This is a genomic window from Brevibacillus sp. NPDC003359 (genome assembly GCF_042878995.1).
Taxonomy (GTDB): Bacteria; Bacillota; Bacilli; order Brevibacillales; family Brevibacillaceae; genus Brevibacillus.
In genome coordinates this window covers 55,449-169,291 of sequence record NZ_JBIAOR010000008.1, presented here as the reverse complement: position 1 = coordinate 169,291, position 113,843 = coordinate 55,449, and the positions used below count along the sequence as shown (strand labels likewise).

116 protein-coding genes, 2 pseudogenes and 2 riboswitches (2 of these 120 cut by a window edge) are annotated in these 113,843 nt (G+C 47.1%); of the genes and pseudogenes, 79 read left to right on the top strand and 39 right to left on the bottom strand.

Annotated features, from left to right (window positions below):
• From ACFYU8_RS19670 to ACFYU8_RS19625, 10 genes are all read left to right on the top strand, one after another.
• Positions 1-374, top strand: the final stretch of a protein-coding gene (locus tag ACFYU8_RS19670; protein WP_390302449.1) for an energy-coupling factor ABC transporter ATP-binding protein. Its footprint begins 475 nt before the window's first position; 374 of the gene's 849 nt are visible here — the last part of the coding sequence; its start codon lies off the left edge, out of view; it ends in the stop codon at positions 372-374.
• 55 nt (positions 375-429) lie between these two features.
• Complete coding sequence (locus ACFYU8_RS19665) at positions 430-594, top strand: hypothetical protein (RefSeq protein WP_390302446.1); 165 nt, start codon at positions 430-432, stop codon at positions 592-594.
• 198 nt (positions 595-792) lie between these two features.
• A complete protein-coding gene (locus ACFYU8_RS19660) occupies positions 793-1,287 on the top strand; it encodes a hypothetical protein (protein WP_390302443.1) in 495 nt (164 codons plus the stop codon).
• A 36-nt stretch (positions 1,288-1,323) separates the two neighbouring features.
• The gene (locus ACFYU8_RS19655; RefSeq protein WP_390302441.1) at positions 1,324-1,602 is read left to right on the top strand and encodes a hypothetical protein; all 279 of its coding nucleotides are present in this window, start codon (positions 1,324-1,326) and stop codon (positions 1,600-1,602) included.
• A 167-nt stretch (positions 1,603-1,769) separates the two neighbouring features.
• Entirely contained in the window at positions 1,770-2,324 is a 555-nt protein-coding gene (locus tag ACFYU8_RS19650; protein ID WP_390302438.1) for a delta-aminolevulinic acid dehydratase, read from the top strand.
• A gap of 112 nt (positions 2,325-2,436) precedes the next feature.
• Entirely contained in the window at positions 2,437-4,122 is a 1,686-nt protein-coding gene (locus tag ACFYU8_RS19645; protein ID WP_390302435.1) for an AraC family transcriptional regulator, read from the top strand.
• A 139-nt stretch (positions 4,123-4,261) separates the two neighbouring features.
• Positions 4,262-5,197, top strand: a complete 936-nt coding sequence (locus ACFYU8_RS19640) for a FecCD family ABC transporter permease (protein WP_390302432.1) — start codon at positions 4,262-4,264, stop codon at positions 5,195-5,197.
• On the top strand, positions 5,198-6,217 hold the full coding sequence (locus ACFYU8_RS19635; protein ID WP_390302429.1) for a FecCD family ABC transporter permease: 1,020 nt from the start codon (positions 5,198-5,200) through the stop codon (positions 6,215-6,217). It abuts the gene before it with no gap.
• A 31-nt stretch (positions 6,218-6,248) separates the two neighbouring features.
• Positions 6,249-7,169 (top strand): iron-hydroxamate ABC transporter substrate-binding protein, encoded by a 921-nt coding sequence (locus tag ACFYU8_RS19630; protein WP_390302426.1) that lies wholly within the window; start codon positions 6,249-6,251, stop codon positions 7,167-7,169.
• Positions 7,170-7,301: 132 nt separating this feature from the next.
• Positions 7,302-7,481, top strand: a complete 180-nt coding sequence (locus ACFYU8_RS19625; protein WP_390302423.1) for a YjcZ family sporulation protein — start codon at positions 7,302-7,304, stop codon at positions 7,479-7,481.
• Positions 7,482-7,894: 413 nt separating this feature from the next.
• On the opposite strand, the pseudogene ACFYU8_RS19620 reads toward ACFYU8_RS19625, so the two are convergent.
• Both ACFYU8_RS19620 and glnA read right to left on the bottom strand, forming a co-directional pair.
• Positions 7,895-8,451 (bottom strand): annotated as a pseudogene (locus ACFYU8_RS19620) (L,D-transpeptidase family protein); the annotation flags it as partial.
• Positions 8,452-8,507: 56 nt separating this feature from the next.
• Complete coding sequence (glnA, locus tag ACFYU8_RS19615) at positions 8,508-9,926, bottom strand: type I glutamate--ammonia ligase (RefSeq protein WP_390302584.1); 1,419 nt, start codon at positions 9,924-9,926, stop codon at positions 8,508-8,510.
• A 225-nt stretch (positions 9,927-10,151) separates the two neighbouring features.
• Here glnA and ACFYU8_RS19610 point away from each other — a divergent pair, with 225 nt between their 5' ends.
• The 3 genes from ACFYU8_RS19610 to ACFYU8_RS19600 all read left to right on the top strand — a co-directional run bounded on the left by ACFYU8_RS19610 (position 10,152) and on the right by ACFYU8_RS19600 (position 13,365).
• Positions 10,152-11,081, top strand: coding sequence for a ketopantoate reductase family protein (locus ACFYU8_RS19610; RefSeq protein WP_390302420.1), 930 nt, complete (start codon positions 10,152-10,154; stop codon positions 11,079-11,081).
• A 60-nt stretch (positions 11,082-11,141) separates the two neighbouring features.
• Positions 11,142-12,077 (top strand): 4-hydroxy-3-methylbut-2-enyl diphosphate reductase, encoded by a 936-nt coding sequence (locus tag ACFYU8_RS19605; protein WP_390302417.1) that lies wholly within the window; start codon positions 11,142-11,144, stop codon positions 12,075-12,077.
• A 67-nt stretch (positions 12,078-12,144) separates the two neighbouring features.
• Positions 12,145-13,365 (top strand): MFS transporter, encoded by a 1,221-nt coding sequence (locus ACFYU8_RS19600; RefSeq protein WP_390302414.1) that lies wholly within the window; start codon positions 12,145-12,147, stop codon positions 13,363-13,365.
• Here ACFYU8_RS19600 and ACFYU8_RS19595 read toward each other — a convergent pair.
• Positions 13,355-13,744 (bottom strand): cupredoxin domain-containing protein, encoded by a 390-nt coding sequence (locus tag ACFYU8_RS19595; RefSeq protein ID WP_390302411.1) that lies wholly within the window; start codon positions 13,742-13,744, stop codon positions 13,355-13,357. The genes ACFYU8_RS19600 and ACFYU8_RS19595 overlap by 11 nt on opposite strands.
• A gap of 365 nt (positions 13,745-14,109) precedes the next feature.
• Between ACFYU8_RS19595 and ACFYU8_RS19590 the strand changes: the two genes are divergently transcribed.
• The 3 genes from ACFYU8_RS19590 to ACFYU8_RS19580 are packed head-to-tail and all read left to right on the top strand — an operon-like array spanning position 14,110 to position 15,684.
• A complete protein-coding gene (locus ACFYU8_RS19590; protein ID WP_327949539.1) occupies positions 14,110-14,457 on the top strand; it encodes a PadR family transcriptional regulator in 348 nt (115 codons plus the stop codon).
• Complete coding sequence (locus ACFYU8_RS19585) at positions 14,457-15,146, top strand: permease prefix domain 1-containing protein (RefSeq protein WP_390302408.1); 690 nt, start codon at positions 14,457-14,459, stop codon at positions 15,144-15,146. Before ACFYU8_RS19590 ends, ACFYU8_RS19585 begins: the two co-directional genes overlap by 1 nt.
• A complete protein-coding gene (locus ACFYU8_RS19580; RefSeq protein WP_390302404.1) occupies positions 15,127-15,684 on the top strand; it encodes a DUF4825 domain-containing protein in 558 nt (185 codons plus the stop codon). Before ACFYU8_RS19585 ends, ACFYU8_RS19580 begins: the two co-directional genes overlap by 20 nt.
• Positions 15,685-15,753: 69 nt before the next feature.
• On the opposite strand, the gene ACFYU8_RS19575 is transcribed toward ACFYU8_RS19580, so the two are convergent.
• The 3 genes from ACFYU8_RS19575 to ACFYU8_RS19565 all read right to left on the bottom strand — a co-directional run bounded on the left by ACFYU8_RS19575 (position 15,754) and on the right by ACFYU8_RS19565 (position 18,094).
• Entirely contained in the window at positions 15,754-16,761 is a 1,008-nt protein-coding gene (locus tag ACFYU8_RS19575; protein ID WP_390302401.1) for an inorganic phosphate transporter, read from the bottom strand.
• 19 nt (positions 16,762-16,780) lie between these two features.
• Complete coding sequence (locus tag ACFYU8_RS19570; RefSeq protein WP_390302398.1) at positions 16,781-17,398, bottom strand: DUF47 domain-containing protein; 618 nt, start codon at positions 17,396-17,398, stop codon at positions 16,781-16,783.
• An 81-nt stretch (positions 17,399-17,479) separates the two neighbouring features.
• A complete protein-coding gene (locus ACFYU8_RS19565; protein ID WP_390302395.1) occupies positions 17,480-18,094 on the bottom strand; it encodes a LysE/ArgO family amino acid transporter in 615 nt (204 codons plus the stop codon).
• 148 nt (positions 18,095-18,242) lie between these two features.
• On the opposite strand from ACFYU8_RS19565, the gene ACFYU8_RS19560 reads away from it, so the two are divergent.
• Complete coding sequence (locus ACFYU8_RS19560) at positions 18,243-19,691, top strand: aminotransferase-like domain-containing protein (protein ID WP_390302392.1); 1,449 nt, start codon at positions 18,243-18,245, stop codon at positions 19,689-19,691.
• A gap of 45 nt (positions 19,692-19,736) precedes the next feature.
• Here ACFYU8_RS19560 and ACFYU8_RS19555 read toward each other — a convergent pair whose 3' ends face one another.
• The 7 genes from ACFYU8_RS19555 to ACFYU8_RS19525 form a co-directional block, all read right to left on the bottom strand.
• The gene (locus tag ACFYU8_RS19555) at positions 19,737-20,069 is read right to left on the bottom strand and encodes a spore coat protein (RefSeq protein WP_017251484.1); all 333 of its coding nucleotides are present in this window, start codon (positions 20,067-20,069) and stop codon (positions 19,737-19,739) included.
• A gap of 13 nt (positions 20,070-20,082) precedes the next feature.
• On the bottom strand, positions 20,083-20,403 hold the full coding sequence (locus ACFYU8_RS19550; RefSeq protein WP_390302389.1) for a ferritin-like domain-containing protein: 321 nt from the start codon (positions 20,401-20,403) through the stop codon (positions 20,083-20,085).
• Between the two features lie 103 nt (positions 20,404-20,506).
• Positions 20,507-21,313, bottom strand: a complete 807-nt coding sequence (locus ACFYU8_RS19545) for a hypothetical protein (protein ID WP_390302386.1) — start codon at positions 21,311-21,313, stop codon at positions 20,507-20,509.
• Between the two features lie 78 nt (positions 21,314-21,391).
• Positions 21,392-22,234, bottom strand: coding sequence for a pyrroline-5-carboxylate reductase (proC, locus tag ACFYU8_RS19540; RefSeq protein ID WP_390302383.1), 843 nt, complete (start codon positions 22,232-22,234; stop codon positions 21,392-21,394).
• 20 nt (positions 22,235-22,254) lie between these two features.
• Positions 22,255-23,523, bottom strand: a complete 1,269-nt coding sequence (locus tag ACFYU8_RS19535; RefSeq protein ID WP_390302381.1) for a glutamate-5-semialdehyde dehydrogenase — start codon at positions 23,521-23,523, stop codon at positions 22,255-22,257.
• A gap of 38 nt (positions 23,524-23,561) precedes the next feature.
• Entirely contained in the window at positions 23,562-24,662 is a 1,101-nt protein-coding gene (gene proB, locus ACFYU8_RS19530) for a glutamate 5-kinase (RefSeq protein ID WP_390302378.1), read from the bottom strand.
• 351 nt (positions 24,663-25,013) lie between these two features.
• Positions 25,014-25,631: a hypothetical protein gene (locus ACFYU8_RS19525; RefSeq protein WP_390302375.1), complete on the bottom strand. Its 618-nt coding sequence runs from the start codon at positions 25,629-25,631 to the stop codon at positions 25,014-25,016.
• A 152-nt stretch (positions 25,632-25,783) separates the two neighbouring features.
• Between ACFYU8_RS19525 and ACFYU8_RS19520 the strand changes: the two genes are divergently transcribed.
• The 7 genes from ACFYU8_RS19520 (at position 25,784) to ACFYU8_RS19490 (ending at position 35,847) form a co-directional block, all read left to right on the top strand.
• A complete protein-coding gene (locus tag ACFYU8_RS19520; protein WP_390302372.1) occupies positions 25,784-26,200 on the top strand; it encodes a hypothetical protein in 417 nt (138 codons plus the stop codon).
• Positions 26,201-26,333: 133 nt separating this feature from the next.
• On the top strand, positions 26,334-27,059 hold the full coding sequence (locus tag ACFYU8_RS19515) for an ABC transporter ATP-binding protein (protein WP_390302369.1): 726 nt from the start codon (positions 26,334-26,336) through the stop codon (positions 27,057-27,059).
• Positions 27,052-28,719 carry a putative ABC transporter permease subunit gene (locus ACFYU8_RS19510; RefSeq protein ID WP_390302366.1) on the top strand — a complete coding sequence of 556 codons (1,668 nt, stop codon included), beginning with the start codon at positions 27,052-27,054 and terminating at the stop codon, positions 28,717-28,719. The genes ACFYU8_RS19515 and ACFYU8_RS19510 overlap by 8 nt, the downstream gene beginning before the upstream one ends.
• 228 nt (positions 28,720-28,947) lie before the next feature.
• On the top strand, positions 28,948-30,069 hold the full coding sequence (locus ACFYU8_RS19505; protein WP_390302363.1) for an S-layer homology domain-containing protein: 1,122 nt from the start codon (positions 28,948-28,950) through the stop codon (positions 30,067-30,069).
• A 368-nt stretch (positions 30,070-30,437) separates the two neighbouring features.
• Positions 30,438-32,846, top strand: coding sequence for a 3-hydroxyacyl-CoA dehydrogenase/enoyl-CoA hydratase family protein (locus ACFYU8_RS19500; RefSeq protein ID WP_390302360.1), 2,409 nt, complete (start codon positions 30,438-30,440; stop codon positions 32,844-32,846).
• 18 nt (positions 32,847-32,864) lie between these two features.
• The gene (locus tag ACFYU8_RS19495) at positions 32,865-34,043 is read left to right on the top strand and encodes an acetyl-CoA C-acetyltransferase (RefSeq protein WP_390302357.1); all 1,179 of its coding nucleotides are present in this window, start codon (positions 32,865-32,867) and stop codon (positions 34,041-34,043) included.
• A gap of 25 nt (positions 34,044-34,068) precedes the next feature.
• The gene (locus tag ACFYU8_RS19490) at positions 34,069-35,847 is read left to right on the top strand and encodes an acyl-CoA dehydrogenase family protein (protein WP_390302355.1); all 1,779 of its coding nucleotides are present in this window, start codon (positions 34,069-34,071) and stop codon (positions 35,845-35,847) included.
• 54 nt (positions 35,848-35,901) lie between these two features.
• On the opposite strand, the gene ACFYU8_RS19485 is transcribed toward ACFYU8_RS19490, so the two are convergent.
• The 3 genes from ACFYU8_RS19485 to ACFYU8_RS19475 are packed head-to-tail and all read right to left on the bottom strand — an operon-like array spanning position 35,902 to position 39,638.
• A complete protein-coding gene (locus ACFYU8_RS19485; RefSeq protein ID WP_390302353.1) occupies positions 35,902-37,053 on the bottom strand; it encodes a Ger(x)C family spore germination protein in 1,152 nt (383 codons plus the stop codon).
• A 1-nt stretch (position 37,054) separates the two neighbouring features.
• Positions 37,055-38,563, bottom strand: coding sequence for a spore germination protein (locus tag ACFYU8_RS19480; protein WP_390302350.1), 1,509 nt, complete (start codon positions 38,561-38,563; stop codon positions 37,055-37,057).
• Positions 38,550-39,638, bottom strand: a complete 1,089-nt coding sequence (locus tag ACFYU8_RS19475) for an endospore germination permease (RefSeq protein WP_390302347.1) — start codon at positions 39,636-39,638, stop codon at positions 38,550-38,552. Before ACFYU8_RS19475 ends, ACFYU8_RS19480 begins: the two co-directional genes overlap by 14 nt.
• 160 nt (positions 39,639-39,798) lie before the next feature.
• Here ACFYU8_RS19475 and ACFYU8_RS19470 point away from each other — a divergent pair, with 160 nt between their 5' ends.
• The 3 genes from ACFYU8_RS19470 to ACFYU8_RS19460 are packed head-to-tail and all read left to right on the top strand — an operon-like array spanning position 39,799 to position 43,558.
• Positions 39,799-41,346 (top strand): spore germination protein, encoded by a 1,548-nt coding sequence (locus tag ACFYU8_RS19470; RefSeq protein WP_390302344.1) that lies wholly within the window; start codon positions 39,799-39,801, stop codon positions 41,344-41,346.
• Complete coding sequence (locus ACFYU8_RS19465; protein ID WP_390302341.1) at positions 41,343-42,443, top strand: GerAB/ArcD/ProY family transporter; 1,101 nt, start codon at positions 41,343-41,345, stop codon at positions 42,441-42,443. Before ACFYU8_RS19470 ends, ACFYU8_RS19465 begins: the two co-directional genes overlap by 4 nt.
• Positions 42,440-43,558 (top strand): Ger(x)C family spore germination protein, encoded by a 1,119-nt coding sequence (locus ACFYU8_RS19460; protein WP_390302338.1) that lies wholly within the window; start codon positions 42,440-42,442, stop codon positions 43,556-43,558. The genes ACFYU8_RS19465 and ACFYU8_RS19460 overlap by 4 nt, the downstream gene beginning before the upstream one ends.
• A gap of 69 nt (positions 43,559-43,627) precedes the next feature.
• On the opposite strand, the gene ACFYU8_RS19455 is transcribed toward ACFYU8_RS19460, so the two are convergent.
• From ACFYU8_RS19455 to ACFYU8_RS19440, 4 genes are read right to left on the bottom strand one after another with little or no spacing between them, the layout of a single operon-like run.
• On the bottom strand, positions 43,628-44,140 hold the full coding sequence (locus ACFYU8_RS19455; protein WP_017251464.1) for a 1,2-dihydroxy-3-keto-5-methylthiopentene dioxygenase: 513 nt from the start codon (positions 44,138-44,140) through the stop codon (positions 43,628-43,630).
• A 13-nt stretch (positions 44,141-44,153) separates the two neighbouring features.
• Positions 44,154-44,810 (bottom strand): methylthioribulose 1-phosphate dehydratase, encoded by a 657-nt coding sequence (locus ACFYU8_RS19450; RefSeq protein WP_390302335.1) that lies wholly within the window; start codon positions 44,808-44,810, stop codon positions 44,154-44,156.
• Between the two features lie 3 nt (positions 44,811-44,813).
• Complete coding sequence (locus ACFYU8_RS19445; RefSeq protein WP_390302332.1) at positions 44,814-45,482, bottom strand: 2-hydroxy-3-keto-5-methylthiopentenyl-1-phosphate phosphatase; 669 nt, start codon at positions 45,480-45,482, stop codon at positions 44,814-44,816.
• Positions 45,479-46,693, bottom strand: a complete 1,215-nt coding sequence (locus ACFYU8_RS19440) for a 2,3-diketo-5-methylthiopentyl-1-phosphate enolase (RefSeq protein ID WP_390302329.1) — start codon at positions 46,691-46,693, stop codon at positions 45,479-45,481. Before ACFYU8_RS19440 ends, ACFYU8_RS19445 begins: the two co-directional genes overlap by 4 nt.
• 86 nt (positions 46,694-46,779) lie before the next feature.
• Positions 46,780-46,956, bottom strand: a riboswitch (SAM riboswitch).
• A gap of 130 nt (positions 46,957-47,086) precedes the next feature.
• Here ACFYU8_RS19440 and ACFYU8_RS19435 point away from each other — a divergent pair.
• The 9 genes from ACFYU8_RS19435 (at position 47,087) to ACFYU8_RS19395 (ending at position 57,577) form a co-directional block, all read left to right on the top strand.
• Entirely contained in the window at positions 47,087-47,605 is a 519-nt protein-coding gene (locus ACFYU8_RS19435; RefSeq protein ID WP_390302326.1) for a sigma-70 family RNA polymerase sigma factor, read from the top strand.
• Positions 47,605-48,783: an anti-sigma factor gene (locus ACFYU8_RS19430; RefSeq protein WP_390302323.1), complete on the top strand. Its 1,179-nt coding sequence runs from the start codon at positions 47,605-47,607 to the stop codon at positions 48,781-48,783. The genes ACFYU8_RS19435 and ACFYU8_RS19430 overlap by 1 nt, the downstream gene beginning before the upstream one ends.
• 96 nt (positions 48,784-48,879) lie before the next feature.
• Positions 48,880-49,024, top strand: a riboswitch (SAM riboswitch).
• 134 nt (positions 49,025-49,158) lie between these two features.
• Positions 49,159-50,388, top strand: coding sequence for an S-methyl-5-thioribose kinase (mtnK, locus tag ACFYU8_RS19425; protein WP_390302320.1), 1,230 nt, complete (start codon positions 49,159-49,161; stop codon positions 50,386-50,388).
• The gene (gene mtnA / locus ACFYU8_RS19420) at positions 50,385-51,425 is read left to right on the top strand and encodes an S-methyl-5-thioribose-1-phosphate isomerase (RefSeq protein ID WP_390302317.1); all 1,041 of its coding nucleotides are present in this window, start codon (positions 50,385-50,387) and stop codon (positions 51,423-51,425) included. Before mtnK ends, mtnA begins: the two co-directional genes overlap by 4 nt.
• A 97-nt stretch (positions 51,426-51,522) precedes the next feature.
• A complete protein-coding gene (locus tag ACFYU8_RS19415) occupies positions 51,523-52,095 on the top strand; it encodes a GNAT family N-acetyltransferase (protein ID WP_390302314.1) in 573 nt (190 codons plus the stop codon).
• A gap of 135 nt (positions 52,096-52,230) precedes the next feature.
• The gene (locus ACFYU8_RS19410; protein ID WP_390302311.1) at positions 52,231-53,973 is read left to right on the top strand and encodes an ABC transporter ATP-binding protein; all 1,743 of its coding nucleotides are present in this window, start codon (positions 52,231-52,233) and stop codon (positions 53,971-53,973) included.
• A 19-nt stretch (positions 53,974-53,992) separates the two neighbouring features.
• Complete coding sequence (locus ACFYU8_RS19405; RefSeq protein WP_390302308.1) at positions 53,993-56,077, top strand: ABC transporter ATP-binding protein; 2,085 nt, start codon at positions 53,993-53,995, stop codon at positions 56,075-56,077.
• Between the two features lie 28 nt (positions 56,078-56,105).
• Complete coding sequence (locus tag ACFYU8_RS19400) at positions 56,106-57,290, top strand: MFS transporter (RefSeq protein WP_390302305.1); 1,185 nt, start codon at positions 56,106-56,108, stop codon at positions 57,288-57,290.
• 134 nt (positions 57,291-57,424) lie between these two features.
• Positions 57,425-57,577: a hypothetical protein gene (locus ACFYU8_RS19395; protein WP_017251452.1), complete on the top strand. Its 153-nt coding sequence runs from the start codon at positions 57,425-57,427 to the stop codon at positions 57,575-57,577.
• A gap of 70 nt (positions 57,578-57,647) precedes the next feature.
• Here the strand turns inward: ACFYU8_RS19395 and ACFYU8_RS19390 are convergent, their stop codons facing one another.
• The 3 genes from ACFYU8_RS19390 to sppA all read right to left on the bottom strand — a co-directional run bounded on the left by ACFYU8_RS19390 (position 57,648) and on the right by sppA (position 60,262).
• Complete coding sequence (locus ACFYU8_RS19390; protein ID WP_390302300.1) at positions 57,648-58,658, bottom strand: CAP domain-containing protein; 1,011 nt, start codon at positions 58,656-58,658, stop codon at positions 57,648-57,650.
• A gap of 116 nt (positions 58,659-58,774) precedes the next feature.
• The gene (locus tag ACFYU8_RS19385) at positions 58,775-59,266 is read right to left on the bottom strand and encodes an RDD family protein (RefSeq protein WP_390302297.1); all 492 of its coding nucleotides are present in this window, start codon (positions 59,264-59,266) and stop codon (positions 58,775-58,777) included.
• 30 nt (positions 59,267-59,296) lie between these two features.
• On the bottom strand, positions 59,297-60,262 hold the full coding sequence (gene sppA / locus ACFYU8_RS19380) for a signal peptide peptidase SppA (RefSeq protein WP_390302294.1): 966 nt from the start codon (positions 60,260-60,262) through the stop codon (positions 59,297-59,299).
• Positions 60,263-60,452: 190 nt separating this feature from the next.
• Here sppA and ACFYU8_RS19375 point away from each other — a divergent pair, with 190 nt between their 5' ends.
• Entirely contained in the window at positions 60,453-61,181 is a 729-nt protein-coding gene (locus ACFYU8_RS19375) for an amino acid ABC transporter ATP-binding protein (RefSeq protein ID WP_390302291.1), read from the top strand.
• A gap of 55 nt (positions 61,182-61,236) precedes the next feature.
• On the opposite strand, the gene ACFYU8_RS19370 is transcribed toward ACFYU8_RS19375, so the two are convergent.
• Entirely contained in the window at positions 61,237-61,938 is a 702-nt protein-coding gene (locus tag ACFYU8_RS19370; RefSeq protein ID WP_390302288.1) for a polysaccharide deacetylase family protein, read from the bottom strand.
• 140 nt (positions 61,939-62,078) lie between these two features.
• On the opposite strand from ACFYU8_RS19370, the gene ACFYU8_RS19365 reads away from it, so the two are divergent.
• From ACFYU8_RS19365 to gcvH, 6 genes are all read left to right on the top strand, one after another.
• Positions 62,079-62,891, top strand: coding sequence for a DUF2797 domain-containing protein (locus ACFYU8_RS19365; RefSeq protein ID WP_106839144.1), 813 nt, complete (start codon positions 62,079-62,081; stop codon positions 62,889-62,891).
• Positions 62,892-62,939: 48 nt separating this feature from the next.
• On the top strand, positions 62,940-63,116 hold the full coding sequence (locus tag ACFYU8_RS19360) for a hypothetical protein (protein ID WP_390302285.1): 177 nt from the start codon (positions 62,940-62,942) through the stop codon (positions 63,114-63,116).
• 86 nt (positions 63,117-63,202) lie between these two features.
• Complete coding sequence (locus tag ACFYU8_RS19355; RefSeq protein ID WP_390302282.1) at positions 63,203-63,574, top strand: arsenate reductase family protein; 372 nt, start codon at positions 63,203-63,205, stop codon at positions 63,572-63,574.
• On the top strand, positions 63,571-64,761 hold the full coding sequence (locus tag ACFYU8_RS19350) for an aminotransferase class I/II-fold pyridoxal phosphate-dependent enzyme (protein WP_390302279.1): 1,191 nt from the start codon (positions 63,571-63,573) through the stop codon (positions 64,759-64,761). Before ACFYU8_RS19355 ends, ACFYU8_RS19350 begins: the two co-directional genes overlap by 4 nt.
• 34 nt (positions 64,762-64,795) lie before the next feature.
• On the top strand, positions 64,796-65,248 hold the full coding sequence (locus tag ACFYU8_RS19345; protein WP_390302276.1) for a redoxin domain-containing protein: 453 nt from the start codon (positions 64,796-64,798) through the stop codon (positions 65,246-65,248).
• Positions 65,249-65,307: 59 nt separating this feature from the next.
• Positions 65,308-65,688, top strand: a complete 381-nt coding sequence (gcvH, locus tag ACFYU8_RS19340) for a glycine cleavage system protein GcvH (protein WP_106839141.1) — start codon at positions 65,308-65,310, stop codon at positions 65,686-65,688.
• Between the two features lie 55 nt (positions 65,689-65,743).
• Here the strand turns inward: gcvH and ACFYU8_RS19335 are convergent, their stop codons facing one another.
• Positions 65,744-67,798 carry a methyl-accepting chemotaxis protein gene (locus tag ACFYU8_RS19335; RefSeq protein ID WP_390302273.1) on the bottom strand — a complete coding sequence of 685 codons (2,055 nt, stop codon included), beginning with the start codon at positions 67,796-67,798 and terminating at the stop codon, positions 65,744-65,746.
• A 305-nt stretch (positions 67,799-68,103) separates the two neighbouring features.
• Between ACFYU8_RS19335 and ACFYU8_RS19330 the strand changes: the two genes are divergently transcribed.
• The 18 genes and pseudogenes from ACFYU8_RS19330 to ACFYU8_RS19245 all read left to right on the top strand — a co-directional run bounded on the left by ACFYU8_RS19330 (position 68,104) and on the right by ACFYU8_RS19245 (position 86,025).
• A complete protein-coding gene (locus ACFYU8_RS19330) occupies positions 68,104-68,544 on the top strand; it encodes a hypothetical protein (RefSeq protein WP_007726368.1) in 441 nt (146 codons plus the stop codon).
• Positions 68,545-68,566: 22 nt separating this feature from the next.
• Complete coding sequence (locus ACFYU8_RS19325) at positions 68,567-68,959, top strand: VOC family protein (protein WP_106839139.1); 393 nt, start codon at positions 68,567-68,569, stop codon at positions 68,957-68,959.
• Between the two features lie 480 nt (positions 68,960-69,439).
• Entirely contained in the window at positions 69,440-69,781 is a 342-nt protein-coding gene (locus ACFYU8_RS19320) for an SCP-2 sterol transfer family protein (protein WP_390302581.1), read from the top strand.
• Positions 69,782-69,839: 58 nt separating this feature from the next.
• Entirely contained in the window at positions 69,840-70,982 is a 1,143-nt protein-coding gene (locus tag ACFYU8_RS19315) for a M20 peptidase aminoacylase family protein (RefSeq protein WP_390302270.1), read from the top strand.
• A gap of 294 nt (positions 70,983-71,276) precedes the next feature.
• Positions 71,277-72,860, top strand: a complete 1,584-nt coding sequence (gene pckA / locus ACFYU8_RS19310; protein ID WP_390302267.1) for a phosphoenolpyruvate carboxykinase (ATP) — start codon at positions 71,277-71,279, stop codon at positions 72,858-72,860.
• A gap of 503 nt (positions 72,861-73,363) precedes the next feature.
• Positions 73,364-74,152, top strand: a complete 789-nt coding sequence (gene sufC, locus ACFYU8_RS19305) for a Fe-S cluster assembly ATPase SufC (RefSeq protein ID WP_017251436.1) — start codon at positions 73,364-73,366, stop codon at positions 74,150-74,152.
• 21 nt (positions 74,153-74,173) lie between these two features.
• A complete protein-coding gene (gene sufD, locus ACFYU8_RS19300; RefSeq protein ID WP_390302264.1) occupies positions 74,174-75,472 on the top strand; it encodes a Fe-S cluster assembly protein SufD in 1,299 nt (432 codons plus the stop codon).
• A complete protein-coding gene (locus tag ACFYU8_RS19295) occupies positions 75,472-76,698 on the top strand; it encodes a cysteine desulfurase (protein WP_390302261.1) in 1,227 nt (408 codons plus the stop codon). The genes sufD and ACFYU8_RS19295 overlap by 1 nt, the downstream gene beginning before the upstream one ends.
• Positions 76,685-77,122, top strand: coding sequence for a Fe-S cluster assembly sulfur transfer protein SufU (sufU, locus tag ACFYU8_RS19290; protein ID WP_007726380.1), 438 nt, complete (start codon positions 76,685-76,687; stop codon positions 77,120-77,122). The genes ACFYU8_RS19295 and sufU overlap by 14 nt, the downstream gene beginning before the upstream one ends.
• 39 nt (positions 77,123-77,161) lie before the next feature.
• A complete protein-coding gene (gene sufB, locus ACFYU8_RS19285; RefSeq protein ID WP_007726382.1) occupies positions 77,162-78,559 on the top strand; it encodes a Fe-S cluster assembly protein SufB in 1,398 nt (465 codons plus the stop codon).
• Positions 78,560-78,880: 321 nt separating this feature from the next.
• A pseudogene (locus tag ACFYU8_RS19280) lies at positions 78,881-79,156 on the top strand (helix-turn-helix domain-containing protein); the annotation flags it as partial.
• Positions 79,096-80,010 carry an IS3 family transposase gene (locus ACFYU8_RS19275; RefSeq protein ID WP_390302578.1) on the top strand — a complete coding sequence of 305 codons (915 nt, stop codon included), beginning with the start codon at positions 79,096-79,098 and terminating at the stop codon, positions 80,008-80,010. The pseudogene ACFYU8_RS19280 and the gene ACFYU8_RS19275, both read left to right, overlap by 61 nt.
• A gap of 155 nt (positions 80,011-80,165) precedes the next feature.
• Positions 80,166-80,681 (top strand): GrpB family protein, encoded by a 516-nt coding sequence (locus ACFYU8_RS19270; RefSeq protein WP_173618374.1) that lies wholly within the window; start codon positions 80,166-80,168, stop codon positions 80,679-80,681.
• A 253-nt stretch (positions 80,682-80,934) separates the two neighbouring features.
• Positions 80,935-81,273, top strand: a complete 339-nt coding sequence (locus ACFYU8_RS19265) for a YolD-like family protein (RefSeq protein ID WP_390302258.1) — start codon at positions 80,935-80,937, stop codon at positions 81,271-81,273.
• A gap of 545 nt (positions 81,274-81,818) precedes the next feature.
• Positions 81,819-82,859: a nucleoid-associated protein gene (locus tag ACFYU8_RS19260; protein WP_390302255.1), complete on the top strand. Its 1,041-nt coding sequence runs from the start codon at positions 81,819-81,821 to the stop codon at positions 82,857-82,859.
• A gap of 11 nt (positions 82,860-82,870) precedes the next feature.
• Positions 82,871-84,355 carry a hypothetical protein gene (locus ACFYU8_RS19255; RefSeq protein ID WP_390302252.1) on the top strand — a complete coding sequence of 495 codons (1,485 nt, stop codon included), beginning with the start codon at positions 82,871-82,873 and terminating at the stop codon, positions 84,353-84,355.
• A gap of 138 nt (positions 84,356-84,493) precedes the next feature.
• On the top strand, positions 84,494-85,321 hold the full coding sequence (locus tag ACFYU8_RS19250) for an ATP-dependent DNA ligase (protein WP_390302249.1): 828 nt from the start codon (positions 84,494-84,496) through the stop codon (positions 85,319-85,321).
• Positions 85,322-85,482: 161 nt separating this feature from the next.
• A complete protein-coding gene (locus ACFYU8_RS19245) occupies positions 85,483-86,025 on the top strand; it encodes a DUF4309 domain-containing protein (RefSeq protein ID WP_390302246.1) in 543 nt (180 codons plus the stop codon).
• A 225-nt stretch (positions 86,026-86,250) separates the two neighbouring features.
• Here the strand turns inward: ACFYU8_RS19245 and ACFYU8_RS19240 are convergent, their stop codons facing one another.
• The 5 genes from ACFYU8_RS19240 to ACFYU8_RS19220 form a co-directional block, all read right to left on the bottom strand.
• Positions 86,251-87,054, bottom strand: a complete 804-nt coding sequence (locus ACFYU8_RS19240) for a M23 family metallopeptidase (RefSeq protein WP_390302243.1) — start codon at positions 87,052-87,054, stop codon at positions 86,251-86,253.
• Positions 87,055-87,795: 741 nt separating this feature from the next.
• Positions 87,796-87,942: an IS3 family transposase gene (locus ACFYU8_RS19235; RefSeq protein ID WP_390302575.1), complete on the bottom strand. Its 147-nt coding sequence runs from the start codon at positions 87,940-87,942 to the stop codon at positions 87,796-87,798.
• 274 nt (positions 87,943-88,216) lie between these two features.
• Positions 88,217-88,813: a hypothetical protein gene (locus ACFYU8_RS19230; protein WP_390302240.1), complete on the bottom strand. Its 597-nt coding sequence runs from the start codon at positions 88,811-88,813 to the stop codon at positions 88,217-88,219.
• 35 nt (positions 88,814-88,848) lie between these two features.
• Positions 88,849-89,445, bottom strand: a complete 597-nt coding sequence (locus ACFYU8_RS19225) for a matrixin family metalloprotease (protein ID WP_390302237.1) — start codon at positions 89,443-89,445, stop codon at positions 88,849-88,851.
• Positions 89,446-89,950: 505 nt separating this feature from the next.
• Positions 89,951-90,268 (bottom strand): hypothetical protein, encoded by a 318-nt coding sequence (locus ACFYU8_RS19220; protein WP_390302234.1) that lies wholly within the window; start codon positions 90,266-90,268, stop codon positions 89,951-89,953.
• Positions 90,269-90,570: 302 nt separating this feature from the next.
• Between ACFYU8_RS19220 and ACFYU8_RS19215 the strand changes: the two genes are divergently transcribed.
• Positions 90,571-91,107: a suppressor of fused domain protein gene (locus ACFYU8_RS19215; RefSeq protein ID WP_390302231.1), complete on the top strand. Its 537-nt coding sequence runs from the start codon at positions 90,571-90,573 to the stop codon at positions 91,105-91,107.
• A gap of 16 nt (positions 91,108-91,123) precedes the next feature.
• Positions 91,124-91,588, top strand: coding sequence for an NUDIX domain-containing protein (locus tag ACFYU8_RS19210; RefSeq protein WP_244191415.1), 465 nt, complete (start codon positions 91,124-91,126; stop codon positions 91,586-91,588).
• Between the two features lie 47 nt (positions 91,589-91,635).
• Here ACFYU8_RS19210 and ACFYU8_RS19205 read toward each other — a convergent pair whose 3' ends face one another.
• Complete coding sequence (locus tag ACFYU8_RS19205) at positions 91,636-92,580, bottom strand: DMT family transporter (RefSeq protein ID WP_390302228.1); 945 nt, start codon at positions 92,578-92,580, stop codon at positions 91,636-91,638.
• A gap of 147 nt (positions 92,581-92,727) precedes the next feature.
• Between ACFYU8_RS19205 and ACFYU8_RS19200 the strand changes: the two genes are divergently transcribed.
• The 3 genes from ACFYU8_RS19200 (at position 92,728) to ACFYU8_RS19190 (ending at position 95,176) form a co-directional block, all read left to right on the top strand.
• Positions 92,728-92,928 carry a GntR family transcriptional regulator gene (locus ACFYU8_RS19200; RefSeq protein WP_390302225.1) on the top strand — a complete coding sequence of 67 codons (201 nt, stop codon included), beginning with the start codon at positions 92,728-92,730 and terminating at the stop codon, positions 92,926-92,928.
• Positions 92,929-93,095: 167 nt separating this feature from the next.
• A complete protein-coding gene (locus tag ACFYU8_RS19195) occupies positions 93,096-93,635 on the top strand; it encodes an NfeD family membrane protein (RefSeq protein WP_390302222.1) in 540 nt (179 codons plus the stop codon).
• Positions 93,635-95,176, top strand: coding sequence for a flotillin lipid rafts scaffold protein FloT (locus tag ACFYU8_RS19190; protein ID WP_390302219.1), 1,542 nt, complete (start codon positions 93,635-93,637; stop codon positions 95,174-95,176). The genes ACFYU8_RS19195 and ACFYU8_RS19190 overlap by 1 nt, the downstream gene beginning before the upstream one ends.
• 62 nt (positions 95,177-95,238) lie before the next feature.
• On the opposite strand, the gene ACFYU8_RS19185 is transcribed toward ACFYU8_RS19190, so the two are convergent.
• Entirely contained in the window at positions 95,239-95,991 is a 753-nt protein-coding gene (locus tag ACFYU8_RS19185) for a polysaccharide deacetylase family protein (RefSeq protein ID WP_390302216.1), read from the bottom strand.
• Between the two features lie 188 nt (positions 95,992-96,179).
• Here ACFYU8_RS19185 and ACFYU8_RS19180 point away from each other — a divergent pair, with 188 nt between their 5' ends.
• Positions 96,180-97,583, top strand: coding sequence for an aspartate kinase (locus ACFYU8_RS19180; protein ID WP_390302213.1), 1,404 nt, complete (start codon positions 96,180-96,182; stop codon positions 97,581-97,583).
• Here the strand turns inward: ACFYU8_RS19180 and ACFYU8_RS19175 are convergent.
• Positions 97,514-98,020, bottom strand: a complete 507-nt coding sequence (locus tag ACFYU8_RS19175) for a M67 family metallopeptidase (protein ID WP_390302210.1) — start codon at positions 98,018-98,020, stop codon at positions 97,514-97,516. The two genes, ACFYU8_RS19180 and ACFYU8_RS19175, sit on opposite strands and share 70 nt — an antisense overlap.
• 52 nt (positions 98,021-98,072) lie before the next feature.
• Between ACFYU8_RS19175 and ACFYU8_RS19170 the strand changes: the two genes are divergently transcribed.
• The 5 genes from ACFYU8_RS19170 (at position 98,073) to ACFYU8_RS19150 (ending at position 101,952) form a co-directional block, all read left to right on the top strand.
• The gene (locus tag ACFYU8_RS19170; RefSeq protein WP_390302207.1) at positions 98,073-98,930 is read left to right on the top strand and encodes a DUF72 domain-containing protein; all 858 of its coding nucleotides are present in this window, start codon (positions 98,073-98,075) and stop codon (positions 98,928-98,930) included.
• Positions 98,931-98,950: 20 nt separating this feature from the next.
• Positions 98,951-99,775 (top strand): sulfite exporter TauE/SafE family protein, encoded by an 825-nt coding sequence (locus ACFYU8_RS19165; protein ID WP_390302204.1) that lies wholly within the window; start codon positions 98,951-98,953, stop codon positions 99,773-99,775.
• A gap of 24 nt (positions 99,776-99,799) precedes the next feature.
• Positions 99,800-101,254 (top strand): bifunctional metallophosphatase/5'-nucleotidase, encoded by a 1,455-nt coding sequence (locus tag ACFYU8_RS19160; RefSeq protein ID WP_390302200.1) that lies wholly within the window; start codon positions 99,800-99,802, stop codon positions 101,252-101,254.
• Positions 101,255-101,301: 47 nt separating this feature from the next.
• Positions 101,302-101,541: a DUF6154 family protein gene (locus tag ACFYU8_RS19155; protein ID WP_390302196.1), complete on the top strand. Its 240-nt coding sequence runs from the start codon at positions 101,302-101,304 to the stop codon at positions 101,539-101,541.
• Between the two features lie 108 nt (positions 101,542-101,649).
• Positions 101,650-101,952, top strand: coding sequence for a YunC family protein (locus ACFYU8_RS19150; RefSeq protein ID WP_390302194.1), 303 nt, complete (start codon positions 101,650-101,652; stop codon positions 101,950-101,952).
• Between the two features lie 72 nt (positions 101,953-102,024).
• Here the strand turns inward: ACFYU8_RS19150 and ACFYU8_RS19145 are convergent, their stop codons facing one another.
• Positions 102,025-103,038 (bottom strand): DUF2804 domain-containing protein, encoded by a 1,014-nt coding sequence (locus ACFYU8_RS19145; RefSeq protein WP_390302191.1) that lies wholly within the window; start codon positions 103,036-103,038, stop codon positions 102,025-102,027.
• 158 nt (positions 103,039-103,196) lie between these two features.
• Between ACFYU8_RS19145 and ACFYU8_RS19140 the strand changes: the two genes are divergently transcribed.
• Entirely contained in the window at positions 103,197-104,291 is a 1,095-nt protein-coding gene (locus tag ACFYU8_RS19140; protein ID WP_390302188.1) for an HD-GYP domain-containing protein, read from the top strand.
• Here ACFYU8_RS19140 and corA read toward each other — a convergent pair whose 3' ends face one another.
• Both corA and ACFYU8_RS19130 read right to left on the bottom strand, forming a co-directional pair.
• On the bottom strand, positions 104,292-105,227 hold the full coding sequence (corA, locus tag ACFYU8_RS19135; RefSeq protein WP_390302185.1) for a magnesium/cobalt transporter CorA: 936 nt from the start codon (positions 105,225-105,227) through the stop codon (positions 104,292-104,294).
• A gap of 186 nt (positions 105,228-105,413) precedes the next feature.
• A complete protein-coding gene (locus ACFYU8_RS19130; protein WP_390302182.1) occupies positions 105,414-106,094 on the bottom strand; it encodes an NAD(P)H-binding protein in 681 nt (226 codons plus the stop codon).
• A 118-nt stretch (positions 106,095-106,212) separates the two neighbouring features.
• Here ACFYU8_RS19130 and ACFYU8_RS19125 point away from each other — a divergent pair, with 118 nt between their 5' ends.
• Both ACFYU8_RS19125 and ACFYU8_RS19120 read left to right on the top strand, forming a co-directional pair.
• Positions 106,213-107,004, top strand: a complete 792-nt coding sequence (locus ACFYU8_RS19125) for a hypothetical protein (protein ID WP_390302179.1) — start codon at positions 106,213-106,215, stop codon at positions 107,002-107,004.
• Between the two features lie 124 nt (positions 107,005-107,128).
• Entirely contained in the window at positions 107,129-108,445 is a 1,317-nt protein-coding gene (locus ACFYU8_RS19120; protein WP_390302176.1) for a globin-coupled sensor protein, read from the top strand.
• A gap of 9 nt (positions 108,446-108,454) precedes the next feature.
• Here the strand turns inward: ACFYU8_RS19120 and ACFYU8_RS19115 are convergent, their stop codons facing one another.
• Complete coding sequence (locus ACFYU8_RS19115) at positions 108,455-108,940, bottom strand: cysteine dioxygenase (protein WP_390302173.1); 486 nt, start codon at positions 108,938-108,940, stop codon at positions 108,455-108,457.
• A 419-nt stretch (positions 108,941-109,359) separates the two neighbouring features.
• Here ACFYU8_RS19115 and ACFYU8_RS19110 point away from each other — a divergent pair, with 419 nt between their 5' ends.
• The 4 genes from ACFYU8_RS19110 (at position 109,360) to ACFYU8_RS19095 (ending at position 112,698) form a co-directional block, all read left to right on the top strand.
• Complete coding sequence (locus ACFYU8_RS19110; protein WP_390302170.1) at positions 109,360-110,535, top strand: MFS transporter; 1,176 nt, start codon at positions 109,360-109,362, stop codon at positions 110,533-110,535.
• A 66-nt stretch (positions 110,536-110,601) separates the two neighbouring features.
• The gene (gene yunB / locus ACFYU8_RS19105; RefSeq protein WP_390302167.1) at positions 110,602-111,327 is read left to right on the top strand and encodes a sporulation protein YunB; all 726 of its coding nucleotides are present in this window, start codon (positions 110,602-110,604) and stop codon (positions 111,325-111,327) included.
• A 142-nt stretch (positions 111,328-111,469) separates the two neighbouring features.
• On the top strand, positions 111,470-112,114 hold the full coding sequence (locus ACFYU8_RS19100; protein ID WP_390302163.1) for a hypothetical protein: 645 nt from the start codon (positions 111,470-111,472) through the stop codon (positions 112,112-112,114).
• Between the two features lie 404 nt (positions 112,115-112,518).
• Positions 112,519-112,698, top strand: coding sequence for a hypothetical protein (locus ACFYU8_RS19095; RefSeq protein WP_087347720.1), 180 nt, complete (start codon positions 112,519-112,521; stop codon positions 112,696-112,698).
• Between the two features lie 18 nt (positions 112,699-112,716).
• Here ACFYU8_RS19095 and ACFYU8_RS19090 read toward each other — a convergent pair whose 3' ends face one another.
• Complete coding sequence (locus tag ACFYU8_RS19090) at positions 112,717-113,322, bottom strand: SurA N-terminal domain-containing protein (protein ID WP_088908984.1); 606 nt, start codon at positions 113,320-113,322, stop codon at positions 112,717-112,719.
• 19 nt (positions 113,323-113,341) lie between these two features.
• Positions 113,342-113,843: the 3' portion of a hypothetical protein gene (locus ACFYU8_RS19085; RefSeq protein ID WP_390302160.1), read on the bottom strand. The gene runs 14 nt beyond the window's last position; the window shows 502 of its 516 coding nt (coding positions 15-516); the start codon falls outside the window, past its right edge; it ends in the stop codon at positions 113,342-113,344.

Sequence of the window (113,843 nt, the reverse complement as noted above, 5' to 3'; positions counted from 1 at the left end):
TGGAGCCTGAGCTTTTGCTGTTGGACGAGCCTACTGCGTATCTGGATCGCTATCAGACGAAAAATTTGCTGCGGGAGCTCGATGCCATTCACCGGCAAGGAACGACTGTTTTAATGGCGACACACGATATGGATATTGCGTTTGAATGGGCAGAGTGGATTTGCGTGATGGATGAAGGCAAGCTTGTTTTCGCGGGAGATCCTCAAGAGGCATTGGAAAACAGAACCATGCTGGAGAGCCTTCATCTGGGCATGCCGATGCTTGCAGATGTGTGGGAGGCACTGCCTGAGCATTGGAAGCGGGAACTGGGTGGAAATACGCCACGTTCCGTCGACGATCTGCGAAAGAGGCTCAGTGTTTCACGGGTGTGGTGAATGGGGTGGCGGATTTCGGGCAAGCTAACCCCAAAAAGCCATGGAGGTACGCTGTATGGAACAAGACTCTGTCATGAGTTCATCTGTCCCGAATCATCAGGAAAAAGGAATCTCTCGTCATGTAAAAGAAGAACTGATGTATAGTGTTTTGGAAAAAGACATGACCACCGATGAACAGGAAAAGAAGTTAAAAGATGATTATTTAAAAGGAAAGGCGTAAATTTGCGCTAAGAAGCCCTTCTCGCCACCTAAAGGCGTGAAGGGCTTTTTTACATGGAATGATCCCCGTACCCACCCTCGTCTGTCTGATTTTCGCTGAAAAATTAAGAAGATTTGCGCGGATTTTGTAGGGATATGTCCTTTCATCACGAATTACGTAAAGAAGGCACTTACTTACAATGGAAGAAGTGATGAGGTTGTGATTTCAACTTTGAATAAGACGCTATGCGTTCAGCAACTCGTAGAAAAATTAAGAGATAAGCAGCTTCTTCATATACCGATGGTTGATCTTCGAGAATCCAATAAGGCTTTATATGAATACGTCAATCAGCTCAATGATTCGATTGCGATCATTCCGACCACAATCAATTCTGTGATTACAGGCGTCATCCGTTTTCAGGAAGGGTACTTTATTACCTTGGGCATGCTCATCTGGAAAGACGCCAACAAAAAAGGGGCGTTCAAAGAAGGGACATTTCTGTTTTACAAGCATGACGCTCATGATTCGTTTGAGGATTGCGTCCATATTACCAATTCCATCGAAAATCACAATCTGATGGAAAGCTTGTTCTTTGCGTGCTGCGAGAGCAAGGATGGCGATTCCGTGCTTTCCTATTCGCATATCGAACATGCGATTACATACGGAGAGCTGTATCGTGACATGAAGACTAAAATCAAAAAAGGGTTTGCGTAATTGCTGCAAAACTAGAGGCTTGAAAAGAAATACAACTTGAAGCCACCAGAGCCCGAAATTATCTCATACGATCAGCATATTCTCGTAAAGCGTTTGGAAAAAGACAACGAGATTCGCAATGTAATGATCATCACGGTCATTAGCACACACAAGCGGGGAAGAATAGATTTATTGGATGTCAGAACAGGTAAGTTCGAGTCTCAGAAGAGCAATGGACCGATGCTCTATGATTTTGGTGGTCCAGGTGGCCGGAAGAGCCAATTAAAAAATAGTTTTTTTGTTGGTGAGAAACTTTACTTGCCAAGTTTTGGATGATATACTGCTGAAAATTTATAAAAAATTCCAATTATAGAGGAGTTGTCCTACTTGATGATCAAGAAGTAACGTCTTGCCATTCACCAGTTGGCCCGACCCCCTCCATGTAAATGGTTTTGTCTACTCACAAATAAAAACCACTTACAACAAAATGGAGGAATATCACGATGAGTAAACCTGAAATGAATGTTGCTTTAGTAATCGGTCCGGATACGGATCTGGATAGCCAAGCAATCCGCAATACACTTGAGTATTTTGGAGCACGAGTCTTTACGTATTGGATTGGTCGACCAAGCGATTTGATCGATGTATTGAATGGCAGCGATCTTTACCCAAATACCGACATGATTGTTCTGAATTTCCATGGCGATGAGGGAAGCCTCATCATGCCAGAGTTGGGCGAGGACGTTTACGAGGAAGGAGAACCAACGGGTGATTTTGGTCCTGACGAGGTTAGACGTTTTGCCAAGCTGGATGGAAAAATCGTGTTAGGTAACGGATGCTCGCTTGGTGATCCCGAATTAGCGAAGGCCTTTCTGGACAGTGGTTGCCTTATGTATATCGGGCCAGATGATTACCCGGACGGAAATTCTGCGCTGATGTTCGCACTGCGCTATTTCTACGAGGTAATTCAAAAAAAGAAAAGCGTGGAAGAGGCTTTTCGAATCGCAAAAGCTACTGATGAAGAAACCGAGATGTATCAGCTTTATGTAAAAGAGTAAATGCAACGCAAAGGGAGCCTTGTACTAGGCTCTTTTTGCGTTTTTTTGAGCGATCGATATATAATTGAAAAGGATTATCATTATCAACTATTTGGCAGGTGAGTGTTACCAGATGAATAAAAGGCTAGAACAACAGAACTTTCTTGAACATACCTTGCTAGAATTGTACGAAGCGAAAACAATGGAGCGTGCCGATTGGGAACGGAAGGAGCCTCTTGTGCTAAGGCATCATGTCTTGCTTACTTTTGCAAAAGGGAAAGGAATCCTGAGCATCAATGGTACGCCGATAAAAATTACACGCAAGTCGATTTTTTTGCTGCTGCCGGGTACCAATGTAGAAAGCAACTTGGCAGACAAAGAAGACGTGGAAGCGCATTGGGTCAGCTTTGATCTGTTTCGGCAAGTCGAAGCAACTGAACAGCGACGGGTGTATGAGCGTGAACAATCTTTTCCTGTTCAAGGCTTGATTGCAAACAGCCATACCAGATTGCAGAGATTGATTGCAGTGCTTGTCACTGGTCATAAGGCTGCTGCCAAAAACAACCGAATGAGGCAGTTGGAGAATTTGCATGTCTTACTTGATAAGGTAATGACCGATCATCTGCCGCGTAGGACCGAAGGAGAAGAACAATGGCTGCAGCAGACTGTAGGCTATATTCAGGAAAACTATCAGCAGGAGATCAAGGTGGAGAGGTTGGCGGAAATGGCAGGGATGCATCCCGCTTATTATTCGCAGCTTTTCAAGCGAGAGATGAAAAAGACACCTATCGAATACTTGACACAATTGCGCATGAACAAAGCAAAAGAGCTGTTGCTCTCTGCATCTCCTGACAAAAATATTCGCGAAATTGCCAGTAGCGTCGGATATCGAGATGAGTTTTACTTTAGCCGTCGATTTAAAGAAAGCAGTGGATATTCGCCAACTTCGTATAAAAAAAGTCGCAAAGAACCATCCGTCATCTCTCTTTCCTACCCGTATACCGAGCATTTGCTGGCGCTGGGTATTACACCGTGTGCTGCACATACGCACCCCCATCTTCTCATCGATACGATTTCATTGCCGCTGCCAAATCACGCCTTGGAAATGTGGGAAATTAGCCGTCAATCGTTCGTTGAGACGAAGCCAGACCTAATTGTCTGTAAGGATCATGTGTTGACAAAAGCCAGAGAGCATCTTGGGGATATTGCTCCTATATTCAGTGTTTCGTGGAACCAGACAGATACGTTCGGTCATCTCATGGAGATTGCTCATCTCGTCGATCGCAAGCGCGAAGCACGTACATGGCTGGATCGCCATACGAAGAAGGCGGAGAGCATACGAAAAAAGGTCAAAGCTTTATTGGGAAAAGCGACGGTGGCAATCTGTGTAGTCTGCGATCAGGCATATCGGATGTATAGCACGCGCAATATTGGACATGTTTTTTATCGCTCACTTGAGCTCGGCGTACCTGAAAAAATTCAGCGAGAGCTGATCCCGCATCCGCCTGGCACACACTTCAACTGGGTGGGGATGCCGAAAGATGAGTTGCCTCAGTATGATGCTGATTTTTTATTTTTTGTTGTACGTTCAGAAGAAGAAGTGAAAATGGTCGAGTATGATATCCGAACGATGGAGAGCTGGAAGAATCATTCTGCAATTGCGGCTGGGCGCTATGCTTTTTTGGATTGGTACAAGTGGATGGTCTATGCGCCGCTTTCGATTGAGAAGCAGTTGGAAGAATCGTATGACCTGTTTGTAAGTATCATGGACCAATCGTTTTCTATAAAAACTCCAAGCAAAAATGCTTTATTTCTGTAATGGACGCTGAAAAAGGGAGTCGCTATAATCAATTTTGTGATAATGATTATCACTATTAGGAGGGTTTCGAATTAAACAAATCAATCTGGTAAGAGTAGGGTTATTTCTTTTACTAGCAGGGATAGGCTTACTTGCAGCCATGTTTTGGGCAATCTCTTCAGGTGCGAAGGAGCTGACCTTACAAACAGTTTGGACAGCCATTTTTACATACAATCCAACACTGACCGCCCATCAGATTATTCATGAACTGCGGTTACCACGGGTAATCGGTGCAGCGATTGTCGGTGCTGCATTTGCTGTGTCGGGGGCACTCATGCAAGGCGTGACGCGTAACCCGTTAGCGGATGCAGGGATTTTGGGGATTAATGCAGGCGCTATGCTGGTTGTAGCCATGTGCTTTGCCTTCATGCCTGATGTGTCATATTCCGCATTGATGATCCTTTCATTCGGTGGTGCGGTGGCGAGTACCCTGTTTATTTTTTTGCTTTGCTCAAGTGCGCCGGGTGGCTTGACCCCTATTCGGTTGACATTGGCTGGTTCGGTCGTTGCAGCGCTGCTTCACTCACTGAGCACCGGAATTGCAATTTACTATGGGCTGAGTCAGGATATTGCCTTTTGGTATGCCGGGGGTGTAGCGGGAGTCAAATGGACACATCTGCAATTACTAGTGCCTGTCATTTTACTAGCAATTGTGTGGGCGGTCTGCCTTGGACGCTCTGTCACGCTGGTTTCGCTAGGGGAGGAGGTGGCTACAAGTCTCGGAGTAAAAACAAAGCGGGTTCGTTTCTTTGGAATGGCGGCAGCGGTAGTACTGGCTGGGGTGTCTGTTTCAGCGGTAGGCGGGATTGGGTTTGTTGGTCTTGTCATCCCGAGCATGGCCCGGAAGCTGGTCGGTGTCGATTATCGGGCGATCATTCCAATGTCGGCTGTACTGGGGGCGATCTTGCTTGTCATGGCCGATTTGGCCGCTAGAACCGTGAATCCACCAGAGGAACTAGCGATAGGAGTGATGGTGGCAATGGTTGGGGTTCCCTTCTTTCTTTATTTGGCTCGCAAGGAAGGGAGGAATCTGTAGATGCAGGATTTGGCGTCTCGAAGACGTGCGCGAGCAATATGGATTGGTAGTTGTCTCCTGACAATCGCATTCGTGGTCATTGCAATTAGTCTCAATACAGGCTCCATCAAAATAGGCCCTGTGAACGTTGTGCAAACGCTTTTAGGTTATGGCACACCTGATGACGAACTCGTTTTGTTTGAATATCGATTGCCGCGCATTATCATTACGATGCTTGCTGGAATTGGTTTGGGTATTTCCGGGGCTATCCTGCAAGCCATCTCTCGCAATGCATTGGCTGACCCCGGGATCATTGGTTTGCACGCAGGTTCTTCTTTTGGACTTATTGTATTTGTTACACTTTTTTCTTCGATGAAGGGGGCATCGGCTCTCATGCTCCCGCTGTTTACATTTGGTGGCGGGATTTTGGCCACTTGCCTGATCGTCTTATTGGCGAATGATCGTCATCGAGGCTTGCTGCCGATACGAATGCTCTTGGTCGGAATCGCGATTGCCGCTGGGTTCAGTGCCATTACGCTGTATCTTTCTCTGCGACTGGATGAAAACACGTACGCGTTTGCTGCGAGATGGTTGGCAGGGAGTGTCTGGGGGAGGGACTGGGTCCACGTCACCGCGCTGTTGCCTTGGATTGTGCTCTTGGTGCCATATGCGTGGATGCGTGCACAAGCACTGAACTTGTTTTCGCTTGGTGATGAGATAGCGATTGGTGTAGGAGAAGCTGTGCAGCGCAAGCGTCTGCTTCTCTTGGGGTGTGCTGTTGGATTGTCTGGGGCGAGTGTCGCGATGGTCGGAGGAATTGGCTTCATCGGACTCGTTGCCCCTCATCTGGCTCGCAGACTGGTCGGGCCGCGTCAGCAGTATGTTTTGCCTATTTCCGGACTGGTTGGACTCGTGATACTAGTGAGTTCGGATACGATTGGCCGCTCGATGTTCGAACCGAATGCGATTCCAGCAGGTGTCGTCGTCGCAATGGTGGGTGCGCCTTATTTTCTTTATTTGCTGGTCAAAACAAAATCATAAATCTTAGGCATGAATGAAAAAGGAGTTCTCTATGAAAAAACTTGGGATTTTACTCAGCCTGGCAGCAACACTTGTGCTGGCAGCTTGCGGACAACAGGGAGCAACGGATGCCGCAAAGCAGGAAGCATCTGCAAAAGGTGCCTCTGGCGATTCAGCTAAGACACCAAACATCGCTTCCATGTCCATTCACTTGACAAATAACCTGCTTGCACTGGGCATTACTCCTACAGGTTCGGTTATCGGGGGAGACGTCAAAGACTTTTTGCCGCATGTCAAAGATCGGCTGATAGACACCAAGAAGCTGGGAGTCGTCGCAGATCCTGATATGGAGGCACTCTTGGCTCTCAAGCCAGATGTTATTTATCTTGATGAAAAATACGCTGGAGCTGAGCTGGCAAAGTACGAAAAAATCGCGCCGACCCACGTCTTTAACCTTGATGAGGGAACATGGCGCGATCATTTGAGAAAAACTGGAGAATTGGTAAACCGCCAGAAGCAAGCAGAAGACTTTATTAAGAATTATGAGGCGCAGGCAGAACGTGTAAAAGCGATGATTGAGAAGAAGATCGGAAAAGACGCAACGGTGATGGCTGTTCGTGTCACAGCGAAAGAGGTTCGAGTGATGGGCATGAAACGCCCGATGGGACCGCTACTGTTTAACGATCTGGGGCTGAAGCCGGCAAATGGCGTAGAAAAAATCAACAAAGCGTACGAAGCAATATCGCAGGAGGTTTTGCCTGATTTCGATGCAGATGCCATCTTTTTGATTGTCAACAAAGATGGTGATGCACAAAAAATTGGGAAGCAGCTTCAGGAAAATCCGATCTGGCAAGGCTTGAAAGCAGTGAAAAACAATCATGTGTATGTACTGAATGGGCAACCATGGTTGGACTATTCGTCGTTGGGACACAAAATTGCATTGGATGATGCAGAAAAACTGTTTGCTGAATAATCTTGTTGATCGCCCCTCTCTTGCTAATGCAAGGTGAGGGGTGATTCGTCTTTTCCTAGAATTGTCAGGAGGCGGGATTCTTCAAGTAAAATCGCAAATCGGACTGTAATAAGGGGAAAAGGGCGCAGGCAAATGCTTGCGTCCTTCTTGCGGAATAGGTCATCGTACAGGCAAAACATCCGCGAAGAGCATACAGTAGTGTGTCTAAGGAAAGGGGGAGGCAGAATGGGTATCTTTAATGGCTTTGATGACTTTGCTCTGATCCTGGTTCTGTTCGTTTTGCTTGTCATTGTCGGTTGTGATTGTGATTAGGAAATGTGATTAGCAAAAAGAGCGATGCAAAGGGATATATAATCCCTTTGCATTATTCATTTACGAAACGAGGTGAGAGTGAAAAGTGGCTAGACAAATCAATGGTTTTAGCCCTGAATTTGCAGATTGGCTCAAGTCGAATAAGGTCTCGATCAAAAAGCTGCAAAAAAATCCCGAATCCCTTGGGCAGTATTATCAAGAGTGGACAAAAACGAGTCGTCGGACGAGAAGAGAGTCTCGACCGCCAAGGGTTTCCAATCTAAACCTTGATATGGATACCATATTAAATGGTGTACGCATAGCAAACGAGGTATTCAGAACTTTCCAAGGAACAAATGGGATTGGAAATATATTTAGAAGGTTCATGTCTTGAAATCACGAATCTTGTCGGGAGTTATTCCAGCAATCCTAGCTGTTGAGGAACGAAACTTTCCATCGCATACCCCGTGAAAATAACCAGCGCTCTTCAATCGAGATTGGATGAGCTGTACATCTCCACCAACGTCGCCTTCCGCTAAATTTCTAGGATCATGGCTTGGGTCCCCCAATATATGCCCATAAATTGTTACTTTTGTTCCGAGTGGAGTTATCTTGAATCATTCGATTACGTCATTGTTTCTCATACGAATACAACCGTGGCTCAAATGCTGGCCGATAGAATGAGGCTTGTTTGTGCCATGGATGCCATAAATTCCCATGGGACGATGACTTTATATTCTCCAATAGGTGTAGGTGTAGAAGGATTACCAACTGCAACCGGATAGGTTTTCAATACTTTCCCATGCTTCCGGATGATCAGTTGATGTTTTCTCGGATAGACCTCAATGGTATAAATGCCTTGATCGCTTATGATTGGTAACGAAGGATCGGCGAAAGCGGTTTTTTGACCGATAGCGGCTGAAATGCCTACAGTCAGTAGAATAATGGCAGCACCTTGTATGATAGAGCGAGTTATCTTTTGAATCAACATGATCATGCGCATCTCATGAAAGCCCTCCTCATCAGAGAAGGGCTTTTTCCTGCAACTTACAGGTCGTAATACAGTTCATATTCTTTCGGATTCACAGTCCGCTCAACTTGCTCAATCTCACCGCGTTTTTGTGCGATCCAGCCTTCAATTACTTCTTTTGTAAAGACATTACCCTCGAGTAAGAAGTCATGGTCTTGTTCAAGTGCTACAAGTGCTTCTGCAAGAGAGCCGGGAGCGCTTTTGATTTCGTGTTTTTCTGCATCGGACAAGTCGTAGATGTTTTTATCCAATGGTCCAAAGCCCAGTTCACGCGGGTCGAGCTTGCGCTTGATACCATCGAGGCCAGCCATCAGCATGGCAGCAAAAGCCAAGTACGGGTTAGCAGTAGAGTCTGGGGTGCGGAACTCAATACGGGACGCTTTTGGCGTAACGGCAGCAATCGGAATCCGAACCGCAGCAGAGCGATTTCCTTTGGAGAAGACCAAATTCACAGGTGCTTCGTAGCCGGGAACAAGACGCTTGAACGAGTTGGTGCTCGGATTAGTCAGGGCGATCAAGGCAGGGGCGTGGTGCAAAATACCGCCAATGTAGTGCAGTGCAGTCTCACTCAGGTTTGCATAACCGCCTTGCTCATAGAACAACGGGGTATCGCCGTTAAACAAGCTTTGGTGAACGTGCATCCCAGATCCGTTGTCACCAACGATTGGTTTTGGCATGAAGGTAGCTGTTTTACCGTGTTTCGCAGCTACGTTGCGCACGATGTATTTGAACAGCAAGAGATTGTCTGCTGTACGAGTCAGTGTATCGAAGCGGAAATTAATCTCACCTTGACCGGCTGTTGCCACCTCATGGTGATGGCGCTCCACATACATGCCGCATTTCGTCATCAAGGTGCACATTTCATTGCGGATATCCATTTGGGAGTCGGTTGGTTGAACAGGGAAGTATCCGCCCTTGTTGCGTACTTTGTAGCCCAGGTTTTGTCCTTCTTTACCTGTGTTCCAGAAAGCTTCTTCTGAATCGATATGGAAGAAGGAGCCGGACGGACCAGAGGCATAGCGCACGTTGTCGAAGAGGAAGAACTCGGATTCTGGACCAAAGTAAGCAGCGGTAGCGAGGCCGGTTTGTTGCAGATAGGCTTCGGCCTTAAGGGCAATGCCGCGGGGGTCGCGTGTGTAGACGGTGTTGTCTGGATTGACGATGTTGCAGATGATATTCATGGTTTTGGCTTCGACGAATGGGTCAATGAAGGCGGTTGTCGGATCGGGCATCGCTACCATGTCGCTTTCCTCAATGGACTTGTAGCCGGTTAGACTGGAACCGTCGAATGCGACGCCATTGCGGAATGTTCCTTCATCTACCGCGTAGGCAGGAACTGTGACATGGTGTTGGCGGCCGAGCAGGTCAACGATGCGAAAATCTACATATTCCACTTTTTCTGCGTCAATTGTGGACAAGACTGTTTTCATATCCAACATGATTCACTCCATTCACGAATTAAATTTATGGAATCATTCTCAATGTTCGGTTTTTCCTTGATTTCTATATTCCGAATTATATCGACAATTCTCATTGTTCGTCAAGAGGTTTTCTTACGTTGAATGTAAGGTTTTCTAACATTATATTATGGGGTTTAGAAAATGGTTACTTTTTAATAAAATATAGACAAACCATGACTTATAAACGCGGAGGCGATATAGATGAAGGTTCTCGTACTGGGAGCGGGGGGCATTGGCGGTTATTTTGGTGGCAGGTTGGTTGAATCAGGGGTAGATGTAACATTTCTTGTGCGCGAACGTAGATACAAACAGCTGCAGGAGAGAGGCTTGCGCATTCAGAGCATTCATGGGAATTTGCTTTTGGAGCAGCCGCAACTGATTCAAGCAGGTGAGGAAGCAGGACCATTTGATGTTGTGCTTTTGTCCAACAAAGCTTACACGCTGGAAGAAAGCGTCGATGCCATCGCTCCGTACGTAGGCGAGGATACAGTCGTCATTCCGCTGCTGAACGGAATTGCGCATATGGAGCTGCTATGGGATCGGTTTGGCCGGGAGCGCGTTCTCGGAGGTCTTTGTTTCATTGAGACGACCTTGAATGCAGACGGAGATGTGGTGCAGACAAGTCCTATTCATGATGCGGTGTTCGGTGAGTGGGAAGGTGGCAAAAGTGAGCGTGTAGAGCGAATGGAGCAAGCTTTTTCCAAGATCAACGGAACGATGCGTGCAAGCGCAAATATTCAACGGGAAGCCTGGCACAAATACTTGTTTATTGCGACGTTTTCCGGTATTACCACGCTGATGAATTCCGCAGTCGGACCTATCCGGGAATCGGCTTGGGGCGTAGAGTTGACACGTCAGCTCGCTGAGGAAATCGCATCGGTCATGAGCGCTTTGGAGGCACCTATCAAGCCAGATATCGTCGACAAACAGATGGAAACTTTCCAGAATCAGCGTCCTCAAACGAAATCGTCCATGCTGCGTGATATGGAAAAAGATCTTCCAGTCGAAGCGGATCATCTTCAAGGATATCTCTTGGAGAGAGCGGAACAAAAAGGCTTGTCCACGACGCTTTTGAAAGTTGTCTATAATAATCTGAAGGTTTACGAACAGAAGCGTGATGGAGACAAATAAGGTATAATACTGGGTGAAATGTCTTTCGCTCACGCATTATAAAAAGTAGGAGGGGTACAGATGGAAGTCATCAAGATTTCCCCCCGTGGATATTGTTACGGTGTAGTGGATGCCATGGTCTTGGCACTGCGAACAGCGCAAAACTTTGACTTGCCCCGCCCGATTCACATCTTGGGCATGATCGTACACAATGCTCACGTCGTCGAGGCGTTTGAAAAACAAGGGATAAAAACATTAGATGGAGAGGATCGACTGGCTCTCTTGGATCAGATCAATGAGGGAACGGTAATCTTCACTGCCCATGGCGTGTCTCCTGAGGTGCGCAAGAAAGCGCGCGATAAAGGCTTGACCGTCGTCGATGCGACTTGCCCGGATGTAACGAAAACACATGATTTGATCCGTGAAAAAGTAGCAGAAGGCTATCATGTGCTCTACATCGGGAAAAAGGGACATCCAGAGCCAGAGGGTGCTATGGGGATCGCGCCAGATCACGTACATCTGGTTCAAAAGCTGGAAGAGCTGGAGGCGCTCGATTTGCCAACAGACAAGCTGATCGTTACGAACCAGACGACGATGAGCCAATGGGATGTCAAACATCTGATGGACGCCATTCTTCAACGTTTTCCGGGCGTAGAAGTGCATAATGAAATTTGTCTCGCTACGCAGGTTCGTCAGGAAGCTGTAGCCGGGCAAGTAGGAGAGGCGGATTTGTGCATCGTTGTGGGCGATCCGCGCAGCAACAACTCCAACCGTTTGGCACAGGTCTCGGAAGAAATCGCGAGTGTTCCGTCTTATCGAATCGCTGATTTATCTGAGCTGGACATTGAATGGTTGCGTGGAAAGAGAAATGTGGCGGTTACTTCTGGAGCTTCGACGCCGACTCCATTAACGAAGGAAGTTATTTCCTTCTTGGAGCAGTTCGATGAATTCAATCCAGCTACATGGGAGAAAAAACGGACCGTGAACATGGCAAAAATCTTGCCAACGGTGAAATAAATAATTGAGGCATGCTCTGCGTTACATTTTCTTACACGGTTAACTAACCTCAAAATAGGAGAGTTATATGCCAGAATCACTTTCCGGTATAGGGCTGGGGGGCGCAAAAGGCAGATACGTAAGTCTTTGCGCCCTTTATCTTTTTATTTACTACGGGTTTGGTGCTTTTGCTCCGCTTATTACGCAATACTACGAATCCATCCATTTAACGGGAACCCAAATCGGTCTCATCAGTGCAGTCGCGCCGATTGTGTCCATTGTGGCGCAGCCGATGTGGGGCATGATCTGTGATCGCTATCAAATTCGCAAAACTGTGCTGATTCTGACATTGATTATCACTGGCTTGGTGGGACTTTTCTTTACGGGCGTCTCTACCTTTGCTTATGTATTTTTGCTCTACATATTGTTCTCGTTTTTTCAAAGTGCCGTCGTTCCCATCTCAGATAGCTTGGCTCTTGGCTATGCCAAGGGACGTGGCATACAGTTTGGCGACATTCGCTTGTGGGGTGCGATTGGTTTTGCGATAGCTGCCTTCATCACGGGTCTTCTCGTTGAACAGTGGGGGCCAAACGTTCTTTTTTATTCATTTTGCCTGGCGTTTCTGCTTTCGATTCTGTTTCTTCTGAAGGTTCCGGAAGAAGTGACGGAGGCTTCGCGGTTTCGTGTCAGTATGCTTGCGGGGATCAGGGATTTGGCGCGGATTCCGCGATTTGCGCTGTTCTTGATTTCGTCATTTTGCATGATGGGCTCTGTAAACGCGAATAATATTTGGTTTTCCCTGTTTTATCAGGATATCGGAGGAACCGTTGCGGGAATCGGTCTTGCCTTCTTGTTATTTGCAGGGAGTGAAGCTCCTTTTATGAAGCTGGCGGGTTATATTGTCCGGCGATGGGGATTGGAGCTGACGCTTCTGCTGTCTGCGATTTTTTGCGCGATGCGCTGGTTCTGGTATAGTTCTGCTCCGAGTACGACTGCCGTGATTGCCATGTTTTTTGTGCAAGGCATTTCGGTTGGCTTTTATTTGGCAACAGCAGCTCAGTTTGTACGCGAAAATACACCCGCATCCCTTCAGGTGACGGCGTTGGCCATCTTCTTTTCAGTGGGAGGCGGGTTGGGTGCGATGTTTTGCAATTTGGTAGCAGGATGGATCAAAGATTCGTTTTCGATCCTGGCCATTTATTTGTTTTTTGGAATCATCACCGCGATCGGGATCATTCCTCTGCTCATGATAAAATTCGGACGGTGGAAGCAAATCTCACCAGACGAAGAAGTACAAGCTAGTCAATGACGAGCATGCCTTGAAAGCCTGTTTCCGGATAGCCAGGTGCGTCAGATACGAAATGATACCGACCGCGTTTGGCAGCTGAAAACTGTAGGAGAGTCGATTGGGTCGGCTTTAGTTCTGTGGATGTAAGGTTCAGATCACGAATGGATAGATTGTGAGGGCGTGTATCGGTGTTGACGATCATCAACGAGATTCGCTCTCCTTCGTGTGCAGTCAATTGATTGGGCAAAAAGCCAGCGCTAGAAATCGTAACGGTATGTGTCCGCGTCGCGACAGCGTACGAAGCGGGCAGGCGATGGTAATGATGCGTCCAAAGTAGCGTTAATGTCACAGCCAGAGCGATGATTGGATAACGAAGCAGCCGATACCAGTGACGAGACATTTTGCTTTCAACTCCTTCGAGGACCATTGCTTAGGGAAATTACTATTATCCTGTCCCCGGAGTGAAGGGGATAAACAACATTTCCCTATTTGGGTGAAGTCAATTCCTGTATCTCTTACATGGGGAATGTCTTGTGTAGGGCTAGCTTACTAGCAAACCCATGTCTTCGGATGGAATCTATGTGCCATCCACGATGAACGGAAGCACCCCGGTTACTGATGAAGTTCATGCAAAATACGTCGATCAGCTCAAGACTCCCTCAAATTTATTTGAGGGGTCTTTTTTTCAGTGAAAAAGAAATTTAACACATAGTACTTTGTCATACATAGTAATATGTGTTATGCTGTAGATGCGAGGTGAACGAGATGAGTGACAGCAGTATCAGCAGTGATATTATCCGCGGTCATATCGATACGATTATTCTTCGTGTCCTGTGTGATGGCGATAACTATGGATACGAAATTATCAAAGCCATTTTCAAAAACAGCGACGGTCGTTACGAACTGAAAGAGCCTTCCTTGTATACCAGCCTGAAAAGATTAGAGTCACACAAACTGATCGCTTCGTACTGGGGAGATGAGAGCCAAGGGGGCAGACGCAAATATTATCAGGTGACGGAAGCGGGGAGAGAGGCGTACGAAAAAGCGCTGGCATCCTGGAAAGTCGCCAAAGAATTGATTGACCAGCTCATCGAAAGGCGGGAGGAAGTGTGATGGAGAATTTACAGCACTATGTCGATCAATTGTTTCAAAAATATAGAGGAAGTAAACAAATCGAGGAGCTCAAATGGGAAGTATTGAGCAATTTGGAGGCAAAGGTCGCCGACTTGGTTGCAGATGGGCTAATACTGGATGAAGCGGTGAAAAAAGCAAAGGCCAATCTCCCTTCGATTGATTCGATTGTCGGAGAACGCCGCAAAGTCTACATACTTCCAATCCTGCAAGAACTGTTGCAGCTCGGATTGCTGTACGCACTCATTGCCTGGATTGTGACTATGCCTTTGCGAATTTGGGGCATGGGTATCTTTTTGAACTATGGTCTGTTTGCGATTTGCATACTCATTGGAATCATCTATTTGATTTTGCTGGGGATCAACCGACCGACTTCCTCGCAAAATTTGACCAGTATGAATGTACGGTCTGCCTTTTTGCTGCGGAAAACGGGCTGGATACTTTGGGCGCTTTATATTGTCGGGACACTCGTTTTTACGACTGCGCTCTATTTTGGCAGCAATCTATGGTTTTCAACGCCAGTGAATATTACTGGACCGTACCAACTCGCTAACGTTGCCGTAGCGTATGCACTGCCTTTTCTTTCTATCCTTATACCACTCTGGCTCCATGCCATTCCGCGGCTTATTCTGAAATACGATGCAGGGGAAGGTGACGTCATTGCGAAATAAAATCATTCTTGCTTTGGTTCTCATCGGGGTTGTCCTGTTCATGGTCATTCAGATCGGAATTATCCCGGGGAACGAAGCGCAATCAGAGCAATATCAATTAGCTCAGCAGAGCCCGCTGACTCACGATTTGGAATCCATTTTGCCATACAAAAACAAGTACATGGGCGCTACTTCGAATCTGGTCATGTTCAATCATCTGCCATTAAGTCATCTCAAGCGCACCTTCCAGCTCCGTCCGGAGAAGTTTACGATTGAGATTCATTACGAGGACATGACGACCGACGTCGAGGCGAAATTATTCAAGCAAGCGATGCTGTATAATTCTGTGGCAGCCTTTGCGCTGGTAGACAATTTGCAAACAGTCGAATATCGTTTTTCTGATACGACGATTGTTGCCACACGAGTTGCTATTCAAGGCCTCTTCGGTGAGGATTTGGCCTCGCTGTTGACAAAAGAAAAGTGGCGGACAAGCGTGCAAGACAAGCTGCGGGATGACACGTTTGTAGAAAAGGGCATAGAGGTTCTTACGAAAAAGTAAAAGATGAGCAATGCAAGCAGCTATCAGTAAGCGAAAAAAGGGGCGAGTCTGCTACTCGTCCCTTTTGCTTTAGATAAATATATGGAGCAACAAATAGATAGCTGCAGCGAGCAAGGCAGAAATCGGCAGCGTAATAAACCAGGTGATCACGATGCGTTTGGCGACGCCCCAATTGACGCTCTTCAGTCGCTTGGCTGCGCCGACCCCCATAATCCCGGAAGAAATGACATGGGTAGAGCTAACAGGCAATCCTAGCTGCGTGAAGGTAAAAATGATCGAGGACGAAGTGAGGTCGGCAGTTGCTCCATTGATTGGTTCAATCTTGGTGATTTTGCCCCCGACCGTCTTGATGATTTTCCAGCCTCCGACAGAGGTTCCCAAGCCCATCGCGAGGGCACAAATGAACTGCACCCAGAAAGGAATCGTGCTCGTATCTGCATGCAGGTCAGCGGCTACGAGAGCGAACACGATGATGCCCATCGCTTTCTGTGCGTCATTCGTTCCATGTGTAAAGGATTGTAGAGCCGCCGTGAAAATCTGAAAGAGGCGAAATCCCCGGTTGACCTTGGTAGGGGGAATCATGATCCGACTGAAAATGAAATAAACCAAATTCATCATGAGGTAAGCGGCAACCAGCGCGATAATCGGTGACACAATGAGCGCTTGGAAGATTTTCAAAAATCCAGCCCAGTTGATTTGCGCACTCCCGGCGGAAGCGAGGACGGCACCTACGAGTGAGCCGATGAGAGCATGAGACGAACTACTGGGGATACCGTACCACCACGTAATCAAATTCCAAAAGATCGCAGCCAAAAGAGCAGCCATGACCACAAGCACACCGAATTCCAGCTTGGCTGGATCGGCGATATCTCCACCGATTGTTTTGGCGACCCCGGTAAATGTCAGAGCACCGATAAAATTCATGATAGCCGCCAGGCCAATGGCAATTTTAGGCGGGAGAGCTTTGGTGGATACGGTGGTTGCGATGGCATTGGCTGTATCGTGAAATCCGTTGATAAAATCAAAGGATACAGCCAGAATGATAACAGTAATAACAAGAGGCAGGCTCGTATGCATGAAAGTAGGTCTCCTTGGTTTAAGAGTTGCCCATGATCACGGATTCCATCGCATCAGCGACATCCTCGCAATGATCCATGACATCTTCCAGCACTTCGTAAATCTCTTTGAGCTGTATGATGTGAATCGGATCGCTCGAGGTCTTGAACAATTGCCGGATGCTCCCCCTCACCAATTCATCCCCTTCGCTTTCCAAATCGTTAATGCGGATGATGTACTCCTTCATATCGGACAGCTTTTGCTTTTGGAGCAGTTCGATGGCGAGAAGAATTTGCTTGGTAGCATCTTCGATGAGTTGCCCGAATCTCACCATCGTCTGATCTGCTTCCATGATGTCGTACATATAGAGCCTCGAAGCACAAAACTCCAATCCGTCCAGCACATCATCCAGCTTGACGGCAAGGTCCAGAACGTCATCGCGCTCGATTGCAGTAATAAATGTCTTGTTGATTTGCACGATGATTTCATGGATGAGCTTGTCGCCTTTTGTTTCGTACTCCTTCATCTCTGTAGAAAAGGTTTTGACAGTCTCTAAAGAGGTAATCTTGTATTCATTAAAATAGATCGCCGTTTCATGCACATTTTTCGCAATCTCATACAAGTCATCCAAGAGTGCGTCTGATTTGGTAAAAAGCATAAACAAACCTCCACTTCGAAAACCCGAATAGGAGTATTTTGAGTGGAGGAGGTGGGGATTATTCACTTTTTCACTAACTCTTTACGTCATGAGTAATTGGGCTGCCATATAGACGGCTACTCCCCACATAATCACAGCGGATACCCTATTCAGGCCTCGCTGCATTTTTCCAGACCGGTCTAATCGTCCTGCTGTACGGCCAGCTACAGAAAGGCCAAAAAACCAGAGGCAGGATACGAGGATGCAGGCAACAGTAAAGCCCCATTTCTCTGTTCCGGTATAACTGAGTGAACTGGTACCGATTACGCCGATCGTGTCGAGAATCGCATGTGGGTTCAACAAAGAGACAGAGGCAGCAAACATGATTTGCTTTTTGGCCGAAAACCGCTCTTTCTCTCCAGCCTCAGTATTTGGACGGCTACGCCACGTTAAATATCCCATGTAAACCAAAAAGAAGAAGCCGACGACATATAGAACCGTTTTCAGCCATGTGACAGTTAATACGACCAAGGAGACTCCCAATACCGCCAATAAAATGAGCAGCGTATCACAGAGTGCCGCAGTCAGTACGACAGGCATGGCGCGAAGTAAGGTTGGTTGGAGGGCGCCCTGATTAAAGACGAAAACATTTTGTGCGCCCAGCGGTAAAATAAGTCCAAAAGCAAGCACAAAACCGTGCAAAATTGCTTCCAGCATGATAGATTCCTCCCCGTTTTTCTCTAGATGCAAAGTACATTTTGCATTACTGTCATTATTCACGGTTGTGAATCTGTTGTCTCCAGCCAATTGGTTTACATCCAAACCAACCAATTTGTAAAATGAGAAGACGAGGAGGAATGTACCTGTGCTTACGATAGACTGGAAGCCTGACAAATCATCTGACATACCGATTTACGCGCAGATCGTGGCTTATATCAAGGGGAAAATCGCAGGCGGAGAGTGGCCAATCAACAGTAAATTGCCAACACAAAGAGCGTTGGCGCAAGCCTTTGATGTAAACCGCAGCACGGTGGTGACAGCGTTGGAAGAGCTAAAAGCGGATGGCTTCATTGAAGCAACAGTAGGCAGTGGCTCCGTCGTTAGTAACAACACATGGTCCTTATTGACGACCGCGCCTCCGCCCAATTGGCTGGGCTACGTTCAGGCAGGAGCACATCTCCCCAACTCGCAGACGATTCAGGATATCAATCGTTATGAGCCTGACCCGAGCTACATTCGTTTGGGGACAGGTGAGCTGTCGCCCGGCTTGATTCCTGTTGCAGAGATGGAAGAGGTCATGGCTAGCTTGCAGGGCAAAATGACACATCTCGGATATTCCGAGCCAAAAGGGCTGTTGCCTTTGCGGCAGGCGATCAGCAACCATTTGCGCAGCAGGGGGATCGAAGCTTCTCCGGCGTCTATTTTGGTCGTTTCAGGGGCTCTACAAGCCTTGCAGTTGATATCGATTGGCATCCTTCACCGTGGATCTGCCATCTTGCTCGAACAGCCTTCGTATTTATTCTCATTGCCTTTGTTTCAATCATCGGGAATGCGTCTGGTTGGTGTACCGATGGATGAGGAAGGAATCTCTCCCCAAGTGCTAACGAGACAAAAACAGACGCATAACGCCGCCCTGCTTTATACCATTTCGGCTTACCACAATCCGACGGGGATTAGCCTATCAGAGAATCGAAGGGAGCAAGTGCTGGCCGCATGCGAACGGGAGAGGCTGCCTGTGTTGGAAGACGATGTTTACGGAGAATTGTGGTTAGACGAGCCGGGACCATTGCCGTTGAAGGCGAGGGATCAAAGCGGGTTGGTTTTGTATTTGGGCAGCTTGTCCAAAACACTCAGTCCTGGGCTGCGGATCGGCTGGATTGTAGGGCCTGAGCCTGTCATTGAACGACTCGCGGATGTGAAAATGCAGACGGACTACGGGGCAAGTGCAATTTCCCAATGGGTGGCGACAGAATGGCTCACAAGCGAGAGATATTCCCGGCATCTGGATCAGCTAAGAGCGGCACTGCGACACAGAAGGGACAGGATGTGCGAATGGCTTACTCGCTGGTTTGGCGATCTGGCAGATTGGCGTATTCCACATGGCGGTTTTTATATTTGGCTGCGTCTGCATCAAGCTGTTTCGATGCGCAAGCTTTTTACGGAAGCATTGGCAAAAGGTGTCCTGTTAAATCCCGGCTTTGTTTATGATCAGACGGATAGTCATCATCTTCGCTTGTCCTACGTATACGCAGAGGAAGCCGACATGGAAAAGGCGTTATTTGTATTATCGCAGCTCCTGCGTGGCAGGGATTAATGGGAAGAAGACACCTGCTTGGGTCAGGTGTCTTCTTCTTTTATTTCAGTGATAAGGGAACTGCGTGGAGTACCCGCTAAACTGTTGGTATGCTTGCTGTAATTGTTGCTGCTCGGCTGCCTCCAGCTTGTACCATCCCTTTTGGAACATGAGATTGAAAGCATCGCGTGCTGACTGATGGGTTTCATTCAAAATTTGTACCATGTCATCATAAAGCTGCTGGTGGCTGGCTTCACGAACGGCGACGTTAAAGTTATCCGTCAAATACTTGCACGTAGCCAGACAGTCGTTGAGGTAGTCACGATCGTTCATTTGCGGACCTTTTACTTGTGGAAGCTGACCGGATTGCGGATTGGCGATCTGGTTTTGGTTGGGCATCCCGATTCCTCCCTTATTGCATTTGATGTTGTGGTTGGGATTGCTGTTGCTGAGATTGTGTCTGCGGAATAGTCGCCATCACTGCGGTGTTGTTGTTTTGCAGGTGACTCAGCAGTTTTTGGTAGTGCCGCTGGTGCATTTGTCCTTGCTGCTCCAGACATTGCTTGACCTCGGGATCAGTAGCCTGCTGTGCAAAAGCATGTAGCTTTTTGAAAGCGATCAGTTCCCATGACAAAGCATCCTTGAGATAGCTCAAGTCCTTTGTCGTAATGACCTTAGGCGGTTCGGGAATCGGTGCTTGTGTAAAGGGCTTGGAAGACAAGATGGATGGCATCGGGTTGCTCCTTTCAGATGGAATCATGTATAGGATGAGCAACAAGGTAGGATGTAACCCCTGAGGATTACAGCCAAAAAAAAACCGGTCGCAAAGGACCGGATCAGGATAGCTCCACCGAAGAAACGACGATGTCGATGCTGGCGGGAGCGATATTGAGACAATATTGAGCTTCCTTGTACAAAGTAGATTGAAGTTCATGAATAAGTGCTGGAATATTTGTCATATATGGCAGCGTAAGAGCAATCGAGACCTGAAACCGGGGTAAATCCTCAAAGGTGGAGACGACCTTGACCACATGATGGACCTCGTCAAACTGATTGCAGGTCGCTTGCACGATTTTTCGCAACACCTGGGGATGAATAACGATGCGTCCGCCTGAAAACGGAGGATGGACCACCGTTGTTTCCCCAATCACTTCTTTTTTCGAGCTGAAAATCTGTTGGGCAGAAGAAATGAGGAGCTGGAGGAAATCCTTTTCTACCTCCACACGCGGAATCGGGATCGTGTGCTTGCCCATTGTTTCCCGCACGTAGCGTGCAGCCTCGATTTCCTGCGGAGGCTTGATGGATTCAATCGGGATAAAATCCACTTGAAAAGGCAAATGCAGGGCTTCGACGATACGACCAATCATTCGCTGCGAAGTTCCTAACACGAGTAGTCGACTTGGTTGAACCTCGCCAAGACTTCTCCGTACTTCTTCGGCGTGCTCCTTATAATGAAAAATAGCTCGTTTTACAGCCTGAATTTTTGTCTTCTCATATTTGGCAGAGGTTCCGGCTACCTTGCGTCCTTGGTAAATCAGGATGCCATCGTCAATAATGGCGTCGATATTCATTCGGTGAGCGAGTTCTAATGCACTGGTGCTTTTTCCTGTTCCACTGGTGCCGTACAAGGCGTAAATTTCCATGGGACCTCCTTCGTCATTTTTCTCGACTATGCTTGATCTTTTTCATTATACATGACAAGGAGGGGGGACAAAACGACTTTACTGGTATTGTGCCCCCATCTCTCGCGATCTTTCCGCAGCACGCAGGATGGCTGCAGTGACGGCCTCCTGGAATTGATAAGCTTCCAATACTTCCAGTCCGGCCTGGGTCGTTCCACCAGGACTCGTTACTTTTTGGCGGAGCAAGGAAGGCTCTTCGCGCGTATCGAGCAGCATATGTGCCGCGCCAATAACGGTTTGCAGTGTTAATTGGCGTGCCATTTCTCGATCTAGTCCCGCCGTGGCACCCGCGCCCATCATGGCTTCTACCAAATAGTAAATATAAGCAGGGCCGCTTCCAGACAAACCAGTAATGATGTCCAGCTCTTCCTCGGCGACTTCATATACGGTGCCAATTGCTTCAAAAAGTTTGGTAGCCAGCTCGCGGTGCTCTTCCTGGACAAAAGGATTCGCGGACAGTCCTGTAGCAGACAGACCGACAGCGGAGGATGTATTGGGCATCGTGCGTATGATCGGGCACTTTGCACCGAGCCATTCTCCAATCAGGCTGGTGGAGACGCCAGCGACAACCGAAATAATCAATTGGTCGTCGCGAATGACCCCACGTAAATCCTGCAAAGCCTCTGCTGCATCCTTTGGCTTGATGGCCAAAATCAAAATATCAGAAGAGCGGACTACCTCAAATTTGTCCGGAGTACCCGTTACCCCGTAGTCATTTGCCAACTGCTCCAAACGCTCCATGTTGTTGCGGTTCGTGACGGAAATACGCTCAGAAGGGAGTAAGCCTTTCTTTACGATACCGGAAAGCATGGCCTCCACGATCGAGCCTGCACCGAGAAAACCGATCCGCCCTTCTGTAATCGCTGTTGTTTGGTTACTCATGATGAATCCCTCCCTTTGGACTATCGGATTTGACCGTTTCCGCGTACGACATACTTGTAAGAAGTGAGTGCAGGCAAGCCCATCGGCCCACGAGCGTGAAGTTTTTGTGTGCTGATGCCGATTTCGGCACCGAAGCCGAATTCTCCACCATCTGTAAAGCGGGTAGAAGCGTTGTGATAAACAGCTGTAGCATCGATCGCAGTCAAAAACTGACGGGCTGCGATTTCATCTTCTGTTACGATGGCCTCGGAATGGCCGGAAGTATGCGTTGTAATATGTTCAATGGCATCACCCAGGCTATCGACAGTGCGAACAGCCAGAATCAGCTCCGAGTATTCCGTATCCCAGTCTTCTGCCGTTGCATGGTGCAGGTGAGGGGCGAGGTCGGAATGCAGCTCTATCGTACGCTCACAAGCACGGAGCTCAATGCCCTGAGCCAGTAGCTTTTGGAGCAATGCCCGTTGATGTTCCTGTGACCAATTGCGGTGCACGAGCAGTGTTTCGGCAGCATTGCATACGGCAGGCCGACTAGTTTTGGCATTGATCACGATGGACTCAGCCATGTCATACTGAGCTGCTTCATCCACATAAATGTGGCAATTGCCGACGCCTGTTTCGAGTACAGGAACGCTTGCGATTTGCAGAACCCGCTGGATCAGTCCTGCGCCACCCCGAGGGATGATGACATCCACGAGACCATTGGCGGTGCACAAGTAATCGACAGAGGCATGTTCGGCAAAAGGCAAGTACTGCACCGCTTCTGCGTCAAGTCCCTTAGCAGTGAGTGCTTGACGAATGCTAGTCACCAAAGCGAGGTTGCTGTGAACAGCGCTGTGGCTGCCGCGCAGGACGATCGCATTGCTTGTTTTGAGGGCGATAGCTGCTGCATCAACGGTGACGTTTGGTCTGGCTTCGTACACCATTCCAATGACACCGAGAGGGACGCGGATTTGTTCGATGAAAAGTCCATTTGGGCGTGTCCACGAGTCGATCCGTTCTCCGACCGGATCATCGAGGGATACCAGCTGCGCCAGGCTATCCACGAGCTGCGCAATTCGCTCTGGCGTCAACAGGAGACGATCCAGATAGGAGGCAGGCTGACCGTCAGCTTCCGCGAGAGCGAGGTCCTTGGCGTTTTCTGAAAGAATGATGGCCTCATCAGCCAGCAGCTGGTTGCCGATAGCGACGAGTACATTGTCTTTTTCTTTGCGAGAGAGTATGGCTATTTTTCGTGAAGCCTGTTTGGCCAGGCTAATTTGTGCATGCACTTTTTCCTTCAAGCTTTCCATGGTTTCTCCAACTCCTTTTTCTATCTACATGGATTCGTTTAGATGACAGGTGTCCATTCATCTCGATGTATAACAGTACCGCTGTGTCGCGTTACGTTGTCAGGGGAAAGAAAATCACTTAACTGTGCTGCAGTGAATCTGCTGATGCCGCGACCGATCAACGTGCCCTCACAGTAAACCTCGATAACCTCACCTTGCTCGAACATGCCGGAAACATCGCGTACACCTGCCAAGAGCAAGCTTTTGCTGTTTTCCAAAATCGCTTCCGCTGCACCGCTGTCAACCGTGATTTTTCCGCGGGTAGGGGAGTGAAGCGCAATCCATTGCTTTCTTGTAGGAACGCCGTTCGTTGCTGGAGCCTCTGGATGATAGTTGACGTAGGTGCCATTCCCGTTGCCAGTAAGGACCTCCAGCAAATCAGCGGAACTCGTCAATTTTCCGATAAAGCTCGGAATTCCTAATGATTGGGCGGTTTTGGCTGCGATCAGCTTGGAGCGCATACCGCCTGTTCCCAGTTGGGAAGCTCCGCCTGCAAGTGCCTCGATTTCGTCCGTCACACATTCAAGCCAGCCCATATGTTTGGCATCAGCATGATAACGAGGGTCTTTGTCGTACAAGCCATTCGTATCAGTCAGGATCGTGTATAAATCGGAATGGATGAGACCAGCGACGAGTGCGCCAAGCATATCATTGTCTCCGAAGGTCAATTCCGCTACGGATACCGTGTCGTTTTCGTTGATGATTGGCAAAATATTTTTATCCAACAGCAGCGACAAGGTAGAGAATGCGTGCTGATACCGTTCCTTGTGTGAAAAGTCACCACGTGTCAGCAAGATTTGCGCCACGCTGAAGTTATGGGCGCCAAACATTTGCGTATAGGTTTGCATCAACAAGCTTTGCCCGATGGCTGCTGCTGCTTGCTTGGCTGCCAAGGATCGCGGTCGCTGCTGATAGCCGAGACTTTGATAGCCGCTGGCGACAGCTCCTGAGGAGACTAAGACAACCTGATGACCCGCTTCGCGCAATTGGCTGATAGCGGAGACGAGCAACGACATTTTTGCCGGATCAACACCGCCTGTAGCTGCTGCAATTGAACTGCTCCCCACCTTTACTACCAAACGCAATTTCCCCTTTTTCATGCGAAACCCCCCTTATTTCCATGCAAAAAAGCCCTTTCGTCTCTTTGATAAGGACGAAAGGGCTTATAAGACCTTACGCGGTACCACCTTATTTGACGTTTTGGACTGAAGGCATACTTCAGGCAAAAAACGCCCGGCTCTCTTTCTTTGATAACAGGTGAAAGAAACCTGTCCAGGTCTTCCCTGGATGCTCTGGGGTGGGTTCAAACCGATTCAAGGACGAAACCTCTCAGCCGGTGGATTTCGCTCTCTGGACCTGAAGGGCGGTTTTACTATTCCCCGTCATTGCCGCTCACTATGTGCTTATTAATTCACTATTATTCGCTTGGTCCATAAGAAATGTCAAGAGGCTTATTGAAATTGTTCATTCCCATAAGCGCCCATCCGTGATTTGATTTCGAACCGTTTGGTCTTTTGATCACGCACGAGTCGGTAGCGCAGCGTGCGGTCAGAAGCAAAGGAGGAGTCGGTTACATCCTCTATGGTCACACTGAGTTCTCCATTGCTTTTTTGAACAGTCGTGTTTCGTACTGAGATCAAAGTCGGATAGTCGACACGGGGGATTGCTACGTATACTTTTTCCTTCACCAGCTTGGTTGTCATGTTGTCATACATGGCTTCTGCCAGCGGAAGGCTCCAAAAACGACCGAAGTAACCCGTTATCTTGTCTTTACTGTCGAAGCGCTCAGGCAATTCACGAAAGACGAGACCATCCTCATACACAGATTTGCCCTTCGCATTGTCCGCAGCAGCATAAAAAACATTTTCCAACAGATGCTCCGCTTGATTCAGAAAGAGGACAACGTCCATTTTGTTATCGCCAAGCTTTTGGATGGCAGACTGCTTGGCAGGCTTGCTTTGTGTTTTGGCCTTGGTTTTTGCCTGCTCTTGCTTTACATGCGTCATGCATCCTGTGACGAGCAAAGAGAGAGTTAGAATAAACATCCAGTATTTCCAATTGATTTTCATGGCGCACCTCACTTGGGGGCAGTCGTTTACCGTTAGCGTGTGTGTCAAAAAAGACAAATAGCCCAGTTAATATATGGATAGGGGTTGTCTGACTCTCGGATTATGTCTATCATGGAGAGAGTTGGACAGATCGAACAATTGAGGTGGAATATATGTTTGGGTTTGGCAAAAAAGCAAAAAAACCAGACGGTATTGATGTTTTGATTATCAAAACCGAGGAAGCGAAAAATCGCAACTTTTATCAGGTTGCTTTTCCTAGCGTGGTAGCGAATGATATTTTGTCCATGCTGCAAAAATTGGAGAAATCAAAAATGAACAAGCAAGAGTTCCTGGGGGAAATCGGCGGTTTCCGTATCGTGACCCACTTGGAAGCCTTGACTGGCTTTGATATTTTGGATGATGCCGATATGGAGGCACAGCCGGTACAGATTCAAGATTTTGCCAACATGCTTCTGCGTCGTTTGGAAGCGTTGGAGGAAAGTGGTAAGTTGGACGACAACGAAGATTTAGCATTCATCATGGGCGAGTTGACTATGCTGCGTGATGGCAGTTTTGTACCACAAAACTAATAAAGAGGGCCGTTGGGATAACTAACGGCTCTTTTTCTTTTCCCGGAACTTTTCTTTGAACCACTCGTAATAAATGGAGTGGAAGGAAATTGGAATAAATATTGGAAACGGCGGGGAGAGGGGAGAAACAGCGATGATAGAACTGGTCAATGTGACGAAAAGCTACAACGGCACCATAAAAGCAGTTGATCAAATGAATCTCACAGTGCCCAAAGGAGAAATTTTTGGCTTCCTCGGCCCAAATGGAGCTGGCAAGACAACGACGATCAAAATGATCACAGGTATCACACGTCCAGATCAAGGCGAGATCACGATCAATGGAAAAAATATTCGAACCGAAGCACTCGAAGCAAAACGCCAATTCGGTTATGTACCAGATAGCCCTGATCTTTTTTTGCGTCTGAAAGGTCTGGAGTATGTCAGCTTCATGGCAGATATTTACGAGGTGCCCCAAGAGGTACGAGGAAAGCGTATTTTACAGTTGGCGGATCGCTTTGACATGAGGAATGCGTTGGGGGACCCGATTCAGAGTTACTCACATGGCATGCGTCAAAAAATCATGATCATGGGTGCGCTCATCCATCAGCCTGAGGTGTGGATTCTCGATGAGCCTTTGACTGGACTCGATCCCAAGTCATCCTTTACGTTAAAAGAAATGATGCGTGAACACGCGGATAGCGGTCGAAGCGTATTCTTTTCCACACACGTACTGGAGGTTGCTGAGAAGCTGTGCGATCGAGTCGGAATCATCAACAAAGGGAAAATCTTGTTTTGTGGAACCTTTATTGAGCTGCGCGAGCATTATCAGTCAGACGTATCGCTGGAAAGCTTGTTCCTGGAGTTGACCAAGCATGAATAAAGTGCTGATTTTGACGAAGATGATGATGAAAAACGCGGAACCAGCCTGGCGAGTGGAGAAAGGGAGTGGCTGGAAGACCGCTCTGTTGCTGATCGTCATTGCACTTGGCGTTCTTCCATTAATTGCTTCGGCTGTCGTGGTGATTTCTGAAATGTACGATGGATTGGCGTTGATTGGACAAGAGGGGGCCATACTCGGTTTTGGCGTAGCCATGTCTTCTCTCTTCATCTTTTTGTTCGGGATTTTGTATGTATTGAGTGTTTTCTACTATTCGAAGGATGTCGAGCATTTGTTGCCCATGCCGCTCGCACCAGGACACATTCTCGGAGCCAAATTTGCCCTCGCACTGGTGTATGAATACTATACAGCGCTGGTTATCCTGGGGCCGCTGTTCATTACGTACGGCGTGAAAAGCAACGCAGGGATCATGTATTATCTCCTAGCGATCCTTGTCTTTCTAGTCGTTCCTGTTTTGCCGCTTGTGTTGGCTGCTCTTGTCGTGATGCTGTTCATGCGTTTTACGAATGTCAAAAAATATAAGGAGCGCTTCCGTATCATCGGAGGGCTAATCGGGATTGGAATTGTCGTTGGTTTTCAAGCGCTGTTCCAACGACAGTCTAGCGGAAGCGAATTTGGCACGGAGCAGTTTCAGCAAATGCTTTTGTCTCAAGAAAATGGGCTTTTGGGCCTTGTCACTCAGCTGTTCCCTGCAAGTAATCTGGCTGCCTTTGCTTTGGTAGACAGTGGTACATGGGGTTCTCTCGGTTATCTGATTGCTTTCATTCTCGTGGCGATGATCGGTTTAGCTGCTTTTCTCTACGCCGGAACGTATCTCTACTTTTCGGGTGTCATGGGCATGAGTGAGTCTGTCGCCACACGAAAAGAAGTCGTCGATACTGCCTTTGCCAAGCTCGTTCAAAAACGTCCAGCTATGCTGGCTTACGCGCTCAAGGAATGGAGAATGTTGTGGAGGACGCCGGCATTTCTGATGAATTGTACGCTGTCCAGCATTTTGATTCCGTTACTTGTTTTGATCCCATTGCTTAGCCGTCAGGACAGCGGGGAAATGATTGCGTTAATCCAATCACTCATGCAAAAGGGATCGGTAGCGGGAATGAGCATGGCGATCGCTTTCGCCGCATTTCTCCTAATGGGAGCCATGAATAACACCTCCGTAACAGCCATATCCAGAGAGGGACAGGGATTCTTTACGAACAAGCTATTGCCCATGCCTTATCGCCACATCCTGCTGGCAAAATTGTTCCCAGGACTGGTGCTGAGTGCAGTGAGTATGCTGCTGCTTCTCGCAGAGGCCATATGGTTTTTACAGCTATCCCCTGCATTTATCATACTTGCCATCGTGAGTGGAATTCCGGGGCTGATTTTTATCAACCTGGTTGGAATCATGGTGGATTTGCAGTTGCCTAAATTGCGCTGGAGCTCCGAACAGGAGGCGATCAAGCAAAATCTCAATCCCCTTTTCCCACTGGTAATAGGGCTAATGGCAGGAGGCCTAGTCGTCCTCGCCAGTTTTTCGCTGGGGACATCCATGCTTGGGACAGCTCTTGGGATATTTGTCCTGTTCACCCTCATTAACATTTTCTTATATCGGTTGCTTGTGGCCAAGGGACCAGGCTGGTTAGAGCAGATTGAAGGATAGTCAGCGCATAGAGAAAAAGGATATAATTGGGCCGCTACTACAAGTGCGGCTCTTTTTCATTTGTTTTGAAAAAGTATAACAAAGTTCTGGTTTCATCCCGATACAAGAAAGGGAGAGATCAGACCCAGGAAAATAGACCAATATGGCAGGAATGGATGCTACTGGGGACGAATTCCCAAAAAAGGGAGTAAGGAAACGATCATGGAAAGAAAGGAGTTATCGTAAGTCATGGTAAAGCGTTTTGCTATCGTTTTTCTCTTGGCACTGCTAGTGGTGCAAAGCGTTTTTTCAGGGAGTGCGAATGCGGCTGCGCCTGGCATGTATACGGACATACAGGGACATTGGGCACGTGAGTACATCGACGAAATGGCGGATCTGGGCATCGTAAAGAGGAAGGGATATCAGCCTTTTTACCCAAACAAGCCGATTACTCGAGGCGAAGCTTTGGTTATGCTGAATCGCGTATTCGAGACGGTATATGGTCCGATAGAAAAGCCAGAACGGAAGCCAAATCTGGATCAACGCTATCTACTCCGGGGGGAAGTAGATCAACTGCTGAGTAATCTGAAGACCATGATGAGAATCGAGACGGATGATCTGGGCAAGTTTGATCCAGGAGACCGGATGCTGTACTATCTATATTTGGCTGAAACCGGGCACCTGATGAAAAAACAAGAGAAGGAAAATCCGGACTGGTGGATGTCCAGTACCGGGATGCAGTGGCCATTGACGAAAGAAGAGGCCAGCTTGATCCTGTTTCATATGCTGGCACCGCAAAAATTCCGTACGGCCAATATTAAACCACAAGATACAGCCTCTTACTTTAAGAGCCATTACGAATGGAAGCGCGACCGATTCTATCGGGATACATATTCACCGTACCCATTGGCCATCCGGGAATTCAATCTGTTTCTCGCGGACAAGACCTTTTCACCGAACAAGATCCTGACGCGTGCAGAATACGTGGTCGTGATGGATCGACTGATTGATTATTACCGGATTGACGTAGCTTCGCAGTTCCGTGGTTCGCCTGCGAATCAGCAGCACATCGCGCAGGTGTTTTTACGAGCAGCGAATTTGGCGTACGAAACGAAAAATCAGAAGCATCTGTCTGCGGTCTTTACAGACGATGCACTCAAAAGCATGGCAAAGCTGGAGCAAGTGCCCACCTACAACGGACCGGTAAAAGTATCGGTCAAGGCCGACGAAAACATTTCGAAAGCCCTCTGGATCATTGCTCATTATCAAGACCTGAAAAATGGAGACTTCCAGATTGAATACCGATTGGAAGAAGACGCGTCCAATGCATACGGACGTAAGATCACCACGCTAATTTACTCGCAAAAGTAGCACAGAAAAAGGGGCACTGGACAACGGAGTGCCTCTTTTCCTTTCTTTATACAAAGAAGCGATAAGTGACGATTGCAACTGACAGAATTTTCGATTACAATAAAAACTGAACGGTGATTCAGTTGGTGGGAGCGTAGCATCTCCGGGCGTGTAAGACAGCCAAAACGTGGGATGTCCTTTTTTAACCCACATACTGAATGAGCATTCATTCAATACGAGACATGAGCGGATGTGCACAGGAATATCTTTGGAGAAGTAGAAGTTTTATAAATACTCTGCTAGTCTGAATATTAGGTATTCACTGATGCGAAGCCATTCTTTTGACCATGAATAAGCCATGACTAGGTTTTTAAAAGGAGGATTTGGAGATGGAACGCAAAATTCGCAAGGCGGCAGTTCTCGGTTCAGGCGTCATGGGCGCTGGGATCGCAGCACATTTAGCCAACGTCGGTATTCCCACTTATTTACTGGACATCGTGCCGCGTGAATTGACAGCAGATGAGAGTAAAAAAGGACTTACTTTGTCTGATAGCGTGGTGAAAAACCGGATAGCACAAGCGGGCCGTGACCGACTTTTGAAGGAGAAACCGGCGCCGCTCTACGATAAAAAGAACATTGACCTGATTACAGTTGGTAACTTCGAAGATCATCTCTCTTGCTTGAGCGAGGTCGATTGGATTATTGAGGTAGTTGTCGAGAATATCGAAGTGAAGAAAACCGTCTTCGCTATGGTAGAAGCGCATCGCAAGCCAGGGACAATCGTGTCTTCCAATACGTCCGGGGTTTCTATCAACGAAATGGCAGAGGGACGCTCTGATGACTTCCGCAAGCATTTCCTCGGCACACACTTTTTTAACCCGCCACGCTACTTGAAACTGTTGGAGCTGATCCCAGGTCTTGATACAGACCCACAAGTCATCTCTTTCATGAAGCATTTTGGTGAGCATGTGCTCGGAAAAGGAATGGTTGTTTGCAAGGACACGCCTAACTTCATCGCGAATCGCATCGGTACATATGGATTGCAGGTTTCGATCCACGAAATGGTGCGACTGGGGCTTGGGGTAGATGAGGTAGATGCGTTGACAGGGCCGGTCATCGGCCGTCCGAAAAGCGCGACGTTCCGCACTCTCGATGTCGTCGGACTGGATACGTACGTGCATGTGGCGGGTAACGTCAGGAACAAAAGCACGGATGAGCAGGAGCGCTCAGTTTTTGAAGTGCCGGAATTCGTTCTGCAAATGGTGGAGAAAAGATGGATCGGGCAAAAGGCTGGTCAAGGCTTTTTCAAGCAAGTTAAGACGGAGAAAGGAAAAGAGATTTTGGCGCTGTCAGTTGACACGCTGGAATACCGTCCAAGTGTGAGGCCGAAGTTCCCTTCCCTCGAAGCAGCCAAAACAGCCAAGACATTGCCTGAGAAGTTGAGAATGCTCGCATACGGCAAGGACAAGGGCAGTGAGTTCGTCTGGAGTGTCTTCAAAAAGGTACTGCTTTACTCTGCTGAAAAGGCTCATGAGATCGCAGACGATATCGTCTCTGTTGACCAGGCCATGAAGTGGGGCTTCGGCTGGGAGATGGGGCCATTCGAAACATGGGATGCCATCGGTCTCGAAAAGTCAGTGGCAAGAATGCGTGAGGAAAACGAGAAGATTCCGGCACTCGTCGAGGAGCTACTCGCGAGTGGGAAAACCTCCTTCTATCAAAAAGAGCCAGGGAAGCGCAGCGTGTTTTCCATCGGAGGCACCTACAAGGACGTCGAAGAGAGCAAGGAAAACATCAATCTGGCAGCACTTAAGGAGCAAGGCAAACTGATCAAGAAAAATGTAGGTGCTGCCTTGATCGATTTGGGAGATGGAGTCGCATGTCTGGAATTCACCTCCCCGCACAATGCACTCGGGATGGATGTTCTGCACATGGCGAGTCAGGCCGCAGAGGAAGTGCAGAAGAACTTCGCTGGTCTGGTCATCGGTAATCAAGGCAAGAACTTCTGCGTCGGGATGAATCTCGCAATGGCGTTGATGGAAGCACAGGATGAAAACTGGCTGGAGCTCGACATGCTCGTCAGCAACTTCCACAAAACAGCACGGGCACTGCGCTACATGCATCGTCCAGTCGTCGCAGCACCGTTCGGCATGACGCTGGGCGGCGGTGTCGAGGTGGTTTACCTCGCAGATCGCGTGCAGGTGTCGGCAGAGACGTACCTTGGCCTGGTAGAGGTGGGAGTAGGGCTTCTGCCTGGTGGTGGCGGTACGAAGGAAATGCTGTTTAGAGCGATGGAAAACGTTCATGAGGGAGGTAGCGTGCCAGTCGATCCATTCCCGTTCGTGGCGAAAGCGTTTGAAGCAATTGCCATGGCAAAGGTATCTACCAGTGGTCAGGAAGCCATCAATCTGGGGTATCTGCGACCGACTGACCGCATCAGCGTGAATGCCGATCATCTGTTATACGATGCGAAGCAACTGGTGCTCACAATGGACAAAGAGGGCTACACGCCGCCAGCGCCACGCAAAATTCGCGTCATCGGAGAAACTGGTTATGCGAACCTGCGCCAAAACATTTATGCAATGAAGAAGAGTGGATATATTTCCGAGCATGATGAGCTGATTGCAAGCAAAGTTGCCTATGTCATGTCAGGTGGTAACGTGCCAGCGGGTACAGAAGTGACAGAGAGCTACATTCTGGAGCTGGAAAAGCAAGCGTTCCTCGAACTGATCAAGACGCCGAAAAGCCAGCAACGGATGCAGCACATGCTGACCAAAAACAAGCCTTTGCGTAACTAGGGAGAGGGAGGGATAACGATGAGAGAAGCAGTTATTGTCGCGGGCGCCCGCACCGCTATTGGTAAATCGAAAAAAGGAAGTCTCAAGGATTTTCACCCGGTCGATATGGGAGCCGCAGTTGTAAGCGACCTGTTGCGCCGCGTGCCACAGCTCGATCCAGCTGATATCGAGGATATCATCATAGGGACGGCTGTACCGGAAGCTGAGCAAGGCATGAATATGGCTCGCTTGATCGGACTGCGTGCCGGATTGCCGACAAATGTATCAGGAATCACGATCAATCGCTTTTGCTCCTCCGGTTTGCAGACGATTGCTTACGCTGCTCAGCAGATCATGGTCGGCAGCTCCGATGTGGTTGTCGCTGGCGGGGTGGAGAGCATGAGTCTGGTGCCGATGCTCGGTCACAAAATCGCACTCAACCCGACTCTGGTAGAAACGAAGCCGGAAGCGTACATGAGCATGGGCCATACGGCTGAAGAAGTAGCGAAGAGGTACAACATTTCTCGTGAGGATCAGGATGCTTTTGCTCTGCAAAGCCATCAGCGTGCGACGGCTGCGATTACCTCAGGGAAATTCCAGGATGAAATCGTACCATTGACAGTCAAACAGCATTTTGTGGATGAAGCAGGAAAGGTTCACGTCCAGGAACGTATTTTCGACAAGGATGAAGGAGCGCGGGCGGACTCGACGATGGAGGCACTAGCCAAGCTCAAGCCTGTCTTTCATGTGCAAGGCAGCGTAACGGCAGGAAACTCCTCGCAAACGAGCGACGGCGCGGCAGCAGTTCTTGTGATGTCTGCCGAAAAAGCAGCCGAGCTGGGTGTCGAGCCGATTGCCAAGTTCCGCTCTTTTACGGTTGGCGGCGTAGACCCTGACGTCATGGGTATCGGTCCGGTTGTCGCGATTCCAAAAGCATTGAAGCTGGCGGGAATCAGCTTGGAGGATGTCGATCTGTTTGAGTTAAACGAAGCGTTCGCCTCTCAATCGATTGCCGTCATTCGCGAGCTGGGACTCGATCCTGAAAAGGTCAATGTAAATGGCGGGGCAATCGCATTAGGGCATCCACTCGGTTGCAGTGGTGCCAAGCTGACCGTTCAGCTTTTGAACGAAATGAAGCGCAGAGGCGGCAAATACGGAGTTGTCACGATGTGTATCGGTGGTGGAATGGGAGCCGCTGGCGTTTTTGAGATGATCTAATTTCAAAATAAGGAGAGGGATAGTTATGGCAGAAATAAAAGATTTGATCCGTGGTGGAAGCTTTTTGATTGATGCAGGTTCAGCTGATGATGTATTCGTGCCAGAAGAGTACAGTGACGAGCAAAAGATGATCGCCAAGACGACGGAGGATTTCGTCAACAATGAAGTTCGTCCTCATCTGGAAGAGCTTGAAAACCATCAGTTTGATATTTCAGTTCGTCTGTTGAAGGAAGCTGGGGAGCTCGGTCTGTTGGCTGGAGACGTTCCGGAGAAATACGAGGGACTGGGGCTGGATAAAGTCAGCACAGCACTTGTGACAGAGAAGTTCTCGCTGGCTCGCGGCTTTGCACTCAGCTACGGCGCGCATGTCGGAATCGGGTCACTGCCGATCGTATACTTTGGAAACGAGGATCAGAAACAGCGCTACCTGCCTGATCTGGCGTCTGGAAAACGAATCGCTGCCTACTGCCTGACAGAGCCAGGATCTGGCTCAGATGCGCTGGGTGCGAAAACGACAGCGACACTCTCCGCAGACGGCACGCACTATATTCTCAACGGCGAGAAGCAATGGATCACAAACGCTGGCTTTGCTGATGTATTTATCGTATACGCGAAAATTGATGGAGAGAAATTTACTGCCTTTATCGTCGAGCGTAACTTCCCAGGTGTTTCGTTTGGACCGGAAGAGAAGAAGATGGGGATCAAATGCTCCTCGACACGCACGGTCATTTTGCAAGATGTAGCTGTACCAGTAGCTAATCTGCTCGGAGAGCCTGGAAAAGGTCACGTGATCGCGTTCAACATCTTGAACGTTGGTCGTTACAAGCTCGCGGTGGGCGCGGTCGGCTCTGCGAAAAAAGCAGTGGAAATCGCGACGAACTACGCAAAAGAGCGCAAGCAGTTCAAAACGCCAATCGCCAACTTTACCTTAATCAAAAACAAACTGGCGAACATGGCAGTGAAAACGTATGCGGCTGAAAGCTCTGTCTATCGGACAGTGGGTCTGTTCGATACAGCGTTAACTCGCTTGGGTGAAAAAGCGGATGATGGCGCGGAGGTTGCGAAGGCGATTGCCGATTATGCAATCGAATGCTCGATCAATAAAGTATTTGCTACTGAGGTTCTGGATTACTGCGTGGACGAAGGCGTACAAATCCACGGTGGATACGGCTTTATGTCCGAGTATGAGATCGAGAACATGTACCGTGACTCGCGGATTAACCGCATTTTCGAAGGAACGAACGAAATCAACCGCATGCTCATCCCAGATACGCTCGTGAAAAAGGCGATGAAAGGCGAGCTGCCACTTATGCAAGCAGCAGGCAGTCTGCAAGCAGAGCTGATGAGCTATTATCCAGAAGAGATTGAAGAGGCTCCTCTGGCTATGGAGAAGCATTTCATCAACATCACGCGTAAAATCATTTTGATGGTGGCGGGTTCTGCGTTGATGAAATACCAACAAGAGATGTCCAAAGAACAGGAGCTCTTGGCATTCGCGGCTGATATGCTGATCGAGCTGTATGCAATGGACAGCATCGTGAAGCGAACAGAGAAAGCGATCGCGGCAAATGGCATTGAAGCAGAGCAGCAAAAGCTGGAAATGACCGCTGTCTATGTGCATGAGGCATTTGACCGTATCGAAGGCTGGGCGAAAGAAGCATTGGCGGTGATGGAAGAGGGCGATGAGCTTCGTCTGCGTCTCTCGATCCTGAAAAAGCTGACCCGTCGCACACCGATCAACACGGTGGCACTGAAACGTTCCATTGCGGATCGTGTCATTGAAGCGGGAGCGTATGTGGTGTAATTCCAAACAGTAATAGGGAAAGGAGCAAAGTTCAACGCTTTGCTCCTTTCGCATTTAACGCACTTGCTTCACCTTCGAAATCCCGCCATCGTAAATCGTCACTTTGACATTCACCGCCCCTAGAGAAGACGGCTGAAGCGGTAGCACATCATTTTGCTGCATCCGTTTCCATTCTTGCGGATATTTGCGATAAAGGGTGTGCCCCAGTTGGAGCGTGTCCATCTGTTGCTTCCGTCCTTTTTCGTATAGCCCCCGAATCTCCTCTTCGATTTTTTTCGCGGCTTCTTTCTCGATTTCCCGAACGGGGCTTATGTGATGGTATAGCGGTATGAAGCCCAGCAGCTCCACATCGATCTGAAACGTGACTAGATTGTCTCGCAGCAGCGGCTGTATCTTTACTTTTGGTTTTTGCAGGACGAGATTTGCCAGAGGTTGTTTGCCCTTTTTTACGGTCAGCAACGATCGATTGGTATGCTCGTCTATCCAGCGCAATCCGAGCAACTCAGAGCGCGGCCAGCAACCTTTGACCTCCTTGTTTTGCAGCATGTAGGTACCGGTTATTTTAAGCTGGGGTAAAGGTTTGTTGTCCTCCGACCAGGTCTTTCTGTTAATAGAAATCATAGGCAAATAGACGAGTTTGTTGGGTTCATCTCTTTTGCTGACAAATTGAAACAGCTTCATCGGGTAAATCACCGAGTTTTGCTTGTAAAGCTCCTGTGGATTGGACAATTGCGAGTAAATGACAGGTCGGTTGAATACTTGCTTGGGCGTAAGAATATCCATCAGTGGATCTTTGGTCACATACGTCCAGATGGTGTAACGAAATTCGTAAAACCGGTCGAGCTCATCGATGACTTGATCAAGAAGCGGGCGTTTCAATACCTGTTCACTGAGAACTAGGGAACGAATATGACTCCAAGTCATTTGCTCCTGATTCGCGGGATACAGACTAAAAAGGGCGCTCACAAAAGAGTCGCCGCTTCCTTTTGCAATGGCCACCCCGCTTGCAGATCTTTCTCCTCCCGCTTCTTGTTTGGCGATGGTAGAGAAGCTTAGCATTTGGGCGTACACCTCGAATTTATTGTCAACATAATCGACCCCAAGTGCATTGACATAAAGCAGATTTTCAATTTCACGTGCGTTCCAGCAGCCACTTAGCAGGAGCGGGAGGAGGAGGAACACAGCCATTACGCGGATGCGAGCCATATCAGGAGCCCTTCCTTTTTTGGGGATCATGCAGGAATTCAGGGCTTTTCTCTACTTTTCGCCATGGTGTGCGGAACAGTGTTTTATACAAGTCAGGCCAAGAGGTCGGGGCAAGCGGCGATAAATAGTACAAGCCAAAGGAGCGCATGTTGGAAAAGAACAGAACCATTGCCAGAAGCGACATCATGAACCCAAACATCCCGAGAAGGGAGCATAAGAGCAATATCCCGAACCGAAACAGAGTAACAGACGAGACGATATGTTGATTCGATAACGTAAAGGTAGCCATTACGGAGAGCGCGACAATGACAAGACTACCTGTGGAGGTCAAACCGGCCGATATCGCTGCTTGTCCAACGATCAGGCCTCCAACAACGGACAGTGTTTGACCAATTGATAGAGGTAAGCGCAAACCAGCCTCTTTAAATAAATCAAACAAGAGCACCATGAGCAAAACTTCCAATGCAGCTGGCAAGGGAACGCCTTGTCGCGACTTCACAATGGTGGCAATCAAGGTGTAGGGAAGCTGTTCCTGATGATAGGTAATAAGCGCGATCCAAAGGCCGGGTAAAAAAAGCGCAATGATCACACAGGCCATACGCAGAATACGGACAAACACTACGGAAAAAACTGATGAGCTCGTATCCTCGGCAGCGTTTAGCAGCATGAAAAAGTTAACTGGGCCAATTAATGAAATGGGAGAGCCATCGATCAATATGGCAAACCGACCTTTTAAAAGAGCGTTCACTACATAATCGGGTCTTCCGGTGTACTGAAATTCTGGCAAAAGAGTAAAGGGGGATCGAGATAACCGTTCTTCTACTTGCATACCGCTCACAATGCCCTTGCTATCAAACGAATCCATTCTGTCGTGAATTTCCTTCAAAAAAATCGGATCGATTTGGTCTTGCAAATACAATAAACCAATGCGCGTATGAGTGTGGCTCCCGACGATATATGGAACGAATTTTAGCTGATACGTCCGAAGCCTTTTGCGGATCAGACCCAGATTCGTATTGATTTCTTCCGTAAATCCATCGCGAGGGCCGCTAATCGATGCATCGGTATTGGTTTCCTCAGGTTCGCGTCGGGGGGGATTCCCCGTCTCTACAAAATAGACAGTATGAAAGTCTTCAAACACCATCAACAGATTACCGGAGAAAACGTGTCTGCATATCCAATCAACATTCGTCGGCTGTGTCAGCTCATTCATGAAAAAGAGCCGTTTTTCAAATAAATCCTCTGCATCTAGGATTTCTTCGTTCACAAAAAACTGCATGAGCTGCGGCATCAAATACTCGCTGATTTGGTTCAAATCGCACATGCAGTCGGCGTAGATAAAATGCACGCGAGTGGGAGAGTGTCCTGGGACGAGGGTGTGCGTATCTATGCATACGTCATTGCAGTCTTCAAACAAATCTTGAAATGCCTGTAGCGAAATCGAAGGCAATTCTTTAACAGTTGTTGCTGGCGTGTACCCTTTGACCTTGGCAAACCTACGATTCGTCATGTTGTTTCCTCCTAGAGGCGAAGGCTGTCAAGAGAGCAAAAACGATGGAAAGAGACAGGGCCAATACGAAAAGACTGGGCAAAAGCTGTTTCGATAACAGGCTGTAAAATTGGATCGCACTTATGGGATAGCGGGAGAGGGCAGATGAGAAGAAAAAGAGCCCGATTAACCACCAAATCCGTTTCTTTCCATACGGAATCATCAGTATTTCGACAATCAGCAAAAGCGAGAGAGAAATGCGCGTAAAGGCACCGCTAAACCATTGGTATATGCTCAGGGTATCGAGATGCTCGATATATAGGCCAATATTGGCGAGTCGCCATTCTTCATAGGCAGGATAGCGCAATTTTCCGGCTTTATCCGGACCGAATTCTACAATAGCACCTAAGGTTGGCCCGAATGTGAGGCCAATCATGACAAACGCCAAAATGAAAAATTGATAGTACGGCACTCTCGATTGAAGGTGATGCTGCATAAATAAAAGGAGGATCAGTTCGACAAAGCCTGTGCCCGCATACATCATTCCTCGTAAAACAGGGGCAATCCCGTTTTCCATCATAGGGAGGAGTAGACTGTAATCTTTGTTTGGAAAGTTAGTAGACATCACGAAAAATCCCAAAAGGACGACGAATGGCAAAAGTACAGAAGAGGTCATTGCGATGGAGCGGATTCCAAACATCGCGTTGACGAGACAAAGGACTGCAAACAAGATCGTATGTACCGCAAGCGGTGTCTCTGGAGCAAACGATAAATTGACCCACGTAATCGTATCGGTCATCGTCATAGTGGCGATTGTAAAGCAGTAGACGCATGTCAGCAGAGCCAATACGAAATAGAGCGGGAAGCCGTAAGTCTTTTTGATCCAATGGAATAGATGTTCATGCTCCGTTTTTTTATAGATCCCATAGAGTAAGGCTGTCCACAATAAGTACAGCAGACCAGCTAACAGAACCGAGATCCAGGAGTCTCTTTTGGCTGAATCTAGCATCATCGGAATGACGATGACATGGTTCATCAATCCGTTGGTTAACAGCAGCATGACGACGATTTGTGTAAAAGATAATCCGTTTTTCATGATTCTCCCGCCAAAGTAATCTCGTACTCTCAACAGTATTTGCAGGGCGTTGGGATTTATTCGAATCAGCGGCAGGATGTGCCAAGTTGCATGCATATTTTGGGAAGCTCTCACGAACGCTAATGGAACATACTTCGTAAAAGGGCGGGAGCTGTAGGAGATGGCGATGAGAGGGTGGCTGAGAAGAAAAAAGACATCTGTCAAAGACAGGATGAGCCACTCGAGTGAGCCTATCCGTGTTCGTGAGGTCAGTGAGCGATTGAGCGATAACATTGCCGAGCTGAATGCGCTTTTCACGCTGACACCCGATTTGGTCATTCGGACGTTTGCGTCCCAGCAGATAGATAGCATGGTTACACTCGTCTACTTGAACGGCTTGGTTGACAAAAACTCGATTAACAATAATGTGCTTCGTCCACTTTTGTCACATCCAGAGGGTGAGAAAACGAGTGTTTTTGACCTGTTATCTGTCGGAAAGGTATCAGTTGCCTACGACTTTCGGAAAGTAGAAACCGAGATTTTGCTTGGGAGCAGTCTTTTGTTTATCGAGGGTCGGAAAGAAGTGCTTGTGATCGAAACGAATGGATGGCCGCAGCGGGCGATAGAAGACCCGCAGTTGGAGGCTGCGCTGAAGGGCGGACACCAGGGGTTTGTCGAAACGGACACGCAGAACATTGCCCTCATTCGCCGCTATATTCCCAACCGTGAATTGAAAATAAAAGAAATGTGGCTGGGAGAACGAGGCCTTACCAAGCTCTCGATCATCTATTTGGCTGATGTGGCGAATCCGGAAGTATTACAGGAGCTAGAAGATCGGCTCAAGACCATCAAAGTTGACTCGATTCTCAATGCGTCTGAACTGGAAGAGTATATCGAGGATAATCCTTACTCTCTGTTTCCACAGTTTTTGACTTCAGAACGGCCAGATACAGTCGCCTCTCATATCTTGCAAGGGAAGATTACTGTCGTTGTGGATCGATCACCAAGCGTATTAATCGGTCCAGCTACTTTCGTTTCCTTTTTTCAAAACGTTGACGATTACGGTACGCGCTGGCCTGTCGCTACGTTCATCCGCTTGCTTCGGTACTTGGCTTTCTTGATTGCTACTTTTTTGCCTGCGATTTACATTGCGTTGATTTCTTTCAATTATGAGGTCATCCCACTCGATTTGATTTTGTCTGTAGGAGAGTCCCGCCAAAAGGTTCCTTTTCCCCCCTTGCTAGAGGCGCTGGTCATGGAGCTCACGCTGGAAATGCTCCGTGAATCAGGGATCCGCTTGCCAGCTCCTATCGGACAAACAGTAGGGATCGTAGGTGGTATCGTGATTGGGCAAGCAGTCGTTCAGGCAGGTATTGTCAGTAATATCATGGTGATCGTCGTTGCTTTTACAGCGATATCCTCCTTTATTATCCCAAACTATGATATGGCCTCGGCCGTTAGGCTTATCCGGTTTTTTATGATGATACTTGCAGCGATGTTCGGGGTCGTTGGGATTGTCGTGGGACTTATGGTTCTGATTGGCCATTTAATTTCGCTAGAATCGTTAGGGGTACCTTATGGGAGCCCTCTCGCTCCTGTACGCTTTGCGGATTGGAAAGACTTGTTTATCCGCCTGCCACTGTGGAAAATGAAAGACCGTCCCTTGTCAACCGAGGCGATTCAAAAACAAAGACAAGGGGATAACCGTCCAAGGGAGGACGGAGGATGAAAAAGTATACGTATAATGAAATTAGCATCCTCCAGTACATCTTGCTTATTCATGGCGCACAAATTGGAATCGGAGTTTTGACAATCCCAAGAGAATTAGCAGAGAAAGCAGACACTGACGGATGGATATCGCTGTTGATCGGGTGGCTAGCGGCAACTCTAGTCAGCCTTGTCATCACAAGCATGATGAAGCGTTACCCGGAGAAGTCTATCATTGATATTTTTCCATTGATCTTGGGCAAGTGGCTCGGTCGTGTCGCTATTGCTTTGATGGCCATTTATTGCGGGATCGCTGCTGTAGTTTTGATCGCGAATGCCACTGGTATCATTAATGTGTGGCTCTTATCTCAGACATCCGGATACGTCATCGTTATCATATTCGCGCTACCGAGTTATCTCGTTGTCAAGGGCGGGCTTCGTGCGATCGGAAGGTACGCTGAGATAGTCTTTTACATTACTTTATGGATACCTTTCTTTCTCACGACCGCTTTTCGAGAGGCTCATTGGCTAAACTTGCTGCCGGTAATAAAAGAGGGCTGGCAGCCAATCTGGGAAGGGAGCAAATCCACGATACTCTCCTTTCTAGGTTTTGAGCTGGCCTACTTCGCCTACCCTTTTCTGCAAAAAAAGCAATATGCTTCTCTCGGTATTGTCGTAGCGAATACATTGACATTGCTCGTGAATCTGTCTGTGATCATCGTTTGCTTTGCTTACTTTAGCCCCGATGAAATAGCGGAGTATACATGGCCTACGCTCAATTTATGGAAAGTCATCGAGTTCCGTTTTTTGGAACGTATCGATATCCTTTTTCTCGCTTTTTATCTGTTTTTATTGTCGACGACTGCCGCGCCGTACATTTATTTCAGCGTATTTTCATCCAGTCAGTTATTTGGCCAAAAGGATCATCGGAAGCATTTGCGTGTTCTCCTTTTACTCACTCCAGTGGCGTTATGGTTTTATACGCCATCTTTTATTGACCTGAAAAAAATGACACAACTCTGGAGCATGGCAGGATTAGGCTTTGCTTATGTCCTTCCTTTACTGCTTTGGGGGCCGATTTGGCTATCAAAGCGAGCAGAAGGAGGGAAAAAAGCATGAGGGCGTTTGTTCAAATTTTGTTGTCGAGCGTGTTGGTTATGATGCTGGCAGGATGCAAGGATCGGGTCAATTTGGAGGATGCCACATTGGCACTGATGGTCGGAATAGATTTGAATGAAAAAAACGAGCTTCTGTACTATATGACAAGTCCGGTATTCAGTCGGGAAGCAAAAGAAAAGTCGGAGCAATACGGTATCCGGGCATCCACATTGAGAGAGGCGAGAATGGGTTTTGATGAGCTAGTGACGGCCTTGACGCAATCGGGCAAAATTCAGGTGCTCGTCATGGGGAAAAAGCTGATAGCTCACCCGGACTGGTTTCGATTGCTGGATGTTGTATTTCGGGATGCCAAGTTTAGTGTCAACGCTCGCATGGTTGTGCTTGATGGGCCTTTGTCTGAGCTGTTTGATTTTAAACCAGTGGATAAACCCCGTCTGGCTCTCCATGTTACTACGCTGATTGACACAGCCAATCAAAGAAATTTGACGGTCAAGACAAGGGCGCAGGAACTCCATCGGCAAATGTTTGAAAAAGGAATGACACCCACTTTAACAGAGCTAAAAAAAGAGAAGCGGGCGGTCAAAGTAGTGGGGACGGCCATGTTAAAAGAAAACGGAACGTACGGTGGCCTGATTGAGCCGCGGGATACCATTCTTTTGCAGACGCTGCTCCATGAAAAACAAGGGGAGATATCCGTAACGATCCCGATTAAGGAGCCTCAAGATGGAAAGCAAATTGTGAAGGATAGGATCAGCTTTTTTATAAAGGGTGTGAAGAAAAAAGTGAAGACGTCCTATCGAGATGGGAAGTTCCATTTCGACATCAACTTCCAATTTCGTGTGTCTATATCGGAAAGGATGTTTCCATTTAACATGGATAAGGACTACAAAAAGATGGAGCGGATGATTAGCGATGAGCTACACAAGGATTACACCCGATTAATCAAAAAATGCCAGGAGGCCCAAGCAGATCCTTTTGGCTTCGGTCTTTATGCACGGGCTTATGAGTATCAAGAATACAAAAAGGTACAGGATGATTGGCCAAAAACTTTTGCACAGGCTACGATCCATCTTGTGCCTGACGTATCGATCAAGGGAAATGGTGTCGTGAGGTGAATGAAGTAAAAAGCCAAAACACCCTGGCAATCATCAAGAGCCAGGGTGTTTCGTATGAATAGATTCTTCTTAATAAATGGCTTCCCAGCCTGCAGGAGTGACGAACAGGCGAATCGCCTTGATTTTGCGGTCGTCCATCAGGGTGAAGTAGTGGCGATAGTTTGGTGGTACGGAGATCAGATCACCAGGTTCCAGTTCGACGTCGAAGTAGCGATCATCTTTGCCTTTGATGGCGAAAATGCCGTGACCATCGACGCAGAAGCGGCACTCATCGTCGGTGTGGTGATGCTCCCCTTTGAATTTCACCAGCAGCTCGTCGAGATTAGGTGTTTTGTCAGAGAGGACGATAATGTCCGCTGTCAAGTAACCGCGACGTTGGCTGATCGCATCGATTTCCGGCTTGAAGGTGTCGAGAATCTCTTGTTTTTCCTCGTCTGTCGGGCTGTAATTATCACGGTGCTTTGGATCAAGGCGATCCACGCCCCATTTTTCGTAAATGATCTCTTGGGTGTCTAGGAAGGAGACAACTTCCTCGGGTGCTGAGATGTACTCATTGTTGTCGTGAAAACGAATTTGTGCCATCGTTTATTCCTCCTTAATTGGTGGTTGTAGTGGACACGACTGCTTGGCGCAATTGCAGCCAGCGGGCGTGATACTCGAATAGGAATTCAAAAGCTTCCAGGTGGCGCTTGGCTTCGAAGTCATTGCCGCCCCACGTGTAGATACCGTGGTTACGAATGAGTACGCCAGGAACTTCTGGTGTGATCACTTTTTCTATTTCGGCAGCTAAGGTCGGAATATCGGCAAAGTTCTCAACAATCGGAACAGTGATGCGCGCGTTTTCCTCCCAGATTCCGAGTCCCTTGATCAGCTCTTGACCTTGAATAGAGAAAGCGCGTTGTCCAAAGTACAGCTCAGAAATGAGGTTGTTCCACACAGTGTGGACGTGGAAGCAAGCCCCCGCCTTCGGGTACGATTTGTAGACGACGGCGTGGATGAGGGTTTCTGCGGAAGGTTTGAGCGCAGTTTCATCCACTGGACGCGAGTCTTGATCCACGACCAGATAATCTTCAGGGGATAGCTTGGTTTTGTCTTTGCCGCTTGCCGTAACGGCAAATTGTAAGGGATTGTTTTGTATTTTTATCGAGAGATTGCCGCTGGTGCCGGGAAACCAGTCCCGACGGGCAAATGTCAGCTTGGCGTCATCCAGACGGCGAAAGGCATCCAGACGTTGTTCGAGTGTTGCGGTCATGAATTAGACAACCTCCTGTTGGACTTGCTGTAAAATGCGAATCACGTCGTGGAATGTGGCAAACTTGCTATGCGGCAATTGCAGCTCTTCCGCCTTTTCAGCGAGGAAGGAACGGGCAATCACATAGTCAGCGATTTTGGCCCCAGCCAAATCAGTGATGGAGTCGCCGATGACGATACGGAAATGGGTTGCAGGATCGTAACGGCGGATGATTGTCGTCTTGCACATGCCGCAGCCGTTCGTACAATGCTCATCGCAAGCGTTTGGCCACGTAATGGTGATCCGTTCTCCGCTGAAATCACTGCCGTTGCAGTAGATCGGAACATCGGTGAGATCAAAAGGTGCCAGAATGGGCTCCAGGAAAAAGTCGATGCCGCCACTTGTGATCAACAGCTCAATGCCTTCTTCGCGGCAATAGCTCACAAATTCAGAAAAACCAGGGCGAATGGTCGCTTCATGGACAATGAAATCGATAATGTCCTGGCGCAAGGAAGAAGGCAAGAGTTGAAACAGCTTGCCGACCCCTTCCTGAACGCTTATTTTTTGCGAAAGGATCTGCTCCGTCAATGCTTCCCACTCAGGGGGAGCAAACTTGCGGACAATCGCTACAATATTGTCTTTTTCGGTAATCGTTCCGTCGAAATCGCAGAACAGGACGAGCTTCTTGCTCATCGTGCGCCACCCCACTTTTCCAGGGCGATCGCCAGTTCCTGTGACGTCGTAGCGGCTTCTTCCAATGTTCGCCCTGCGGTGACCGCTTCAATCGCGGCAACGAATGCTTTTGCTCCTGCGGTTGCTCCACTGGGATGACCGTGGATTCCGCCTCCTGCATTGACGATTTGATCCAGACCGAAGTCTTTAAAAAGCTGTGGAACCAGCCCCGGATGAATGCCTGCAGACGGAACCGGGAAGGAACGGCGTACCCCATTCAGTGGGTCGGTCAAATGCTTGGCGAGCTGCAACGCTTCTGTCTTATCCAGGGCGACATTGCCATATGGTGATGGGAAGAGTACCAAATCTGCCCCAGCTACACGCATCAACGTTCCGAGCAGAAGCGGGGTGGCGATGCCGTAGTCAGGTGACGGATAGTAAGCACCTGCCAATGCTGGATGAGCCATAATCGGTACGTGTACGTCAGGATCGGCTGCCAAACGGTGCAGGGCATCGAAGCCAAAGGCCAGCACGTTGAACAAGAGGCAGTCAGCACCCGCATCTACTGCACGTTTCGCTTTTTCGTTCAGTTCATGTACAGGACCAGTCAGGTTGGCTGCGTAGAGGACGGGCTTGCCTGTTTCGGCTTCTGTCTCTTGGGCGATTTGTTTGAACGCTTTGATCCGTTCGATAAAAGGAGCGCGGTCATCTGCAAAGAAGATTTCGTCATCTTTCACGAGATCGACTCCGCCCAAGGCTTGTGCCCGGAATTGCGTCTTCAGGTCATCAAAAGGAAGGCCCAGGCAAGATTTGAAAATGCTCATCAAGAGCGGACGGTCATGTGCCCCTAAACGTTCGCGCAGACCATCAATGCCGAACTTCGGTCCAGGGAAAGTCTGCAGGAATGAATCAGGGAAAGCGATGTCGATTAGCTTGATTTTTCCATCCATCGACAGTTTGCCGAATATTCCGGTCAACAAGGATGGAATGTCTGCTGTAAAATTGCGGGTCGGATAGCTGACGGTTATCAGACCGCGTATTTCTCCGTTTTCCAGTGTCGCAAGCGGTGTCGCGCTCACGGCTTCTCCGAGATACGGCGCTAACTCAGCTTGTTTGGCAAGCGGCAGGTCCGTCCAGGAACCGACTGTCATACCGACAGCGATGGCTTGCGCTTTCTTGTTCAAGTCTTTTGCTTGTGTTAGATAGGTGACGAGGATACGTTGTTCACTCATGGTACGTCTAATCCTCCTTGAAATAATGAAAAAAGCCTCCCCTTTGAGCGGGGAGGCGGTTGTCGACTATGAAAGCGTCTCGTCTCCTCTCATCTCTCGGGTCAGTAGCCGAGACGAGTCAAAGATGCTCTACCTCGACTCTTATCCGTTGGAATTAGCACCGTTTCGCTATCCATGGTACGCATTATCATCGTACGATTCATGGTATAGCGCCGGTTGCCGGGCATCATAGGGCCAGTCCCTCAGCCAGCTCGCGATAAGAGTTATTCGTTTCCCCCATGATATGACGTTCATTGTCAGGAGTCAATCCTTGTTTTTGCGGGGAATGTGCAGCAGGATATCAGAAAAATGAGACCAAGGTGAAACTTTTTGGCAATTCCTTCGTGGTAAGGGATGAAAGGGTGTGAACGGCTTGGGAAAGTAGGTCTGGAGGATGTGTACCGGCTGCATATAAACGATATTTACCGCTATCTTTTCCGGCTAACACGTGATGAGAGGCTCGCAGAGGATCTGACACAGGAAACTTTTTGTCGCGCCTTCTCTTCCTTGGACGACTACCATGGAGAAAAAGTACGGCCCTGGCTGTTCAAGGTGGCCTATCACGCTTTCGTGGACGGTTATCGCAAGAAGAGGAAACAACGATTTGCGTTTGTGGAAGCTCTGCCAGAGCGACGTGATGATGCTGCGGTTGATCCGGCAGAGCATGTTGTGAACAACGAGCTGTGGGAAGTGGCCTATGACTTATTGGCCAGACTTCCGGAAAAGCAGAGACAGGTCATATTGCTGTCTGCCATGCAATTTTCCTACGCGGAAATGGCAGAAGTGCTCGGGATTGAGTTGGCAGACGTGAAGCGTTCCTTGTTTCGGGGACGACAAAAGATGCGGCAAATGTGGAGGGAGGAAAGCCAGTGATGAACAAGGATGAGAACAAACGCGATCAAAGGCTGCTTGCTTATTTGCGTGGGGAAATGGCGGAAGAAGATTCGAAACAATTTGAGGAGGAAATAGCTGCTGACGAGGAATACGCACAGCGGTTGGAGAGGCTTTTGTTGGGGGAAGAGAAGGGGGAGAACATCGCGGAACCAATACAGCCTGAAATGCTGTCGGCTGAAAAACAGCGCGCTATTGTTCGTCGGGGAAAATGGAAAAGTCGGTTGTCCAACGCGGGATTCACCATAGGGCTTCCCTTTTTTGCCGGAGTCTTGTTGTTGTTTTTGAATGGCTGGGTCGGATCACTGATGCATGAAGATATTTTCCGTGTCGCGAAGGCGATGGTTAATTTTACGCAGCCAGGTGTTAGTGTCGGCGGTAGTGGCTCACAGGTGGGGTTATTCTACGGCAATATCAGCATGGAGTTGCGTGAAAGAGTTGGAGCGGAAGAAAAGAACGCTGGCCGATTTGAAAGTACGAATGTGCTGTGGAACATAAATGCTTGGCCGCAATGGCCGAATGGGGTTAGGGAACAGAAGCTATATTTCCGTTATCCGACAGAGGGGGCAAGGGAGGATACGATGTCTCGCACTTCACCTGCCTGGACGACAATGGAGAAGCTGCCAGAGGGAACCGTTTCGCAGCTTGCGATATCTTTTGACCACTTCCTGACGTACGAGGAGTACTATGAATTGGTTTCACGGCATGTTACCTCTTCGGGACAAGATACGGTTTGGTTTGCCGTAGACACAGGGGTCGAGAGCAAAGAGAATGAAGAGGGACAAGCGATGTTAGGCCCTGGAGAAGTATGGGGGTTTGCAGAACGGGAACTGAATTATGGTGGTTCTATTCTTGTAAACGGGGAAGGGGATAGGCGGATGGCGACTTATCTGAACGAAATGAAGTACTTGTCTGAGCAAGATGGTTTGACTCGCGATATCGGTAGAACCTTGTTGTTTCGTAGCGACCCACAAATAACAGAACGATACAACTACATGCAGCAAAACGGAGTGCGCATCTACGGCGCCGTCCTGACCGGACCAACGAAAGAACTGCTGAAGCTCAAGGCCGAAAAGTCGATAACTGCAGCGCTTTTAGGCAAGGTAGACTGGTGGAATTGGGAGCGGCCAGCGGCATCGGGAACACATTACACTTACTAATCGCAAGGTGCGAATTTTTGCACAAAAGGGTGTTGACATCGTGGAAGCGTTGGTTGTATGATTCAAACTAAATCAAAAACCGAATACGTTTTGGATACCTTATCCAGAGAAGGTGGAGGGACTGGCCCGATGATACCCGGCAACCGACATGACGCCATTCAGACGCGAGCAGCGACTGATTGACAGGCGACATGCACGGTGCTAATTCCTGCAGAAACAAAAGTGGTCTGGAAGATAAGGGGGACATCAACACGGTTTTTTACACGTGACGACACGACCTCTTTTCTTCGGGAAAAGAGGTCTTTTTTTGCTCTCTGGACACAAACAAAACTAGTTGAGATAGAGGAAAAATACGTAGAGGGGAGTTTTGTAATTATGACATATCGTGCATTGACTGAGCAGGAAGCAGTAGAGTACGTAAAAGGAATACCGGGCCTTTTTAGCGATGGAGCAGAGCTTATCAGCCGCGAAATCGGGGATGGCAATCTCAATCTGGTTTTTGACATTCAGGAGCCAACTACCGGTAAGAGCGTCATTGTCAAGCAAGCACTGCCTTTTGCCCGCGTAGTGGGAGAATCCTGGCCGTTGACGATTGATCGAGCTCGCATCGAGAGCGAGGCACTCCGCATTCAGCACAAATACGTTCCAGACCTGGTGCCACAGGTGTATCATTTCGATGGGGAACTCGCGTTGACAGTCATGGAAAACGTCGGGGACCACATCATCATGCGCAAAGGTCTGATCGAAGGGAAGCGGTACCCGCTATTCGCGAAGCAGATTGGGCGTTTTCTCGCGCAAACCTTGTTCTTTACTTCTGACTTAGGCGCGCATCCGTACGATAAAAAATCGCTAGTCGGAACATTCATAAATCCAGAATTATGCAAAATAACGGAAGATCTCGTCTTTACCGATCCGTATGAAAATGCGCCAACCAACGACTTCAACCCGTTGATTCGCCGGGAAGTCGAGGCGATCTGGAACAACAGGCCGCTGAAGCTGGAAATCGCCAAGCTGAAATACGATTTCCTCACACGCTCAGAAGCGCTGTTGCATGGTGATTTGCATACCGGAAGTATTTTCATCACGGAAAACAGCTTTAAAGCAATCGATCCGGAGTTCGCTTACTACGGCCCAATCGGTTTTGATATCGGGGCGGTTATTGCCAATCTGCTACTCAACTACGCAGGACAGCACGGTTTGCAAAAAGATCAAGGAGAACGGGAAGCGTACCGCGAATATTTACTGGAAACGGTCGAGGATGTCTGGAATGAGTTCGTTTCGCAATTCGTTCAGCTCTGGCACAAGCACGCCAAAGAGCGCAGCGCCCATGTCGAAGGACTGTGGCAAAGCTACGTGAAGCGCTTGATTCAAGATACAGCAGGCTATGCCGGATGCAAAATCTTGCGCCGTGTCATCGGCTTGGCAGGCGTAGCAGACCTGAATGCCATTGAAGACGACAAGGTCCGCGCAGAAGCAGAGCGTTTAGCTCTCTCGATTGGAGAAGCGCTGATTCTCGGTCGTGGCGGTATAGACGAATCGACAGATATTACGGACATTGTACGCACTGTGACCGAACGCTACTATCAGGAGGCAACGACAGTATGACAACCAGCACCCAATTGGCACCTGTTAAGTGGGAGAATGATGCACTGGTCTTGCTTGACCAGACGCGTCTGCCAGTAGAAACGATTTATTTGAACTTGACCACCTCCGAGCAAGTATGGGGTTCCATCCGTCGCTTAGAAGTACGTGGCGCACCAGCGATTGGAATGGCGGCGGCTTACGGGCTCTATCTGGGCGTTCGTGGCAGTGAAGCGAGTAACTATGACGAGTTTTGGCAGGAACTGAACCAGCAGGCAGACTACCTGGGGTCTTCCCGTCCGACAGCCGTGAATCTGTTCTGGGCGTTGGATCGCACCAAGGCTCGTGTTGCGAAAGAAAGCGGAGCGTCGATTGCCGAGTTGAAGGCGGCAGTGCTCGATGAAGCACTGGCGATTCAAAAGGAAGACGCTGAAGTATGCCGGACCATCGGAGAGCATCTGCTCACTCTGTTGCATGACGGTATGGGAATTCTCACGCACTGTAATCCAGGGGCATTGGCTACAGCTGCATACGGTACTGCTACTGCTCCGTTTTATTTGGCAAAGGAACGCGGCTGGAATCTGAAAGTATATGCAGATGAAACTCGTCCTGTCCTGCAAGGCGCCCGTCTTACTGCTTTCGAATTGCAGCAAGCAGGAATTGATGTGACGCTCATCTGCGACAACATGGCGGCGATGGTCATGTCCCAAGGGAAAGTAGAGGCTGTCATCGTGGGTACAGACCGCGTAGCAGCAAATGGGGATGTCGCCAACAAAATCGGAACGTATGGAGTAGCGGTATTAGCAAAAGCTCACGGCATTCCTTTTTACGTGGCAGCTCCCTTGTCCTCTGTCGATCTGGAGACACCGACAGGCGCAGATATTCCGATTGAAGAGCGTCCAGCGGAAGAAATTACGCATGGCTTGGGCAAACAGGTCGCTCCAGACGATATCAAGGTGTACAATCCTGCGTTCGATGTAACGCCTGCGAAGTACATTACAGCTATCGTCACGGAGACAGGCATTTTCAAGCCGGAGGAGATCGGCAATAGCAAAAAATAAAAGAACTTTTTATAAGCGTTCGCCCGGTTGTTGCTGGCGGGCGCTTTGCTCGTTTTGGCGTTTTCTAGTAAAATATCCAAGAAAAGGGGAGATTCGTATGCAAACGATACAACGGATAGCAATTAATGAAGATACGCACTTGAAACAGTTGGAATTAGCCGATGCTGAGGAGTTATTTTTGCTTACGGATTCGAACCGGGAGTATCTTATGGAATGGCTGCCGTGGCTGAATTACACGAAGAAAGAAGAGGATTCGCGCCACTTTATCCAAGCGACGATCAATCAGTACAACGATAATCGCGGCATCAACTACGGTATTTGGTACCAGGGTCGCTTGGCAGGAACGATCGGCGTACATACGGTGGACTGGATCAACAAAAAAACATCCATTGGCTATTGGCTGGGTGCGCAATTTCAAGGCAAGGGCCTGATGACAGAAGCAGTGGCAACCTATCTGGATGTACTGATCTTCGGGTCATGGGATTTGGAAAAAGTAACGATTCAGGCTGCTACGGACAATGACAAAAGCAGATCGATTCCGGAACGATTAGGGTTTCAACTAGAAGGGATACTGCGACGAAATGAATTCCTTTACGATCATTACGTAGATCATGCCACTTACAGCCTGTTAAAAGAAGAATGGCTAGACTGGAAGACCGATAAAAAATAGTAGAACGAACTGTATGCTTAGATTGACAATGAAAATTCTGTAAATTACGATGGTGAGGACAGATCAAAAAGGGCTGCGCGTGATTCGCAGGCCCTTTTTTTAGTCCGGCTGTTAGGATAAATAGAGGTGATTTACATGCAGACACTTCGGCAATTATCTTGGTTTTTCCGTGCCTATTGGAAACGGTACGTCATAGGGATCTCTGTGCTGTTTATCATTGATGTCCTTATGCTTTGGCCGCCGAAATTAATCGGGGACACAGTGGATTCGATTCGCAACAGTTCCCTGACGGACGCTGACTTGACGCAAACTGTGGTCATCTTGCTCGTATTGGGTGTTAGCTTGTATGGATTGCGGTATCTCTGGAGGTACTTGTTAAATGGGGGAGCCTTGATACTGGAGAGGACGTTGCGCGAGCGACTGTTTGCCCATTTGACGAGAATGACCCCGTCGTTTTTTCATCGCAAACGCAGTGGGGATCTGATGGCCGTCGCTACCAACGACATTCCTGCCATTGAACAAACGGCTAGTACAGGGGTGCTTACGCTTGTCGATGCGCTGTTCATGACCTTGTTAACGCTGTGCGTCATGGTGACCGCAATTGATTGGAAGCTGACGCTGGCTGCATTGATCCCAATGCCGTTTTTGGCTTGGTCAACAGCGTACTATGGAAGGTTGCTACATGAGCGTTTTTACTTGGCGCAGGAAGCTTTCGGAGAGATGAATGACCATGTTCAACAATCTGTATCGGGCGTACGGGTATTGAGAGCATTTGTTCAGGAAAAGGCCGATATCGAGTCATATCGCCGGGTCAGTGAAAAAACGTTGGAGCGAAATGTGAGTGTATCGCGGATCGACGCCCTGTTCGAGCCGACGATCGCGATTATTATTGGCTTCAGCTTTTTGATCGGGCTGGGCTATGGGACGTATTTGGTATTCACCAGCGCCATCTCCTTAGGCGATTTGGTTGCGTTCAATTTATACTTGGGACTTTTAATTTGGCCGATGTTCGCCTTTGGTTGGCTGGTCAATGTGTTGCAGCGTGGTGGCGCTTCCCACAAGCGTTTTACAGAGCTAATGGTGGAGCAACCAGATGTGACGGAGGCGGAGAATCCGATCACGAGCCAAATAGCCAATACAGTAGAAGCCCGTCATTTTTCTTTTACGTATCCGGGCACTGACAAGCCGGCCCTCACCGAGATCTCGTTTCGCTTGGGCGAAGGGGAGACGCTTGGGATTGTCGGGCGGACGGGGAGCGGCAAGTCGACGCTTTGCCGTGCCTTCTTGCATCAATATCAGATGAAGGAGCAAGCTCTGTTTATCGGGGGCATCCCGATCGAAGGACTCGCCTTCGATACGCTGCGAGAAAAAATCGGCTATGTGCCTCAGGAGCATTTGCTGTTCTCACGGACGATTGCGGAAAATGTTGCATTCGGGAAACCACAGGCGACGACCGAGGAAGTGATGCATGCGTTGGAGCTTGCGGAGATGAAGAGAGATCTGGCGCAATTCAGAGATGGATTGCAAACCATGGTTGGAGAGAAGGGGGTCACCCTCTCCGGGGGGCAAAAACAGCGCATTTCCATTGCACGTGCTCTTTTGATGGATGCGGGTATCCTGATTCTCGACGATTCTTTATCGGCTGTGGACGCGCGGACAGAGGAGAGCATCCTCCGTCATCTGCGACAGGAGCGCGCGGATAAAACGACGATTATTACCGCTCATCGTCTATCTGCCGTCCAACACGCTCAACTGATTCTCGTGCTGGATGAGGGGCAGATTGTCGAGCGAGGGACACATGACGAGCTGATGCAGCACAACGGCTGGTATGCAGAGCAGTACCGTCGTCAGCAAATGGAACAGGATGTGGCTGGTTGAGAGAGGGGGAGAGCGTTTCATGAGCAAAGAAAATATATGGGGGCGTTTGACCGAGTACGCCAGACCATTTCAAAAGCAAATACTGGGGGCGCTGTTCCTGCTCTTGCTGGGAACGAGCGCAGAGCTGGCAGGTCCTTTTTTAGCCAAAGTCATGATTGATAATCACATCCTGGCGATCCAGAAGCCTTGGTATCAACTGGACGAAGTGCCACCACAAGCAGCGGGGCAAGTCGCCTCACTGAACGGTACGAACTATATTCGTGAGGATGTCGCAACAAAGACGGGTCTTGCTTTGGACAGCATCAACCAAAAAGAAGTAACCGTGCTGACAGAAGGCACGACCTATTACTTAGTTTCTGGCAAGGTGAATCCAAACACGAAGAAGCAAATCACCCCGATTGCGCCAGAAAACGGCAGGGAGCGCTTCGAGATAACAACGAGGAATCAATCAGGACAAAGCACGACCTCTACAGGCATTCGGCTGACCGCAGAGGAAGTCAAGGCGATGTATCAGGGGGATGTCCTGCCCATTGTCTGGCTGTCCGTAGGTTATGGAGCACTGATCTTGCTCTCAGCTGGTTTCAACTACGTCCAGATTTTGTGGCTGCAAAAGATCGCCCAGCGCATCATTCAGCAAATGCGGATGAAGCTGTTTATCCATTTGCAAAAGCTCCCGGTTGCCTTTTTTGACAAAACGCCAGTAGGTGCGCTTGTCTCCCGGGTGAGCAATGATACAGAAGCTATCCGTGAGTTGTATGTAAGTGTGCTCGCTACATTTGTACAGAACGGTCTTTATTTGATTGGAATCTTGATTGCGCTCTACATTTTGCAGCCTGAGCTCGCTCTCTTCTGCTTTTTGACGGTGCCAGTGCTTGTACTGTTAGTCTACGTGTATCAAAAGTACAGTTCTCGCTACTATGCGGTAATTCGCGCGAAGCTCGGTGATATGAACACAACGATCAATGAAATGATCCAGAACATGACGATCGTACAGGCTTTTCGTCGGGAGAAAGGTGTACAAAAGGAGTTTGCTGATGTAGGCGAAGACTACTTCAAGGTGCGGATGAAAGAAATCAATCTGGAATCCTTGCTTTTGCGCCCAGCAGTAGATTTGATCTGGAAAATTTCCTTGACCCTGATCGTCTGGTATTACGGCTCGACTTCCTTCCACAGCGCGATTTCCTTCGGTGCGCTTTTTGCTTTTGTCGATTACATGGGGCGTTTTTTCGAACCGATCAACATGATCATGAATCGGTTGTCGCAAATGCAGCAGGCGACCATTTCGGCGGGACGTGTCTTCGAAATTATGGATGAGACGCCGGAGAAGCAAGAAGCCGGTACACAAATCGAGCGTCCGCGTGGAGAGGTTGTCTTTGATAACGTATCTTTTGCTTATCAGGGTGACGATTACGTCTTGAAAAACGTCTCCTTTACGGCGCAGCCTGGTCAGACGATTGCGCTGGTAGGGCACACTGGATCGGGAAAAAGCTCTTTGATGAATTTGCTGCTCGGTTTCTATCCGGTGACAAAAGGGAGCATTTTGATCGACGGGCAAGATATGAGACAGATTGATACGCACTCATTGCGCAGTCATGTCGGACTCGTTTTGCAGGACCCGTTCTTGTTTACGGGAAGCATTGGATTCAATATTCGTATGTACAATGATAAGGTTACGGATGAAGAAGTGAAGCGGGCTGCCAAAGCAGTACGTGCTGACGAATTCATTTCCAAGCTGCCTGGCGGTTATGATGAACCAGTCGTCGAGCGAGGCATGACGCTATCCGCAGGCCAACGCCAATTGATCTCTTTTGCACGGGCACTGGCTGCTGATCCCGCGATGCTGATCTTGGACGAAGCTACGGCAAGCATTGACAGTGAAACAGAGCTAGCTATTCAAGAAGCGTTGCATGTACTATCAAAAGGTAGGACAACATTCATCATTGCGCACCGGTTGTCGACGATTCAGCACGCTGACCAAATTCTCGTTTTGTCCCGTGGAGAAATCATGGAGCGAGGTACACATGATGAACTCATGGCGCAAAATGGTCTATATCAAAAAATGTATCAGCTTCAGCAGGGAAGTGCTTCATTAGAGAGTGCTTAGTAGGGAGCTAGGAAGGAGAAACAACACCATGTCACAGACGCGCTACACCTTTTGGGTGTTGATTTTGGTTGTCGGGATTGCGGGGTTAAGTCAAGGCTTGACGATCCCGATGCTGACGGTTTTATTGGAAAAACAAGGTGTTTCATCCGTGATGAACGGACTCAACGCCGCTGCTTTGTATATTGGGATGGTCATGGTCAATCCATTTTTGGAAATCCCACTTCGGCGCATTGGATACCGGGCCACGATTTTGTGGGGGTTGCTGTTGGTGACGATCGCAACAGCGCTCATCCCGATGTTCAACCATTTAGTGATCTGGTTCTTTTTACGTTTATTAATGGGTGTGGGCGATAGCGGTTTACATTACGCCAGTCAAATGTGGGTGACCAAGATCGCAGCTCCCCAGAATCGGGGACGCGATCTTTCCATTTACGGGCTGGCCTATGGAGTGGGCTTTAGTATTGGTCCACTGGGCTTAAGCGTGTTGCATTTGGGGATTTGGGTACCGTTTGGCGCTTTGCTCGTTTTGTATCTGGTTGCCTTTTTGCTATTATCCCGTATCAAAAATGAGTTCCCCGAACAGATCGAACAAACGGAAAAGAAGCAGAACAAATATGCATTTGTTTTGCGACTTGCCTGGCTGGCGCTGATTCCTTCGTTTTTGTTCGGATTCATGGAGACGTCGCTCAACGGCAGTTTTCCCGTTTATGCCTTACGTACTGGCTTGTCCGTTGAATGGGTTTCCTTGATCCTTCCGTCGTTTGTCGTGGGCAGTATTATCTTGCAGATGCCGCTGGGGGCATTGAGTGACCGTATAGGACGCAAGCAGGTCATGCTCGTGTGTGCTCTCGTAGGGGGATTGGCCTTCTTCCTGTTCCCGTTTGCAGGTGAAAACATATGGCTGATGATGCTGTTGTTGGCCATAGCAGGTGCAGCTGTCGGTTCCTTTTACTCACTGGGCTTGGCTTTTTCGGCAGATATTTTACCTGCCTCGATGGTTCCTACCGCAGGAATTATTGCCGGCGTCAATTTTGGCGTCGCCAGCATTTTGGCTCCGAATATGAATGGCCTGCTGATGGACGTGTGGGAGCCGTGGACGATCTTTTGGCTGATGGGATCGCTGCTCATTGTTTTTGCGGCAGCTTGCCTGTTTTTCAAACAAAAAGCAAGCCAAGAACAGACGTATTCGATGCCGTTGCAAAAACAGGGGTAAAGACAACGATGTGCAAGCTTCGCCAAGCTTTTGGCGAGGCTTTTATTTTTTTTACCCAAAAAAGCATAAACGGGCATCAAGGAGGGAAGCGTATGAATAGTAAGTAGAACTGCATGATTGGAAGGGGTTACCCGATGCTGACACCATGCATTTTCAGAAGAGGCATTGCCTGGATCTTATTTTTCGTGCTCAGTCTGGTAATCATTCCGTTTTTCTCTGATGACGGCCAGGCTCCTACACCGTCTGCACCTGCACCTGCGACTACAAATGCAACTTCTCAGCCATAACTTTACACTTTAACTTTGTTTCTCAAAAAAAGACACGCCACTGACGAAGGCGTGTCTTTTTGCTGTAGGGTTAGCGGGTGATAAAATTTTGCGTGAAATAAGGGCGGCCATCTTTCATCACGATACCGACACCGAGTTGCTTGAATGTTGGATTGAGCAAGTTTTGACGATGACCTGCGGAGTTCATCCAGCTCATATGGGCTTCGATCCCGTCTAGTTGTCCGTAAGCAATATTTTCACCAGCAGAGCTGTAGCGAATGCCAGCTTGCTTCAAACGATCAAACGGACTTCCCGTAGATGGGGAGGTATGGTTGAAAAAGTTATACTGGGCCATGTCTTGGCTGTGTGCTCTGGCCACTGCTGCAACTTGTTCATCCCAAGTGATAACAGGCAGCTTGGCACGTTGTCTTGCTACGTTGAGCAAGTCCAAATTTTGTTTCTCGTATGCGAGCGCTACTTGTTTCAGCTGTGCGTCTGTCAGTTTCGGCAGTTCAGGTAATTTCGTATAGGAAATGGGATACATCAAGCCAATCGCAATCGTGGCAAAATGCTCAGGAGTAGAGATGCGCACTCCTGCGACCTTATTTCCACCCAGCTGATCGATAGAGAAGGTAATCGCCTGATTGTTTTGTACATAGGTCGGATGAGTAAGCGTATTTTTTTGAATACGCAAGCTTGGGATGATCGTCAGCGTGTTTTGCGGTGCACCCCAGCTGTTTTGTAGATCTTTTGTGGTAGAGCCAATCGTGATGCCCCCCATATTCAGCTTGGCTCCATTGGTAAACAACGACACGACTTTGCCGTTTTGCATGCCGACTTGAATGTAGTTATTTAAATCTTGATTGTAAATCCACCATTCCACGCCCGTATGACTAGGATCAATGCGGACAGGCTTGCCTAATGTTTGTTCTACCTGTGCTGTGCTCATTCCTAGCTGAAGGTTATAGACGTCATTCGTTTTAACGGCTGCTGTTTGAGGGACAGCGGATGCAGCTGAAACAGGAAGGACAGGGGCAAGGTGGCCGAGCAGAGCCAGCGAAAGGCTCAGGGCGAGGATGCTGGTTACTTTCTGTTTACGCATGTATCTTCCTCCTCGGTTGGATAGGATCTGCCTTGTTGGTAATGGTATCGGCAGGAAGCATCTACAAAAATAGGGACCAAGGAAGCAAAAATAAAACCCCCGCTATAGAGCGGAGGTTATGGTCGACGATCCCGGATGACGTATGTTTTGGCAATCAGATCATGCCAGCCTTGCTTTCTTGGGTGCCATGCGACCCATAAATATCCCAGTCCGAACACGAGTGAAGCGACGAATTTGCCGATGATTTCACGTAAAAATACCTGTCCGCCAGACAAACTGCCTCGCGCCTGTCTGGCACTGACGACACGGATGCCAGTAATCAGTTTTCCCAAGGTTTGTCCGGTCCACCAGGTCAGCAAGATCATATAGAGGAGATCAAACAACACCTCTACCAAATCGATGAAGTGAAAAGAGGCGTAAGGAACGGCAAAAAAACGTCGTAACGGATTGAAAATGAGGTAGCTAATGCCGATCAAAAACAACGAATCGAGGATCGACGCCACCACACGAATCCAGAAGCCAGCATACAAATGTTGGGGATGAGCTTCTGAATAGGGGTCAAGGGAATTGGGATCATGTGCTTTTTCTTCGTCGGAAAGCTGGTTCATGATAAGCCACTCCTTTTTCGTTTTAACAAGCTAAGGCATGAACTGATACAGTAGGCGAGGTGAGCTTTGGCGGTCCCATATTCGATTGAGACCAAGCGGATCAGGATTCGACCAGTACTGCTTCATGCTGAATAACAGCTTGCTGATGGAGAGCTGGTCTGCATAGCGTATGACCATGGCGTCCTTTTCACCAGACAAAGAGAGAGCGTAGCGTGTCGCTTCCTCCAAATCCCCGAATTCATCGATGAGCCCCAGTCGTTTTGCTTGCTCACCGGAATAGACACGGCCGTCAGCGATTTCCAGTACGCGTTGGCGAGAGAGATTACGCCCTTTGACGATGACATCGACGAAATTGTTGTAGCTTTCGTTGACAAGTGATTGGAAAATTTGCCGCTCTGGGTCCGTCAGTGGCCGGGCCGGACTGCCGATATCCTTGAAGCGTCCGCTTTTGATCGCGTATTGATGCACACCCAGCTTGTCCGCAGCTTCACTATAGTTAAACAGATTGAAAATCACGCCGAGGCTTCCGGTCAGTGTGTTGGGATTGGCAAAAATCGCATCGCCTGTTGTGGCCAAGTAATAGCCGCCAGAGGCTGCTGTGGAGCCCATGCTGACGACGACGGGAAGCTTGCGGACCTGCTTGAGTCGTAGCAAGCGTTTGTGCAGTTCATCGGTAGCGACGACTTCTCCACCTGGACTATCAATGCGAAGGACCACGGCTTTCACCATCTCATCCTCTTCAATTCGGCGTAGCTGTTCAGTCAATAGCTCCGTCATCGAAGCCAGCCCAGTGTTATTTTGTTGCCCCGAAATAACGCCGTTCACAAACAGCTGCACAATTTTGTTGTTGCCATAGCCCGATACCAAATTTTCTTCCCAAGCGAATCCAGGATGGTCGACGAGCTCCGTGTAAGTCCCGTAAATACCCTCCACCAAAAGTCCTAATAGAAAAACGACCAGTACGATTACGAGAGCGACCCATTTTTTTCGATGCATGAAAACCACCTCACACTTAGCATGAGCCGTCGAGGGCATAGTTACGCATGGGACGAGCACTGGAAAAAATGGGATGGACGGGATCGTCTACGAGGACGAGTAAATTCATGCAATTTTTAGACTATTGCGGTAAAATGGAATGACAAGAACGATAACCAAGCTTGTTTTATCGCAATAGGGGGACAGACAAATGATTATACAGGTGTCGAATTTGACGAAGAACTACGGCGATCTGAAAGTGTTGAAGGGTATTACGACTCAGGTAGCAGAAAAGGAAGTAGTCTGTGTCATTGGTCCGTCAGGCTCGGGTAAGAGCACGTTTTTGCGTTGCTTGAATCAGCTGGAGGAAATGAGTAGCGGAAAGATTGTCATCAACGGACATGATTTGTCAGACCCCAAGACCGATATTAATAAAGTCAGAGAAGAGGTAGGGATGGTCTTTCAACGCTTTAATCTTTTTCCGCATAAAACGGTACTGGAAAACGTCATGCTGGCCCCTGTAAAAGTAAAGAAAATCTCTCAGGAGGAAGCGCGCAAGCAAGGCTTGGCTCTTTTGCAGAAGGTAGGGCTGCAGGATAAAGCCGATGTGTATCCCGAGCGGCTGTCTGGTGGGCAGATGCAACGAGTGGCAATCGCAAGGGCGCTCGCCATGAATCCAAAGGTTATGCTGTTTGACGAGCCGACTTCCGCGTTAGACCCGGAGCTTGTAGGAGAGGTGCTTGCCGTCATCAAAAATTTAGCCAAAGAAGGCATGACAATGGTGGTCGTGACCCACGAAATGAATTTTGCCAAGGAAGTGGGAGACCGAATCATATTTATGGATCAAGGGATCATTATGGCAGAAGGCCATCCCAGTGAGGTTTTTGGAAATAACAGTAATGATCGTTTGCGTACGTTCTTGGGCAAGGTATTGGCGTAAAAAAGGCACCAGTTGCTTCGTTTTGTTTCATGAAAAACGAGGCACTGGTGCTATATTATTTTGCTGCATCCAACAATTGGCTGACTGTGACAAACCGATAGCCCTGCGACCGCAAATCCGTGATGAGCTCCCTGAGCGCAGCGACTGTTTGCGCTTGATTAAGTCCCCCATCATGAAACAGAATGATATCCCCGGAGGAGACATTGCTCTTGACACTTTTGGCAATGACGTTAGCCGTGCGTGCCAAAGACCAATCACGAGGATCAACGGACCAGTGAATGATGTCGTAGCCACTGGATTGCACGGCATTCATGACATCATGTGACAGGATGCCGTACGGTGGACGGTAGTATTGCGCCAAAATGCCGGTCGTCTTCAAAATGGAACGCTCTGCATGCTTGATTTCTTCGTACACTTCATGCTCGGTCAGTTTGTTTAGATCAAAATGGTGGTAGCCGTGATTGCCGATTTCATGCCCAGCCTTGTAAATCCACTGCATGACCTTTGGATGCTTGTCCACCTGTGAGCCGAGGACAAAAAACGTAGCGCGAACGTTGTACTGATGCAGCACCTCAAGAATTTTAGGTGTATAGACAGCATCCGGTCCATCATCAAAAGTGAGGGCGACGACCTTTTTCTCTGTGTCGATTCTGTGGATCGGCTCATACGAAGGCAGTGTTTGCTGGGCAAAAGCAGGTAGGGTGCCGTAGCCAAGAAGGCAGGCGAAAAGCAAGGCGTACCGTATGCATTTGCGCATGGACAATCGCCTCCTTCTTCTGGTATGTGATTAGGTTACCTCCTGCCAGGGAAAACATGCTACCAAAAGAAAACAGCGGTCAGAGTGGGTAGCGGTTATGTTAAAATGAAAGAACCGTACATAGGAGAGGAGAGAGTTTGGTGGAACTCCGCGGTATTTTGCAAGGACTAACGCACGAGTATCATGGAGGGGACAAGCCGGTAGACTACTATTTGAATATCGGTGAGGATCGCCTTCCGCTTAATGAATGGCTGGGTAGTGAATTGACGATTTCGTTTTTAGGCGAAAAAAATTGTATTGCCTGTGGCCGCAAAACAAATAAGACGTTTAACAGCGGGTATTGCTATCCCTGTTTTACCAAGCTGCCGGAAAATGACTTGTGCATCGTCAAGCCGCATGAATGTCATTTTGACTTAGGGACTTGCCGGGACGAGAGCTTCGGCGAGAGATATTGCATGATTCCTCATTTTGTCTATCTGGCAGTGTCGAGTGATATTAAGGTAGGATTGACTCGCAAGCATAATGAATTGAGACGTTGGGTGGATCAAGGCGCGATTCGCGCGATTCCAATTGCGGAGGTTCCCACTCGTCGGATGGCTGGGGAGCTCGAATTCCACTTGAGTCAGTTTTTGCCGGACAAGACCAATTGGCGAAAAATGCTCAAGGGCGATGTGAAGGAAATAGACTTGCTCGCCATGCGTGATGAAGTGTACGGTCATTTCCCAGAACAGTTTAAAGCATTCCAATATCGCGAGGACGAATGGGTCGATATTGCCTATCCGATCTTGGAGTCACTGGATAAAATTAATTCCAAGACGCTTGATAAAGAAGAACAGCTCGGCGGCCGTTTGATCGGTGTGAAAGCACAGTATTTGATTTTTGACAATGGTGTGTTCCAGACGAGAAAGCACGCCGGTTACCAAGTGGAGATCAAAGCAAAACCATCTGCATAATGCCGTGCAAACTCCTCACACTAGGAAAAGTGAAGGAGGATGGGGCAGATGGATGAGCACATTGAATATACCATGCCTTTGACCGGGACAATGGCTGAGGCAGTGGAAGATCAGGATGCCAAGCAACTAGGGGTGCCCTTTTCGCCGCTTTCGCAAATGTGGCAGGTAAACCCTGACATGAAGACGAATGAAAAAGAACATGCAAAGAGCGGGCGCACCGAATAACGGATTCCACAATGGAAGCTTACGTATGAACGACAGCCAGAAGAGAGGGACGGCTGTCGTTTTTGTAGAAACGAAAAAGCGAGGAAATGAATATGACAACGAAGGCCTACCTATACAACAAATGTGATACATGCCGCAAAGCGAAAAAATGGCTCACGGATCAAAATATTGGCTTCGAAGAAATTCCGATCGTGGATGCACCCCCGTCCAAAGAAGAGCTGCGCCAAATTTGGCAGACAAGCGGTCTCGATCTGCGCAAGTTTTTCAATGTGAGTGGTGTCCAGTACCGTGAGCTGGGCTTGAAGGACAAGCTACCTACGATGTCCGAGGATGAAATGCTTGGGCTGTTGGCTTCCAATGGCAAGCTGATCAAGCGGCCTCTTATCGCAAGCGATCAAACCGTAACACTTGGCTTCAAAGCAGAAGAGCTGGAAAAGGTTTGGGGAGGGAAGGCATGATGCGCCAACCTTCCAAAAGACTGAACCATCTTTCTGCCGATATTTTCTCAGAAATGGCGGCTCGCAAAAGGGAAGTTGCCAAAACAAAAACGGTATACGACTTGAGCATCGGCAGTCCTGATCAGCAGCCTGACGAGAATCTTCTGCAAACATTAATCCATGCCATCTCGCAACCAACTGCTTTTCGCTATCCATTGAGCGATGGAACGGCGGCTTTTCGTGAAGAGGTCGCTCGCTGGTATCACTATCGTTTTGGGGTGGAGCTGGTGCCAGATGGGGAGATTCATTCCTTGATGGGGTCACAGGATGGTTTGGCTCACTTTGCTTTGGCATGGACCGATCCAGGAGATATTGTCCTCGTACCTGATCCTGGGTATCCTATCTACGAAGGCAGTGTTCATTTGGCGGGAGCTGTACCTTACCGGATGCCTCTGCGGGCAGAAAATGATTTTTTGCCAAAACTGACAGACATTCCAGAGGAGATTGCGGCTCGTGCCACGTTTATGATTCTGAACTATCCGAATAATCCAGTTTCCGCGGTCGCTACCCTTGCCTTTTTTGAAGAGGTCGTGGCTTTTGCCAAGCGTTTTGACATTATCGTCGTTCATGATTTGGCTTATTCGGAAATGGTGTTTGACGGCTACCAAGCGCCGAGTTTTTTGCAAGTGCCGGGAGCGAAGGATGTGGGAATCGAGTTTAATTCGTTTTCCAAGAGCTTCAACATGGCAGGTTGCCGGATCGCTTATGTTGTAGGGAATGCAGACATTATCAAGCCGCTTGCGATTGTAAAGTCCAATATCGATTACGGCGTCTTTTTGCCTGTACAGCAAATGGCCATTGAGGCTTTGCGAAATGATCGGGAATCGGATGGGAAAAACACAGTTGCACCCGTTTACCAGGAACGGCGTGATGTGCTGCTAGGCGCATTGGAAAAAGCGGGATGGAGCATCCCATCTCCCAAGGCGACCATGTTCGTCTGGGCAGCTGTACCGAACGGCTGGACGTCTCGAGAGTTTGCCTTCGCGTTGCTGGAAAAGGCCGGAGTCGTGGTCGTTCCGGGAAGTGCCTTCGGCGAAGAAGGAGAAGGGTATGTAAGAATTGCTCTCGTCCAACCTCCCACTATTCTGTTGGAGGCTGTGGCTGCCATCGATCAATCTGGGATTCTTCGCATGAAAACAAGTGTGTAGCGATTGAAGTAAAAGACAGAGGGGATGAGCTTTCATGCGTTTGCGTGAAGAAATGCCTGATTTTCCTGGGATTACGGAGTGGATCAACGGGCAAGTAACCAAGGCTGATTTGGTTGGAAGTCCTGTCTTGGTGCATATCTGGTCCGTCAGTTGTTACATGTGCAAAGAATCGATGCCAAGCATAAACGAATGGCGAGACCAATACGCTGCTAACGGTTTGAAGGTCATTGGAATTCATATGCCTCATTCGGAAAAAGATACAGATATCGAGATGATTAAGAAAGCGATTGCAGAACAACATTTGACACATCCTATTGCAATCGATAATGATAGAAAGACAGTCGATGCATTCCAGAATGAATACGTCCCCGCTTTTTATTTGTTTGATGAGGCTCTTCAGTTGCATCACTTTCAGGCAGGAGAGAAGGGTCTTCAACTGGTAAAAAAACGCTTGTTCAGAATTTTGGGGATCGAAGAGGAATCCTAGAATGTTCGTCTAATTATGTATGTGTAATGGATTGTACCCGATAGGAGGATATGTAAACGATGGAATTCCCGAAAAATCTACGTTACAGTGAAGAGCATGAGTGGGTGCGAGTAGAAGGAAACAAGGCGTACATCGGAATCACTTCTTTTGCTCAAGCAGAGCTGGGTGACATCGTGTTTGTCGAATTGCCTGAGGTAGGCACGACAATCCAACAGGATGAACCGTTTGGCAGTGTGGAATCGGTAAAAACCGTTTCTGAGCTGTACGCTCCTGTAACTGGTAAAGTAGTAGAAGTTAATGGCGAACTGGAAGACGCACCTGAACTGGTTAACTCCTCGCCATATGAGCAAGCATGGATGATCGTCGTCGAATTGTCTGATGCAGCTGGGTTGGACAAGCTGATGGATGCAGACAAGTACGAAGCGATGGTAAAAGAATAGGAAACAAAAAAAGCCGGGGCTTATATGCTCCGGCTTTTCTTCGTTTATGGACGGACTACTCCAACTTGAATGTTCGTACTGCATCATTAAGCTCTTCTGCCATTTTCGCCAGCATCGTTGCAGCCGAAGAGATTTCCTGCATGGAAGCAGTTTGTTCTTCCGCTGCTGCTGCAACCGTTTGAGAGTTGCCGGCTGATTGCTCTGCTATTTGTGTAATATGCGTAATGGCGGATACAATCGTCTGCATTTGCTGACTGATCTTGCTCATTTCCGTTGTCACTTCATTCATACGGACGAGCAGCCCCGACGTGGAGCCAGTTATTTGCTCAAATGCATTTCCTGTTGAGCGAACGAGAGTCATGCCTTCCCCCAAAATAGAAGAGCCATGATTCATAGCCGCGATCGCCGAGCCTGTGTCCTGCTGAATTACGGTGACGCTATGACTGACCTGCTCGGCGGCAGAACTGGACTGCTCGGCCAATTTGCGCACCTCGTCGGCTACAACTGCAAAGCCTCGTCCTTGTTCTCCGGCGCGAGCTGCTTCGATAGCTGCGTTCAGAGCGAGCAGGTTGGTTTGATTGGCGATCGTCGTGATGAGTGAAATCATTTCTCCAATCTCTTGGGAGCGTTTGCCTAGCGTATTGACAATCGTAGAAGTCTTGGTCATCTGGCTATGGATCACATCCATGTGCTCGACCGTTTTGGCTGCCATCTGATTGCCATCTGTGGCTTGGCGGTTCGCTTCTTGTGTAGAGAGATTTACATCCTCAATGCCTTTTTCCATCGCTTCGATGTGCACGGCAATCTCGTTGATGACATCATAGCCTTGAACGGTCGCATCCACTTGCTGTTCAGTACCGTAGGCAATTTCTTGAACGGATTGAGCGATCTGCTCTGTTGCTTTGTTCGTCTGCTCCGCACTTGCCATCAATTGCTCAGACGTAGCAGCAACCTGTTGAGCGTTGAAGCTGACTTGACCGAGCGTTTCTCGCAAGGTTGCCGTCATGGAGTTGAAGCGGTTAGCCATAACGCCAATCTCATCAGATGTCTTGATATCCATGGAGACAGTAAAATCTCCATTGGAGAGGGCATGCGCGAGCTGGTTGGCCCGATCAATTTGTTTGGTCAGATATTTGCTGAAGTAATAAATGACTGCAATCATGATCAACAGACCGATCAGACTTACTGTACAAAGCTCAAAGAACAAGTCATAGAGAGGATCGGCAATTTCTTTTTCTGGCATGACGAGAGCGATGGTCCAGTTTGTATCTCCGAGCTCTTGAAAATAAACACGATTGATGCCGTTTTCATCATTAAACGTCTTCATTCCTGACTTCTCTTCTAGAAGAGAAGGACCTATTGCTGCCAAGGAAGCATTATCGTCAGATTGAACGGAGCGATTCATCAGCTTGTCTGCTTGAGGATGAGCGAGGTATCTCCCTTTTTGATCCACCAAAAAGGCCCAGCCTGTTTCACCTGCTTTTGTACTAGAGACGAGCTTTTCAACGTCAGTGAGTGTAATATCGTCTGTGGCCACTCCCAGAAGCTTTTTATCCGGGGTGTAAAAAGGAGCGACTACCGTCACCATGGAGACCTTGGAAATTTCGTCGAAGTACGGCTCAGAATAATCGGTTTTCTTTGTGGTCGTGTTGCCGACCTTGTACCAGTCTTGATTTGGATAGTTATAGGATTCGCTGCTGTACTCATCTGTAATGTTAACCTTGCCGTCGGTCTTTGCCCCGTAAGTAGCAACGAGTTTCTTGTTTGGGTCAAAAGCGTAAGGTTCCATGAAAATTCCCATTCCGACCGTCGTATCATTAATGAGAACGGTTTTGGACAGCAGGGAATTTAACTGCTCTAGCGAATTTGTAACAGGAGCCATTTCAATAAAGCGAGCCATACTCAGCGTTACCTTGCTATGGGCCTGCAGTTGCTTTTCCACATGGCTGCCGACCATATCTAGTTGATAATTCATTTTGTCCTCAATTTCCCGATTCAGTTGGTCGGCAGAGAACCAGAAACCGATGCCCACGACGAGTAAAAGAGTCAAGATGATGACAGGAAGGGTAATGGTAAGTGTTCGAGCACGAAGACTTTTGAAACGAAACATGAATCCGCTCTCCTTTTGAAGTTTTGCTAAAATGTTTATTATTCCTTATTATCGGATAGATGAAGACTATCTTGTATGATGGATTTAGGCAAATGAGGGAAAATATTCATACTAGTCAGAAAATGTTGCGGAAATCAAAGCAAATCGAGTAAAATGGATAAACCAAATCTTTATTTGATTACCTTATTGGTATCATTTGCGGGTGGAGTGTTAGTGGGCATATAGGCTACAATGCGGATACAGACAGAGTTTCGACCAAAAGAACGACATGGACGTTTCATTTGGCGAAGAAGGAGGGAGACTATATGAGTTTTTGTTGTGGTGCTGGAATGGTAGGTTCCGTAGGCTCAGTCCGTCATTATAAAACACTTGTACACAATGTCCCCATCATGTTTTGTCCTGTATGTGACAGAATTGAGGTTCATCCCGGTATTGAGGGAGAATACGAAATTTTAGTAGAATATGCTCAGGGAGATCAGGCTCCAGAAGTGGATTTTGCTGACTTTGTGAGTGTTGACAATACATCCGAGTTGTTTGAGAATTGTACCATGACGGATGAAGCAGCCAGCTTCGCCGAAGTGTTAAAGCAGCAGATTGATATTTCACTTGATCTGCTCGGGATCGCCAAGGAGTTACAGGATGACGATTGGCGGGAAGCATTGATGATTCGTTTAAGACGGTTAAGCGAGCGATTGAAGCAGTACAATAAAAGAAAAGCTAATGTCGCACAAGAGCGCATGACCTGAGTTGACGTGGGAGGCAGTGTGAATGTTTCATTTGAAAGCCGTTCACCACATCGCATTGAATTGTAGTGATGTTGTGAAGGTAGCTCGTTTTTTTAAGGACATTTTGGAAGTCCCTATCCCGGAAGAGAATATGACGGAAGGAGCACCTGTCTACTTTCAAATTGGCACATACACACGGATCGGTCTTCATCCTCATGGCGGGGAAGCTGGGAAAGGCGGCGTAGGGCAGGTCGATCATCTCGCCTTCTCCGTGCAGAGCCGTGCTGAGCTGGACTATCTGGTCGATAAGCTGGAGGCAGAGAATATTTGCTATCGTGGTCCAATTACACAGCCGACGAGCTATAATGTGTATTTTGAGACACCTGATGGTCACCACCTTGAGGTGCGCCTGGATAAAGACGAGTTTGATGAGTAGTGTTTGCGAAAAGCATCTGCGTAAAGCGGATGCTTTTTTGTTTTTTGCCATCTCACTACTGTGGTGCGGAAAAAAGGTTATGGATGATCTTCTTTAAGTTTTAAAAGGTCCCGATGAACCAACAAAGCTGGTGAGAAGAAAAAGCACAGGGCTCGTAGACCTTGACAGTGCCTACCCAGGCGGAACTTCCAAAAGGGGACCCGGTTGTCGAACACTTCTTCCTTGAGAATCTTCCGCCCGTAGGGTGGCTTTGGCTCGACGGTCCCCTTTTGGAAGTGGAGACGGCCAGTGAATCCCCCCTGCTGGCGTGTCAGAGTCGAAGAGAACTGTGCTTTTTCTTCTCCTCCACTATGTATGCGAAAAAGCTGTCGAGAAAAAGATGACCACCCTGACAACAGCCGACACTGACTCTCATTCCTCGCCAAAGGATTTGACCAGACAGCCCACGAACCAAAATGGGAAGAGAGGGGTGGCGTGCAGATGATCGGAATGGGCAGACTGCTTTTTGAACTGGGCGAGAGACTGCAAGGAAAAGCACACTTGCGATTTATAACAGCAGGATGGGAGCGCAGGATCGGAATTGTTGTGGATGATTCACCGTCACATTGGCAATTGACGATAGAAAAAGGCATTGCATCCTGGGACATATGGACAGAAGAGCAGCCTGCCGATTTGATCATCAGGGGAGCGGAGAAACAAATGCACATGCTGTTTGGCGGCGATGAGCTTGTCTATGTACTAGCCAAAGAAAAGGTGCAAATAGCAGGACCATTGCGCGACCAATTAAAGCTCGATACTATTTTGCGACTGACCTGTCGATGAACTGTCCATCGGGCAGTGTGATATAATAGAAAGAAACGGTTTTGGAGGAGGCGCTTTGATGTCCACTGCTATGTCGTTGCAACAGACAGTTGCTGCACGTAAAGATGCTATTGCCGAAACATTCCGTCATCTGCATGAGAATCCGGAGATAAGCTGGAAGGAAGTAGAAACGACTCGTTATTTGGCGGAGCGCATGCGTGCCTTGGGACTGCGTGTTACGACCTTTGACGATTGTACAGGTTTGGTAGCTGAATGGGGCGAAGGAAAGCCAGTTGTCGGCTTACGCACAGACATCGATGCTCTCTGGCAAGAAGTGGGCGGTGAGTGGCGCGCGAATCACTCCTGCGGTCATGACGCCCATATGACACTGATCGTGGAAACGGTAGAAGCATTGGTTGCCGCTGGATATCAACCGCCGGGAACGTTAAAAATTTTGTTCCAACCAGCAGAAGAAAAAGGAACGGGCGCATTAAAGCTGGTGGAGAAAGGTGTCGTCGATGACATCGATTTTTTGTACGGTGTTCACTTACGACCGATACAGGAGATGGCTAATGGAACGGCGGGACCCGCCATCTACAACGGAGCAGCCATGTTTCTCTACGGGGAAATACATGGAGTAGCTGCGCACGGAGCAAGACCGCATCTCGGAATCAACGCGATAGAAGTAGCAGGAGCGATTATTTCTGGTCTCGGACATATACATATCAATCCGATGGTGCCTGCCACCGTCAAAATGACTATGTTGCAAGCCGGGGGAGAGAGCTACAACATTATTCCAGACAAGGCGCGTTTCGCTCTCGATCTGCGAGCGCAGACGAATCAGACGATGGATGATCTCGTGAATCGTGTTCGTCAAATGATCGACGGAATCGCGGAGTCTTTTCAGGCACGCATAGAGGTAGAGTCGGGGTCTCGCATGGTGGCGGCAGAGGTCGATGATCGAGCCAAGGCATTTATGGAGCAGGCGATCGTAGATGTGCTCGGTCAAGAGAATTTGCGAGCGGCGCCTGTCAGTCCGGGTGCGGAGGATTTCCACTATTATACGGTGGAGCGCCCTCATATCAAGGCGACGATGTTGGCTCTCGGATGTGATTTGGTGCCGGGGCTTCATCACCCGCTGATGCATTTTGACCACTCTGCATTGGAAAAAGGTGTGGCGATTTTGTGTCAAACAATCGTAAAAACGTTTGAAAATACGTAAATCTTTATGACTTGTGAGAGCAACACTAAGGGAGTAAACTCTTGGTGTTGCTCTTTTTGTGGGGAAAATGCCTCTGTGTATTTCACTCATAGTCGATAGACTGCTTGGTTTGTGGACAAAATACTGCTGTTGGGGAATAATTACGCATGAGGAGGGTTATTCACACATTCTCCATAAGAGATTATAAAATTATGTAGCTTATTTAGCTAAATGTGATATACTAATTACATAATCGAGCGACAATTAGAAAGTCACAATAAATGGTACACATTTTGGGAAGGAGATCGTTCACACATGGAAATCAATACGGTTCAAAAGCTTACTGACATTCTTGGAGCTACAAAAGTGTATCATAATTTGCCTGTAGCTAATCTTATTGAAATGGCAGTGAAGCGTGGCGAAGGGATTTTGACCGATAAGGGGGCGCTCAATGCGCTAACAGGGAAGTTTACCGGCCGTTCGCCAAAGGACAAATTTGTGGTGGACGAAGCTTCCGTACACGATAAAATCAACTGGGGTCCGGTTAACCAACCAATCAGTACTGAAAAATTCCAGGCACTTCAACAAGACGTGCTCCAATATTTGCAATCAAAAGATGAACTGTTTGTCTTCGATGGTTTTGCGGGGGCAGATACAACTTATCGCCTGCCAATCCGCGTAGTAAACGAATTTGCTTGGCATAATCTGTTTGCACGTCAGTTGTTCATCCGTCCGTCCGAAGAAGAACTGGCTGCGCACCAATCAGAATTCACCGTTATCTATGCGCCTAATTTCAAGGCAAATCCTGCGGTACACGGCACGAACTCCGAAACCTTCATCGTATTGAGCTTTGAGCAAAAGACTGTGTTGATCGGTGGCACTGAGTATGCAGGCGAAATGAAAAAGTCCATCTTCAGCGTCATGAACATGCTGCTCCCAGAGCGCAATGTACTCCCGATGCACTGCTCTGCAAACGTAGGCAAAGATGGAGATGTTGCCCTGTTCTTCGGGTTGTCCGGTACAGGTAAAACAACGCTGTCTGCTGACCCAGACCGTTTCTTGATCGGTGACGATGAGCATGGCTGGTCTGACAATGGCGTGTTCAATATCGAAGGCGGATGCTATGCAAAATGCGTCAAGCTGTCTGAAGAAGGCGAACCGCAAATTTGGAAAGCAATCCAGTTCGGTACCGTACTTGAAAATGTAGACGTAAACGAAGCGACTCGTGTAGCAGACTACGATAGCACCAAATATACAGAGAATACACGCGCTGCGTACCCAGTGGAAGCGATTCCGGGTGCTGTGATTCCAGGCGTGGGCGGGCAACCAAATGTCATCGTCTTTTTGACGGCCGATTCGTTCGGTGTATTGCCTCCAATCTCCAAGCTGAATAAAGAGCAAGGGATGTACCACTTCCTGTCTGGCTACACCAGCAAAATGGCAGGTACAGAGCGTGGCGTAACCGCTCCGCAAACAGAGTTTTCTACTTGCTTCGGATCTCCATTTTTGCCACTGCATCCGGTAGTATATGCGGAAATGCTCGGTAAGAAGATTGACGAGCGCAAGGTTCAAGTATACCTGGTGAACACTGGTTGGACTGGTGGCCCGGTAGGTGTTGGAAAACGGATGAAGCTGTCCTACACACGCTCGATGGTAACAGCAGCATTGAACGGTGAGCTGGAAAACGTAGACTATGTAGCTGACGAGATTTTCGGCGTACAAGTACCGACTTCTTGCCCGAACGTTCCTGCTGAAGTTCTGCAACCACGCAATACATGGACAAACAAGGAAGATTACGACAAGCAAGCGGCTGATCTGGCTGCACGCTTCATTGAGAACTTCGAGAAAAAATTCCCGAATGCAGCAGATATTGCGAATGCGGGTCCAAAAGTAAAGTAATGCAATAGGAAAGAAACGGGTAGACAATAAGGTCTATCCGTTTTTTTTCGTGAAAACAATTACTTGTTGCCATCGAATACTTTCGAAGTATTTATTGGTACAACTTTTCCATTTGACTGTCGGAAAAGAGTCAGGTAAGCTTCCGAAGGGTGCTTTATGCCGAGTGCATTGGCAACAGTCGCTACAGGTGCATAAACGTTTCCATTATATATGTATGGTTCAAATGCTCCATCCCTTTCCAGCTATCCAGTGGTGTTTTTTACAAAAAGTACCTGGGATTTAGACGGAGATGTATGTCCAAAAGTTACAAAGGGAAAAATGCTGCGGAGGCAAGAATATTTAGGAAGGATTCATGAGCAAAAACGGACTTTCTAAATATAATGATATAAAAAATACAGATATGTTTCAATCCTTGATTTATAATTATTCTTATTATAAGATAGTTATTGAGAATGGATTGAGAATTTACCAACTCACTTTTGACGTGTATGGAGGGAATTCAGATGACAGCAGTACCGCATTTGCAAATAAAAAACCTTCGCGCCAAGATCGAGGACAAAGAGATCCTCAAAGGCCTGAATTTGGAGATCAAGGGCGGCGAAGTGCACGCGATCATGGGACCGAATGGTACCGGTAAATCTACATTGGCATCCACGCTGATGGGTCACCCAAAATATGAGGTAACTGACGGCGAAGTGCTGATCAATGACGAAGACTTGCTGGAAATGGCAGTAGACGAGCGCGCACGTGCAGGCCTGTTCCTGGCGATGCAATACCCGTCTGAAATCAGCGGTGTAACTAACTCTGACTTCCTGCGTTCCGCGATCAACGCGCGCCGTGGCGAAGGAAACGAAATCTCCCTGATGAAATTTATCCGTGAGATGGACAAAAAGATGAACACGCTGGAAATGGATGAGTCTTTCTCCCATCGTTACCTGAACGAAGGTTTCTCCGGCGGTGAGAAAAAGCGTAACGAGATTCTGCAAATGATGCTCTTGGAGCCAGCTATCTGTATTCTGGATGAAATCGACTCCGGTTTGGACATCGACGCATTGAAAATCGTTGCAGCTGGTGTAAACGAAATGCGCTCCGCAGACCGCGGATTCTTGATTATTACGCACTACCAACGTTTGCTGAACTATGTAAAGCCTGACTTCGTACACGTCATGATGCAAGGTCGTATCGTGAAGTCTGGTGGTCCTGAGCTGGCTGAACGCCTGGAGGCAGAAGGCTATGACTGGATCAAGGAAGAGCTCGGCATCGAGGACGAAACCGTAAACGCCAACGTGTAGGAAGAAGGAGGCAGCAGTGAAATGAGTGTGGATGTACAGCTACGCTTCGATTCCGAGGCGATCACCCAGTACTCCAAAGCTAATCAGGAGCCTGCCTGGTTCCTGGAAAAGCGCCTCGCTGGACTGAAGGCGGCGGGAGAGCTGGCGCTCCCTGCCTTGGAGAAAACGAAGATTGATAAATGGAATACCGTTGATTTCGATCCGTTCCAAACCACTGCAAAGGTGGAAGCGGCGAATGAACTCAGCGATTTGGTAAAAGCACAAATTGATGTCGACAGCGTGAAAAACCTGTTGGTACAAAAAAATGCTTCTACCGTTTTTCAAGCGGTATCCGATGAGTTGAAGGCACAAGGCGTGATTTTCACGACTTTTGCTGATGCACTGCAAGCACATGGCGATCTCGTGCAAAAATATTTGTTGAACGTTATCGCTCTTGATGAGCACAAGCTGACTGCTCTGCATACCGCAGTTGTGAATGGTGGCGTATTCCTCTTCGTTCCGAAAAACGTGGAAGTAGATGTTCCCCTGCAAGCTGTGTATGAAATCGCAGGCGACAACGCTCTGTTGGCTCCACATGTTTTGATCGTGGCAGAAGCGAACAGCAAAGTAACCTACGTGGATACATATGTATCTGGCGAAGGCAAAAGCATGGTTGCGAACAGCATTGTTGAAGTATATGTAGGCGCGGGCGCATCTGTGCAAGTAGCTTCTGTACGTTCTCTGTCTGTAGACGTTCACGACTATAGCTTCCGTCGTGCAACCGTTGAGCGCGATGGAAAAATGGAATGGATTTTGGGTGAGATGAACGATGGCAATACCGTTGCCAACAACACAACCATCCTCAAGGGAACTGCTTCGATCGCAGAGACCAAATCCATTACTGTAGGGACAGGTTCCCAACGCCAAAACCTCACTTCCCAAGTTACGCATATCGGCACGCATACCGAGTCTGATATGGTGAGCAAGGCCGTTATGACGAATGAAGCAGTGAGTATCCTAAACGGTATCACGAAAATCGAAAAAGGCGCTGAAAAGGCAAACGGCGTACAGGCGGAAAACATCCTGATGCTGAGCGATAAATCTCGCGGTGATGCCAACCCGATCCTGTTGATCGATGAGGATGACGTTAAAGCGGGTCACGCAGCTTCGGTAGGACGTTTCAGTGAAGAGTCCATCTTCTACTTGATGTCCCGTGGTATTACCCGTCAAGGCGCAGAACGTCTGATCATTCTCGGCTTCCTGGATCCAGTTGTTGCTGAGATTCCAGTAGAAGAAGTGAAAAACAGACTCCGTCAGGCGCTTGAAAGGAAGTTAGGCTAATGAACGCCAAGGAGCTTCGGAAATATTTTCCCATCCTACACCAAGAAATAAACGGACATCCGCTCGTTTATTTGGATAATGGTGCAACCTCTCAAAAGCCGATTCAGGTTATCGAGGCGATGGATAAATACTACAGGGAGTATAACTCCAATGTGCACCGTGGCGTGCACACCTTGGGTAACATAGCGACAGATGGGTACGAAGGCGCGCGTGAGAAAGTTCGCGCCTTCATCAACGCCCGTGAAGCCGCAGAAATCGTCTTTACGCGTGGTACGACATCTGCTTGTAATACGGTAGCGTATGGCTATGCTCGCAAGTACCTGGGGCCGGGAGATGAAATCGTGACCACATTGGTGGAGCATCACGCCAATTTCATTCCATGGCAGCAGGCAGCCAAGGCGACCGGAGCGACTTTTAAGTTCATTCCGCTGGCAGAGGACGGAACCGTTACTCTGGAAGCGGTCAAGGAAACGATTACGGACAATACCAAGCTCGTTGCCATTCACCATGTTTCCAACGTATTGGGGGATACTACCCCAATCAAGGAAATTGCCCAAATCGCTCATCAGCATGGCGCACTATTGTTTGTTGACGGAGCGCAGGGTGCTCCACACAAGAAAATCGACGTCCAGGATTTGGATTGCGATTTTTATACGTTTTCAGCGCATAAGATGGCTGGCCCGACAGGCGTAGGTGTCCTGTACGGCAAGCGTGAAGTGCTGGAGCGTGTGGAACCGATGGAATTCGGCGGAGAAATGATCGACTATGTGGATATGTACGATTCCACTTGGAAGGAGCTTCCTTGGAAATTTGAAGGAGGTACACCGATCATCGCAGGAGCTATTGGATTGGGAGCAGCGATTGACTTTTTGGAAGAGATCGGTATGGACAATATCGAGTGTCATGAAAAACATCTCGTCACGTACGCGATGGAACAAATGCGCGAAATAGAAGGATTGAAGATTTACGGCCCACAGCAGGACCGCAGCTGTTTAATTACATTCAACCTGGATACAGTACATCCGCATGACCTGGCGACGGTGCTGGACAGTTACGGAATCGCAGTTCGTGCCGGTCATCACTGCGCACAACCGCTGATGCGTTGGCTGAATGTGACGGCTACCGCTCGGGCAAGCTTCTACCTGTACAACACAGAAGAAGAAGTAGATGTGCTGATCGCGGGCTTGAAGAAGACGAAGGAGTATTTCGGCAATGTCTTCTCTTGATGATTTATACCGCCGCGTCATTATGGATCACTACCAGAAGCCGCGCAATCGCGGAAAGCTGGAAGAATCCGACGGACTCATTGTGAATTTGAATAACCCGACCTGTGGCGATAGCATCTCGCTCTCCTTGAAAGTGGAGGATGGCAAGGTGGTTGACGCGAAGTTTCTTGGTGAAGGCTGCTCAATCAGTATGTCATCTGCATCCATGATGACGGATGCTGTCAAAGGCAAGCCAGTAGCAGAAGCACTGGAGCTGTCGCAAAAATTCTCCGATATGATGCAAGGCAAAGAAATCGATGACTCGATTGATCTTGGTGATATCGAAGCCTTGTCTGGCGTAGCCAAGTTCCCAGCGCGAATCAAGTGCGCGACATTGGCTTGGAAAGCATTGGAGCAAGGTGTTAAACAGGCAGAGCAGGAATAGTGATAGGTAAGGGACATGAACACGAAGGAGTGAGCAACGATGGCTGTTAAAGGCCCAGAAATACAGGAGTATCAGTACGGTTTCCACGATAAAGACGTTTCAGTATTCCGTACGAAGAAGGGTTTGACTCGTGAGATCGTCGAAGAAATTTCGAAGATCAAGGATGAGCCAGCATGGATGCTGGAATTCCGTCTAAAAGCGTTGGACATCTTCAATAGCATGCCGATGCCAAAATGGGGCGGCGATCTGGATGACCTCGATTTTGACAGCATCACCTACTACGTAAAGCCTTCTGAAAAGCAAGGCCGTAGCTGGGATGAGGTGCCGGAAGAAATCAAGGCAACCTTTGACAAGCTGGGTATTCCAGAAGCAGAGCAAAAGTTCCTCGCAGGGGTATCTGCTCAGTATGAATCTGAGGTAGTTTACCACAACATGCAGGAAGACCTGGAGAAACTGGGCGTTCTCTTCTGCGACATGGATTCCGCAGTAAAACTTCACCCAGAAATCGTGAAAGAATACTTCGCGACCGTGATTCCAACAGCAGACAACAAGTTTTCTGCATTGAACTCGGCAGTATGGTCCGGTGGTTCCTTCATTTACGTACCAAAAGGCGTAAAAGTAGAAACTCCGCTGCAAGCATACTTCCGCATTAACTCCGAGAACATGGGTCAATTCGAGCGTACGCTGATCATCGCCGATGAAGATTCCTTCGTTCACTATGTAGAGGGCTGTACAGCTCCGATTTACAGCACGGATTCCTTGCACTCCGCTGTTGTAGAAATCATCGTAAAAGAACGCGCTCGCTGCCGTTACACCACGATCCAAAACTGGTCCAACAACGTATACAACCTCGTTACCAAACGTGCGGTTGCTTACGCGGATGCGAACATGGAATGGATCGATGGTAACATCGGTTCCAAGCTGACGATGAAATACCCAGCTGTTATCATGAAAGGACCTCGCGCGAAAGGTACTGTTCTTTCCATTGCAGTAGCAGGAAAAGGACAACACCAAGACGCAGGTGCGAAAATGATTCACCTGGCGCCAGATTGCACATCGACGATCATTTCCAAGTCGATCTCCCGTGATGGTGGAAAAGTAACTTACCGTGGTCTGTCCCAGTTTGGACGCAAATCGGAAGGCTCCAAGTCCAACATCAAGTGCGATACGCTGATTCTGGATAAATTGTCCACGTCCGACACGATCCCGTACAACGAGATCATGAACGACAGCATCACGCTTGAGCACGAAGCGACTGTATCCAAGGTATCCGAGGATCAACTCTTCTACCTGATGAGCCGCGGTTTGTCAGAAGCAGAAGCAACTGAGATGATCGTAATGGGCTTCATCGAGCCATTCACAAAAGAATTGCCGATGGAGTACGCGGTAGAGATGAACCGTCTCATTAAGTTCGAGATGGAAGGTTCTATCGGGTAATAGTTTTTGTAACGTGTAAATACGTGTCTGATTCGTTCAGACACGTATTTTTATTTGCCCCGCTTAATTAGAGGAATATAATGGGAAATCCAAGTGATTGAGGGGAAAGACAAGGCATACATACTCACTATTAAGACGAACACTATAGCATTCATTGCGTGATGCTGTAGGCATCCCAAAATAATAGTGAAGCCCTCCTTCAGAACATGATATTATCCCCTTTAAGTAGACAGTAATTAGAAAGCCCTTTACTGTTTAACTTGGAGGGGAATTTTTATGGGCCAAATAAAAAAGAGCTACTCCCTTTAATTCAAACACCATGTAGTAGAAAAATTTGAACAAGGGGCTACATATAACGAGATTAAAGAAACATATGGGCTTGATTTGAGGATGTTCCGAAGATGGGTAAGGAAATACCGGGATAATGGGTTAAAAGGACTGGAAGATAGAAGGGGAAGACCGCGAAAAACAGATGACACTTTTGAAAAGCTGCTACCCCCAGGAGAGAAAATACAACGACTTGAGGCAGAAATAGAATTCCTAAAAAAGCTCTTAGAAGCCAGAAAGAGGGAAAGAAGGCAAGGGAGAAAACGGTAGAATTTCAGATCATTGCAGAGATGGCAAAACGGTATCCTGTTTCTCTCCTTTGCAAGATCGCTCATGTTTCGAAAAGCGGTTATTACAAGTGGCTACGATGCCAAGAACATCTTACAACTAAACAAAAGGAAGAACAGCAGATAAAGTTGTTGATTATGGATGGCTACCAAAAATCCAAGGGTATCTATGGATATCCACGAATAAAAGCTTGGCTCCGACAATCACATGGCATCCAAATCAATCACAAGCGAGTGTATCGACTGATGAAGGAGATGGGGATTCAATCGCGTATTCGCAGGAAACGGAAGTTTTTTGGCCGTAGAGAGCAGGTGGTCGTTTCCGACAACAAATTAAACCGTGATTTTACCGCGTCACATCCTCGGGAGAAATGGGTTACAGATATTACATTCGTGATTTTTAACGGACGACGCCTGTATCTGTCGGTTATTTACGATCTCTTTAACAACGAGGTCATCGCCTATAAGATCAGCAAACGGAACGACCTTACGCTCGTTATGGATACCGTAAAGGCAGCTCTAAAAATAAAAGAGGCGAACGGCGTCATTTTACACAGTGATCAAGGGTACCAATACACATCTAGGAAATATAACGAATTCCTAAAAGCATCTAACATTACCGTTAGTATGTCGAGAAAAGGAAATTGCCTGGATAATGCTTGTATCGAAAGCTTTTTCAGCCACTTCAAAACAGAATGTTTGTATTTAGATGTTTTTACTAAGGAAGATGAAGTGAAGAAGGCAATACAACGATACATACACTTCTATAATTACGAGCGTATTCAAGTCCGGCTAAACAATTTGAGCCCGGTTCTTTACCGAGCTCAAATTGCCTAGTATTTACTGAAAATAATGTATTAGACTTTGAAAATGTAGTTGTAGATTAAGAAAATAATGCTTTAGACTAACTTGAGCCATTACACTAAAGGGCAGTTACGCTCAACGAATTTGGATTATAATAGAATGATTAATTTGATGCAGAGGTGATAGGAGTGCTAGGATTACCCAAAGGTAAAGTCTTTCTTATCGCTTGGACGGCAGAGTGGGAGAAGGAATTTATATGGGAGAAAACACAGATAGAAAATGAACTTGGCGAACTTATCTTGGCAGTCCACCATATAGGCAGTACGGCTGTGAAAAACTTATCGGCGAAACCTATAATTGATATTGGAATTGAATTAAAAGATTATCAACATGGGAGTGAATGTGTCCAAGGCTTAGAGAGGCTTGGATATGCTTATAGGGGAACAAACATACTTCCTGACAGACATTATTTCAGTAAGGGTGAGCCAAGAACTCATCAAATTCACATGTTCCAAACAGGCAGTTTGTATCTAGAAAAGATACTTGCATTTAGAGACTATTTATTGAAAAATGACGCAGCACTAAACGAATATCAAGAGTTGAAAGTGAAACTCTCCCAGAAACACGAAAAAGATAAACTACTGTATACGGATGAAAAAACTGAGTTTATAAATTCAATTTTGGACAGTTTAGGATTCAACTAACGGGACACGATAGTTCAATAAAAACAGCGGTGAGCTTAAGACTTTATTATCAGGTCTTAAGTCGCCGCTGTTTCATGTATTAGGATTAGTCTAAAACTTTATTTTCAACGAACACCTAAAACGAGGGCTTGTTTCAAACTGTCTACTTGACAGGGGTAAGACCATTAAACGGGGGAGGGCATTTTTTATTTGCACGTTCGCACAGTGATCGCATAAAATAGGAACAAACGTTCTGTTTTTGGAGGGATGCGAATTGTCCATAAAAATTAACGATCCAGTTGGAATGGGATTCAAGCTGCCGGAGCATGTTACAGCGCTGATCAACCATGCGTACGAGACTACGTTGGTTCCGAAGCCAGAGCTGGAGGACGACGAAATGGTGGACATTGATCGGCTCTTGCAGGCGTCGATGCACGAAGATTTTGCCGTGACCGTTCGTTACTGGGTGGGAATGCGTCCTGGTCTTGGTGAAATCCATCAGATGTGGGGCGTGGTACAGAGGATTGATCCAGTGCGGAAACAGGCAAAAGTCGTAAACACAGCCGATATCATGTGGATCAATTTACACGATATTACAGCAGTCATCGGATAGCAGGAAAGCCCGCAAGACGTAATCCCTGGAGGGCCTCTAAACAGTTTCTAGAGACACGAAAAGCAAGCGCGGTTTATTCTTGGGCTAAGTTTAAAAATCACGGAATAGTAAATATTAAGTGAAAGAGTACTGAGTGTTAAATTTTGTGGAGATAATTATTTAGAGGGAGTGATCATATGTTCAACCCAAGGTGTATAAAAGCTAAACTTGTGATAACATGCGATGTCCTAATTGATGATCAATTAAAGAGCAATTTAGCTGAACAATATCATTCTGTTGAAGACGAAGAAGTTGCTAATCAAACCCTATACGCGTTTTTGTATTCAAAGATGCCTCGTGAAAGTAGCTTGAATCAAGTAGACGAATATTGGGATGGGGTTTGTCATTTTAAAGGACGATTTTCGAATCTAATGTTGACAAATGAAGACTAAAAACTTCGAAAGGGAGATCGGATCCATCTCCCTTTTTTGGCTAATTTTACTACTCTCCGAATTATTTGTATGATACATTTGTATTAGAACTTTATTAAGGGAGAGTAGGTCTTATTGGCTACTATTGAAAAAATGATTATCCATCAAATAGATTTAAAGATGGAAGAACCTGTTTTGTTTAATAAAGTTATGGATTTACAGTCCATTCCTAATGAAGCACTTGAATTTTTTTCACTTCATATTTCTAACGCACTCTTTGCAAAACAAATAAAAACATGTATTTTCACTCACGAAAATGCTGCCATCTTAATTGATTGCTGCGAAATTGCCAGCAATTTTACTGATGATGAAGTATTTATTTCTAATACTCAAAACATGACACATTCTCTATTTAATACGATGAAGTCAACTAGTACAAAAAGTTCCGGTACACTTATTTTCATTGTATACAGTTTAAAAGATAAAAAATACTTAGCAATAATGAAGATGGACCCAAATAATGGAATACAGGTTGATTTAAAGAGTTATAAACTTAAAGTACAGAAGGATATGCTACCTAGTGTAAATGAAAAGTTGCATAAATGCGCTTTTATTGAGCTTGATCCAAATTTATGGGAAAAGGAGATCCATTTACGAGTATTAGATAAACAACAAGTCACCGGTGAAGTATCAAAGTACTTCCTTAGTTCTTTTTTGGAATCTAAACCAGTGATGGATAACCAAATGATGACCGAATTAGTGAGTGAAAATTTAAGAGGCTTTGTAGTATCAGAAAAAATAGTGTCTAGCCCCACTGAAATACTAGAATTCAACGCAAAAGTAGAACACTTACTGAACAATGGTAATGAAATTGATCTTGAAAGAGATTTAGAGAGTTTATTTAAAACATATGTTAAAGGAGAAGCTGATCGGTTACATAAAATTGAATCGTTTAAACAAAAGATAGTAGCAGCAAATCCAAACGCTTATTTTGAATTTGTAGCTGAAAAAAGCCCAACTGTTGCAACGTATGCAGATCAGGATAAAAAGATAAAAATCCAGTTTCCTCTTGGTTATGTAGATACTACTGTATTTGTAACATATGAAAAAGAAGATGGAGAGACTTCTACAATTATCAAAATTAAAGGAAAAGAATTGATCGCAAAATATAAATAGGGAGTAGTACAATGAATAACCTGCTAAAAAATTTTTTAGCAATTTTGACTGACTTATCCTCAGTATCTGAAGCAGTTCAGAATACTGAGGATATCAGTGTGTTTTCATGTGAATATAGGCTTATTATTAAAGAGTTGTTAGCTATTGCTGTGAAATACAAAGAAGTCTTTCAAGACTATTCAGTAAGTTTTCAGGCAATATATGAAGGAAATCCAATAGAATATGAAGGTTTTATAAAAACAGCAGAGTTTTTACCATCTGACGAACTTATTAATGTTACTTTGAAAATCAATAAGAAAACTAGATTTTCGTTGATTGAGAATCAATTTATCTTCTTCAAAATAGAGGCTTTTTTAGAGAGTTTTAGTGTACTTAAGAAAAGCACGTTTGAACAAATAAAAAGGGATATGACTGCTTGTGTACATTTACCAATTAATGTTGCAATACATAATGAAACAATGTTTCTATTTCCGATAAATGAACTGCAAATTCATAGCCCACAATCCAAAGTGCAAAATTACATTGAAGAACAAGAAAGAATATTAAAAATTAGGGAAGAAAATACTAGAATAGAACGTTGTCTACCTTTGCCCGACTTTTATAAAATGAAAAGTATTGGAGATGACAGGCTGGATAAGTGGTTTGAGCAAAACTTGTTCAATCTAAGCTTAATGCATTTAGCAAATAAGACATTAGAAAGTACACAAACGGTAATAAGAGGTACTAAAAATGTCGAGGTCTTATTATCAAATAATTTTAGACCAGTGAATTCAGGACTTCTCTATAAAATATTTTGTTTCTCTTACGAAGAAAAGCACTACAACGACAAGATTGAAATAACTAGAAACATTTTGTCAATTTACCTTTCAAGTAATGATACTTGTGAAAAGTTAGATGAATTACTTCCGAAAATTGATAAAACTATTACGAGACATTTCTCAGCATACATTAAAGACAGCATAAAAGATTTTTTTGGAGAGAGAAAAGATGTTATTAAGGAAGCCCATAAGTATGCTTCAGAGTTAAAAGGCGAAGCAGACAAATTAATTAATTACATTAACACTTCATTAATTGGTATTATTACCGCCATTTTTTCTGGGGCTCTGGGGCTGTCAAAGGGAGAACGTTGGTTTCTTGTGCTGGCTTTCTTCCTGCATGGAGTTGTTTTCTTTGTTTCCTATTTGTTTAACAAAAAATATGTAGAAAATCGAATGAATGAGATTATGACCTTATTTAATGAATATACGTCTAAGTTTGTCATTATGGAACAGGATGAACTTGATGATATTAAAAGTACGTACATTGAACCATCAAGAACAAATGTAAATTCCTATTTGAAAAGCTATGGTTGGGTTATTACATCACTAATAATTTTAATGGTATTACTTATTGTAGTAGGCCTTATGTTGCCTGATAGTATGATAAAAAGCAAACAAGTAAATTTTGGTCCTGTCGATTTTATGAGGTATATAGCATCAGTGTTTTCAAGTGGATAAATATAGTTTTAAAAAACTCAACACAAGCAGAGTGCCAAGTGCGATTGGAAAATTATTTGGATAATGCCAAGCAGCAAGCGAAGTAATTACCAGCGCATGTCTCTTGTTGTATTGATACAATTATAGCGGTGATGCTGTATGGAATTTATATACCCGATGCTGCTCGACCAGGCAGATAAACCATTTTCGGACGGACGATACGTCTTCGAGCCAAAGATCGACGGCCATCGCCTGATTTTATCCAGAAGAAACGGCGAGACCCGACTTTATACAAGGCACAACAACGATGTAACAGCGAAGTACCCCGAACTCATAACAGATGGTCCTGACATCGTACTGGACGGAGAACTTGCGGTGATGGACCCAGACACAGGAATTCCTGACTTTGAGCTGGCTATGCAGCGATTCCAGTCGAAGCGATCACGGCTGCCGATATCTTACGTAGTTTTCGATATCCTACATTATGATGGAGCTGACCTTAGAGGACTGACTCTAATGGAGCGCAAAGCCGTACTGGACCGTGTAATAACGGATACTCCAACCATGAGCAAAATCGCGTACATTGACGGTCGAGGCGAGGACTTATGGGATGCAATTGTTGCCAGAGATATGGAGGGCATAGTCGCAAAACGAAAAGACGGACGATACCACTCGGATAAACGGACTGATGATTTTATAAAGGTCATTAACTATATGTATGTGGATGTCCATATTGCCGGCTGGAGAAAGGGAGACTTCGGATGGTTGGCACATTACAATGGGCGGCCTGCAGGTGTGGTCGAACTTGGTGTGCCGCCTACTCACAAGCAGGCGTTTTATGGAGTGGCGAAACAGTTGATCACTGGTGAGGATCGTGAGTATGTTTATATGCAGCCTCAGATTAAAGCACGCGTCAAAATGCGGAACTGGACAAAAGGCGGCATGCTGCGATCACCAGTATTTGTTGATTTTATTCTAGCTAGCTAGAGAATAACCCTTCCCTGTTTTAAGGAGACGGGTTTGACGAGAACTTTCCCTCATCTAAAGTGAGGGATTTTTTATAGGAAAAAATGGTATTTGGATGCAGGTTGATCGAGTTATAATGTTGAACTATTTACATTATATGGTAAAATGCCTTTATAAGGAGTGTGGTTGATTTGATTAAAACATGTCGTAATGTTTTTCTTGTAGGAATTATTTGTTCAATGGCGTTATTTGGTTGCTCCAAGATTTCTGAAACATCTGAAGATAAAACGATAAATGCTGCTCAATCTAACACTTTGGAGAAAGTAAAAAATGGCCAATTAGAAGGTGTATCAATTGGCATCGGAGCAACAAAAAAAGAGGTAATAGATAAACTGGGAAAGCCAATTGAAGGTAGAAATTCGGAGTATGGATTTAGTGCATATTATGATGGTTTTAATTTTCAATTTGAAGACTATGCCAATTCAATTGATGAAGTGAATGATAATAGTAAAGTCGTCATGATGAATGCAGAGCCAAAGACAGTTGGACTTACTGGAACACCTGAGGAAATCAAAAAAATCTTGGGAGAACCTTCTCGCGAGTTTATGGATGATGCGGGCGGAGATGCTTTTATATTGGAATATGAAAATAATGGAAATTTACTAATTCTTAAGTTTGATACAAAAGATAGTCCAGTCAAAAATATTACTCTCCGGATTAAATAAGTCAGGTATTCTGGCTTATTTTTTCTTTCATAACAAGTTCAAGATGAGGGAAATTGTCAGTCAAAGTTTATAAACTCATAGCCCGAGGTATTGCCTTGTTTGGCAACAACACGGGCTAGAAAGGCTTAGTTCGAATACAGTTTATAACTTTAATATCAATGAATGTCTTTTTAATTACCAAAACATAATGGATATGAATGAAGGGAAGTGTTATACCCTAACTAATTATTGTTTTTTTGCTTCTGCTTTCGCTTCTCGATCTATTTCTTCCACATCTTCGTCAGTTAGATGAAACTGTTTTTTTAGGTTTGTTAAAGTTCTATCTTCAGGCTCATTACCATTCAACCACTCATTGAAAGCATCTTCCCCGATATGATCTATCAGTACTTGGTCAATGAAATACTCAGGATTGTCATAATTTTCATGGTTATGGTTGCTATGATCACTTTCATCTGATAATAGGGCAAAACGCTCGAAATCATTTGGCCAAAAATATTCTGGATTGATAGTGTCTGAGAAGTTTGGGTTCTTTTTCCCTTCATTATTTACATCAAAGTGTAAATGGTAACCCCTTCCAGCTTTTTCTCCTGGAGCTCCTGTATTCCCTGATTTACCAATTCTATCTCCTCTGCTAACAACCTCATATTTTTTAACAGAGTAGCTATCTAAATGCAGGTACCTAGTGATCAGTTTGTTTCCATTAGGGTCTTCATCGTCATGTTCAATTGTCACATACTTAATTGGGGCGCTTGTATAGATACCAACTGCGATAACCTCACCATCAGCAACTGAATAAACTGACTCTAGTTTTACGCCGATATCAATTCCTTTGTGCTTACCACCATCTGGATCTTTGTCTTTATAATTTCCAGTAATATCTTTACTAGTGGTTGGCCACCTCCACCCCAGCGAAGAGTATGGATCATCAGGAGTGGACATAGTTTTTACATCAGTGGCTTGAGCTAAAGAAGTACTACTAATACTTAGTGAAATTACTGTAGTAAGTAATCCCAAAGTAAATCGTTTCATTGATTCTGAACCATCCCTATTTTATGCAAAAATGTAAATATTATCAAATTAATTCTATCATTAATAATATAAAATTCAATATATTTTTATGGTCATTTATTTTTAGATTTCTTAACGGAAGGGTGGATATTTGGTAGCGAATATGCTTTCCCCCGATCATGTACCTGTACCTTTGAAGTTCTTTCGAATGTATTGATCAGATATGACAACCTCCACAATAAATGCCAATCCGCTACAAAGCGATTTGTCGGGTTTTCGTTCTTCATTTAAACAAGATGATTTCTGGCCAATGTAAAAAGCCCCGACATATAAATGCCGGAGCTGAAAGAAGGTACTGACTGTGTACCCATCGAATTCACTGAGGAATGCAGCGCAAGCTAGTCCTTTTTACGGCCGTGTATGTGCCCATAGCTTGCCCATTATTTGCCCACATTCTTACTACAAGATATTAACGGTAATTGATGCTTAGGAAGAGAAAAGCCCGATTTATCAAGGGTTTTTAATGAGCGTTTACAGGTATTTAACGTAAAAATAATCAAGTTCGAGATGGAAGGTTCTATCGGGTAATAGTTTTTGTAACGTGTAAATACGTGTCTGATTCGTTCAGACACGTATTTTTATTTGCCCCGCTTTATTAGAGAAAACGCATAAGCCCTCTGGCGGTATGGTCAAGACCCCATTTCGTACACAGTTAGAAAGACCCCGGCCGTCAGTCAGGCCGCAAACTGACGCCTAAATTCACTAGGCGTCAGTTTTTAGCTTTAGTTGAAGACGCTGCTCATTGTAAAAATGTATACAATCCTCAAATCTTCTTTGAGCATCTTGAATATCTCGTATATCATAAGGAAATAGAGCTTCGGTTTTCAAATGAGAAAAGAAGCTCTCCATCGAGGCATTGTCTAAACAATTGGCCCGGCGTGACATGCTGATTTTGGCGCCAACCATGAGGGTGAAGACAGACCGCAAGTTCTATTTACTGGAATAAAATGGAAAATGGATGGTGGTCCGGTGGGCAACAATATTCAATTTCATCGTGGATAGGAAGGCTACATAAGTAGTTCAAAAAGAAAAAAGAATGGCCTATCGATAGTAACTTTTGTAATAAGAGTAACCCTCTAGTTAGTTTCTCGACTAGAGGGTTACTCCTATTTAAAAGTCATTATTACTGCAGAGGGCTTTCGTCGTCTTTATGCGTTTCAATTATGTCGACCATCTCATTTAATTGGATTTTCTCTTTATTATTGTCAACTTTATCATTTTTAACTTTAAATTTTCCTTGGTAGGAACCCACTACTGCATAGTGATCAGTAGAGTTTGTTTTGTTAGCTGGTGAATCATCAACATTTAGAAATAGGAGGACTTTCTCGTTTTCAGTGAATTCTGGTGCGTTTTCCATATCCATAATTATTTTTTCCGTTTCTCCACCGTAAACGCGAACTACGACTTCGTCTAATTGTTCACCTTTATGCGTTTTGTTTACTTTTATTGTGATATCTCGATAAATTGCATCCGCATCCTCAATCACTTCTGGCTCATTTCCATCCTCTGTATTCCATTGTGGCTGTGTAATGTCATTAATTTTACCCTCAATGATTAAGGAACTTGCTGCAGCCATTTCCTCAGGTGATAATTCGATTAACGTACCTTCAATACGAATTGTTGACTTGGTTGCATTATATGTGTCGTAAACCACATAACCAAGCCCAAAAGCTAAAATCATAGAAGAAGCGATTATTCCGCTTTTAATGTTCATTTTCATTATTTTTACCTCCTTGTTATTTTTAATCCTAGATGCTATTTAGAGTGGTTAATCACATAAGCATCTTTATCATATTTTGAGAGAGGAATTTTTACTTGATCCTTATTTAAAGTTGCATACATAACAGCCGGTTTATCTGCTAAATGACCAATCCCAAGTGCATGTCCCATTTCGTGAGTCATGATGGTTCGTAGGTGGTATGTATTTGAATCAGGTTTAGATCCGGTCGAATAGGCAAATGATTCGTTGACTACTATATCTGCTTCGATAACATAGTCAAAACCATTGATATAAGCTCTTGTTTCGGCAAGTATACCACCAGTAGTCCCAAGAGAGGCTGTATAGATTATGTTTATCTCATCATTTTTAGAAGAAGCAATGTCTGTTTTTGCAGGGCTTTCCTTTAGATAATATACGGGATCATCAACATTGTTCCATTGGTTATCAGCTGTTATAATCGCAGTTCTCTCACTTTTAGTGATTGATTTATCCAATGTGTATTCATAATCCTTATTAGGGTCCCACTTTGCAAATGCAACATCAGCATTACTTGCTTCTGCAAAACCATAACCCAAAGCAAAAAAAGCTCCTAAACACGATGTTAACAAGATTGATTTCTTAAACATTTTCATGGTAACTCTCCTTTTTAATAATAATAAAAACAGCACGATTTAAAATATAACAATATTACCAATTTATGTAAATATTCATTTATCGACTTAATTATACATTTTTTTACATTTGCATTTGAAGGTTAACCTAACCGAAACAAAAGCTGATAAAGACAAGTGGCGCAATGAAGTAGTCCACAAGTTTTTCACCAAGGACGAACTCGCAAAATACATTGAAAAATTTGTGAAGGTGGAGTAAAAAAGAAAAGCCAAAGAACATAATTTCTGGGACTCTCTAACGTGCAGATTTTGTGCCGACTCAAGATGAAAAGTAATAAATTGTGTTGACGAGTCAACATCTCTGAGATAGCGTAAATCAATGTTTTCCTGATGCGATACAACGCTATGAAATTAATCAGTATTCAAATTCGAGATGGAAGGCTCTATTGGATAATCGTTTTTGTACCCCTGCTTTATTAGGGAAAACGCATAAGCCCTCTGGCGGTAATTCGCCGGAGGGCTTTTTTTACGAGGACAAACTAAATTCCCATAATAAGATCATAAATACCGCCATCGGAATGACCCAAAGTAAAGGAATGGCGTTGAGTGCGTAACTCGTTTTGAATTTCAACTTGTGGTAGTAGTACCAACTGCCCATCGCTGAGGCAAGTAGTACAAATGGATACGATAGGATCGTATAGAACACCTCCGGCGCTCCAGTATCATATTCATCTTCAGGTAGAAGCAGAATGGTAAAAAAAACAGAAATTATCCAAGCCAATAAGAAAATGGCATATACGCTTTGACTAATAGAAAAGACGAGACAAGCTGTCTTGTTTTTCATAAGTGCCTGATTCCTCCCAAAAAGTGGAATTGCTAATATGCAAGACGAGAGGGGATGGAAAAATGTAACAATAATTAATCGTAGGGGCTTTTTTGTGCATGCTGAAACATGTACATTCGCTTCACTCAATGATAAAATGTTCGTATATATTAGCTAATGCTGTCCAACATCAACGAAGTATGCCTACGTATCCAGGCATGCTTTTTTCGGGCGAGCACAAACCTTTTCACAAAAACGCAGTTGCTCTTCTAGGAGCAGGCAGCCGTAGAGGTTTTCATACTTTTTGGAGCGGGGTTGCACATATGATAGTGGTAAAGCAGTTAATGGATCATTGCCACTGCTTTTTTGGGAGCCTGGGAGAGCTGTATCAATCCGAGGATGCGGATATCCTGATTGCCGCCTATCCTGCTACGCGCAAGCGAGGATGGTGGACGTATGCCACGCTTGAGCTGCACAAGATGGGGGCAACGGAGTACCTCGTCTATTCCTATCAGTTTGAGCAGAGAATGATCACGCATTTGGCAAGAGTAGCGGCCCAAGTGATTCGTCAGTGGGAGAGTCAAACTACCCGCATGGAGTCTGGAGGCATTTTTTCACTCGGGGATACAATCGTGGAAAAATCGGTTTTGAATCATATGGTACTGACCCCTGCCTATTATGAAGAGGCTGGACTTGAATATTATACAAATGGCAAGGACGTAATCAGGTTCATGATGCTTCATGCAATCGCGGATTCTGAAGCGAAGTTTTTGGAACAATATGGACTTATGGCATTACAGGAAAGGTTAGCGCACTCCGGTGTCGATTCCCTGAATGTTACGCGTACGCCTGCCATCTGAGAAGGGAGCGAGCGAAATGTCAGCGATTCGCTTGAGAGTCACCGTAGTAGTAGAGCACGAAGGGAAAGTCCTCCTCATCCGTGAGCAGACACAACGAGGTATCTTTTACAACCTGCCAGGGGGAATCGTAGAATATTTGGAAGCGATTCCAGACGCGGCGAAAAGAGAAGTGATGGAAGAGACCGGACTTCTGGTGGAAATGGAGCGATTGATCTGGATAGACGATCGGATCGATCAGGAAGGGAACGGCAAGCACACAGTCGGCGTGGGAGTTCTGGCGAAGCTCATCGGTGAAGAGACGAATCCTACGCCAGGTGGTATCGTCGATGAAGAAATCGAATGGGCTGGTTGGGTCACGCTAGACGAGTGGAAGCAACTGCCGAACGACCACAAAACACGCCCGGATCAAGTCAAGCAAGTCTTGTCTGATCCTACTTATCAGCCGATGTACTTGGGAAATATGCTGAGCCAAGCAGAATAAAAGCAAGAGACACCGCCCTTTTCCTAGTGAAGAGGAGCGGTGTTTTTTTACTTAGCTTTTTGCTGAATAGAAGCTTTTCTTCCTTTTGCGACAGCCAACACGACAATGACAGCCGAGAGCACAGCACCGAGTGTCAATGGCTCGGACAGGAGGAGCCAGGCTGCGATGATCGATAAAAAGGGTTGAAGGTATTGAATTTGACTGACTTTGGCGATGCCGCCGAGTGCCAGTCCGTGATACCAGGCGAAAAATCCGAGAAACATACTGATTACACTGGTATAGCCAAAACCGATCCAGACGGGCCAAGTGGCTTGCTTTAATTCAGTGAGTAGAGGACCTGCGAGCGGAACGACGAGAAAAGGAAAGGCGAAGATCAACGACCAACTGATGACCTGCCAACCGCCCATCGTCTTGGAGAGCTCACCGCCGACCGCGTATCCGATGGCAGCACTGATGACCGCCCCGAGCAAGGCGAGATCCGCCCATTGGAGGGCACCAAAGCCAGAACTGATCGCGTAGGCGAGAATCGTCACACAGGCGATCGCACTAGAAATCCAATACTTACGGGCGGGGCGTTCTCCTGAAAAAAATATCGCTGCACCTGCTGTAGCCAATGGCAATAGTGCGATGATGACAGCACCGTGGGTAGCAGGCACTCTCTCCATCGCCCAAGACGAGAAAAACGGGAAGCCTGCTACTACGCCGGCAGATACGAGCAACAGTTTTTTGGTCTCTTGCCAGGTAGGAAACGGTATTCGTTTGATTAGGAGCACCAAAGCAGCCAGTACGGCCGCGATTAACGCTCGTCCCAACCCTGCCGATAGGGGAGAGAGCACGGTAACAACCACCTTCGTTACGGGCAAGGTCAAGCTGAAGCTAAGCACCCCGATGAAGCCATACAGCAAGCCCATTTTCTCTGCATGCAGCTGGTCAGGAGTGGCTGACTGCTCTTTTTGTACGTGCTGTTTCTCGAAAGGGAGCTGTGCGCTCATCCGAATCCCATCCTTTGTCGAATATAAGTTTCTGTTGTTCCATCTTAGAGGCGAACGATCAGAAACGGTAGAGCCAATTGGCAGCAGGAGCAGTAAGCCAATTTGTCGAAAGGGAGGGAAAACAGCAAGTGTGGAGGATGGATAGGGATGGAATGGAAGCCGGACAAAGATGCGGGAGTTCCGATCTATATGCAAATCGCCAAAGAGCTGGAGCGACAGATTGTGCTGGGAGTGCTGTCCCCTGGTACATCTCTGCCGCCGGAAAGAGTGTTGGCACGGCGCTTTGGCGTCAATCGCGGGACCGTATCGGCAGCGTCTATGGAGCGGAAGCGGGCTGGCTACGACTGACCTATTCGTGGGAGGGCCAGGCGAACATCGAGGAGGGAATTCGTCGTATCCAAAGAGTCCTTCAGCAGAAAAAGCGATAAGAAAAGGGATTATTTCCTTATTTATGAAACTAATTTTCATTTCACTCGTATGCACTATAGAGGCAATTTTAGAAAGGGGGGACAGTCGTGGGCGTACTTGAAACCGTCTACATGGTCTGCCTTGTACTTGGTCTCATCTACACGCTCATCTCGCTGTTGTTTGGCGATGCGCTCTCGGATTGGCTGGGACATCTGCATCTGCCTTTTGCACAGCCCATTTTGTTGGTCAGCGGCATGACCGCCTTTGGCGGAGCGGGGTATTTGCTATCTCGGTACACTTCTCTTGGTGCGCTTGTTGTGTTGGTGCTGGCAGCTGTCATTGGCATCGCTTTGGCTCTTGTCTCGTACTTCCTATGGGTAAAGCCGATGAGCCATGCGGAAAATTCCACGGGCTATTCCATGAGTCAGCTTGGAGGGAAGCTGGGTGAGGTCGGGACGACGATTCCTGCTGAAGGACTGGGAGAAGTGCTGCTGCCGATGATTAGTGGAACCACTTACCATATGGCGGCGAGTCTTGAGGGGCAGATTATCCCGCAAGGAACCCGTGTCGTCGTGGTCGAGGTGCGTGACCATGTCTTGTATGTGATCCCCTTTTACACTGAATCTGGCGAAGGAGATGAGAAGTGATGTTAGAACCCGGTATTTTGACGGTAGTAGGTGTTGTCGTCGCAGTCTTTCTCGTAGTGGGTATTGCCTTTTGGGCCCGTTACAAAACAGTAGGTGCAGATGAAGCCATGATCGTGACGGGGAGCTATCTCGGCTCGAAAAACGTACTGAGTGACGAATCCGGACGCAAAATGAAGATCGTCCGCGGAGGCGGCGCATTTATCCTCCCTATTTTTCAACAGGCAAACTTTCTGAGTCTTCTGTCTCATAAACTGGACGTATCGACTCCTGAGGTATATACCGAGCAGGGCGTTCCTGTTATGGCAGATGGCGTAGCGATCATCAAGGTAGGCGGTTCGATTGAAGATATCGCGACCGCAGCCGAGCAATTTATGGGCAAGAGTGACGAGGCACTGCGCGGAGAAGCACAGGAAGTACTTGAAGGCTATTTGCGGGCAATCCTCGGCAGTATGACGGTAGAGGAAATTTACAAGAACCGTGAGCGATTCGCACAAGAGGTGCAAGCCGTAGCGACGAAGGATTTGAAGAAAATGGGGCTGTCCGTTGTCAGCTTCACGATCAAGGATGTCCGCGACAAAAACGGCTATTTGGCTGCTCTTGGAATACCGCAAATCGCTGCAGTGAAGCGTGATGCGACCATCTCGCAGGCTGATGCGGACAAAGAAGCGCGGATCAAGCAGGCTCAGGCAGAGGAAGAGGCACGCAAGGCAGAGCTGCTGAAGGAAACGAACATTGCCGAAGCAGAAAAGGAAAAAGAGCTGAAGGTAGCGGCGTTTAAGCAAGAGCAGGACAAAGCGAAGGCGAGCGCGGACCAATCCTACAAGCTGCAAGAAGCTGTCGCTAAGCAGCAGGTTACGGAAGAAGAAATGAAGATCGATCTCGTCCGTAAGCAGAAGGAAATCGAGCTGGAGGAAAAAGAAATTCTTCGCCGAGAAAAGCAATATGATGCGGAAGTGAAGAAAAAGGCCGACGCCGACCGTTACTCTGTGGAACAGGCGGCAGAAGCGGAAAAAGCGAAGAAGCTGAGAGAAGCAGACGCGATCAAGTACCGCATTGAGGCAGAGGCAAAAGCAAATGCCGAGCAGAAGCGTCTGGAAGGTTTGGCGATTGCCGAGGCTGAAAAAGCCCGCGGTAGTGCTGAGGCAGAAGTCACGCGTCTCAAGCTCGAAGCTGAAGCAGAAGGGAAAGAGAAGCTGGCTGAAGCATTTGAAAAATTTGGTCATGCAGCTGTACTCGATATTATTGCGAAAATGCTCCCTGAACTGGCTGAGAAAATCGCCGAGCCAATGAAGGCGATCGACAAGGTAACGATCGTGGATGCAGGAGGCGGTCAAGGAGATGGCGTCAATCGTCTGAGCGGGAATGTCACGAAGCTGATGGCCCAACTGCCAGAGATGCTGAAAGACGTATCGGGTTTGGATATGAACAAAATGATCTCAGACTTTATGCAAAAGGGTGGTACCGCGCCCGTGCAGCAACAGCCTGTACCCGTAAAAGTTCAAGTAGAGACGGATTCTATTTTGGAGAACGAAAAGGAATAACCAAATCGATCAAAGGAGAAGTGCCCCTTTTAGGAGAGGGGCACTTTTTCATGGAAAGAAAATCAAGGATAGTCTACCTGCTTCGCGCGTCCATATCCTCTCAACAATTCGCTGACCGTTACGAATTTATACCCTCTATTTTTCAACTCAGGTAATATTTGCTCGAGAGCTTGTACGGTCTGTCTGCGGTTGCCTCCGTAATCATGAAATAGCACGATGTCACCATTCCGAGCGTTGTTCAAAACCTTGTTGACGATTTTTTTTACACCGGGATCGCTCCAATCACGTGTGTCTTGATGCCAAGACCACATGATCACGAGAAAACCGGCTTGCTTGGCTGTATCGACGACTTTCTCGTCATAATATCCTCCCGGAGGACGAAAGAGGGTGGGACGAACCCCTGTTGCCGAATAAATCGTCTCCTGCGTTTTTTGCACCTCTTCTAACAGTCGATTCCCTGACAGCTTTCGAATATCTGGATGACTGTAAGTGTGATTCGCAATCTCATGTTGATCATTCGCGAGAGATTTGACGATTTCCGGGTACTGGCTCACACGATTGCCTACGACAAAAAAGGTGGATTTGGCTTGATATTGCTTCAGCAACGCTGCGATCTGAGGAGTGTATACCTGATCGGGACCATCGTCAAAGGTAAGGGCAATCACTTTGCTCTCTGTCGGCACTTCCCAAACGATATCTCCTCTTGTTTCGTAATACTCGCGATTTTTTCCCCGAATCGCACTGGCTGTCTCACTGAAGGAAGGAGCAAGAATGACAGCCAATAAAAGGGGGAAAAAGAGGATATGTCTTTTCATTCGTTCACCTCGTTGCTAGAGACTTTCGTGCTAGGTAGCTGTACGTGATGATGTACTCATCGTTACTATGCGCCAACTCTTGATGAATATTCCTTTGTGTCCTTGTGAAAAAGACACTTGTTCTTTTTATGTGGATAAATTAAGCTAGTAACAGCAAAAGACGTGAGAGTTAGATGGAGGAATTAATCATGAAGGTAGCAAAATTTGGAGGAACATCACTGGCGAATGCCGAGCAGATAAAAAAAGTATGCCAAATTGTTAGGGCGGATCGTGACAGACGATTCATTGTTGTATCGGCACCCGGGAAACGGCACAAGGAAGACACAAAGGTTACTGATTTGTTAATCGCTTATGCTGAGCGATTTTTAGCTGGGGAGCCTACAGAGGAAGCGAAACAAGCAATTTTCTTACGCTATCAGGAGATTGTGGCAGGTCTGGAGCTTTCTGCTGAGATTGGTCAAGAGATCGAAGTGGAGCTCGGGGGGGTTCTCGCAAACAAGGCGGGCTTGTCCGCGGAAAGATTCATGGATGCGGTAAAAGCTACGGGAGAGGATACATGCGCCAAAGTTGTTGCTCATTATTTGCAGAGCTTGGGCGAGGTGGCGTCCTACATCAATCCAAAGGATGCAGGAATGCTCGTTACAGATGAAGCAAGCAATGCTCATATCCTCCCAGAAGCCTATGCCAAATTGGCGACATTGAAAGAGCAGGAGGGAATCGTCATTTTGCCTGGCTTCTTTGGCTATTCGCGTGCAGGTGATCTGGTAACTTTTTCACGCGGTGGCTCGGATATTACGGGTTCGATTCTGGCTGCGGCGGTTCATGCAGAAGTCTACGAGAATTTTACCGATGTTGATTCTGTATATGTGGTCAATCCGAACCTGATTGCCGATCCGAAAAAGGTGACAGAGATTACGTACCGAGAGATGAGGGAGCTGTCCTATTCCGGTTTTAGTGTGTTCCACGAGGAAGCGTTGATTCCCGCGTATCAAGCGGATATACCTGTATGCATCAAAAATACGAACAATCCGTCTGCGCCTGGTACGATGATTGTGGCCGAGCGTGGATCTGCTACAAACAGAGTGTCGGGTATTGCAAGCGATGGCGGCTTTTGCAGCATTTATGTCAGCAAGTATTTGATGAACCGCGAAATTGGTTTTGGTCGCAAGCTGCTGCAAATTCTGGAGGAGGAAGAGCTTTCGTATGAGCATACTCCATCTGGAATCGATAACATTTCCGTCATTCTGCGCGAGCGCGATCTCACGGAAGAAAAGGAACAGCGGATAGTGGAACGCATCCGCCAAGAGCTGTTCGCTGATGACGTTGCTGTTCAGCATAGTCTTGCACTCGTCATGATTGTTGGAGAGGGAATGCGTCAATCTGTGGGGACAACTGCGAGAGCCACTACTGCGTTGGCTACTGCGAAAATCAATTTGGAAATGATCAATCAGGGGTCATCGGAAGTAAGCATGATGTTCGGGGTAAATGCCGAAGAGGCAGATCGTGCTGTGATTGCTTTGTATCAAGAGTTTTTTGGAGCCGAAGAACCATTGGTTTCCTCATCGTCACAAGCCGCTACTGTCAGTGTGTAGTCGCGTGCTTCAAATGAGCCGCTATTTCCATCCTGTACCCATTGATAGACACACCATTCTGGCTGTGCGGTTGCGAGTCCCACAATCCAATAGCTGAGCGTAGGATAATGCCAGCCAGCTATGTCGTGTATTGAAGGGATTGGAGGAGTATGAGGATGTGTATGCAAGACACCCAACCATTGGAGATCGTGCTTGCGGATGTGCTGCAATGCTTGAAGAAAAGTTGTCCCATCCCAAGCGAACACGTGCTTGTCGGGTGAGACGGGCATCGGTACACAGAGCGTAATCGTTGCTCCACGACCTGCGAGCAATGCTGAATATTCATAAGGAAACGCCTCTTGTGCTTCGGCCAGGAGGCGTTTCGCTACTTTTTTCGCCAGGAATATTTTGTTATCCTTAATCGCAAAGGGTTCACCCAACCAAGCGGGATTTTTCATTCGGCTTCCGTCCTTCTTTTCTATTCGGCCATGATTTGGAGGTTAGCATTTGATGACTACGATACAAGTGGGAGTTTGCGGCTGGGGCGATCAGCACGAATTGTACGTACAAGGTGTACGCAATCGAGACAAGCTGTCCGTATATGCCAGCCACTTTCCAATTGTAGAGGTGGATAGTTCTTTTTACGCTATTTTACCACAGCGAAATTACGAATCGTGGGTGAAGGATACACCTGAACGATTTGGCTTTATCGTCAAGCCTCATCAGGGGATGACGGGACATCAACGGGGGGACGCCTCGGGAAGTAGACGGGAATTATTTCGTCAGTTCGAGGAGAGCATCCAGCCGGTCGTGGAGGCTGGCAAGCTCAAAACATTGCTGTTTCAGTTTCCGCCGTGGTTCGATTGTACCCGAGAGCATGTCCAGTATGTGACCGCTTGTCGTCAAGCCATGCAGGCGTATCCGTTTGCGGTGGAGTTTCGCCATCAAAGCTGGTTTGATTCACGGTATTCGGAGCAAACGCTGGATTTCTTGCACAAGATCGAAGCGACACATGTCGTATGTGATGAACCACAAGTCGGAAAAGGCTCGGTCCCGATTGTTCCTGCCGTGACGAAGTCATCCTTGGCATTGGTTCGCTTTCATGGGCGCAATAAAGCGGGCTGGCGTGATCCTGGAGAGGGACAGAATTGGCGAGATGTCCGCTATTTATATCGATACAGTGAGACAGAGTTTGCAGAGTGGGTGGAACATATCAGACTGCTCGAACGGGAAGCGGATGAAGTCTGTATTTTGTTCAACAATAACTCTGGAGGAGATGCAGCAGCGAATGCGAAGCAGTTTTCGGAAATGCTTGGCCTTGCACCTACTGGTCTGAATCCTCGTCAGATGGACCTGTTCTCCACGTAAGCAAGAAAGAAGGGGAGTTCATGCTAGTAACAATTGCCATCTTATTTGTCATCATCGGAGTCGTGGCTGGCGTCATTGGCAGTATCGCGGGTCTGGGTGGTGGGATTTTTTTCGTGCCCGCCCTGCTGTTCTTTGCGAACTGGTACATACCCGGATCGATGAACCCACAGGTAGCAGCGGCGACTTCGCTGATCGTGATCGCGGTAACCGCCCTTTCTTCCTCCCTTTCTTATCTCAAGCAAAAAAAAGTAGATAAGCAGAGTGCCCTGCTCTTTTTTATCGGGAGTGCGCCAGGTGCTATTGTGGGTGTGTATCTTAATACATTACTAGCAGTGGAGGGCTTTTCGCTGCTGTTTGGCTTGTTTCAGCTCTGTATGTTCGTCGTATTGATGATCAAAGACAAAATCAAACCACGCAGCATCGCGTGGGAAGTCCAACGCCACTTCGTCGACAACGAAGGAAATGAATATGTGTACGGATATAGCAAATGGTCCGTGATTACGATTGCCTTCTTTGTAGGGATTACCTCATCGCTATTTGGCGTGGGTGGCGGCATCCTGATGGTTCCAGCCATGATGATTTTGTTTCGCTTCCCGCCACACATTGCCACGGCGACGTCCATGCTGGTCATTTTTTTATCCGCGGTGGTTGGATCAATCACGAACATTTTCCACGACAACGTACACTGGCTGTATGCAGCAATGCTCGCGCCAGGAGCATGGGTGGGCGGAAAGCTCGGAGCGATTGCCGCCAGTAAAATGAAGGGTCGTACCATCGTGCTGTTTTTGCGTGTTCTGATTTTGGGAATTGCCCTACAAATGATCGGAGAAGCGATTTTTGGATAAATAGACGAGAGGGAGGGGAAAGTCGTGGCTGACACCTGTACCTTACACATTATGCACACGAATGATTTGCACAGCCATTTTGATACGATGCCGCGAATTGCAACCTGCCTGAGCATGCACCGAGAAGAGTGGGAGAACAGGGGAGAGCATGTGCTGACGGTCGATATTGGGGACCATATGGATCGAATGGATATCCGATCGGAAGCGAGCTTTGGGAAAACAAACGTCGAGATCATGAACAGAAGCGGGATTCAATACGCGACGATCGGAAACAACGAAGGCATCACACTCCCAAAAGACAAGCTGAATGAACTGTACACAGAAGCGCGCTTCACGATCATTACGGGCAATCTGTTAGAACCGACAACAAATTCTGCCCCGTCTTGGGCAGTGGCATATGCCATACATACTGTAGGTGAGCTGCGGTTGGCGCTCTTGGGAATGACGATTCCCTTTGGCCCCTCCTATCAAAGTATGGGGTGGGAGATCAAGGAACCGATCCCGATTCTCCGTGAGCAGATTGCAGCACTGCGCTCGTCTGTCGATGTTGTCATTTTGCTTTCGCATCTCGGCTATCAGACAGATTGTGTGCTGGCAAATGAAGTCGATGGGCTGGATGTGATTTTGGGTGGACACTCTCATCGGACACTGCCCCAAGGAGAACGCATAGGCGGCACCTTGATCACACAAGCTGGGCGATTTGGTGAGTATGTCGGCCATGTACAGCTCGTTTGGGACCGGAAGAGGAAAAGGATTACAGATGTGCAAGCAGAGCTTTTTCAGACAGAACAGTATCAGGCAGACGAATCATTGAGCCAGTTCATTGAGAGTGAAAAAGTATGGGCGGAGAATCGTTTGTTTCAGCCCATTGTTCAATTGGAGCAAGACATGCACATAGGCTGGACAGAAGAGACTCCCTATGGTTCCTTCATCGCAGCGAGTATTCGCAAATGGACAGGCGCTGAGATCGGCATGGCAAATGGAGGGCTGTTGCTTACCGATTTGCCGCGGGGCAGCTTGTCTTTTGCCGATTTGTTGCACAGTATGCCCCACCCGATCAATGCCTGTGCGGTCACGATTACAGGCGCGCAGCTCACCACGGTTCTGGAGCAAGCCATTCAACCGGAAATGGTTCATCGGGAGCTACGCGGGTACGGTTTTCGTGGCAAAATAGAAGGCTGGATGTGTGTGGATGGATTGCACATCCGTTACAGCGAGGATGATCAACCGCAAATTATCCAGATTGAAGTCAACGGGAAACCGCTTGATCGCGAGCGTCTGTATCGAGTCGGGACGATCGACATGTTTATGTACAATCGCATGTTTCCCGATTTGCTGCTCGGCAGTGAGGTTACGTTTTTCTTGCCCGAGATGCTGCGTGAAGTGCTCGCTACCACGATAAAGGATCAACAGATGCTGCAAAATGCGTTTCTTCCACGTTGGGAAAAGATATCGTCCACGTCAAAAAACCAATCGTAGAGACCAGGTTTTCGGGAATGCTATCGAAAAACGGGAGGAGACGAGCGATGCGCTTCATTGATGAAGTATACGAGCTGTACAAAGGACATTTTAATGGCGATGAAGAGGACATTACAGCGGTTGTCGTCGGAATTCTCGCGGAGCAGTCTCGGGATGATTTGCTGGACTTGGTCGAGGAAATGGACGAGGAAGAGCTGTTTCACATGCTCGCTACGTATATGATTGAAGTCATGAAACGAAAAGTCGCGATGGAGGATGAGCACTTTCCGACCAGCGTCATGCATTGATCAAAAGATAACTTTTTGAACTCCCTTATGGAGACCGACCTCACATTTCTCTTCTGAACGTCATAGGATGGTAACGCCAACAGACAGGAGAGAAAAGGAGGAATCTTGATGGTCGAGGTAGTGCCAATCCACTTTCCAGAGGGGACGGCAATTGCTGTCACCGTTCGTTTGCCCAAGACGACCCTATTGGCTGTAACGACCGATCATGGCTACATCATGTGTGGAGCGCTGGATGTGGGGCTCTTGAACGAGAAGTTAGCAGCGAGGGAAATTCTTGCCGGTCGTGCGGTAGGGGTCAAGACCATACAGGAATTGCTGGATGCGCCGCTGGAGTCTGTGACGACGACGGCGGAGACGAAGGGGATTACTGCTGGTATGACTGGTCGGGATGCTGTCATAAAAATGCTATAAACAACAAATGGCTCGCCTATAGAAAAAAACCTTTGTCATGGGACAAAGGTTTTTTGTTTTCTGAGGACTTGTTTACCAACGGGCATTTTGTTCTTCACAGATTCCGATCTTGCTTTGTACCTCAATCGTTTTTCCATCAGGTGTTGAGATTGTCCCGTCATAACGGCCGATGACTTGATGCAGAGTGGTCCGCACCAACGCCAAATTTTTGTGCTCGGTTCGAGCAAAGAGCGGGGTAAAGGTAAGGCGTACGGCAGATGATTCTTCACTCGCAACCGTCCAAGGGAGCATCCGGTTGTCAGGATCGTAGGAGAAACGAATTTGTTCACTCAGCTTGTAGAGGACACCATCGATCGTCATGCCATTTTCCGTCATCCCTGTTCCATCCGTCCAGCCTCTGCCAAAGTTAAAGCCTGCGACCCCCTCCGCGTGACGGAAAGAGCAGGTCGTCCAGTTCCAGCGAGTGTGATACGGCCAAACGCCACGTCCAAAATCCAGACTGGCAAAGGCATTCTGCTGATCGAGCAGATAGGTTTTCCCATTATAGCGAATGGTGCCGTACACAGGCCGGGCCGTTTGTTTCGATGTGAACTGAAAGCGTTCCGCACTCCACGGAATCACGACATTCAAGGACTCCGCTGGCGGATCAATCACAATGTCGAGCGAGAGAGGCTTATCGCCAGGACAAATGGCAGCCGCTTCAACGCTCGTTCCGCTGGCTCCTGGCTGAAAAGAGACGGAGAGCTTGCGACTCGCAAAGTGAGAAGGCTCATCTACGGTGGCACCAAGTCGAATCCCTGCGCCAAAAGGAACTGTTACGGCACTGTCCGCGGTCTCCCCTGTCGTCAGATCAATAAAATGGACAAAGACAATGCCGGCGTAATCCAGATTGACCATTGCGATCGACATTGCACATTCTGGCGCGGTGATAAACCAAAAATTCCATTTTTTCCGACGAAGCCAATGCCCACTAAATCGGCAGTCATGCAACGGATAGCGGGACCAGCCAATCGCTTCTGGAAGCAAGCGGCCATCCTGGTCACATAATGAAAGAGGCTGAGTTAATTCTTTTTCGATAAGCGGCATACGGTCATCTCCTTTTCAAACAAGGATTCTTCCAGACAAACTCGGTCAAGTGTCTTTCCCAGGTAGACACGAAAAGAAAATCTAGAAAAAATTTCATGTAGAATCAAGTCGAATCACGCTATAATAGGGATACCCTGAGGAAAGGCGAAGGAAAGGAAATGCGACTGAAATCCATTCAAAAATGTCAGCCGGGCGATAAACTGGCTCGTTCCATCTATACAGAGAATGGGACGATTCTCGTTGGGGCCGGAGTAGAACTAACCCAACGAATGATAACTCGACTCAAAAACAAAAACGTGAACAGTCTCTACATCCAAGACAAGCGCACGGATGATATCATCGTGGAGACAGTCATTTCCGAAAATACTCGCAGACAAGCAATGTCCATGATTCACGATACATTCCGAACCGTTCATCAAGTCCCGGATAAATGGCAGCAGCTTTTTTCGGACAAGGGTTTGGGACGCAAGCTGCGGGATGTCATGCAAACCGTTGCGGATGAATTGAACAACAATGATTCAGCCATGAATTTATTGGCAGATGCTTGCGCCTTCGACAATTACATATTCACGCACTCCTTTAACGTTGCCTTGTATAGTACAGCACTTGCCATAAATACCGGCTGTTCGGAAAAAGATGTGTTGGAAATTAGTATTGGCGGTATGCTCCACGACATAGGAAAAGTGCATATCCCAGACAACATTTTGAAAAAGCCGGGCCGCCTTACACAAGAAGAATTTGAAATCATGAAAAGACATACGGAGATCGGCTTTGAAATGCTGCGTCGCCAAGATGACATTCCGTTGCTTGCGGCCCACTGTGCTTTTCAGCATCACGAGCGCTGGGATGGCTCCGGTTATCCACGGCACCTGAAAAAAGAAGAGATTCATCCGTTTGGTCGGTTGATGGCAGTGGCCGATGTATTCGATGCCCTGACCTCACATCGGGTATACCGTCGCGGAATGCTTCCTCATGAAGCGATAGAGGTCCTCTATTCCGGTTCAGGCAAACTGTTTGACCATGTGTATGTAGAGGCATTGCGAAATACGATTGCACTCTATCCTGTTGGTCTGACCGTCACCCTGAACAATGGTCTGTCTGGTGTCGTCGTCGACTCGAACAAAGGAATGCCGAGCCGTCCGATCATCAGAGTCCTGGTGGATGAGGAAGGTCGGGATATCGAGCACCCCTATGAGTGTGACTTGTCCAAAATGCTGACGCTCATGATCATCGCCTGTGGCGATTTGGTATAATCAGAGCCAGTCCTTCTTTTTGAAAATAAAAAACATCGTCGTGCCGATGGCAGCCATACATCCCAGCACGATGTAGTAGCCGTAGGGTGAATGCAGCTCAGGCATCACATCAAAGTTCATCCCGTAGATACCCGTCACAATCGTCAACGGCATAAAAATTGTCGTCAAGGCGGTAAAGACACGCATAATATCGTTGGCTCTGCCAGTAAGCGCCGCTAGATACGCTTCGCGCAAGTTTCCGATGAGGTCGCGAAACGCTTCAAAGCTTTCTACAATTTTGCTGGCATCCTCTACAATATCGCCAAAGTACTTCCGCAGATAGGGTTGAATCAGCGGGAGTTCTTTTTTATGTAGAGCGTCAATTAAATCCCGCTGGGGAACGAGCATTTTACGGGCGTACAAGATTTCACTGCGCAGCCCGATAATTTGTTCCAGATGGGATTTTTTCGTGTGCATCAAAATTTGTTCTTCCAGATCTTCCAGCAGGTCTTCAATTTTTTCCGTCACATCAAAATAACGATCGACAATTTGATCTACTAGGTAGTACAGAAACGAATCGGGGCGATTGACTTCTTTTTCCCGGATGATAGACAGCATGGTAGTGAATTCGGGTGCCTCCTGCTTCGTTACGGTGATGATGGTGCTGCTGCCCAAAAAAATATTGATCTCGCGCAAGAAGATATCGTGATTGTGGAAGGTAATGCCGTTGATGACCATAAAGTAATGATCATCGTAATTTTGCAGCTTGGGCCGCTGTTCTTCCTCGTCGATGCAGTCCTCGACAGCCAGATGATGCAGTCCGAACAGCGGCTGTAAAATATCCAAATCGAATGGCGCAGCATGAATCCAGTAAAACCCGTTCATAGGTGGAGTAGCAGCCTCTTCGATGTCTTCTATCTCAGTGATGATTCCGTTTTGTATGAGTCTGATCTTCATGATCGATTCTCCTGCAAGTGGATTCGGTTGCGGCGGGTAGACGGGGCCAGATCTGGGTGAGGATCAGTTCATAAGCAGAGCGAAGTGCTCGGCGGCTGGGCGGAGCCTGTGATACACGCTGTTGCTTGGGAGTCGTCATGCCAATTCGCCTCCTCGATGAAAGCCTTCATCCTATACGTATGAACGTCAACTCGTCCGTTTTCCCGCTGCGGCTAGCTTTGGTAATTCCCTTGATTCGTACTCATGCGTATCTGCCAGTCCAAGAGAGGCGATGTACCGCATGGCTCCCGCGACATCTGTTGCGGTGACAGGCTGGTAGGCACGTAACGGACCGACCCAGAGAAATGAGAGTGATTGGGATAGCTTCGCACCGAGCTCTTCCGATCGACGGTGTTCCTGTCTTGGGCCCAATAAAAGGGAAGGATGGAACATATGCAGACTTGGAAGCGCCAACTCGCGCAGTGCTTCCTCAAGTTCACCTTTTACACGATTATAGAAAAAGACGGATCGGCTATTTGCGCCGATTGCGGTGATGATGAGAAACTGGCTGGCTCCTTCTTCTTTTGCCATACGAGCAATTTCGAGCGGGTACTGATAATCCACTTTGCGAAACGCCTCGCGACTTCCAGCCTTTTTCATGGTTGTCCCCAAACAGCAAAAGATGTCTGCTCCTTCTAAAGACTCTCGGCAATCCCCCAACTGACGAAAGTCAATGACGACTGTCTGCAAGCGAGGATGCGTAAAGGAGAGCTCGTTGCGAACGACAGCGACGACTTTTTCATAGGCTTCATCTTCCAAGAGTTGCTGCAGCAATGCACGGCCGACGAGTCCGGTCGCTCCAAATAATACCGCACGTTTCATTGCCATAGTGTTCCTCACTTTCTACGATCCCTCTCTCTTATTTTACCGTTTAGAACGGTTTGACCAAAGCCATTTTTTGCATACTACAGATAAGCTGAACATAGGAAAAGGTGGATGTATCGACATGTGGACAAGCAAGAGGGTAGGTATGATTGGCTGCATCGTATGGATGTTGACGGGAGCCGAGTGGGGGCAAGCAGCTCTAGCCTTGGAGGCGAGAGCGGATCAGTCTCCCCCGACTGTGTTCGAACAAATCCAGATCAAACGGGAGGATGTGACGGGCGATGGTCGGCCGGATTTCGTTACGTTGCTAGGAAAGAGATTTGCGGCAGACAGTCCTTACTTCGAACATGTAAAAATCATGGTTCAAGACCCAGTTGCGAAAAAAACAGCCTTTTTTACAACACCGTATGGCGCTTATCAGCCGGAGATGTTCTTTTGTGATTTTACCGGAGGGGGTGTGCAACAAATTTTGCTTCAGGCGCCGACTGGGGGCAGTGGAGGGACCTCCGAGTTTTATTTGTTCACAGACAAGGACAACAAGCCAGCGATCCTGCCTGTTCCTCAGCCCTTGACGATTTCGGGCTCCTATCAGGACCATTACAAAGTGCCCTTGACGATCAAGGAGACGGGGGAGACTGTCGTTCTCGATTTGTCTGATCGCAAAAAAATCTATGAAGAAAATGGTGTATACAAGAACGGGAAGCTGGTTTCTCCAGTAGAAGTCATGCCTAACGCGTTCAGCGTACTTATGCCTATCGATGAGAACCGCGATGGCATCTGTGAATTAAAAGGGGAACAGCGGGTCAGCGGTGTAGCCAACGCCGATACGATAGCATATGTGGAGTCGTACTGGAAGTGGGACAAGACCAGTTGGAAGCTGCAACGGGCAGTCGTGAGGAAAGCGGAAATGTAGGCGTTAGCTAGGCTCATACAACCGCCCATGCACAAGGTGGGCGGTTTACACCCGTTTGCAAAGGGGTATATAATTGAAAGGATATTCCAGAGTTATATGTACTCGGATAAAAGGAGTCCAGGCTATGAGCACATGTCCGTTTTCCACCTTTTTTGGATTGAAAGGGAAAGGAAAAAGCGAATCTTTTTTTCAGGGGGTGAAGGAAAAGGGGGAAGTGCACATTGTAGGGAAAAACACCCTCGGGAAGCAACTAGCAATGATCAACCTGACCGAAGAAGAATTGAGCATTGTGAAAGCACTTCAGCCACTTATCATTCAAAATATTGACGCTATTGTCGACTATTTTTATGCCGGCATTGAAAATGAACCGCTTTTAATGAAGATTGTAAACCAAAACAGCACGATTGAGCGGTTGAAATTAACGTTGAACCGTCATATCTCCGAAATGTTTAGCGGACGCATCGACAGCGCGTACATTGAACAGCGCAGTAGAATTGCGGTTATTCATATGCGAATAGGCTTGGAACCAAAATGGTACTTGGGTGCATTCCAAAACATGCTGGTTTCCTTGATGGATCTCTTGCAAAAAAACATCGCGGACAAGAACGAGTTCGTACAAGCTCTCACGGCCGTCACGAAGATTCTCAGCATCGAACAGCAAATTGTGCTGGAGGAATATGAAAACGAGCATGAAAAGGCGCGGCAAGCGGAACAAGACAAAAAGGACGAGCTGCGAATCCTCCTGACCAATTCTGCGCATGAGCTGGCAGCGGTCTCTGAAGAAAACAGCGCGTCGGTTGTGCAATTGACAGAACAATCGAGAGAAGTGCTTCGTTTTGCTGAAAATGGCACGGGCTTTTCCACGAAAGCACAAGAACTGTCCTGTGAAGGTAAAGAAAAGCTGGAAAAACAACAGGAACAGATGAGCTTGATTCAGAGCAGCGTCAAGCAAATCGCGGAAGAAATGAACGCGATGGAGAAAAACGCAGATAAAATCCAAGGAATTGTAGAGGTCGTAACGGCAATTGCTGAGCAGACGAACCTCTTGGCGTTAAATGCTGCGATTGAAGCAGCGCGTGCTGGCGAACAGGGACGCGGATTTGCCGTCGTAGCCGATGAGGTCCGCAAGCTGGCAGAACAGACCAAAAAGTCGGTTTTCGGTGTGCGTGAGCTGATCGAGAAGACGAACCAACAGACAGTGGTCCTCTCTTCTGTCGTTGTAGAAATTCAGGCGCTGGTCCAATCAAGCACAGTAGTTGTAAACGAGACGAATGCCTTTTTTGAAGGCATCATGAGCGCTGTCTCAGACGGTAAAGAACAAAGCTCGCGCATTCAGCGGGAGCTGGAAAACTTCTTCAAAGTCATGGAAGATATGAATCAAGCAGTGGCACAAGTAGCCAGCTCTGCGGATGAGCTATCGGAAATAACAGAAAACCTGTAAAAAATAAAATCAGTATGAATTAGTCGGTTCAAAGAGACTATAGTGGCGGCAATTACGCAATGGAGGACTGTAAACGTTTACGGATATAACCGGACTTTGTCCATTGTTGCGAATGGCGTGAATTTCCCCAGGCTCTACAAAATAGCATTCACCCGTGCTGACATGGGTTGTTTGTGCTCGCTGCACTTCATTTTCATTATTCGTCTGGACATAAAGAACATTCGTTAACGTGCCTGAGACTACCCATTCCCATCCAAAAGAGTCACCATGATTATGCGGGATGGATTCCTGATCTGTCGGCAGATGGATCAAGACAACCTCTACATGTGGCGTGGAGAATAAAACTTTGCGTCCATAGGGCAGGTCTTGCGGCTCCGGGATGTATGGACCGAGTTGTTCCATGCAGGGAGACAGGGAGACGAGAGCGTGTCTAAGCTGGGCAGGAGTTGGTGAAACAAGGGAGCCAAATGCTTGTTCCAGACGTTCCAGATTCATGTAGGACCTCCCAAACGATAGTCATACTCTTACACTATATGATCAAATTTCAAGACTAGTGATAGACTGAGCTTATCCAAAAGGAAATTATTTACCATTATTATTACATTGTAAATCAACAGGATTACTCGAGTTTGGGGCGCTTTTGTAGAAAGAGCGTCCTTTTTTGTATGATCGGAAAGTATAGAGATGTCGACAATTGGCTGACTCACCACCTATTATGGAAGTACGGCAACAAATGCCGTACAGGACGATTTGGGGAAGCGTCCCCCTACAGAATATTTCGCGAAACTAAGCTTTTTCTGATTTCCATTCAAGAGGAGGCATGCGCATGTCAACTGCCATAATCAGTGTACGCACCCACTAGTGGGGGGCGTTGATTCAAACCACCTGTCATGATCGGGGAGGTTTGGATGTAGGTGAATAAGAAATGGTATTTGTATGTCAATGCGCTGTCATCCTTGGGGTCGCGGATGAATTTGATCGCGTGTAGCGCGTTGATTTTTACATTTGAATATAGTGCTTTTTGGATGACCGCTTTTTTCGTCGCACGACAACTAGGTGGGATGCTATTTAGTCCCCTCGCAGGCATGTTGGCTGATCGAATGGACAGAAGGCGTACCATGATCGCAAGCGACTTGGGGGCCGGCTTTGCTATTCTGGCCATCGTTTTTTATCCGACTCCGTATGTATTAATCGCAGCGGCTTTTCTCAATGGAATGCTGTATACGCTGTTTCATATTAGCTTTCAGGCATCCATGCCACACATATTTGGGAGTGAGCAACTGGTTCAGGTTAATAGTCGAAAGGTCAGGCTGGAGTCATTGGTAGGCATCATTGGCTTCATGCTGGGAGGATGGCTGACAGATCGCTATGGTTATACGATTGTGATCGCTTTGGATGCCGCCAGTTTTCTTTTCTCAGCGTGGATTCTGACGAGACTTCGTTGGGAGGAGAAGGAGAACAATGTGCTTGCTACGTTATCTGACGCGGATATCAGGGAAAAAGCAGCGAGCGGCTTCCGTGTCACCCTTCGTTACTTGCGGGATACACCCGTGCTTCTGACGATTAGCCTGTTAGCTTTTCTCGTATCGCTTAGCACGTCTGCTTATAATTACGGGTTGCCTTTTTTGGCGGATCAGTTACGTGGTAGTGACGCTACCCTGCACGGATTGATGTGGACGGCGATGAGTGTCGGAGGTTTGATTGGTTCCTATGTGGCAGCTCGTTTGCGAGTAAAGCTGGTGAATGGAATGCTCGTCGCTTATGCTGTTTTTTCCGTGGGGATTGTAGGGGCATTCGCGGCAAACCATGCTGTGTTTGTGCTTTTGCTCTTGATTTTCGCGGGTCTTTTTTCCGGGGCAGCACAGATTTATGAGAGCACACTCTTGCAACAAGCCCAAAATGAGCTGCGCGGCAAGGTGATGGGGGTACAGGGGCTTCTGAGTCGAAGCGGGTACTTCGTTGGATTTCTCCTGGCTCCGTTCATCGCGGGTGCCTTTACTTTATTTGGCATGCTGGTCTTTGCCCAGTTGATGTTTGTCGCAGGGCTGATCGGATTTGGCTTGTACCTTGTTTTTTCTCTCAAAAAATAGAAATCTGGCTCCCGATACTCGTAGTCTTTTTTCCACCTTCTAACCATAGGATGTACCAGTTGGGAGGTGTCGGGATTGGCCGTATTTCGACCCCGTCGGCGTTGGAGAAACCCGCTTTCACGTACGAAAGCGTTTTTGATCGCGTTGGTTATCTTTTTTGTTTTGACGATACAGACACTTGTGTTTTTGCAAAATCGACTGGAGCCTACTCTCTTGATCCTGGCGACGCAAAAAGCCGAGCAGTTGGCGAAAGAGGCGATAACCGATGCTGTAACCAAGCGGATTTCGCAGCAAGGCGTCGACTTCAACCAGATTGTCAAAATCGAGAAGAACAACGAGGGGCAGATTCAGGCGTATCAGTTCAACTTCAAGGAATATGCAAGAATCGTGGGCGAAACAACAGCGAGAGTTCAGAATAAGCTCCAAGAGTTCGAGCAAGAAAAAGTAGACCGTACGATCCCGCTTGGTTTGGCTACCGGGAACTCCTTTTTGGCGTCGATGGGGCCGAATTTGCCCGTGACCTTCGTGCCCATTGGCTCGGTCAAAACCAAGCTGGAGACAGAGCTAAAGGAAGCAGGCATCAATATGGTGCTGGCGACGGTTTATATTTTTGTAGAGGTCGATCTGCGTATTGTCATCCCTTTTTCGACTGAGGAGCAGACTGTCACGACGAAAATCCCGATCACCCATTCCTTGATCGTTGGCGATGTGCCGCAGTATTTGTACAACAACCCGGAAGGCAAGCCGGATGTGCCACGTGCCCCTGGGGATACACCGACTAGCACTCCTTAATCGCTGAATAGGAAAAAGCGGCAGCGGGTTGCTGTCGCTTTTTTTGTGTGCACCCAGCATGGATTGTCAACACTAAACTAACCGGTAGGAGTATTCAAAAAGATAGGGGTAATAAGCCTCATAAGCTTGAGGAGGAAATTTGATGAATATCACTAAGATAGTTGAGGGTATATGGGGAAAGAAATGGTCTCCTTCAGAGGATATGGAACAAGATATAGAATGTGATACGGCTCTCTTAGAACATAGTCATCTTGTGGCGGAACGTTTCCCGCAAAAAAGTTTTAATCTGGATAGATTCCCTTTGCAAATAAAAAATCAAACTGTTTTTGAACAGGTAAATATCTTTTTTGATATGACGGATGATAATCCTACCCTAATTCAATCCTATCTAAGAGAAGAAGAGAAATTTAAACAGGTATTCCGTAAACTTTGGGCATACAATTCAGTTTGGATTGAAACATCATTACCTAATGGAAACGTGGAAATGGCAGGAGATGCTCTAGATAGTGAGAATAAAAAAATAAGGGTTAAAGAAATTCATTCACAATTGAAAGCATCTGGTAGTAAGAGTATGAAAATAAATAATCTACTTGATTTTGAATTATTCCTTGAATTAGGGCTTCGTGAGAAAGTCTCTACCGTTTTTATATTTGAAGATATGAAGATTTGTGTATGGTCAAATTTTGATTTTTCGTTACCTTTGTATTCAAATGATGATAAATACACAGAGCTACTCCAAAGGATTTGTACTACTGAGGGAATATATTTGCGCTCGTTAACTGATTGATCATCGTTGGAAATGGGCATCGAACGGTAAGAGCCGCCGACAAGCTCACCATAATGACTGAATAGAAATAGCGACAGCGTACTGCTGTCGCTTTTTGTCGTGAAGGAACAGAGAAAGTTTGACACGAATAGGATTAACGAGCAAATCAAAACATGTACGCAGGCTTGTGCTGTTGTTCTGTGAAAATATAGTTATAGACTAGAAAATAAAGTAATAGCCTATGTACCTAAGTGTCATACAATACACCAGAAATTGCATAATGTTGTGACAGACAGAGATGAGGGGTTGCCACTCACTGGCTGGCTGCGTTACTGTATACAAAAAGCCAATTGCATAAGCAATCGGCTGAGAGAAACTTTGCGCGTGTCGTGAAGACTAAAAACTCATAGGTGGTGGATTGTACCATGACACAAGTGATTGTAGTTCTGATTATATTTACTTTTGTTGCCCTGATTGCCCGAATTGTTTTCCGATCAATCAAGGAGAAAAGACTTCCAAAGCCGCCTAACTATACCCCTTACGATGATGTAATGTCTGGAAAAGTACGCTCGGATGAAACCCGTGAATCAAATAAGGAAAACTAGACGGGTTTCCACTTTCATTTATTCAATCGATTTTAGATCGATTGAAGATGACTTTGTTAATGTTTTTACAAATTCTTCCCAAGTTTCGTTTCTCGTAGCCTGATCCTCAATACCTTCTAAAACCTCACTACGGAGCTTACTGATCGTATTTTGCTTCATGTATCCTTTAACGACATAGTCAGTCCAATATTCCTCTTCAGAGATGCCCAGACCTTGAATCAGACCATCAATTGCCTTTTGGATTTCTTCGGCATTTGAGCTTTTTCCTAATTCCTCTCGTTGCTTTTTAGCAAATTCCCTAGCTTCATCCTCTGAGACAGTCAAATTTCGTTTCTCTGCTTCCTGTAATAAAATGGTATCCTCTACAACCTGCTTAATGGCTTCTTTTCTGGCAGCTTGACTATCTTTGTTCTCGATGTGCTCATAAAACATCTGTAAAGCATGAACCTCTTTAGCGTTAATGACTTCATCATTTGCTAAACCGGGTGACTTTTGAACTTCTTTATCATAGGCCGAGATGCTTTGCCCAAATTTGTAAAAGGAATTGTCTTCACTGGCGAAACCTACTATTGCACTAGACAAAATTGCAATGGTCATTAACCCCAAGCCAACTAACTTCTTCATAGTCTAAGCCTCCTTTGTATTAATCCAGTCTTTCCTTGGCCTTTAGAGTCAGTGAATTTGGGTAGCAATTTTTCAGCAAGAATGTGGCTGTATGTTCAACCTTTTTATTATCATATGACAGATTCAAATACTTGGTTGAATCATTTCTAAGAGCTTTATACGTAACTCCGCCAGGAATCATGATATCATCATCATCATCGCGATCCCAATCGCGATTGGATACTTCTCCACGTTCCTTACCGTCACCATAGTACACTGTCGTGTTGAAAGTCTTAAATTCTCCAAAAGGGAGATCCTCGCCATCTTCCATGTGCATATAGATCTTTCGGTTATCGAATCTCAATTTTGATCCAGTGTCTTCGTAATCTTCTGAATATCGAATATAAGTCTCCGTATGGTATGGGTACTGGCCAGAGTATAAAACAGACTGACGGTTTGTATCTGTGTCCTGTAGTGTGTCTGCCAAAACAACTGTCGCTCCAGACATTCCAATTAATGAGCAGATACTCAATCCCAAGATT

Bases quoted from the DNA above. Each gene is read 5' to 3' on its own strand.
- mtnA (WP_390302317.1), top strand. From the start codon at position 50,385: ATGACAACCAGCACCCAATTGGCACCTGTTAAGTGGGAGAATGATGCA.
- ACFYU8_RS19445 (WP_390302332.1), bottom strand. From the start codon at position 45,482: ATGAGCAAGAAGCTCGTCCTGTTCTGCGATTTCGACGGAACGATTACC.
- ACFYU8_RS19535 (WP_390302381.1), bottom strand. From the start codon at position 23,523: ATGGAAAGCTTGAAGGAAAAAGTGCATGCACAAATTAGCCTGGCCAAA.
- ACFYU8_RS19165 (WP_390302204.1), top strand. From the start codon at position 98,951: ATGCTAGTAACAATTGCCATCTTATTTGTCATCATCGGAGTCGTGGCT.
- ACFYU8_RS19385 (WP_390302297.1), bottom strand. From the start codon at position 59,266: ATGAACCAGCTTTCCGACGAAGAAAAAGCACATGATCCCAATTCCCTT.
- ACFYU8_RS19495 (WP_390302357.1), top strand. From the start codon at position 32,865: ATGAGAGAAGCAGTTATTGTCGCGGGCGCCCGCACCGCTATTGGTAAA.
- sufU (WP_007726380.1), top strand. From the start codon at position 76,685: ATGTCTTCTCTTGATGATTTATACCGCCGCGTCATTATGGATCACTAC.
- ACFYU8_RS19570 (WP_390302398.1), bottom strand. From the start codon at position 17,398: ATGCTTTTTACCAAATCAGACGCACTCTTGGATGACTTGTATGAGATT.
- ACFYU8_RS19450 (WP_390302335.1), bottom strand. From the start codon at position 44,810: ATGACCGCAACACTCGAACAACGTCTGGATGCCTTTCGCCGTCTGGAT.
- ACFYU8_RS19545 (WP_390302386.1), bottom strand. From the start codon at position 21,313: ATGGAAATTTACGCCTTGTACGGCACCAGTGGAACAGGAAAAAGCACC.
- ACFYU8_RS19090 (WP_088908984.1), bottom strand. From the start codon at position 113,322: ATGAAGAAGTTAGTTGGCTTGGGGTTAATGACCATTGCAATTTTGTCT.
- ACFYU8_RS19315 (WP_390302270.1), top strand. From the start codon at position 69,840: ATGTCCACTGCTATGTCGTTGCAACAGACAGTTGCTGCACGTAAAGAT.
- ACFYU8_RS19470 (WP_390302344.1), top strand. From the start codon at position 39,799: ATGGCGATGAGAGGGTGGCTGAGAAGAAAAAAGACATCTGTCAAAGAC.
- ACFYU8_RS19225 (WP_390302237.1), bottom strand. From the start codon at position 89,445: ATGAAAATGTTTAAGAAATCAATCTTGTTAACATCGTGTTTAGGAGCT.
- ACFYU8_RS19565 (WP_390302395.1), bottom strand. From the start codon at position 18,094: ATGCTGGAAGCAATTTTGCACGGTTTTGTGCTTGCTTTTGGACTTATT.
- sufC (WP_017251436.1), top strand. From the start codon at position 73,364: ATGACAGCAGTACCGCATTTGCAAATAAAAAACCTTCGCGCCAAGATC.
- ACFYU8_RS19100 (WP_390302163.1), top strand. From the start codon at position 111,470: ATGAATATCACTAAGATAGTTGAGGGTATATGGGGAAAGAAATGGTCT.
- ACFYU8_RS19320 (WP_390302581.1), top strand. From the start codon at position 69,440: ATGATCGGAATGGGCAGACTGCTTTTTGAACTGGGCGAGAGACTGCAA.
- ACFYU8_RS19095 (WP_087347720.1), top strand. From the start codon at position 112,519: ATGACACAAGTGATTGTAGTTCTGATTATATTTACTTTTGTTGCCCTG.
- ACFYU8_RS19490 (WP_390302355.1), top strand. From the start codon at position 34,069: ATGGCAGAAATAAAAGATTTGATCCGTGGTGGAAGCTTTTTGATTGAT.
- ACFYU8_RS19455 (WP_017251464.1), bottom strand. From the start codon at position 44,140: ATGGCACAAATTCGTTTTCACGACAACAATGAGTACATCTCAGCACCC.
- ACFYU8_RS19145 (WP_390302191.1), bottom strand. From the start codon at position 103,038: ATGCCGCTTATCGAAAAAGAATTAACTCAGCCTCTTTCATTATGTGAC.
- ACFYU8_RS19375 (WP_390302291.1), top strand. From the start codon at position 60,453: ATGATTATACAGGTGTCGAATTTGACGAAGAACTACGGCGATCTGAAA.
- ACFYU8_RS19125 (WP_390302179.1), top strand. From the start codon at position 106,213: ATGTGGACAAGCAAGAGGGTAGGTATGATTGGCTGCATCGTATGGATG.
- proB (WP_390302378.1), bottom strand. From the start codon at position 24,662: ATGAAAAAGGGGAAATTGCGTTTGGTAGTAAAGGTGGGGAGCAGTTCA.
- ACFYU8_RS19500 (WP_390302360.1), top strand. From the start codon at position 30,438: ATGGAACGCAAAATTCGCAAGGCGGCAGTTCTCGGTTCAGGCGTCATG.
- ACFYU8_RS19200 (WP_390302225.1), top strand. From the start codon at position 92,728: ATGGAATGGAAGCCGGACAAAGATGCGGGAGTTCCGATCTATATGCAA.
- ACFYU8_RS19330 (WP_007726368.1), top strand. From the start codon at position 68,104: ATGAGTTTTTGTTGTGGTGCTGGAATGGTAGGTTCCGTAGGCTCAGTC.
- mtnK (WP_390302320.1), top strand. From the start codon at position 49,159: ATGACATATCGTGCATTGACTGAGCAGGAAGCAGTAGAGTACGTAAAA.
- ACFYU8_RS19415 (WP_390302314.1), top strand. From the start codon at position 51,523: ATGCAAACGATACAACGGATAGCAATTAATGAAGATACGCACTTGAAA.
- ACFYU8_RS19630 (WP_390302426.1), top strand. From the start codon at position 6,249: ATGAAAAAACTTGGGATTTTACTCAGCCTGGCAGCAACACTTGTGCTG.
- ACFYU8_RS19650 (WP_390302438.1), top strand. From the start codon at position 1,770: ATGAGTAAACCTGAAATGAATGTTGCTTTAGTAATCGGTCCGGATACG.
- ACFYU8_RS19335 (WP_390302273.1), bottom strand. From the start codon at position 67,798: ATGTTTCGTTTCAAAAGTCTTCGTGCTCGAACACTTACCATTACCCTT.
- ACFYU8_RS19520 (WP_390302372.1), top strand. From the start codon at position 25,784: ATGTTTGGGTTTGGCAAAAAAGCAAAAAAACCAGACGGTATTGATGTT.
- ACFYU8_RS19350 (WP_390302279.1), top strand. From the start codon at position 63,571: ATGATGCGCCAACCTTCCAAAAGACTGAACCATCTTTCTGCCGATATT.
- ACFYU8_RS19405 (WP_390302308.1), top strand. From the start codon at position 53,993: ATGAGCAAAGAAAATATATGGGGGCGTTTGACCGAGTACGCCAGACCA.
- ACFYU8_RS19190 (WP_390302219.1), top strand. From the start codon at position 93,635: ATGTTAGAACCCGGTATTTTGACGGTAGTAGGTGTTGTCGTCGCAGTC.
- ACFYU8_RS19440 (WP_390302329.1), bottom strand. From the start codon at position 46,693: ATGAGTGAACAACGTATCCTCGTCACCTATCTAACACAAGCAAAAGAC.
- ACFYU8_RS19515 (WP_390302369.1), top strand. From the start codon at position 26,334: ATGATAGAACTGGTCAATGTGACGAAAAGCTACAACGGCACCATAAAA.
- ACFYU8_RS19180 (WP_390302213.1), top strand. From the start codon at position 96,180: ATGAAGGTAGCAAAATTTGGAGGAACATCACTGGCGAATGCCGAGCAG.
- ACFYU8_RS19645 (WP_390302435.1), top strand. From the start codon at position 2,437: ATGAATAAAAGGCTAGAACAACAGAACTTTCTTGAACATACCTTGCTA.
- ACFYU8_RS19435 (WP_390302326.1), top strand. From the start codon at position 47,087: ATGAAAGGGTGTGAACGGCTTGGGAAAGTAGGTCTGGAGGATGTGTAC.
- ACFYU8_RS19140 (WP_390302188.1), top strand. From the start codon at position 103,197: ATGCGACTGAAATCCATTCAAAAATGTCAGCCGGGCGATAAACTGGCT.
- ACFYU8_RS19605 (WP_390302417.1), top strand. From the start codon at position 11,142: ATGGAAGTCATCAAGATTTCCCCCCGTGGATATTGTTACGGTGTAGTG.
- ACFYU8_RS19475 (WP_390302347.1), bottom strand. From the start codon at position 39,638: ATGAAAAACGGATTATCTTTTACACAAATCGTCGTCATGCTGCTGTTA.
- ACFYU8_RS19590 (WP_327949539.1), top strand. From the start codon at position 14,110: ATGAGTGACAGCAGTATCAGCAGTGATATTATCCGCGGTCATATCGAT.
- ACFYU8_RS19205 (WP_390302228.1), bottom strand. From the start codon at position 92,580: ATGAGCGCACAGCTCCCTTTCGAGAAACAGCACGTACAAAAAGAGCAG.
- ACFYU8_RS19120 (WP_390302176.1), top strand. From the start codon at position 107,129: ATGAGCACATGTCCGTTTTCCACCTTTTTTGGATTGAAAGGGAAAGGA.
- ACFYU8_RS19360 (WP_390302285.1), top strand. From the start codon at position 62,940: ATGGATGAGCACATTGAATATACCATGCCTTTGACCGGGACAATGGCT.
- ACFYU8_RS19410 (WP_390302311.1), top strand. From the start codon at position 52,231: ATGCAGACACTTCGGCAATTATCTTGGTTTTTCCGTGCCTATTGGAAA.
- ACFYU8_RS19595 (WP_390302411.1), bottom strand. From the start codon at position 13,744: ATGTCTCGTCACTGGTATCGGCTGCTTCGTTATCCAATCATCGCTCTG.
- ACFYU8_RS19295 (WP_390302261.1), top strand. From the start codon at position 75,472: ATGAACGCCAAGGAGCTTCGGAAATATTTTCCCATCCTACACCAAGAA.
- ACFYU8_RS19185 (WP_390302216.1), bottom strand. From the start codon at position 95,991: ATGAAAAGACATATCCTCTTTTTCCCCCTTTTATTGGCTGTCATTCTT.
- ACFYU8_RS19355 (WP_390302282.1), top strand. From the start codon at position 63,203: ATGAATATGACAACGAAGGCCTACCTATACAACAAATGTGATACATGC.
- ACFYU8_RS19155 (WP_390302196.1), top strand. From the start codon at position 101,302: ATGCGCTTCATTGATGAAGTATACGAGCTGTACAAAGGACATTTTAAT.
- ACFYU8_RS19215 (WP_390302231.1), top strand. From the start codon at position 90,571: ATGATAGTGGTAAAGCAGTTAATGGATCATTGCCACTGCTTTTTTGGG.
- ACFYU8_RS19550 (WP_390302389.1), bottom strand. From the start codon at position 20,403: ATGCCATCCATCTTGTCTTCCAAGCCCTTTACACAAGCACCGATTCCC.
- ACFYU8_RS19600 (WP_390302414.1), top strand. From the start codon at position 12,145: ATGCCAGAATCACTTTCCGGTATAGGGCTGGGGGGCGCAAAAGGCAGA.
- ACFYU8_RS19525 (WP_390302375.1), bottom strand. From the start codon at position 25,631: ATGAAAATCAATTGGAAATACTGGATGTTTATTCTAACTCTCTCTTTG.
- ACFYU8_RS19345 (WP_390302276.1), top strand. From the start codon at position 64,796: ATGCGTTTGCGTGAAGAAATGCCTGATTTTCCTGGGATTACGGAGTGG.
- corA (WP_390302185.1), bottom strand. From the start codon at position 105,227: ATGAAGATCAGACTCATACAAAACGGAATCATCACTGAGATAGAAGAC.
- ACFYU8_RS19395 (WP_017251452.1), top strand. From the start codon at position 57,425: ATGCTGACACCATGCATTTTCAGAAGAGGCATTGCCTGGATCTTATTT.
- ACFYU8_RS19235 (WP_390302575.1), bottom strand. From the start codon at position 87,942: ATGGAGAGCTTCTTTTCTCATTTGAAAACCGAAGCTCTATTTCCTTAT.
- ACFYU8_RS19390 (WP_390302300.1), bottom strand. From the start codon at position 58,658: ATGCGTAAACAGAAAGTAACCAGCATCCTCGCCCTGAGCCTTTCGCTG.
- sufB (WP_007726382.1), top strand. From the start codon at position 77,162: ATGGCTGTTAAAGGCCCAGAAATACAGGAGTATCAGTACGGTTTCCAC.
- ACFYU8_RS19625 (WP_390302423.1), top strand. From the start codon at position 7,302: ATGCTTGCGTCCTTCTTGCGGAATAGGTCATCGTACAGGCAAAACATC.
- ACFYU8_RS19480 (WP_390302350.1), bottom strand. From the start codon at position 38,563: ATGACGAATCGTAGGTTTGCCAAGGTCAAAGGGTACACGCCAGCAACA.
- ACFYU8_RS19210 (WP_244191415.1), top strand. From the start codon at position 91,124: ATGTCAGCGATTCGCTTGAGAGTCACCGTAGTAGTAGAGCACGAAGGG.
- ACFYU8_RS19170 (WP_390302207.1), top strand. From the start codon at position 98,073: ATGACTACGATACAAGTGGGAGTTTGCGGCTGGGGCGATCAGCACGAA.
- ACFYU8_RS19115 (WP_390302173.1), bottom strand. From the start codon at position 108,940: ATGAATCTGGAACGTCTGGAACAAGCATTTGGCTCCCTTGTTTCACCA.
- ACFYU8_RS19635 (WP_390302429.1), top strand. From the start codon at position 5,198: ATGCAGGATTTGGCGTCTCGAAGACGTGCGCGAGCAATATGGATTGGT.
- sufD (WP_390302264.1), top strand. From the start codon at position 74,174: ATGAGTGTGGATGTACAGCTACGCTTCGATTCCGAGGCGATCACCCAG.
- pckA (WP_390302267.1), top strand. From the start codon at position 71,277: ATGGAAATCAATACGGTTCAAAAGCTTACTGACATTCTTGGAGCTACA.
- proC (WP_390302383.1), bottom strand. From the start codon at position 22,234: ATGAGTAACCAAACAACAGCGATTACAGAAGGGCGGATCGGTTTTCTC.
- ACFYU8_RS19430 (WP_390302323.1), top strand. From the start codon at position 47,605: ATGAACAAGGATGAGAACAAACGCGATCAAAGGCTGCTTGCTTATTTG.
- ACFYU8_RS19220 (WP_390302234.1), bottom strand. From the start codon at position 90,268: ATGAAAAACAAGACAGCTTGTCTCGTCTTTTCTATTAGTCAAAGCGTA.
- ACFYU8_RS19325 (WP_106839139.1), top strand. From the start codon at position 68,567: ATGTTTCATTTGAAAGCCGTTCACCACATCGCATTGAATTGTAGTGAT.
- ACFYU8_RS19230 (WP_390302240.1), bottom strand. From the start codon at position 88,813: ATGAAAATGAACATTAAAAGCGGAATAATCGCTTCTTCTATGATTTTA.
- ACFYU8_RS19370 (WP_390302288.1), bottom strand. From the start codon at position 61,938: ATGCGCAAATGCATACGGTACGCCTTGCTTTTCGCCTGCCTTCTTGGC.
- ACFYU8_RS19505 (WP_390302363.1), top strand. From the start codon at position 28,948: ATGGTAAAGCGTTTTGCTATCGTTTTTCTCTTGGCACTGCTAGTGGTG.
- gcvH (WP_106839141.1), top strand. From the start codon at position 65,308: ATGGAATTCCCGAAAAATCTACGTTACAGTGAAGAGCATGAGTGGGTG.
- ACFYU8_RS19400 (WP_390302305.1), top strand. From the start codon at position 56,106: ATGTCACAGACGCGCTACACCTTTTGGGTGTTGATTTTGGTTGTCGGG.
- sppA (WP_390302294.1), bottom strand. From the start codon at position 60,262: ATGCATCGAAAAAAATGGGTCGCTCTCGTAATCGTACTGGTCGTTTTT.
- ACFYU8_RS19485 (WP_390302353.1), bottom strand. From the start codon at position 37,053: ATGGCTCGCATCCGCGTAATGGCTGTGTTCCTCCTCCTCCCGCTCCTG.
- ACFYU8_RS19555 (WP_017251484.1), bottom strand. From the start codon at position 20,069: ATGCCCAACCAAAACCAGATCGCCAATCCGCAATCCGGTCAGCTTCCA.
- ACFYU8_RS19665 (WP_390302446.1), top strand. From the start codon at position 430: ATGGAACAAGACTCTGTCATGAGTTCATCTGTCCCGAATCATCAGGAA.
- ACFYU8_RS19640 (WP_390302432.1), top strand. From the start codon at position 4,262: ATGTTTTGGGCAATCTCTTCAGGTGCGAAGGAGCTGACCTTACAAACA.
- ACFYU8_RS19510 (WP_390302366.1), top strand. From the start codon at position 27,052: ATGAATAAAGTGCTGATTTTGACGAAGATGATGATGAAAAACGCGGAA.
- ACFYU8_RS19575 (WP_390302401.1), bottom strand. From the start codon at position 16,761: ATGCATACGAGCCTGCCTCTTGTTATTACTGTTATCATTCTGGCTGTA.
- ACFYU8_RS19130 (WP_390302182.1), bottom strand. From the start codon at position 106,094: ATGGCAATGAAACGTGCGGTATTATTTGGAGCGACCGGACTCGTCGGC.
- ACFYU8_RS19460 (WP_390302338.1), top strand. From the start codon at position 42,440: ATGAGGGCGTTTGTTCAAATTTTGTTGTCGAGCGTGTTGGTTATGATG.
- ACFYU8_RS19175 (WP_390302210.1), bottom strand. From the start codon at position 98,020: ATGAAAAATCCCGCTTGGTTGGGTGAACCCTTTGCGATTAAGGATAAC.
- ACFYU8_RS19465 (WP_390302341.1), top strand. From the start codon at position 41,343: ATGAAAAAGTATACGTATAATGAAATTAGCATCCTCCAGTACATCTTG.
- ACFYU8_RS19250 (WP_390302249.1), top strand. From the start codon at position 84,494: ATGGAATTTATATACCCGATGCTGCTCGACCAGGCAGATAAACCATTT.
- ACFYU8_RS19255 (WP_390302252.1), top strand. From the start codon at position 82,871: ATGAATAACCTGCTAAAAAATTTTTTAGCAATTTTGACTGACTTATCC.
- ACFYU8_RS19150 (WP_390302194.1), top strand. From the start codon at position 101,650: ATGGTCGAGGTAGTGCCAATCCACTTTCCAGAGGGGACGGCAATTGCT.
- ACFYU8_RS19585 (WP_390302408.1), top strand. From the start codon at position 14,457: ATGGAGAATTTACAGCACTATGTCGATCAATTGTTTCAAAAATATAGA.
- ACFYU8_RS19240 (WP_390302243.1), bottom strand. From the start codon at position 87,054: ATGAAACGATTTACTTTGGGATTACTTACTACAGTAATTTCACTAAGT.
- ACFYU8_RS19610 (WP_390302420.1), top strand. From the start codon at position 10,152: ATGAAGGTTCTCGTACTGGGAGCGGGGGGCATTGGCGGTTATTTTGGT.